The 112,526-nt window shown below is 68.8% G+C and carries 108 protein-coding genes, 4 tRNA genes and 1 pseudogene (2 of these 113 running past the window's edge); 54 read left to right on the plus strand and 59 right to left on the minus strand.

Annotated elements, in window-relative coordinates; genetic code table 11:
- Window positions 1-189: the beginning of a chemotaxis protein gene (locus ABMY26_RS25170; protein WP_372397322.1), read on the minus strand. The gene continues 450 nt to the left of window position 1, outside the view; 189 of the gene's 639 nt are visible here — the first part of the coding sequence; the start codon lies at window positions 187-189; the stop codon falls past the left edge of the window.
- A 5-nt stretch (window positions 190-194) separates the two neighbouring features.
- A complete protein-coding gene (locus ABMY26_RS25175) occupies window positions 195-554 on the minus strand; it encodes a response regulator (RefSeq protein ID WP_045580843.1) in 360 nt (119 codons plus the stop codon).
- A 120-nt stretch (window positions 555-674) separates the two neighbouring features.
- Here ABMY26_RS25175 and ABMY26_RS25180 point away from each other — a divergent pair, with 120 nt between their 5' ends.
- From ABMY26_RS25180 to ABMY26_RS25190, 3 genes are all read left to right on the plus strand, one after another.
- The gene (locus ABMY26_RS25180) at window positions 675-1,148 is read left to right on the plus strand and encodes a putative toxin-antitoxin system toxin component, PIN family (RefSeq protein ID WP_372397323.1); all 474 of its coding nucleotides are present in this window, start codon (window positions 675-677) and stop codon (window positions 1,146-1,148) included.
- 177 nt (window positions 1,149-1,325) lie between these two features.
- Window positions 1,326-1,772: a hypothetical protein gene (locus ABMY26_RS25185; RefSeq protein WP_372397324.1), complete on the plus strand. Its 447-nt coding sequence runs from the start codon at window positions 1,326-1,328 to the stop codon at window positions 1,770-1,772.
- Window positions 1,773-1,966: 194 nt separating this feature from the next.
- The gene (locus ABMY26_RS25190) at window positions 1,967-2,536 is read left to right on the plus strand and encodes a DedA family protein (protein ID WP_372399066.1); all 570 of its coding nucleotides are present in this window, start codon (window positions 1,967-1,969) and stop codon (window positions 2,534-2,536) included.
- A 110-nt stretch (window positions 2,537-2,646) separates the two neighbouring features.
- On the opposite strand, the gene purL is transcribed toward ABMY26_RS25190, so the two are convergent.
- From purL to ABMY26_RS25230, 8 genes are all read right to left on the minus strand, one after another.
- On the minus strand, window positions 2,647-4,872 hold the full coding sequence (gene purL, locus ABMY26_RS25195; protein ID WP_372397325.1) for a phosphoribosylformylglycinamidine synthase subunit PurL: 2,226 nt from the start codon (window positions 4,870-4,872) through the stop codon (window positions 2,647-2,649).
- Entirely contained in the window at window positions 4,869-5,558 is a 690-nt protein-coding gene (gene purQ / locus ABMY26_RS25200; RefSeq protein WP_045580848.1) for a phosphoribosylformylglycinamidine synthase subunit PurQ, read from the minus strand. Before purQ ends, purL begins: the two co-directional genes overlap by 4 nt.
- Window positions 5,559-5,683: 125 nt before the next feature.
- On the minus strand, window positions 5,684-6,910 hold the full coding sequence (locus tag ABMY26_RS25205; RefSeq protein ID WP_372397326.1) for an ammonium transporter: 1,227 nt from the start codon (window positions 6,908-6,910) through the stop codon (window positions 5,684-5,686).
- A gap of 189 nt (window positions 6,911-7,099) precedes the next feature.
- A complete protein-coding gene (locus ABMY26_RS25210; protein ID WP_372397327.1) occupies window positions 7,100-8,470 on the minus strand; it encodes a TldD/PmbA family protein in 1,371 nt (456 codons plus the stop codon).
- A gap of 121 nt (window positions 8,471-8,591) precedes the next feature.
- Window positions 8,592-9,023, minus strand: a complete 432-nt coding sequence (locus tag ABMY26_RS25215) for a DoxX family protein (RefSeq protein ID WP_372397328.1) — start codon at window positions 9,021-9,023, stop codon at window positions 8,592-8,594.
- 188 nt (window positions 9,024-9,211) lie between these two features.
- The gene (cysS, locus tag ABMY26_RS25220; RefSeq protein ID WP_372397329.1) at window positions 9,212-10,588 is read right to left on the minus strand and encodes a cysteine--tRNA ligase; all 1,377 of its coding nucleotides are present in this window, start codon (window positions 10,586-10,588) and stop codon (window positions 9,212-9,214) included.
- Between the two features lie 24 nt (window positions 10,589-10,612).
- Window positions 10,613-11,956: a glutamate--tRNA ligase gene (gltX, locus tag ABMY26_RS25225; RefSeq protein ID WP_372399067.1), complete on the minus strand. Its 1,344-nt coding sequence runs from the start codon at window positions 11,954-11,956 to the stop codon at window positions 10,613-10,615.
- 118 nt (window positions 11,957-12,074) lie between these two features.
- On the minus strand, window positions 12,075-12,524 hold the full coding sequence (locus ABMY26_RS25230) for a MarR family winged helix-turn-helix transcriptional regulator (protein ID WP_372397330.1): 450 nt from the start codon (window positions 12,522-12,524) through the stop codon (window positions 12,075-12,077).
- Window positions 12,525-12,718: 194 nt separating this feature from the next.
- Between ABMY26_RS25230 and ABMY26_RS25235 the strand changes: the two genes are divergently transcribed.
- From ABMY26_RS25235 to ABMY26_RS25250, 4 genes are all read left to right on the plus strand, one after another.
- The gene (locus ABMY26_RS25235; RefSeq protein ID WP_372397331.1) at window positions 12,719-13,714 is read left to right on the plus strand and encodes an alpha/beta fold hydrolase; all 996 of its coding nucleotides are present in this window, start codon (window positions 12,719-12,721) and stop codon (window positions 13,712-13,714) included.
- A gap of 149 nt (window positions 13,715-13,863) precedes the next feature.
- A complete protein-coding gene (elbB, locus tag ABMY26_RS25240; RefSeq protein ID WP_372397332.1) occupies window positions 13,864-14,532 on the plus strand; it encodes an isoprenoid biosynthesis glyoxalase ElbB in 669 nt (222 codons plus the stop codon).
- Between the two features lie 149 nt (window positions 14,533-14,681).
- The gene (locus tag ABMY26_RS25245) at window positions 14,682-15,251 is read left to right on the plus strand and encodes a hypothetical protein (protein ID WP_372397333.1); all 570 of its coding nucleotides are present in this window, start codon (window positions 14,682-14,684) and stop codon (window positions 15,249-15,251) included.
- Window positions 15,252-15,382: 131 nt separating this feature from the next.
- Window positions 15,383-15,607: a hypothetical protein gene (locus ABMY26_RS25250; RefSeq protein ID WP_372397334.1), complete on the plus strand. Its 225-nt coding sequence runs from the start codon at window positions 15,383-15,385 to the stop codon at window positions 15,605-15,607.
- Between the two features lie 88 nt (window positions 15,608-15,695).
- Here the strand turns inward: ABMY26_RS25250 and nadE are convergent, their stop codons facing one another.
- A complete protein-coding gene (gene nadE / locus ABMY26_RS25255; protein WP_372397335.1) occupies window positions 15,696-17,363 on the minus strand; it encodes an NAD(+) synthase in 1,668 nt (555 codons plus the stop codon).
- A 260-nt stretch (window positions 17,364-17,623) separates the two neighbouring features.
- Between nadE and ABMY26_RS25260 the strand changes: the two genes are divergently transcribed.
- Window positions 17,624-18,619, plus strand: a complete 996-nt coding sequence (locus tag ABMY26_RS25260) for a hypothetical protein (RefSeq protein ID WP_372397336.1) — start codon at window positions 17,624-17,626, stop codon at window positions 18,617-18,619.
- Between the two features lie 155 nt (window positions 18,620-18,774).
- Window positions 18,775-19,185, plus strand: coding sequence for a nuclear transport factor 2 family protein (locus tag ABMY26_RS25265; RefSeq protein ID WP_372397337.1), 411 nt, complete (start codon window positions 18,775-18,777; stop codon window positions 19,183-19,185).
- 37 nt (window positions 19,186-19,222) lie between these two features.
- Here the strand turns inward: ABMY26_RS25265 and ABMY26_RS25270 are convergent, their stop codons facing one another.
- From ABMY26_RS25270 to ABMY26_RS25280, 3 genes are all read right to left on the minus strand, one after another.
- Window positions 19,223-20,467, minus strand: a complete 1,245-nt coding sequence (locus ABMY26_RS25270) for a serine hydrolase domain-containing protein (RefSeq protein WP_372397338.1) — start codon at window positions 20,465-20,467, stop codon at window positions 19,223-19,225.
- A 178-nt stretch (window positions 20,468-20,645) separates the two neighbouring features.
- Window positions 20,646-22,391 (minus strand): ArnT family glycosyltransferase, encoded by a 1,746-nt coding sequence (locus ABMY26_RS25275; protein ID WP_372397339.1) that lies wholly within the window; start codon window positions 22,389-22,391, stop codon window positions 20,646-20,648.
- The gene (locus tag ABMY26_RS25280) at window positions 22,388-23,404 is read right to left on the minus strand and encodes a glycosyltransferase family 2 protein (RefSeq protein WP_372397340.1); all 1,017 of its coding nucleotides are present in this window, start codon (window positions 23,402-23,404) and stop codon (window positions 22,388-22,390) included. Before ABMY26_RS25280 ends, ABMY26_RS25275 begins: the two co-directional genes overlap by 4 nt.
- Window positions 23,405-23,963: 559 nt before the next feature.
- Between ABMY26_RS25280 and ABMY26_RS25285 the strand changes: the two genes are divergently transcribed.
- Entirely contained in the window at window positions 23,964-25,973 is a 2,010-nt protein-coding gene (locus tag ABMY26_RS25285) for a methyl-accepting chemotaxis protein (protein ID WP_372397341.1), read from the plus strand.
- A 159-nt stretch (window positions 25,974-26,132) separates the two neighbouring features.
- On the plus strand, window positions 26,133-26,795 hold the full coding sequence (locus ABMY26_RS25290; RefSeq protein WP_372397342.1) for a hypothetical protein: 663 nt from the start codon (window positions 26,133-26,135) through the stop codon (window positions 26,793-26,795).
- A gap of 102 nt (window positions 26,796-26,897) precedes the next feature.
- On the opposite strand, the gene ABMY26_RS25295 is transcribed toward ABMY26_RS25290, so the two are convergent.
- The 5 genes from ABMY26_RS25295 to ABMY26_RS25315 form a co-directional block, all read right to left on the minus strand.
- Window positions 26,898-28,595: a methyl-accepting chemotaxis protein gene (locus tag ABMY26_RS25295; protein ID WP_372397343.1), complete on the minus strand. Its 1,698-nt coding sequence runs from the start codon at window positions 28,593-28,595 to the stop codon at window positions 26,898-26,900.
- Window positions 28,592-28,909 carry a hypothetical protein gene (locus tag ABMY26_RS25300; protein WP_372397344.1) on the minus strand — a complete coding sequence of 106 codons (318 nt, stop codon included), beginning with the start codon at window positions 28,907-28,909 and terminating at the stop codon, window positions 28,592-28,594. The genes ABMY26_RS25295 and ABMY26_RS25300 overlap by 4 nt, the downstream gene beginning before the upstream one ends.
- A 334-nt stretch (window positions 28,910-29,243) precedes the next feature.
- Window positions 29,244-30,188 carry an AEC family transporter gene (locus ABMY26_RS25305; RefSeq protein WP_372397345.1) on the minus strand — a complete coding sequence of 315 codons (945 nt, stop codon included), beginning with the start codon at window positions 30,186-30,188 and terminating at the stop codon, window positions 29,244-29,246.
- Window positions 30,189-30,256: 68 nt separating this feature from the next.
- The gene (locus ABMY26_RS25310) at window positions 30,257-30,925 is read right to left on the minus strand and encodes an RraA family protein (protein WP_045580867.1); all 669 of its coding nucleotides are present in this window, start codon (window positions 30,923-30,925) and stop codon (window positions 30,257-30,259) included.
- A gap of 781 nt (window positions 30,926-31,706) precedes the next feature.
- Window positions 31,707-31,781: transfer RNA gene (locus ABMY26_RS25315), tRNA-Gly, on the minus strand.
- Window positions 31,782-31,927: 146 nt separating this feature from the next.
- Here ABMY26_RS25315 and ABMY26_RS25320 point away from each other — a divergent pair.
- From ABMY26_RS25320 to ABMY26_RS25340, 5 genes are all read left to right on the plus strand, one after another.
- Entirely contained in the window at window positions 31,928-32,497 is a 570-nt protein-coding gene (locus tag ABMY26_RS25320; protein ID WP_372397346.1) for a prolyl-tRNA synthetase associated domain-containing protein, read from the plus strand.
- Window positions 32,498-32,693: 196 nt separating this feature from the next.
- Window positions 32,694-33,644, plus strand: a complete 951-nt coding sequence (locus tag ABMY26_RS25325; RefSeq protein ID WP_372397347.1) for a tetratricopeptide repeat protein — start codon at window positions 32,694-32,696, stop codon at window positions 33,642-33,644.
- A gap of 73 nt (window positions 33,645-33,717) precedes the next feature.
- A complete protein-coding gene (locus ABMY26_RS25330; protein ID WP_372397348.1) occupies window positions 33,718-34,386 on the plus strand; it encodes an LON peptidase substrate-binding domain-containing protein in 669 nt (222 codons plus the stop codon).
- 43 nt (window positions 34,387-34,429) lie between these two features.
- Window positions 34,430-34,660: a Trm112 family protein gene (locus tag ABMY26_RS25335; RefSeq protein ID WP_372397349.1), complete on the plus strand. Its 231-nt coding sequence runs from the start codon at window positions 34,430-34,432 to the stop codon at window positions 34,658-34,660.
- Window positions 34,657-35,058 (plus strand): gamma-butyrobetaine hydroxylase-like domain-containing protein, encoded by a 402-nt coding sequence (locus tag ABMY26_RS25340; RefSeq protein WP_372397350.1) that lies wholly within the window; start codon window positions 34,657-34,659, stop codon window positions 35,056-35,058. Before ABMY26_RS25335 ends, ABMY26_RS25340 begins: the two co-directional genes overlap by 4 nt.
- A gap of 48 nt (window positions 35,059-35,106) precedes the next feature.
- On the opposite strand, the gene ABMY26_RS25345 is transcribed toward ABMY26_RS25340, so the two are convergent.
- The 4 genes from ABMY26_RS25345 to ABMY26_RS25360 all read right to left on the minus strand — a co-directional run bounded on the left by ABMY26_RS25345 (window position 35,107) and on the right by ABMY26_RS25360 (window position 40,233).
- The gene (locus ABMY26_RS25345; protein ID WP_372397351.1) at window positions 35,107-36,618 is read right to left on the minus strand and encodes a UbiD family decarboxylase; all 1,512 of its coding nucleotides are present in this window, start codon (window positions 36,616-36,618) and stop codon (window positions 35,107-35,109) included.
- A gap of 197 nt (window positions 36,619-36,815) precedes the next feature.
- Window positions 36,816-37,538 (minus strand): acetoacetyl-CoA reductase, encoded by a 723-nt coding sequence (gene phbB / locus ABMY26_RS25350; protein ID WP_372397352.1) that lies wholly within the window; start codon window positions 37,536-37,538, stop codon window positions 36,816-36,818.
- Window positions 37,539-37,684: 146 nt separating this feature from the next.
- Window positions 37,685-38,860, minus strand: coding sequence for an acetyl-CoA C-acetyltransferase (locus ABMY26_RS25355; protein WP_372397353.1), 1,176 nt, complete (start codon window positions 38,858-38,860; stop codon window positions 37,685-37,687).
- Between the two features lie 113 nt (window positions 38,861-38,973).
- A complete protein-coding gene (locus ABMY26_RS25360) occupies window positions 38,974-40,233 on the minus strand; it encodes an alpha/beta fold hydrolase (protein WP_372397354.1) in 1,260 nt (419 codons plus the stop codon).
- Window positions 40,234-40,839: 606 nt separating this feature from the next.
- On the opposite strand from ABMY26_RS25360, the gene phaR reads away from it, so the two are divergent.
- A complete protein-coding gene (gene phaR, locus ABMY26_RS25365) occupies window positions 40,840-41,475 on the plus strand; it encodes a polyhydroxyalkanoate synthesis repressor PhaR (protein ID WP_372397355.1) in 636 nt (211 codons plus the stop codon).
- Between the two features lie 203 nt (window positions 41,476-41,678).
- Window positions 41,679-41,897 carry a hypothetical protein gene (locus tag ABMY26_RS25370; RefSeq protein ID WP_372397356.1) on the plus strand — a complete coding sequence of 73 codons (219 nt, stop codon included), beginning with the start codon at window positions 41,679-41,681 and terminating at the stop codon, window positions 41,895-41,897.
- Window positions 41,898-42,027: 130 nt separating this feature from the next.
- Here the strand turns inward: ABMY26_RS25370 and ABMY26_RS25375 are convergent, their stop codons facing one another.
- From ABMY26_RS25375 to ABMY26_RS25410, 8 genes are all read right to left on the minus strand, one after another.
- Window positions 42,028-43,218 carry a glutathionylspermidine synthase family protein gene (locus ABMY26_RS25375; protein ID WP_372397357.1) on the minus strand — a complete coding sequence of 397 codons (1,191 nt, stop codon included), beginning with the start codon at window positions 43,216-43,218 and terminating at the stop codon, window positions 42,028-42,030.
- A 399-nt stretch (window positions 43,219-43,617) separates the two neighbouring features.
- The gene (locus tag ABMY26_RS25380) at window positions 43,618-43,983 is read right to left on the minus strand and encodes a hypothetical protein (protein WP_372397358.1); all 366 of its coding nucleotides are present in this window, start codon (window positions 43,981-43,983) and stop codon (window positions 43,618-43,620) included.
- A 221-nt stretch (window positions 43,984-44,204) separates the two neighbouring features.
- Window positions 44,205-44,280, minus strand: a tRNA-Ala gene (locus ABMY26_RS25385).
- A 4-nt stretch (window positions 44,281-44,284) separates the two neighbouring features.
- Window positions 44,285-44,371, minus strand: a tRNA-Leu gene (locus ABMY26_RS25390).
- A 124-nt stretch (window positions 44,372-44,495) separates the two neighbouring features.
- A complete protein-coding gene (locus ABMY26_RS25395) occupies window positions 44,496-45,443 on the minus strand; it encodes a phosphoethanolamine methyltransferase (protein ID WP_372397359.1) in 948 nt (315 codons plus the stop codon).
- Window positions 45,444-45,661: 218 nt separating this feature from the next.
- Window positions 45,662-46,642: a penicillin-insensitive murein endopeptidase gene (mepA, locus tag ABMY26_RS25400; RefSeq protein ID WP_372397360.1), complete on the minus strand. Its 981-nt coding sequence runs from the start codon at window positions 46,640-46,642 to the stop codon at window positions 45,662-45,664.
- 170 nt (window positions 46,643-46,812) lie between these two features.
- Entirely contained in the window at window positions 46,813-47,946 is a 1,134-nt protein-coding gene (locus tag ABMY26_RS25405) for an ABC transporter permease (protein WP_372397361.1), read from the minus strand.
- A gap of 116 nt (window positions 47,947-48,062) precedes the next feature.
- Window positions 48,063-49,880 (minus strand): ABC transporter transmembrane domain-containing protein, encoded by a 1,818-nt coding sequence (locus ABMY26_RS25410; RefSeq protein ID WP_372397362.1) that lies wholly within the window; start codon window positions 49,878-49,880, stop codon window positions 48,063-48,065.
- A 189-nt stretch (window positions 49,881-50,069) separates the two neighbouring features.
- Between ABMY26_RS25410 and rpmE the strand changes: the two genes are divergently transcribed.
- On the plus strand, window positions 50,070-50,294 hold the full coding sequence (rpmE, locus tag ABMY26_RS25415) for a 50S ribosomal protein L31 (RefSeq protein ID WP_045580883.1): 225 nt from the start codon (window positions 50,070-50,072) through the stop codon (window positions 50,292-50,294).
- A 108-nt stretch (window positions 50,295-50,402) separates the two neighbouring features.
- Here the strand turns inward: rpmE and ABMY26_RS25420 are convergent, their stop codons facing one another.
- Window positions 50,403-50,822 carry a DUF1465 family protein gene (locus tag ABMY26_RS25420; protein WP_045580884.1) on the minus strand — a complete coding sequence of 140 codons (420 nt, stop codon included), beginning with the start codon at window positions 50,820-50,822 and terminating at the stop codon, window positions 50,403-50,405.
- 262 nt (window positions 50,823-51,084) lie between these two features.
- Here ABMY26_RS25420 and ABMY26_RS25425 point away from each other — a divergent pair, with 262 nt between their 5' ends.
- Window positions 51,085-51,567 (plus strand): Hsp20 family protein, encoded by a 483-nt coding sequence (locus ABMY26_RS25425; RefSeq protein WP_372397363.1) that lies wholly within the window; start codon window positions 51,085-51,087, stop codon window positions 51,565-51,567.
- A 132-nt stretch (window positions 51,568-51,699) separates the two neighbouring features.
- Here the strand turns inward: ABMY26_RS25425 and ABMY26_RS25430 are convergent, their stop codons facing one another.
- On the minus strand, window positions 51,700-52,365 hold the full coding sequence (locus tag ABMY26_RS25430) for a hypothetical protein (RefSeq protein ID WP_372397364.1): 666 nt from the start codon (window positions 52,363-52,365) through the stop codon (window positions 51,700-51,702).
- 239 nt (window positions 52,366-52,604) lie between these two features.
- Window positions 52,605-52,694 (minus strand) — tRNA-Ser (locus ABMY26_RS25435).
- A gap of 208 nt (window positions 52,695-52,902) precedes the next feature.
- Here ABMY26_RS25435 and rplU point away from each other — a divergent pair.
- The 5 genes from rplU (at window position 52,903) to ABMY26_RS25460 (ending at window position 56,779) form a co-directional block, all read left to right on the plus strand.
- Window positions 52,903-53,220, plus strand: a complete 318-nt coding sequence (gene rplU / locus ABMY26_RS25440) for a 50S ribosomal protein L21 (protein ID WP_045580887.1) — start codon at window positions 52,903-52,905, stop codon at window positions 53,218-53,220.
- A 54-nt stretch (window positions 53,221-53,274) separates the two neighbouring features.
- Entirely contained in the window at window positions 53,275-53,559 is a 285-nt protein-coding gene (gene rpmA, locus ABMY26_RS25445) for a 50S ribosomal protein L27 (protein ID WP_200196089.1), read from the plus strand.
- A 151-nt stretch (window positions 53,560-53,710) separates the two neighbouring features.
- Window positions 53,711-54,988, plus strand: coding sequence for a GTPase ObgE (obgE, locus tag ABMY26_RS25450; RefSeq protein WP_372397365.1), 1,278 nt, complete (start codon window positions 53,711-53,713; stop codon window positions 54,986-54,988).
- On the plus strand, window positions 54,978-56,117 hold the full coding sequence (gene proB, locus ABMY26_RS25455; RefSeq protein WP_372397366.1) for a glutamate 5-kinase: 1,140 nt from the start codon (window positions 54,978-54,980) through the stop codon (window positions 56,115-56,117). Before obgE ends, proB begins: the two co-directional genes overlap by 11 nt.
- Window positions 56,114-56,779 carry an HAD family hydrolase gene (locus ABMY26_RS25460; RefSeq protein WP_372397367.1) on the plus strand — a complete coding sequence of 222 codons (666 nt, stop codon included), beginning with the start codon at window positions 56,114-56,116 and terminating at the stop codon, window positions 56,777-56,779. The genes proB and ABMY26_RS25460 overlap by 4 nt, the downstream gene beginning before the upstream one ends.
- A 99-nt stretch (window positions 56,780-56,878) precedes the next feature.
- Here the strand turns inward: ABMY26_RS25460 and ABMY26_RS25465 are convergent, their stop codons facing one another.
- The 8 genes from ABMY26_RS25465 to ABMY26_RS25500 form a co-directional block, all read right to left on the minus strand.
- Window positions 56,879-58,045 carry a divergent polysaccharide deacetylase family protein gene (locus ABMY26_RS25465; protein ID WP_372397368.1) on the minus strand — a complete coding sequence of 389 codons (1,167 nt, stop codon included), beginning with the start codon at window positions 58,043-58,045 and terminating at the stop codon, window positions 56,879-56,881.
- Window positions 58,046-58,060: 15 nt separating this feature from the next.
- Window positions 58,061-59,512, minus strand: coding sequence for a S41 family peptidase (locus ABMY26_RS25470; protein ID WP_372397369.1), 1,452 nt, complete (start codon window positions 59,510-59,512; stop codon window positions 58,061-58,063).
- Window positions 59,513-61,006: a murein hydrolase activator EnvC gene (locus ABMY26_RS25475; RefSeq protein ID WP_372397370.1), complete on the minus strand. Its 1,494-nt coding sequence runs from the start codon at window positions 61,004-61,006 to the stop codon at window positions 59,513-59,515.
- Between the two features lie 3 nt (window positions 61,007-61,009).
- Complete coding sequence (gpmI, locus tag ABMY26_RS25480) at window positions 61,010-62,572, minus strand: 2,3-bisphosphoglycerate-independent phosphoglycerate mutase (protein ID WP_372397371.1); 1,563 nt, start codon at window positions 62,570-62,572, stop codon at window positions 61,010-61,012.
- A gap of 90 nt (window positions 62,573-62,662) precedes the next feature.
- The gene (gene rlmH / locus ABMY26_RS25485; protein ID WP_372397372.1) at window positions 62,663-63,121 is read right to left on the minus strand and encodes a 23S rRNA (pseudouridine(1915)-N(3))-methyltransferase RlmH; all 459 of its coding nucleotides are present in this window, start codon (window positions 63,119-63,121) and stop codon (window positions 62,663-62,665) included.
- Window positions 63,122-63,146: 25 nt separating this feature from the next.
- Entirely contained in the window at window positions 63,147-63,593 is a 447-nt protein-coding gene (gene rsfS, locus ABMY26_RS25490; protein ID WP_045580897.1) for a ribosome silencing factor, read from the minus strand.
- Entirely contained in the window at window positions 63,590-64,249 is a 660-nt protein-coding gene (locus ABMY26_RS25495; protein ID WP_372397373.1) for a nicotinate-nucleotide adenylyltransferase, read from the minus strand. Before ABMY26_RS25495 ends, rsfS begins: the two co-directional genes overlap by 4 nt.
- Window positions 64,230-65,504 carry a glutamate-5-semialdehyde dehydrogenase gene (locus ABMY26_RS25500; RefSeq protein ID WP_372397374.1) on the minus strand — a complete coding sequence of 425 codons (1,275 nt, stop codon included), beginning with the start codon at window positions 65,502-65,504 and terminating at the stop codon, window positions 64,230-64,232. The genes ABMY26_RS25495 and ABMY26_RS25500 overlap by 20 nt, the downstream gene beginning before the upstream one ends.
- Before the next feature lie 179 nt (window positions 65,505-65,683).
- Here ABMY26_RS25500 and ABMY26_RS25505 point away from each other — a divergent pair, with 179 nt between their 5' ends.
- The 15 genes and pseudogenes from ABMY26_RS25505 to ABMY26_RS25575 all read left to right on the plus strand — a co-directional run bounded on the left by ABMY26_RS25505 (window position 65,684) and on the right by ABMY26_RS25575 (window position 81,011).
- Complete coding sequence (locus ABMY26_RS25505) at window positions 65,684-66,427, plus strand: sulfite exporter TauE/SafE family protein (protein ID WP_372397375.1); 744 nt, start codon at window positions 65,684-65,686, stop codon at window positions 66,425-66,427.
- A 46-nt stretch (window positions 66,428-66,473) separates the two neighbouring features.
- A complete protein-coding gene (locus ABMY26_RS25510; RefSeq protein WP_372397376.1) occupies window positions 66,474-66,968 on the plus strand; it encodes an RNA pyrophosphohydrolase in 495 nt (164 codons plus the stop codon).
- A gap of 209 nt (window positions 66,969-67,177) precedes the next feature.
- On the plus strand, window positions 67,178-67,492 hold the full coding sequence (locus ABMY26_RS25515; protein ID WP_045582416.1) for a lipid asymmetry maintenance protein MlaB: 315 nt from the start codon (window positions 67,178-67,180) through the stop codon (window positions 67,490-67,492).
- Window positions 67,477-67,854, plus strand: coding sequence for a response regulator (locus ABMY26_RS25520; protein WP_082108831.1), 378 nt, complete (start codon window positions 67,477-67,479; stop codon window positions 67,852-67,854). The genes ABMY26_RS25515 and ABMY26_RS25520 overlap by 16 nt, the downstream gene beginning before the upstream one ends.
- A gap of 45 nt (window positions 67,855-67,899) precedes the next feature.
- Entirely contained in the window at window positions 67,900-70,215 is a 2,316-nt protein-coding gene (locus ABMY26_RS25525; RefSeq protein WP_372397377.1) for a chemotaxis protein CheA, read from the plus strand.
- A 9-nt stretch (window positions 70,216-70,224) separates the two neighbouring features.
- Window positions 70,225-70,770, plus strand: coding sequence for a chemotaxis protein CheW (locus tag ABMY26_RS25530; RefSeq protein ID WP_372397378.1), 546 nt, complete (start codon window positions 70,225-70,227; stop codon window positions 70,768-70,770).
- Window positions 70,771-70,984: 214 nt separating this feature from the next.
- A complete protein-coding gene (locus ABMY26_RS25535) occupies window positions 70,985-73,615 on the plus strand; it encodes a methyl-accepting chemotaxis protein (protein WP_372397379.1) in 2,631 nt (876 codons plus the stop codon).
- A 19-nt stretch (window positions 73,616-73,634) separates the two neighbouring features.
- Complete coding sequence (locus ABMY26_RS25540; RefSeq protein WP_372397380.1) at window positions 73,635-74,546, plus strand: protein-glutamate O-methyltransferase CheR; 912 nt, start codon at window positions 73,635-73,637, stop codon at window positions 74,544-74,546.
- 3 nt (window positions 74,547-74,549) lie between these two features.
- The gene (locus ABMY26_RS25545; RefSeq protein ID WP_372397381.1) at window positions 74,550-75,209 is read left to right on the plus strand and encodes a chemotaxis protein; all 660 of its coding nucleotides are present in this window, start codon (window positions 74,550-74,552) and stop codon (window positions 75,207-75,209) included.
- 3 nt (window positions 75,210-75,212) lie between these two features.
- A complete protein-coding gene (locus ABMY26_RS25550; RefSeq protein WP_372397382.1) occupies window positions 75,213-76,274 on the plus strand; it encodes a chemotaxis response regulator protein-glutamate methylesterase in 1,062 nt (353 codons plus the stop codon).
- A gap of 481 nt (window positions 76,275-76,755) precedes the next feature.
- Window positions 76,756-77,436: pseudogene (locus tag ABMY26_RS25555) on the plus strand (methyl-accepting chemotaxis protein); the annotation flags it as partial.
- A 54-nt stretch (window positions 77,437-77,490) separates the two neighbouring features.
- Window positions 77,491-77,796, plus strand: coding sequence for an STAS domain-containing protein (locus ABMY26_RS25560; protein WP_372397383.1), 306 nt, complete (start codon window positions 77,491-77,493; stop codon window positions 77,794-77,796).
- A gap of 5 nt (window positions 77,797-77,801) precedes the next feature.
- The gene (locus ABMY26_RS25565) at window positions 77,802-78,644 is read left to right on the plus strand and encodes an ATP-binding protein (RefSeq protein WP_372397384.1); all 843 of its coding nucleotides are present in this window, start codon (window positions 77,802-77,804) and stop codon (window positions 78,642-78,644) included.
- Window positions 78,641-79,768, plus strand: a complete 1,128-nt coding sequence (locus tag ABMY26_RS25570) for a response regulator (protein ID WP_372397385.1) — start codon at window positions 78,641-78,643, stop codon at window positions 79,766-79,768. Before ABMY26_RS25565 ends, ABMY26_RS25570 begins: the two co-directional genes overlap by 4 nt.
- A 10-nt stretch (window positions 79,769-79,778) precedes the next feature.
- Window positions 79,779-81,011 (plus strand): PP2C family protein-serine/threonine phosphatase, encoded by a 1,233-nt coding sequence (locus ABMY26_RS25575; protein ID WP_372397386.1) that lies wholly within the window; start codon window positions 79,779-79,781, stop codon window positions 81,009-81,011.
- A gap of 73 nt (window positions 81,012-81,084) precedes the next feature.
- Here the strand turns inward: ABMY26_RS25575 and rpsD are convergent, their stop codons facing one another.
- Entirely contained in the window at window positions 81,085-81,699 is a 615-nt protein-coding gene (gene rpsD, locus ABMY26_RS25580) for a 30S ribosomal protein S4 (RefSeq protein ID WP_045580911.1), read from the minus strand.
- A 280-nt stretch (window positions 81,700-81,979) separates the two neighbouring features.
- On the opposite strand from rpsD, the gene ABMY26_RS25585 reads away from it, so the two are divergent.
- The 4 genes from ABMY26_RS25585 to ABMY26_RS25600 all read left to right on the plus strand — a co-directional run bounded on the left by ABMY26_RS25585 (window position 81,980) and on the right by ABMY26_RS25600 (window position 85,369).
- A complete protein-coding gene (locus ABMY26_RS25585; protein WP_372397387.1) occupies window positions 81,980-83,122 on the plus strand; it encodes an NAD(P)/FAD-dependent oxidoreductase in 1,143 nt (380 codons plus the stop codon).
- Window positions 83,123-83,265: 143 nt separating this feature from the next.
- Window positions 83,266-83,739 carry an Hsp20 family protein gene (locus ABMY26_RS25590; RefSeq protein ID WP_045580913.1) on the plus strand — a complete coding sequence of 158 codons (474 nt, stop codon included), beginning with the start codon at window positions 83,266-83,268 and terminating at the stop codon, window positions 83,737-83,739.
- 112 nt (window positions 83,740-83,851) lie between these two features.
- Window positions 83,852-84,079: a DUF1150 family protein gene (locus ABMY26_RS25595; RefSeq protein WP_372397388.1), complete on the plus strand. Its 228-nt coding sequence runs from the start codon at window positions 83,852-83,854 to the stop codon at window positions 84,077-84,079.
- 213 nt (window positions 84,080-84,292) lie between these two features.
- The gene (locus ABMY26_RS25600; protein ID WP_372397389.1) at window positions 84,293-85,369 is read left to right on the plus strand and encodes a hypothetical protein; all 1,077 of its coding nucleotides are present in this window, start codon (window positions 84,293-84,295) and stop codon (window positions 85,367-85,369) included.
- A 48-nt stretch (window positions 85,370-85,417) separates the two neighbouring features.
- Here ABMY26_RS25600 and ABMY26_RS25605 read toward each other — a convergent pair whose 3' ends face one another.
- From ABMY26_RS25605 to ABMY26_RS25620, 4 genes are all read right to left on the minus strand, one after another.
- Window positions 85,418-85,624: a hypothetical protein gene (locus tag ABMY26_RS25605; protein WP_245636617.1), complete on the minus strand. Its 207-nt coding sequence runs from the start codon at window positions 85,622-85,624 to the stop codon at window positions 85,418-85,420.
- 135 nt (window positions 85,625-85,759) lie between these two features.
- A complete protein-coding gene (locus tag ABMY26_RS25610) occupies window positions 85,760-87,808 on the minus strand; it encodes a methyl-accepting chemotaxis protein (protein WP_372397390.1) in 2,049 nt (682 codons plus the stop codon).
- 169 nt (window positions 87,809-87,977) lie between these two features.
- Window positions 87,978-88,151 carry a hypothetical protein gene (locus tag ABMY26_RS25615; RefSeq protein WP_372397391.1) on the minus strand — a complete coding sequence of 58 codons (174 nt, stop codon included), beginning with the start codon at window positions 88,149-88,151 and terminating at the stop codon, window positions 87,978-87,980.
- 69 nt (window positions 88,152-88,220) lie between these two features.
- Complete coding sequence (locus ABMY26_RS25620) at window positions 88,221-89,714, minus strand: DNA recombination protein RmuC (protein WP_372397392.1); 1,494 nt, start codon at window positions 89,712-89,714, stop codon at window positions 88,221-88,223.
- Between the two features lie 170 nt (window positions 89,715-89,884).
- Between ABMY26_RS25620 and ABMY26_RS25625 the strand changes: the two genes are divergently transcribed.
- Window positions 89,885-90,490 (plus strand): NUDIX hydrolase, encoded by a 606-nt coding sequence (locus ABMY26_RS25625; protein ID WP_372397393.1) that lies wholly within the window; start codon window positions 89,885-89,887, stop codon window positions 90,488-90,490.
- A 16-nt stretch (window positions 90,491-90,506) separates the two neighbouring features.
- On the opposite strand, the gene ABMY26_RS25630 is transcribed toward ABMY26_RS25625, so the two are convergent.
- Window positions 90,507-91,691: a ChaN family lipoprotein gene (locus ABMY26_RS25630; protein WP_372397394.1), complete on the minus strand. Its 1,185-nt coding sequence runs from the start codon at window positions 91,689-91,691 to the stop codon at window positions 90,507-90,509.
- Here ABMY26_RS25630 and ABMY26_RS25635 point away from each other — a divergent pair.
- Both ABMY26_RS25635 and ABMY26_RS25640 read left to right on the plus strand, forming a co-directional pair.
- Complete coding sequence (locus ABMY26_RS25635; protein WP_372397395.1) at window positions 91,690-91,908, plus strand: hypothetical protein; 219 nt, start codon at window positions 91,690-91,692, stop codon at window positions 91,906-91,908. The two genes, ABMY26_RS25630 and ABMY26_RS25635, sit on opposite strands and share 2 nt — an antisense overlap.
- Before the next feature lie 129 nt (window positions 91,909-92,037).
- Window positions 92,038-92,775: an SDR family NAD(P)-dependent oxidoreductase gene (locus tag ABMY26_RS25640; RefSeq protein WP_372397396.1), complete on the plus strand. Its 738-nt coding sequence runs from the start codon at window positions 92,038-92,040 to the stop codon at window positions 92,773-92,775.
- A 138-nt stretch (window positions 92,776-92,913) separates the two neighbouring features.
- On the opposite strand, the gene ABMY26_RS25645 is transcribed toward ABMY26_RS25640, so the two are convergent.
- Both ABMY26_RS25645 and ABMY26_RS25650 read right to left on the minus strand, forming a co-directional pair.
- The gene (locus tag ABMY26_RS25645) at window positions 92,914-94,092 is read right to left on the minus strand and encodes a pyridoxal phosphate-dependent aminotransferase (protein WP_372397397.1); all 1,179 of its coding nucleotides are present in this window, start codon (window positions 94,090-94,092) and stop codon (window positions 92,914-92,916) included.
- A gap of 46 nt (window positions 94,093-94,138) precedes the next feature.
- Window positions 94,139-95,440: a gamma-glutamyltransferase gene (locus ABMY26_RS25650; RefSeq protein WP_372397398.1), complete on the minus strand. Its 1,302-nt coding sequence runs from the start codon at window positions 95,438-95,440 to the stop codon at window positions 94,139-94,141.
- Window positions 95,441-95,531: 91 nt separating this feature from the next.
- Here ABMY26_RS25650 and ABMY26_RS25655 point away from each other — a divergent pair, with 91 nt between their 5' ends.
- From ABMY26_RS25655 to ABMY26_RS25670, 4 genes are all read left to right on the plus strand, one after another.
- Window positions 95,532-96,911: a M48 family metalloprotease gene (locus tag ABMY26_RS25655; RefSeq protein ID WP_372397399.1), complete on the plus strand. Its 1,380-nt coding sequence runs from the start codon at window positions 95,532-95,534 to the stop codon at window positions 96,909-96,911.
- Between the two features lie 172 nt (window positions 96,912-97,083).
- Window positions 97,084-98,523: an esterase-like activity of phytase family protein gene (locus ABMY26_RS25660; protein WP_372397400.1), complete on the plus strand. Its 1,440-nt coding sequence runs from the start codon at window positions 97,084-97,086 to the stop codon at window positions 98,521-98,523.
- 140 nt (window positions 98,524-98,663) lie between these two features.
- Window positions 98,664-99,443, plus strand: a complete 780-nt coding sequence (locus tag ABMY26_RS25665) for a DsbA family protein (RefSeq protein ID WP_372397401.1) — start codon at window positions 98,664-98,666, stop codon at window positions 99,441-99,443.
- Window positions 99,444-99,482: 39 nt separating this feature from the next.
- Window positions 99,483-100,103: an HAD family hydrolase gene (locus ABMY26_RS25670; protein WP_372397402.1), complete on the plus strand. Its 621-nt coding sequence runs from the start codon at window positions 99,483-99,485 to the stop codon at window positions 100,101-100,103.
- A 34-nt stretch (window positions 100,104-100,137) separates the two neighbouring features.
- Here the strand turns inward: ABMY26_RS25670 and ABMY26_RS25675 are convergent, their stop codons facing one another.
- The 4 genes from ABMY26_RS25675 to ABMY26_RS25690 all read right to left on the minus strand — a co-directional run bounded on the left by ABMY26_RS25675 (window position 100,138) and on the right by ABMY26_RS25690 (window position 103,998).
- Window positions 100,138-100,806, minus strand: coding sequence for an MT-A70 family methyltransferase (locus ABMY26_RS25675; protein WP_045580924.1), 669 nt, complete (start codon window positions 100,804-100,806; stop codon window positions 100,138-100,140).
- A 128-nt stretch (window positions 100,807-100,934) separates the two neighbouring features.
- Window positions 100,935-101,642 carry a Crp/Fnr family transcriptional regulator gene (locus ABMY26_RS25680; protein WP_372397403.1) on the minus strand — a complete coding sequence of 236 codons (708 nt, stop codon included), beginning with the start codon at window positions 101,640-101,642 and terminating at the stop codon, window positions 100,935-100,937.
- A gap of 443 nt (window positions 101,643-102,085) precedes the next feature.
- Window positions 102,086-102,649: a cold-shock protein gene (locus ABMY26_RS25685; RefSeq protein ID WP_372397404.1), complete on the minus strand. Its 564-nt coding sequence runs from the start codon at window positions 102,647-102,649 to the stop codon at window positions 102,086-102,088.
- A gap of 242 nt (window positions 102,650-102,891) precedes the next feature.
- The gene (locus tag ABMY26_RS25690) at window positions 102,892-103,998 is read right to left on the minus strand and encodes an alkene reductase (RefSeq protein ID WP_372397405.1); all 1,107 of its coding nucleotides are present in this window, start codon (window positions 103,996-103,998) and stop codon (window positions 102,892-102,894) included.
- A 196-nt stretch (window positions 103,999-104,194) separates the two neighbouring features.
- Between ABMY26_RS25690 and ABMY26_RS25695 the strand changes: the two genes are divergently transcribed.
- The gene (locus ABMY26_RS25695; protein WP_372397406.1) at window positions 104,195-104,959 is read left to right on the plus strand and encodes a histidine phosphatase family protein; all 765 of its coding nucleotides are present in this window, start codon (window positions 104,195-104,197) and stop codon (window positions 104,957-104,959) included.
- Between the two features lie 39 nt (window positions 104,960-104,998).
- Window positions 104,999-105,919, plus strand: a complete 921-nt coding sequence (locus ABMY26_RS25700; protein WP_372397407.1) for an NAD(P)H-hydrate dehydratase — start codon at window positions 104,999-105,001, stop codon at window positions 105,917-105,919.
- 6 nt (window positions 105,920-105,925) lie between these two features.
- Here ABMY26_RS25700 and ABMY26_RS25705 read toward each other — a convergent pair whose 3' ends face one another.
- Complete coding sequence (locus ABMY26_RS25705; RefSeq protein WP_372397408.1) at window positions 105,926-106,675, minus strand: ribonuclease T; 750 nt, start codon at window positions 106,673-106,675, stop codon at window positions 105,926-105,928.
- Between the two features lie 161 nt (window positions 106,676-106,836).
- On the opposite strand from ABMY26_RS25705, the gene aat reads away from it, so the two are divergent.
- Window positions 106,837-107,499, plus strand: a complete 663-nt coding sequence (aat, locus tag ABMY26_RS25710) for a leucyl/phenylalanyl-tRNA--protein transferase (RefSeq protein ID WP_372397409.1) — start codon at window positions 106,837-106,839, stop codon at window positions 107,497-107,499.
- Window positions 107,500-107,526: 27 nt separating this feature from the next.
- Here aat and ABMY26_RS25715 read toward each other — a convergent pair whose 3' ends face one another.
- The 4 genes from ABMY26_RS25715 to ABMY26_RS25730 form a co-directional block, all read right to left on the minus strand.
- A complete protein-coding gene (locus tag ABMY26_RS25715; protein WP_372397410.1) occupies window positions 107,527-108,660 on the minus strand; it encodes an anhydro-N-acetylmuramic acid kinase in 1,134 nt (377 codons plus the stop codon).
- Window positions 108,661-108,704: 44 nt separating this feature from the next.
- Window positions 108,705-109,568, minus strand: coding sequence for a hypothetical protein (locus tag ABMY26_RS25720; protein WP_372397411.1), 864 nt, complete (start codon window positions 109,566-109,568; stop codon window positions 108,705-108,707).
- A gap of 212 nt (window positions 109,569-109,780) precedes the next feature.
- Complete coding sequence (gene bcp, locus ABMY26_RS25725; RefSeq protein WP_372397412.1) at window positions 109,781-110,260, minus strand: thioredoxin-dependent thiol peroxidase; 480 nt, start codon at window positions 110,258-110,260, stop codon at window positions 109,781-109,783.
- Window positions 110,257-112,526, minus strand: the 3' portion of a protein-coding gene (locus ABMY26_RS25730; protein WP_372397413.1) for a bifunctional [glutamine synthetase] adenylyltransferase/[glutamine synthetase]-adenylyl-L-tyrosine phosphorylase. The gene runs 775 nt beyond the window's last position; only the last 2,270 of its 3,045 coding nucleotides appear in the window; the start codon falls outside the window, past its right edge; it ends in the stop codon at window positions 110,257-110,259. The genes bcp and ABMY26_RS25730 overlap by 4 nt, the downstream gene beginning before the upstream one ends.

A 112,526-nucleotide genomic window follows, 5' to 3' on the forward strand; every position in this document is an offset into this window, starting at 1 on the left:
GGTGATGCGGGCGCGGGTCGACACGGCGAAGGACGGCACCGACAGATGCACCTCCTCCCCCAGCATGGAGCTGAGGGCGGCCGCCGGCTCGCCCATGCCGATGTTGAACAGCTCGGCGATGGCATCGGCCTCGTCGGCGTCGAAACGCAGCGGATCCCCGGAAGCCGGAACCGATGGCGACTCGTCCATCGCCATCACTGCCCGGCCGCGGCGAGGAAGTCGCGTATCTTGTCCGACGTGATCGGCTTGGCGATGAAGCGGATGCCCAAAGCCTCCGCCTTGCGCCGCAGCGCATCCTGGACATTGGCAGTCAACAGCCCGATGGGCAGGCCGGTGAACCGCTCCTTCAGCCGTTCGGCGAGAACCAGCCCGTCCATGCCCGGCATGTTGTAGTCGACGATGGCGGCGACCGGTGGCGCCTCGCCGACGATTTCCAGAGCCTCCTCGCCGCTCGCCGCGGTGACGATGGTCCAGTCCGGCCGCAGAGAGGCGATGACGCTGGAGACCATGTTGCGCGCCAGTCTGCTGTCGTCCACGACGAGGATGCTGGTCATACGGTTACTTCCGTCTTAAAGATCAGGTTTATACCTGCGGGTTTCTTACCGCAAAGCGCCCCACGTCACAACAGAGGCCCGCAACATGTCCGGCATCTTCGATCGATGCAGCCCTCCGGCATGGTGATGTTCACCCACGACACGTCTCCACCGGTTCCGGTCCGCGCCGTGCTCGATACCAACATCCTGGTCGCCTACGCCCTGCTGGACACCGGCGCGGGACGCAGTCAGGGCGGACGCTACGGCGCGATCCGCCAGTGCGTCGAGCGGGTGCGCGGCGACCGCGGGCTGGTCGGCAGCGCCGAGACGCTGGCCGAGCTGTCCGAAGTGCTGATGCGCCCCACCTTCGACCGCTACGCCGCCACCGCCGACCGCCGCCGCTTCCTGGACACCGTCGCGGCGGAGACGCGTCTGGTCACCCCGGCCACGGTCGGGCGCCTGTGCCGCGATCCAGAGGACGACATGTTCCTGGCTGCCGCCATCGGCGGAGCCGTACCGTGGCTGGTGACGGTCGACCGCCAGCTCCTGTCGGTGCGCAAGGCAGGCGAAACCCGCGTGCTGCGGCCCGAACGCTTTCTGGACGCCGTGGGCTGACCCGACGCCCGCCAGGCCGATACTCTGCAAGGCGATATCAGTCAGAATCCCCTAGACAATCCGGCCGCCGTTCCTAGAATGAAAAGGGAACACATCGCAAACTGCGAGTGAACAGCAACACGCCGCAACGCCGGCTATGGCATTGGCTTTGGTGATGCGCAGGGGGCATCTGCAGCGATGAGCGTCCAACGGCTTCTGTTCGACGACCTGCCGGAAACGGAGCCGACGCGCAAGCCGCGCCGTCCGCGCGCCGCAGGCACTGCGGCCGTCATGGCGGCACAGGTCGCGGTCGACATGGTGCGTGGGGCTGCCCCCTTGCCGAAGCCCCTGGCTTCGGTGGCTGCCGCCACCCTGCCGCTCGCGCCGCCGGCGCCGCCCCCTCCCCCGCCCGCCTTCGATCCGGCGGCATTGTCGAATGCGGAGATGCGGGCGCTGGTGCAGGCCTTGCCGGACCAGCGCCTCGCCCATCTGCTGATCGAGGCCGCGCGGGAACTGAAGCACCGGGCCATGCCCGACCGCAGCGACCCGGATGGTGAATACGACGATATGCCGCAGCAGCCCAGTCCCGCCCTGCTGCGCGCCGCAAGACAGGTGGTCGGCGACCTGTCCGGCGATGAATTCTGACCCCGGTCCCACTGTCGGGGTGACTCCTTAGCCAATAAAGTTTCCGAGACAAAGCGCGCGGCTTTATGTCATGATCCTTCCCAGCCCGTGCTGTACCTGCCGCATCGCACAATAAAGCGGCCGCCAGACGCCACCGGGCCCGCCGAACCCATAAGCGACGTCTCCCGGAGGGGGCTTTGGACTGGATCTCTTGGTTGCAGGAATGGGGGAATGCCTTTTACCCGCTGGCCTTTGTCTGGGCCTTTTTTGAAGGTGAAACATTTGTAATCTTCGGCGGGATGGGCGCGAAGCTCGGGATCGTCAATCTCTATTGGCTGGTCGGTACCGTGTGGATCGGCAGCTTCATGGGCGATCAGCTGTGGTTCTGGCTCGGCCGCCGCTGGGGCTCCAAGGCGCTGGCCCGCTTCCCGTCGGCCGAGATTCATGCCAGCCGGGTGCTGCGCTGGCTTGAGAAATACGGCGTGGCCTTCATCCTGGTCTTCCGCTTCCTCTATGGCGTGCGGAACATCGCATCGGTCGCCATCGGCACCTCGCGCATGCCCTGGTCGCGCTTCCTGTTCTGGAACTTCATCGCCGCCGGCATCTGGGCCTGGAGCTTCGCCGGCGCCGGTTACATGTTCGGCGAAGCCGCGGCGGCCATGGGCGAGAACGGCCCGAAGATCCTGCTGCTGACCGGCCTCGCCATCGGCGGCCTGTGGCTTGCCATCAAGAGCATCCGCTGGGTCCGCCGCCGCGCGCTCGCCGCGACCAACGCCGCGGAATAGCCAGCCCCGCTTCCGGTACGCCGCTTCTTCCGACCGCGTAAACGGCACGGCAAACGAAAAGGCCCTCTCCAACCGGAGAGGGCCTTTTGCGTTCCGGGCTGCGGGGTCGGTTACAGCTCCGCGGCCATGTAGGTGGGCAGCCAGCCTTCGTTGGCGTCGCGCAGGCGCTTCAGCGACACGATGTCGCCGCCACGGCCCGACAGCGCGGTGCCACGGGTCTCGCCCAGCACGGCGACCGGCACGCCGGCCGCCTTGGCCTTCTCCTGCACCGTTGCGGCAACGTCCGGACGGACGGCCAGGACGTAACGGCCCTGGTCCTCGCCGAACAGCACGCGCGGGGATGCGCCGTCGAAGCCGGTCAGATAGGCGCCGACGCCGCCGGCCAGTGCCATTTCGGCGATGGTGACGACCAAGCCGCCGTCGGCCGCGTCATGGCTCGACACCACCAGACCCTCGCGGATCAGGCCGCGGACGAAGTCGCCGTTGCGGCGCTCGACCGCCAGATCGACCGGCGGGGGGGCGCCCTCCTCACGGCCGAGGATCTCGCGCAGGAACAGCGACTGGCCGAGATGGCCTTTCGTGTCGCCCACCGCCAGGATCACGTCGCCCTCGCTCTTGAAGGCGATGCCTACCGCGATCATCGCGTCCGGCATGATGCCGACGCCGCCGATGGCCGGGGTCGGCAGGATCGCCTCGCCGTTCGTCTCGTTGTAGAGCGAGACGTTGCCCGACACGACCGGGAAGTCCAGCGCCTTGCAGGCCTCGCCGATGCCTTGGACGGCGCCGACGAACTGGCCCATGATCCGCGGCTTCTCGGGGTTGCCGAAGTTCATGTTGTCGGTGATGGCGAGCGGCAGCGCGCCCACCGCCGACAGGTTGCGCCACGCCTCGGCCACGGCCTGCTTGCCGCCTTCGACCGGATCGGCCAGGCAGTAGCGCGGGGTGCAGTCGGTGGTGATGGCCACCGCCTTGGTCTGGCCCGGCACGCGGACGACCGCGGCGTCGGCCTGCCCCGACATGAAGCGGGTGTCGCCGCCGACGAGGCTGTCATACTGCTCCCAGATCCAGCGCTTGGAGGCGAGATCGGGGCAACCGAACAGCTTGGTCAGGGTATCGCCCAGCTCTTCGGAATAGCCGTCGAGCAAGCTGTCGGCGACGTCCTCCGCCTTCGGCGTCGGCTCCCACGGGCGATCGTATTCCGGCGCGGCGTTCGACACCGGGGCGATCGGCATGTCGCACCAGGTTTCGCCATACATCTTGATGACGAGGTTGCCGGTGTCGGTCAGGTGGCCGATGACGGCGAAGTCCAGCTCCCACTTGTCGAAGATGGCCTTCGCCACCTCCTCGCGGCCGGGCTTCAGGATGATCAGCATGCGCTCCTGACTTTCGGAGAGCATGATCTCATAAGGCGTCATCGCCTCTTCGCGCATCGGCAGGCTGTCGAGCGTCAGCTCGATGCCCAGCCCGCCCTTGCCGGCCATCTCGACCGACGAGGAGGTCAGGCCGGCGGCGCCCATGTCCTGGATGGCGACGATGGCGTCGGTCTCCATCAGTTCCAGGCAGGCTTCGATCAGCAGCTTCTCGGTGAAGGGGTCGCCGACCTGCACGGTCGGGCGCTTCTCCTCCGAATCCTCGGTGAACTCGGCCGAGGCCATGGTGGCGCCATGGATGCCGTCGCGGCCGGTCTTGGAGCCGACATAGACGACCGGGTTGCCGATGCCGGCGGCGGCCGAATAGAAGATCCGGTCGGTCTTGGCGACGCCCACGGTCATGGCGTTGACCAGGATGTTGCCGTTGTAGGCCGGGTGGAAGTTCGTCTCGCCGCCCACGGTCGGCACGCCGACGCAGTTGCCGTAGCCGCCGATGCCGGCGACCACGCCCGACACCAGATGGCGGGTCTTGGGATGGTCCGGCGAGCCGAAGCGCAGCGCGTTCATGTTGGCGATGGGACGCGCGCCCATGGTGAACACGTCGCGCAGGATGCCGCCGACGCCCGTCGCCGCGCCCTGGTAGGGCTCGATGTAGGACGGGTGGTTGTGGCTCTCCATCTTGAAGATGACGGCGTCGCCGTCTCCGATGTCGACCACGCCGGCATTCTCGCCGGGGCCGCAGATCACCTGCGGGCCGGTGGTCGGCAGCGTCTTCAGCCACAGCTTGGACGATTTGTAGGAGCAATGCTCCGACCACATGACCGAGATGATGCCCATCTCGGTGAAGGTCGGGGTGCGGCCCAGGATGGCGAGCGCGTTCTCGTATTCGGCCTCGGACAGGCCGAACTCGCGGGCCAGTTCCAGGGTGACGGGGCGCTCCTGCGCCCGGGTAGCATCCGCGCTCACGACAGGGCCTCCACCAGACCTTCGAACATCGGCTTGCCGTCGGTGTTGCCGTGCAGGGCCTCCACCGCGTCTTCGGGGTGCGGCATCAGGCCGAGCACGGTGCGCTTGGCGTTGAAGATGCCGGCGATGTCGGACACCGAGCCGTTCGGGTTGCCGCGCGGGTCGGCCCGCGCCTCGTCGCCGACATAGCGGAAGGCCACCTGGCCCTCGCCGTCCAGCCGCTTCACCGTCTCCGCGTCGGTCCAGTAGTTGCCGTCGCCATGGGCGACCGGAAAGCGGACGATCTGGCCCTTCGCGTATTTCTTCGTGAAGGGGCTGTCGGTGTTCTCCACCCGCAGATGCTGGACGCGGCAGACGAACTTCAGGGCGCCGTTGCGCATCAGCGCGCCGGGCAGCAGCCCGGCCTCGGTGATGATCTGGAAGCCGTTGCAGACGCCGAGAACCCGGACGCCCTGGTCGGCCCGCGCCTTCACCTCGCGCATGATCGGCGAATGCGCCGCCATGGCGCCGGAGCGCAGATAGTCGCCATAGGAGAAGCCGCCGGGCACGACGATCAGGTCGACCTTGGGCAGTTCGGTGTCGCGGTGCCAGACCAGATGCGGCTTGGTCCCGCTGACGGCCTCCAGCGCGGCGACGGCGTCGCGTTCGCGGTTGGAGCCGGGGAAAACGACGATGGCGGCCTTCATGGGGCGGTCAAAATCCGGCGTCGTGAGGGGGAGGAGTTCGCGCCGGACACTAAAGCCGCCGCCCCGGCAAAGCAAGAGTCGGCCAGGGGCGGCGGACTTGTCGGCAGCGCATTACAGGGAGCGCGTTACAGGGTGGGCGCGTCCTCTTCCGGGTAGGCGGTGATGTGGTGCAACGACAGGTCGGCGCCCTTGTACTCCTGCTCGGGGTCGAGGCGGATGCCGACGGTGACGCGCAGCAGGCCATACACCGCGAGCCCCGACGCGAGGCCGAAGGCAGCACCGCCCAGCGTGCCGACGGCCTGGCTCAGCAGCGACACGCCGCCCAGCCCGCCCAGCGCCTCCTGCCCGAAGACGCCGGCCAGCAGGCCGCCGGCCAGGCCGCACAGCCCGTGCAGCGGCCAGACGCCCAGCACGTCGTCGATCTTCCAGTCGATCTGGCACTTGTTGAAGGCCCAGACGAACAGCAGCCCGGCGACGCCGCCGGTGACCAGCGCGCCCAGCGGGTGCATGACGTCGGACCCGGCGCAGACCGCCACCAGACCGGCAAGCGCGCCGTTGTGGACGAAGCCGGGATCGGTGCGGCTGATCACCAGCGAGGTGACGATGCCGCCAACCATCGCCATCAGCGAGTTCAGCGCGACCAGACCGGACACGCCGTCCAGCGCCTGCGCGCTCATCACGTTGAAACCGAACCAGCCCACGCACAGGATCCAGGCGCCCAGAGCCAGGAAGGGGATGTTCGACGGCGGGATGGCGATCAGCGAGCCGTTGGCACGGTAGCGGCCGCGGCGGTTGCCGAGGTTCAGCACAGCACCCAGCGCCACCCAGCCACCGAAGGCATGGACCACGACCGATCCGGCGAAATCGTGGAAGGGCTGGCCGAAGCTCGCCGCCATCCAGCCCTGCAGGCCGAAGCGGGTGCCCCACACCGTGCCCTCCAGCAGCGGATAAAACAGCGCGATCAGCGCCAGCGTCGCCCCGGCCTGCGGCCAGAAGCGGGCGCGTTCGGCGATGCCGCCCGAGACGATGGCCGGCACCGCGGCGGCGAAGGTGGCCAGGAAGAAGAACTTCACCAGATCGTAGCCATAGGCGGCGAAACCGCCGCTTCCCTTGCCGACCAGCGTGTGGGCGTCGGCGAAGAAATCGACTCCGTAGGCGACGGCATAGCCGACGAGGAAATAGGCGATGGTCGACATGGCGAAGTCGGACAGGATCTTCACCAATGCGTTGACTTGGTTCTTCCGTCGGACCGTCCCGACCTCCAGCAGGGCGAAGCCGCAATGCATCGCCAGCACCATCACCGCGCCCATCAGCACGAACAGGACGTCGCCACCCGTCTTTGCCGCATCCATTTGCTCAAACCTTCAGCATTTCGCCTAAAAAAACGGCGAACTGCTATCAGATAAGGCAGATATGCGCAAGGGCGTAGCTGACGTTCGGTTAGGCAGCGTGGCGGAAATACAGCACAAAAAGCGGGCGAACCCGCTTTGGGTTGCCCGCTGTCTGCGCAAGAACGATGCCAGATGATGAAGAGGGAGGCGTTACAGCCCGGCGATGGTCATGCCGTCGATGCGCACGGTCGGCGCATCCATCCCGAAGCGCAGCTCCAGGTCGTCGGCGGCCTCCATGTTCAGGAACATGTCCTTGAGGTTGCCGGCGATGGTGATCTCGTTGACCGGATAGGAGATCTGCCCGTTTTCGATCCAGAAACCGCCGGCGCCGCGGCTGTAATCGCCGGTGACGCCGTTGACGCCCATGCCCATCAGATCGGTGACATAGAAGCCGTCCTTGATCTCCGCCAGCATGTCGGCGCGGCTGCGCTTGCCGGCAGCCATGTAGACGTTGGCCGGGGCCGGGCCGGGCGGGCCGGAGGTGCCGCGGGCGGCATGGCCGGTGGTCTGCAGGCCGAGCTGCCGGGCGGAGCGCAGGTCGAGCAGCCAGGTGGTCAGCACGCCGTCCTCGATCAGGGTGCGGCGCGACACTTCGACGCCCTCGGCATCGAAGGGGCGGGAGCGCAGGCCGCGCTTCACATGCGGATCGTCGACGATGGTGATGGAGGAGGCGAAGATCTGCTGCCCCATCCGGTCCTTGAGGAAGCTGGTGCCGCGGGCGATGCTGGGACCGCTGATGGCGCCGGTCAGGTGGCCGAGCAGGCCGCGCGACACCCGCGGGTCGAACAGCACCGGAACCTTGCAGCTCTTGACCCGGCGCGGGTTCAGGCGGCGCACCGCGCGCTCGCCGGCCTCGCGGCCGATCTCGGCGGGCGCGCGCAGGTCGGCACCATAGACCTTGCTGTCATAATCATAGTCGCGCTCCATCCCGGTGCCGGTCCCGACGATGACGGAGGCGGACAGCGACTGGCGCGAGACGCCATAGCTGCCGGCAAAGCCGTTGGATGCGGCGATGGCGATGGTCGAGCGGCTCCAGCTCGCGTCTGCCCCTTCGGAGTTGGTGACGCCCTCGACGGCCAGCGCGGCCTCCTCGGCGATGCGGGCGCGCTCGATCAGCGTTTCCGACGACGGCTCCTCAGCATCGCAGATGTCGAGGTCGGGCCAGCTGCGGGCCAGCTGCTCCGGGTCGGCGATGCCGGCGAAGCCGTCCTCCGGCACCACGCGGGCCATGGCAATGGCGCGCTCCACCAGTTCGCCCAGCGCCTTGGCGCTGCGGTCGGTGGAGGAGACGATGGCCTGCCGCTTGCCGATGAACACCCGAAGGCCGAGATCGCCCGACTCCGAGCGCTCCAGCTTCTCGGTCTTGCCCAGCCGCTGGGCGAGGGAGACGGACGCGCTGTCGAACAGCACGGCGTCGGCGGCATCCGCCCCGGCGGCGCGCGCCTTGGCGATCAGGTCGTCCAGCAGGTTCAGGACCCCGGACGAATCCGTCTTGTGCTGGTCGTTCGGCGAAACGGTCATCAGGCTCTCCGGTTGGTCTCCGTCCTTGTCTACCAAATGGGACGGCGACGCGGAACGGGGAAGAGGCGAAATGCCCCCTCCCCGCTCCGCGTCGCCGTCGATACCGTCCCCGGTTGCAGGGTCAGGCCAGTTCGCGCCGGCCGGCCGGGGCGTTCAGCGCCGGAACCTTGAGGGCGAAGGCACCGTCACCCAGCAGCGACTGCACGACCAGCAGCAGGGTCCAGAAGGCCGGGAACTCCCAACCGCCGCCCGGAGCGTTGAAGACCCAGCCGTTGCCGGCATGCTGGAGGGTCGCGCCGATCAGGATGGGCAGCAGGGCAAGCGCGATCCAGCGGGTGTAGACACCGGCGATCAGCAGAAGCCCGCCGCCGATCTCGCCCAGGATCACGAGATAGGCGAAGGCGCCGGGATACCCGATGCTCTCGAAATAGCCGACGGTGCCGGGAATGGTGAAGGTCAGCACCTTCAGGACCAGCCCGTGGGCCAGGAACAGCATGCCGAGCGCGACACGCAGAAGGAAGGCGGCATACAGGGCGGTGCGGATGTCGATCATGGCCAGGGTCTCCTCAAATTCATGTCGGCCGGTCCAAGCTGGGTGGGGGCCGCGTTTCGTCTGAAGAGGAGATTAGCCGGTTCCGCGGGCGGGATAATCCGCGGAGTTCGCGATGATTTGTTGTTGCCAGAAGGACAATTCAGCGGAGCGGTGCCCTCCCCCGACCCGGGAGAGGGCGATTCGGTCCCTCACCCCCGCTTCCAGGTGGTGCCCTGCGGCCCGTCCTCCAGCACGATGCCCTTGTCGGCCAGCTCCTTGCGGATGCGGTCGGCCTCGGCGAAGTTCTTCGCTGCGCGGGCGGCCTTGCGACCGGCGATCAGCTGCTCGACGTCCGCGTCGCTCAACCCCTCGGCACCGCCGCTCGGCGCCCAGCGGAACCATGCCTCGGGATCCTGCTGCAACAGGCCGAGCTGCCCGCCGGCCGCCAGCAGGGCCCCCTTGGCGGCGGCCTTCTCGGCGTCGCTCTTCGCCTTGTTCACCGCGGTCGCCAACTCGTGCAGGTGGGCGATGGCGAGCGGGCTGTTCAGATCGTCCTCCAGCGCGGCCAGCACGTCGAACGGCACCTCGGCGGCGGCCGGAGCCGGATCGCCACGCAGCGCCTGGTACCAGCGGTCGAGCGCGCCCTTGGCCTGGCGGATGCCCTCGCGGGTGAAGTCCAGCGGCTGGCGGTAATGCGCGCCCAGCAGGGTCAGGCGGATCGCCTCGCCGGGGAACTCGTCGAGCAGGTCGTGCACGGTGAAGAAGTTGCCGAGCGACTTCGACATCTTCTCGCCTTCGACCGTCACGAAGCCGTTGTGGACCCAATAACGGGCCAGCCGGTCGGTGCCGTTGGCGCAGCAGCTCTGCGCGATCTCGTTCTCATGGTGCGGGAAGATCAGGTCCAGCCCGCCGCCATGGATGTCGAAGGTGGCGCCGAGATGCTCCTTCGCCATGGCCGAGCATTCGATGTGCCAGCCCGGGCGGCCGCGGCCCCACGGGCTGTCCCAGCCGGGCTGGTCGGGGCTGCTCGGCTTCCACAGCACGAAGTCGGAGGCGTCGCGCTTGTAGGGTGCCACCTCCACCCGCGCGCCGGCAATCATGTCGTCCAGCGAGCGGCGGGACAGCTGGCCGTAGCTCGGCATCGACGGCACCGAGAACAGCGCATGCCCTTCGGCGGCATAGGCGTTGCCACGCTCGATCAGCGTCGCGATCAGCGCGATCATCTGGCCGATATGCTGGGTCGCCCGCGGCTCGATGGTCGGGCGCCGGGCGTTCAGCGCGTCCATGTCGGCATGGAACAGGTCGGTGGTGCGGGCGGTCAGCGCGTCGATCGGCTCGCCGCTGTCGCGCGCGCGGTCGATGATCTTGTCGTCCACATCCGTGATGTTGCGGACATAGGTCACCGCCGGATAGAGCCGCGACAGCAGCCGGAACAGCAGGTCGAACACCACCACCGGCCGGGCATTGCCGATATGGGCGGTGTCGTAGACCGTCGGACCGCAGACATACATGCCGACATGGTCCGGGCGAAGCGGCTCGAAGCGCTCCTTGCGGCGGGTCAGCGTGTTGTAGAGGTCCAACGGCACGATCCGAACTCCTGAAAAAATAGGTTACGCCGTCTCTCCGCCGAGCCGGCGAAGCGCCCGCGCGCGCCCGATCAGGGGTAGCAGGTTCTTCAACTCCGGTCCATGGTCGCGCCCGGTCAGCGCCCGGCGCAGAGGGAGGAACAGGTCCTTGCCCTTGCGGCCGGTCGCCGCCTTCACCGCATTGGTCCAGGCACCCCAAGTGGCGGTATCCCACGGCTCGGCCGGCAGGAGATCCGCCGCCTGCGCCAGGAACGCGGGATCCTCGGCCAACGGCGCCACCGGCGCATGGGTCACCGCCCACCAGTCGCCGGCGTCGGCCAGCCGCGACAGGTTCGGCCGCACCGCCTCCCAGAAGACGGGGTCGACCCCGGCCAGCCCCAGCGCCTCCAGCCGACCGGCAACCGCGTCGAACGGGGTCAGGTGCAGGATGCGGGCGTTCAGCCGGCCCAGTTCCTCCGGATCGAATTTCGGCGTGCCGCGGGCGATCTTGGACAGGTCGAACTCGGCCACCAGCTCGTCCAGGGTCAGCCGCGCCTCGATCGGGTCGGAGGTGCCGAGCTTGGCCAGCAGGCTGTTGACCGCCATCCGCTCGATGCCGTCCTCGTCGCGCAGGCTGGCGACCGACAGGCTGCCCAGCCGCTTCGACAGCCCCTGCCCGCCGGCATCGGTCAGCAGCGGCAGATGGGCGAAGGACGGCACCGCGGCGCCGATTGCCTGGAAAATCTGGATCTGCACCGCGGTGTTGGCGACATGGTCCTCGCCGCGGATGATGTGGGTGATGGCGAAGTCGGCGTCGTCGACCACACTGGTCAGGGTGTAGAGCGGCCGGCCATCCTCGCGGATCAGCACCGGGTCGCTCAGCGCCGTGCCCTCGAAATGCACCGGTCCGCGGACGAGGTCGGTCCACTCCACCGGAGTCGGAGTCAGCATGAAGCGCCAATGGGGCTTGCGTCCCTCGGCTTCCAGCCGGGCACGGTCGGCATCGGTCAGGCGCAGCGCCGCACGGTCGTAGAGCGGCGGGCGGCCCTGCGACACAAGGCTGGCGCGCTTGAGGTTCAGTTCCTCCGGCGTCTCGTAGCAGGGATAGAGCCGGCCTGCGGCCTTCAGCGCGGCGGCGGCCTCGTCATAGCGCGGATAGCGGTCGCTTTCGCGGGCAAAACGATCCCAGCTCAGGCCGAGCCAGGTCAGGTCCGCCGCGATGGCGTCGGCGAATTCCTGGGTCGAACGCTCCTCGTCGGTGTCGTCCAGCCGGAACATGAAGCTACCGCCCGTCTTGCGCGCGAACAGCCAGTTGACCAGGGCCAGTCGCACATTGCCGACATGGATGCGGCCGGTCGGGCTGGGGGCGAAACGGACGGCTGTGGGCATGGCGGTGCTGGTCATGGCGGGACTCGCTTGAAACGGACTGGCCCGGACGGAAGGGCGCGCAGTCCTAGCATGCCGGACCGCCGGCCGGAAGTGTCGCAGCCTGCCGTCAGGCCGGCGTTCAGGCCGGTCCGGGCCGGTCGCCGAGGGCCTTGCCCAGGGCACGCACCTGCCGGTTCAGCGTATCGATCTGCTCGCAGTCCATGCCGGACCGTTCGACCAGCGTTTCCCCCAAACAGCGGCTCTCGCCGAGCAGGCTGCGCCCGGCATCGGTCAGCCAGACCTGGACCTGCCGCTCGTCGAGCCGGCTGCGCCGCCTTTCCACCAGTCCGGCCTGCTCCAACCGCTTCACCGGCGGGGTCACCGTGCTCGATTCCAACGCCAGACGGTCGGCGATCGCGCCGACCGTCGCCCCATCCGCCTCTCCCAATACGTTGAGGATCAGATACTGCGGATAGGTGATGCCCATCGCATCCAGCATCGGCTTGTAGGTGCGGGTTATCGCCATGCTGGTCATATAGAGGGCGAAACAGAGCTGGTCATCCAGCGGGATGGGTGTCGGGCGGGACATGATGCCTCTTTTCGGGGGCTGCCCGATCTTCATACCACGCGAAACGATATCGCGATAAAAAATTGTGTGGACAAGCGGGGCTGGACAGCGTAACCATTTCCTTATCGCGATATTGAATATCGCAAAATCATTCTCCGGCGCATCACCGATGCCCGGCCCACCCGCGACAGACACCAAAAGCAAGGAAGATCGACATGACGAACCGGACCGACGACACCGTTGCTGCCACCGGCACCTCCCGGCGGGGCCTGCTCGCCGCAGGGCTTGGCCTGACCGCGGCCGCCGCCGTGGCACAAACCGCCCAGGCCGCGCAAGGCGAGCCGGCGGCGGCCGGCAAGGGCCGCAAGAGCGGCGGCAATGGCAGCGGCACCGTCACCACCAAGGACGGCACGCAGATCTTCTACAAGGACTGGGGCACCGGCCAGCCCATCGTCTTCCATCACGGCTGGCCGCTGTCGTCCGACGACTGGGATGCCCAGATGCTGTATTTCCTGGGCAAGGGGTTCCGGGTCATCGCCCATGACCGGCGTGGCCATGGCCGCTCGACCCAGACCGATACCGGGAACGAGATGGACACCTATGCCGCCGACGTCGCCGCTCTGGCAGCCCATCTGGACCTGAGGAACGCCATCCATATCGGCCATTCGACCGGCGGCGGCGAGGTCGCGCGCTATGTCGCCCGGCATGGCGGCAACGGCCGCGTCGCCAAGGCGGTGCTGATCGGCGCGGTGCCGCCGATCATGCTGAAGACGCCGGCCAATCCCGGCGGCCTGCCGCTGGAGGTGTTCGACGGCTTCCGCGCCGCGCTCGTCGCCAACCGCGCCCAGTTCTTCCGGGACATCCCCGCCGGCCCCTTCTATGGCTTCAACCGCGACGGCGCCAAGGTCTCGCAGGGGGTGATCGACAATTGGTGGCGCCAGGGCATGATGGGCGGCGCCAAGGCCCATTACGACTGCATCAAGGCCTTCTCGGAAACCGACTTCACCGAGGATCTGAAGAAGATCGACGTTCCGGTGCTGGTGATGCATGGCGATGACGATCAGATCGTTCCCATCGCCGATTCCGCCCTGCTGGCCGTGAAGCTGCTGAAGCACGGCACGCTGAAGGTGTACAAGGGGCTGCCGCACGGCATGGCGACCACCCATGCCGAAACCATCAACGCCGACCTGCTGACCTTCATCAAGGGCTGATGCGGCCGCAAGGATGGGATCGCCCGCGCGGCGGGAGAGGCGCAAACCTCCCCCGTCGCGCGGGCGGTTTTGCCGCAGCCGCAAGCATGGTAGGCGGGAACGGCCGCCTGCGTTAGCTTGGCGGCAAATCCATCCTTCGGAGACATCCCATGGCGGAAAAGAGCTTGCGGATCGGTGTCGTGCTGTCGGGCTGCGGCGTGTATGACGGCACGGAAATCCATGAGGCGGTCTGCACCCTGCTGGCCATCGCCAGGGCGGGCGCGGAGGCAGTGTGCTACGCTCCTGACATCCCGCAGGCCCATGTCGTCGACCACCTGACCGGCCAGGAGACCGGTGAGAACCGCAACGTGCTGGTCGAATCGGCCCGTATTGCCCGCGGCAGGATCACCGCGCTCAGCGAATTCTCGGCCGGCGACGTCGATGCGCTGATCTTCCCCGGCGGCTTCGGTGCGGCGAAAAATCTCAGCGATTTCGCCTTCAAGGGGGCCGATTGCTCGGTCAACCCGCAGGTGGTCGCCGCGGTCGCGGCCATGCGTGCCGCCGGCAAGCCGATCGGCGCGCTGTGCATCGCCCCCGCGATCCTCGCCAAGATCCTGGGTCAACAGGGGGTGGAACTGACGGTCGGCAACGATCCCGGCACCATCGCCGCGCTGGAGACGATGGGCGCGGTCCACCGCGCGACCACCCATGGCGAGATCGTGGTGGATCCGGAGCTGAAGATCGTCACCTCGCCCTGCTACATGCTGGACGCCGACCTGGCCCAGATCGCCGAGGGCGCCGAGAATACGGTCAAGGCTCTGGTCGAACTGACGCGCTGAACGCGTCGCACGGCTCAAGACGAGCGGATGACGAAGGGGGTGGCGATGCCTCCTTCGTCACAACCAATGTCACATCGCTGCGAAACAATTCATTAACCGACGTCCCCACACCCTTGCCATCAGTTTCATTTCCAAGGCGAGGGCTGGCGATGACCTGCATAGTGGGGTTGGTGGATGGCGATCGGGTGTGGATGGGCGGCGACAGCGCCGGGGTGAACGGGCTGGACATCACCGTCCGCGCCGACACCAAGGTGTTCCGCAATGGCGATTGCCTGATCGGCTTCACCAGTTCCTTCCGCATGGGCCAGCTGCTGCATTACCGGCTGGAGGTTCCGTCGCGCGACGGCGGCACCGACCTGTTCCGCTACATGGTGGTCGATTTCGTCGACGCCGTGCGCAACTGCCTGAAGGACGGCGGTTACGCCCACCGCTCCAACGATGTCGAGACCGGCGGCACCTTCATGGTCGGGCTGGAGGGGCGCCTGTTTACCGTACAGTCCGACTATCAGGTCGGCGAGGCGGTACGCGGCTTCCATGCCATCGGCTGCGGGTCGGACTATGCGCTGGGTTCGCTCGCCTCCACCGCCGGCCAGCCGCCGGAAGAGCGGGTGTTGAAGGCCTTGGAATGCGCCGAGCTGTTCAATGGCGGCGTCCGGGCTCCCTTCACCATCCAGTCGAGCCTGCGCCGGCCTCAACTCGCACTGACCGAAGCGGCGTAAGTCCTCCCGACCAAAGTAGAACGCAAAGGCCAAGGCTCCGCTCTGGTCATCCAAAGCATCGTGGCGTATGAACCGATGTCCTGCTGCAATGCGGGACAAGAGAATAACCACGAATAAATTGGGTGTTAGAGATGACGGACCAAGCGGTCACCGCCGATGCTTATTTCGGTGAAGACGAGAACCCGGCCGGGTTGTTGAGAAACTGGGGAAATTCCCCCTGGCTCGTCTTCCCTGCCCTGCTGCTGATTCTGATCATGCCGTTGGCGATCATCTTCCATCCGACCTGGGTGGTGCTGCCGGCGGTGCTGTGGAGCTTCGGGATGATTGCCACCATCATCAAGCTGACGCGCGGCTGAAGCCCGGCATATCCGCCGTCCGGTCCGGTCGGTCAGCGGGGAGGAGGGGGCGCTCCCTCCTCCCCGCACGTCCCGATCAGGCCCCCGATCACGCGAGGTCGACGGGGCCGCAGGCAACCGGGAAGCGCCGCTCACGCACGCCCGGCCGGTGGGAAAAGAGCGGCCCCGGCGGCGCCCGCCGGCGTGCCGGTTCCGCGTCCAGCACCATCCGCCAGACGAGGCCGATCGTTTCCGCCGAATGTCCGCGGGCGGCGAGATCGGCAGGCGACAAAGCCCCGTCGAACAGCCCGGCCAGCAGGTCGTCCAGTGCATCCGCCGGCGGCAATCCGGCAGGCGTGGCGGCTTTCAGCCGACGGTCCAGCACCCGTTCCGGCACCACCCGCCCGGCCGGCCCACGCGATCCCGCCGGCTGGTGGGCGTTGCGCCAGCGCGCCAAGTCCAACACCATGCTCTTCGGCACATCGGCCAATACCGCATAGCCACAGCCCGACTCGTCGCCGGCGAGGCCGAGTACGCGGTCGGTGCGGTCGGCGGTCGCCAGCAACAGGGCACCCATCCGCTCGGCGAGCGCAGCCAGGGTCGCGGCGCGCAGACGGGTATGCAGCCGGTCCGCGGCATCGGCGGTGTCCCGGCCGGCGAAGGCGGGGGCGAGCAGCGAGTCGGCAGCCTTCAGCACCGGTCCCAACGCGACATTGTCCAGGCGGCAGCCCAGCAGTTCGACGATCTCCGCCGCATCGCCCAGCGCGTCGGCCAGCGCCGCGGTCCCGCCGCCCGGCAGGGGAGCGCGGACCGCCAGCACCCGGTCAGCCCCCAGCGCATCGACCGCAAGGGCCGCGACCAGCGCCGAGTCCAGCCCGCCGGTCAGCCCGACCACCACCCCCGGTGCATGGCCCTTGGACACCGCATCGTGCAGGCCAAGCATCAGGGCGCCGTAGAGCGCTTCCGCCCCTTCGACCGGAGCAATCATTTCGGCTTCGGAACTATCCCAGGACTCATTGCCGGATTCGTCCGTGTCGCGGGTCCACCGGGTCAGCAGCAGATGTTCCGCGAACAACGGAGCCTGGGCCACGAGCCGGCCGCCGGCCGCCAGCGCGAAACTGCCGCCGTCGAACACCTGCTCATCCTGTCCGCCCACTGAATTCACCGCGACAAGCGGCAGCCCGACCTCAACCACCCGCGCCACCGCGGCCTGCACCCGCTCGTCCATCCGGCCGGGGGCGAAGGGGCTGGCGAGCATGGCGACCAGAAGTTCCGCACCGCTCTCGGCCAACGTCTCCGCCACGTCGGCGATTGCAAGGTCACTGCCGATCAGCAGGCCGACACGCACACCCCGAACATTGATCGGCCCTGGCATCGGACCGGGATCGAAACGATCCTGGCCGGTGCTGCCGACCGTGTCGAAGGTCATTTCGGATTGGAAACGAATGGCGACGATCCTGCCATCATCCAGCAGCAATGCCGCATTGTGGTGTTTGGCGCCATCGCGCCAGGGCGCGCCGATCAGCAGGGCCGGACCACCGTCCGCCGTTTCCGCAGCCAGCGCGCCCACCGTCGCCTCCACAGCGTCGAGAAAAGCGGGGACATGCAGCAAATCGAGCAGCGGCGCGCCGGACAGGGCGCCGGCGGGACAGACGACGACATCGGCACCGCGGGCCGCGGCCTCATCCCGGGCGGCACGGATACGGACGGCATTCGCAGCGAGGCTCCCGACGCTGGGGTTGGCCTGGGCCAGCGCGATGGAAAGGCTGTCGGTCATGGTGGCGGGTTCCCTCTTCCGGGCCGTTTCCAGGCAGGGTAGCAGGGGCTCCGGTCCGGTGAAAGCCGCCGGTCGTCGCAGATCATCACGAGAACGGAACAAGTGCCTGCCGACCGGAACGGAAAGTGATGGAGCCGCAGATACTTAGTAAGGTAAGGAAGTTATATCGAAAAGCGAAAGAATATCCGAAATTAACAAATGGTAAAGGTTGCGAGGACCATGCTTCCCTTGTGCAAGAACAACGCGATGCGGGGGCATCAATGTACTACGCGGAGCTCAGCGGCCCGAACGGCAAACCGTCGGTGCTGTCCACGGCTGTGCAGAACGGCGCGTCAAAGACGGCCGGCACGGCAAAGGACGGGCTGACCAAATCGGACGCGAAGACGGCGGACGGCGGCAAAACGGACAAAAGCAGCCAGTCGCCGGCCTACACCATCAGCCAATCGATGGAATCGCTGCTGGACAGCCTGACCGGCAAGGGCGGCGGCTCGGACGCTTCCCAGGCGGCCGGCGGCGGCTCGGCGGCCAGTGGCAACAGCGGCGTCGACCGCGCCCGGCAGGCGCAATCGCTGATGCAGTCGGCACTGGACCATGCCAACGACCTCTCGGGCGTGTTCGGCAAGGCCGTCGACACGCTGAAGCAGGGGCTGGGCGACACGCTGAGCGCGCTGGGCGTTCCGCAGAACCGCATCGACGACGCCGTGAAGGGCTTCGGCGACAATGTGAAATCCAAGCTGGGGAACATGAACCTCAGCGACCTGACCGTCGACATGCAGGCCTCGCAGTCGCAATGGTCCATCGAATCCCACGGGATCGAGCTCGAGATCCAGGACGGCGACCGCAGTGTCCGCATCTCCTTCGCCAAGTCGACGCTGGATTTCCGCCGTGACGACCAGCGGCTGCAGGCTTCGCTCGGCAAGGGCGGCAGCGAGATGGCGCTGAGCGCCACGGGCATGACCACCACCGCCACCGGGAAGTCCACCGGCATGATCGTCCGCTCCGATGGGTTCAGCGACGACGAGATCAAGGACATCCTGGGCAAGCTGAACGACATGGCGTCCAAGGGCGGCGGCAGCAGCGGGATGAAGGGCCTGGCCGTGCTGAAGCCGACCACCGGCAAGGACGGCGTGACCCACCTGTCGCTCGACCTGTCCGCCCCGGTGGAAGGGTTGACGTCCGGCAAGTCCGCCGCCACCACGGCCGCGGCTTCGTCCGGTACCGCCGCCAAGTCGCAGAGCGTGGACCTCACCGCCTGAACCGCGGCGCCCGCAGGTCAGTTGTCACAGCACCGGTCGGGCACCATGCCGGACCGGTGCTTGCCCCGGCCGGATGGCTTCTTTACAAGCGGATCGGAGGCGGAGCGGACGGTTTCGCCTCTCCTGCCACCGGAACCATCCCCGGACCGAATGCCATGACCGACCGCGACACGCTGCTGGCCCTGAACCAGGCCTTCTACCGGGCCTTCACCAACCGCGACGTCGCCGCGATGGAAGCCCTGTGGGCGGAAACCCTGCCCATCTCCTGCATCCATCCCGGTTGGACCGCCCTGTTCGGGCGTGAAGCGGTGCTGACGAGTTGGCGCGACGTGCTGGGCTCTCCCAACGGCGTCACCGTCCAGGCCCGCAACGAGCGCGTCACCCTGCACAACGACACCGCCCTTGTGGTGTGCGAGGAGATGCTGGGCAGCGCCGTCCTGGCCGCCACCAACCTCTTCGCCCGCGAGAATGGCGGCTGGCGCCTTGCCCACCATCAGGCCGGCCCCATCGCCCATCAGCGGGCCGACGTCGAAATTCCGGCAAAGCCGCCGCGCCGCCTGCATTGATGCCGCGGCCGGGCGTCCGACTTCCCCCCGCGTCTCCTCACGGCAAGCTCGCCACCTCCGGCCGGACCTCCAGACCGCGGGCCAACCGGCGGGCCAGATCGATCGCCACCCGGTCCGCCGCGACCTGATCGGGATCGCTGTTGGTCAGCGCCACCACGCCCCAGCGATGCGCCCGCGAAAAGGCGATGTAGGCGTTGAAGCCGCCGGTGGAGCCGGAATGCCAGAGGATCGGCGTGCCATCGTCGGCCCAGGCGACGAACCACCCCAGCGCCATGGCTCCCACCCCCAAAGCCCCCGGCTCGGCCAGCGACTGCCCGTCCACCTGCACCGATTGCGCCAGCGCAAGAGTGGCCGCTGTTCCGGGGGAACAGCCGCGGCCGTCCGGCCCCGCGACGCTGCCCGGACAGTCGCCCAGATTGGCCGACAGCCAGCGCAGCAGATCGTCGACCGTCGAATAGAGGCCGAAGGCGGGCAGCATCGCCGGCGCTTCCCAATCCGGCACGCTCCGCCCACGGGCGTGCCCCACCGCCTTGCGTGTCCGCTGCTCCGCAGTCGGATGCAGCGTGGTGTCGCGCAGGCCGAGAGGTTCGGTCACCACCCGTTTCAGCAGCCTCTCGTAAGGTTGGCCGGCCGCCGCCGACAGCGCCTCCCCCAGCACGGCCATGCCGATGTTGGAATAGCTGAAGCGCGTGCCCGGCGGCATCGGCAACCGATAGCGGGACAACCATAGCGCCACGTCGCCGCGCGACAGCGGCTTGTAGGGGTTTTGCGGGTCTTCCAGCCGGCTCCAGGAAAAGCGTGGCGTCTCCGGTACGCTGGGCAGGCCGGCGGTATGGGTGGCAAGGTCACGCAAGCGGATCGGCCTGCCGCCGTACGCCGGCACATGGGCGACTGGAACCGGCCCGATGCGGTGCAGATGACGCTCCAGCGGGTCGGCGGGATCGACCCTGCCCTCCCGCACCAGCTCCGCCATGATGGTGCCGGTGAAGGGCTTGGTCAGCGACGCGATCTGGAACAGGGTGCGCCCATCCGGCAGACCGCCGTCGGGCCGGCCGGCATCGCCGCGCCCGACCACCAGGCTTCGTCCGTCGCGGATCACACCGATCACCAGGCTGCCCGCGCCGGCCGGCGGCTGCCGCGCCTCCACCGCCCGGATCAGCGCATCGCCCAATGGGTCATCCAGTGCGTCGCGCATCGGCCCAACGGCCGCAGCGACGGCCGGGTCGAGTCCGATGGCGCCGATCGCACCGGGCGGCACGCTCCAGGCGAGCAGACTTACCATGACCAAGAGCAGCCTGCGCCGCATTCCCGCCTCCGCCCGGTTCGCCACAGCGAGTAGGGAGAATGGGCGGTGGACCGGCGGGCAAACAGGGCCGCGAAGGGCGATCCAGCTTAAGACGCGGACAGGGGCCGCGGGGGTACTCCCCAACCGCCCCGTCCAGGCTTATCGGGTCAGGCGCCTATTCGGTCGGGACATCCGCCTTGGGCGGGCGGCGGTCCTTGACGATCGACAGCGGCACGTCATCGGCCGCAATCTCCAGGATCGGATGGCCGTCGAGCAGCGACGGGCAACGCTTGGCCTGGGTGAAGGCGAGGAAGAAATCGGCCTTGCGCCAGTCCGGTTCGATCCCGTTGACCAGCCGCAGCCAAGGGGGCAACTCGAACCGCACCGCCAGCGTGTTGCCGCAGACGGTCAGGGTGTACTGCCGCGGCGGGGCGTGCCCGTCATTCTCGCGCTCGACATATTCGATCAACTCCTGCAAAGCCTCGTGCAGGGAGTTGCCCCAGTAATCCAGCTCGAACCTGCCGTCGGCGCCGCGTACGCCCCCGACGAACTGGTTGTAGTACACGTACTGGTTCGGGTGCATGGCGCCGAGCTGCCACGCGTACACCACTGCAACGACCGTCATCGCCGCGGCGAAGCCCTGGCCCAGCGCCCGGCCGCCGCGCTGGCACATGCCCCACAGCCGGTCGGCGGCGATGGCCGCCATCACCACGAAGGGTGGGACCAGGAAGAGGAAATGGCGGATGCCGTTGTAGACCGACGGCCGCATCAGGATGAACAGCAGGATCGGCAGGAACCCCGCCAGCGCCAGCGGGGTGTAGCGCACCAGCTTGAAGGCCCCGGTCCGCCGCCAGCCGCCGCGGGCCAGCCAGGCCGCGGCCAGCACCACCGCGGCCCCGACGCCGATCACCACCGCTTCAGGCAGCTTCACCGCGAGATAGACCGGCAGGTACAGTGCCGGCGGGTCGTTGGAATGGACCAGTTCGCCCATGAACAGCGTCTGGATGTCGATGGGAAAATGCGAGACGACGCGCAGCGCCTCCAGGGGATTGCGCAGCGGCCGCTGCACCACCCAAGGCCAGAACACCGCCATGATGGCGTAGGCGACCGGGATCGCCGGCCACAGCGACAGGAAGGCCCGGCGTGCATCGACCAGTGCCCAGCGGTGCCCCTCCTGCCGGGTCACCAGCGCGAAATGCAGGGCCATGGCGACCGCCAGATAGAAACCGGCCAGCACCCCGCCGACACGGATGGCCAGCGTCATGCCCAGCACCAGCCCGAACTTCAGCACCGCGCTGCGGCTGGGCCGCGGCAGCTGGATCAGGATGCGGGTTGCGAAATAGAGCGTCCACACCATGCCGGCCGCGAAGGGCACGTCCTTGGTGTTGTTGAACATCGCGCCGTAATAGACCCCGCTCAGCGCCAGCAGCGCCGCGGCGATGAAGCCGGCGCGCGGCCCGGCCAGCAGCCGGGTATAGCGCCAGGTTCCGGCGATGCCCAGCACCCCCACCAGCGCGCAGAGCAGATGCCGCGTCTCATACTCCTCGAAGGGCGAGAAGGGGACGATCAGCGCGGTGGTCAGGTCGAACAGGCCGCCGTAATAGGCGAGATCCTTGAAATGGAAGGCCGACCGGTCCTGGAAGCCGCTGGTGTAGTAGGACAGCAGCTTCTTGCCGTAGATGTGCTGGACCTCCTCGTCGGTGCTGATGCCATAGCTGAGGAAGGTCAGCGCCGCCAGGATCAGCAGCCCGAGCAGCAGCGCGCGCGACAGCCCGTCCCACAATGCGGCCTCGCCGCGCGCCGCCATGGCACCGGCCGGAGTACCTGCGACGGATGCCGATTCGCCGGCCGTCCCGGCCGTCGACGGGCGGAGGACGGCAGGCGGATCGTCGCCGGTGCGCCGGCGGGTCTCGATGCTCATCGCCGCGGCTCCTGCCCGGCATCCGTCATGTCCGAAGCCGGTCCGGCCGAGGGCTCGAAGCCATGCGCGTGCGACTCCGGCCCGTCATGCTCCTCCGGCGGGCCGAATCCGTGGGCTGAGCGGACGATGAACAGCGGCCGCCCTTTCACCTCGGCGAAGACCCTGCCCAGATAATCGCCGATGATCCCCAGCGTGATCAGCTGGATGCCACCCAGGAAGAGCACCGCGACCAGCAACGATTCATAGCCCGGCACGTCGATGCCGTGGAAAAGGGTGCGCACCAGCCGGATCAGGATGTAGACGAAGGCCACTCCAGACACCGCCATGCCGACCAGGCTCCACACCTTCAACGGAAAGGTTGAGAAGGCGGTCAGCCCGTCCAGCGACAGGCGCAGCAGTTTGACGAAGCCCCATTTGGTATCGCCGCCGGCGCGTTCGCCCTGTTCATAGGGGATCGCCGCCTGACGAAAACCGACCCAGGCGAAGATGCCCTTCATGAAGCGCGTGCGCTCCGGCATCCGGTTGATGACGTCGACCACGCGGCGGTCCATCAGGCGGAAATCGCCGACCTCGCGCGGCAGCTTGATCTCCGACAGATGGTCGAAGACCCAATAGAACAGCTTGGCGAACAGGCGGTGCTTCAGGCTCTGCCCCACCCGGGCATGGCGCACGGCGACGACCACGTCGAATCCTTCTCGCCATTTGGCGATGAAGGCAGGCAGCAACTCCGGCGGATGCTGCAGATCGGCATCCATCGGCACCACGGCATCGCCAGTGGTGTGGCTGAGCCCGGCCGACAGCGCCAGCTCCTTGCCGAAATTGCGCGACAGGTCGACAACCTTCACCCGCGTGTCGCGGTCATGGACGTCCAGCAGCCGGTCGACGGTATCGTCGCGGCTGCCGTCATTGACGCAGACGACCTCCCAATCCATGCCCACCCCGTCGAGCACCGGGATCAGCCGGTCGAACAGGGCGGAGATGTTGGCTCCCTCGTTGTAGAAGGGGATGACCACCGACAGGCGCCCCCGCCGCGGTCGGCCGGAACGATCCGCTGGGGGGCGGTTCACTGGAGGCCGGCCGGCGTCGGAACTGCGTGCGGGAGCGGTGCGGACATCCGAAGAAGCCGCGGAAATGGGCGCGTCGGGAATGGACATGGCCAGCCGTCGGGTCAAAGCGTCAGAAGCCGGGTGATGGCGGAATCGGCGACGACCCCGGCCGGCCGCTGCGCCCTTTGGCATATATCACGATACGGGGCGATGTTCAAAATGCCTCTCCTGTGACCGCCACGGCACAAAAAATGATCGTTCCGGGCTGGCGGCTGGCCGGATGACCTATGCCTGTGGACTGACGCAACGGGCGAACACGCGAAGCGGCGGTTTATTCCACAGCATTGGAGCCGCTGTTTCCCCGCATTCGGCCCTGAGCCTCCGGCCGCGGCCTCCCATACCGGGGCATGTGGCGTGATACCCGACAGTGGCACGGTTCCTGAAAAGGGTCGTGATGACTGACCTGTTCCAGTGGTTCCTGCCCAACTGCCGGGCAACGACCCCCGAGCCGACGGAGGCCTCGACCATGAGCCTTTTCAATCGCTTTCGTGTGGGCACCAAGATCACGGCCGCAAGTGCCGGCATCCTGCTGTTCCTGGTGCTGATCGGCGGCATCGGGGTGGTGGCGCTGTCCGATGCCGGCGGCGCGGTGGAAACCTACCGGCGGCTGGGCCAGCAGACCAACGAGCTGGGCCGCATCCAGGCCCTGATGCTGGAAATGCGCCAGCAGGCGACCCGTTTCCTGCTGACCGGCGATGCGGAGGTCGGCGCGACCGTCCGCCGCCATGCCGAGGAGGCGGCCCGGACCATCGACACGGCCCGCGGCCTGTTCTCCGACCCGGCGCTGCTGCAGACCGTCGACCGCATGGCGCAGGGGATCGCCCAGTATCGGGAGGCCTTCACCGCCACCATGGATCTCCAGTCGCAGCGCGCCAAGGCCATCGCCGAACTGGACGAGATCGGGCCACGGCTGGAAAGCGCGCTCGACACCATCATGGACAGCGCCAGCGCCGCCGGCGACACCGACGCTGCCTATTTGGCGGGCATGGCGTTGCGCCACATGCTGTCGGCCCGCATTTCGGCCACCCGCTACAACACCGACGGATCGCCGGCACTGGCCAGCCAGGCACGCTCGCAATTCACCGATGCGGCCAGCCGCGGCGGGGCGATGATGGCGAAGCTGACCGACATGGACCGCCGCAAGATGGCGATGTCCTACACGGCGATGCTGCGCGTCTACACCACCGGCTTCAACGCGGTGGTCAAGGCGACGACCGAACGCGACAAGCTGGTGAAGGAGGTGCTGATCCCCGTTGGCGATTCCATCGCCGCAGAGGCGGAGCAACTGACCGTCGCCAGCGTCGGGCATCAGAAGACGCTCGGCATGGAAGCCGGGGCCTTCATCGCCAAGGCACGCAACGTGATGATCGCCGCGTCCCTCGTCGCGGTGGTCCTGGGTCTGGCGACCGCCCTGCTGATCGGCCGCGGGCTGTCGCGGCCGGTGGTGGCGATGACCGACCGCATGACCCGGCTGGCCGGCGGCGATCGCAGCGTCGACATTCCCGGCCTGGAGCGCGCCGACGAGATCGGCGGCATGGCCAGGGCGTTGCGGGTCTTCAAGGACAGCCTGATCGAGAGCGACGGTCTGGCCGAGCGTCAGCAGGCCGAGCACGAGGCGCGGCGCAGCCGCGGCGAGCGCATCGACCGGCTGACCCAGGAATTCGACCGGCTGGTGCTGGAGGCGCTGGGGCGCGTGTCGGCGGCGGCGACGCAGTTGCAGGCGACCGCCCAGACCATGTCGGCGACCGCCGAGCAGACAACGCGCCAGGCCGATGCGGTTGCCAGCGCCTCGCTCGATGCGACCGGCAATGTCGAAACGGTCGCCGCCGCGACCGAGGAACTGACCGCCTCCATCGCCGAGATCGGCAGGCAGGTGGCGGAAAGCACCCGCATCGCCGGTCATGCGGTCGCCACCGCCGAGCGGACCGACAATACCGTCCGCGGGCTGGTCGATGCTGCCCAGCGCATCGGCGAGGTGGTTCAGCTGATCACCGACATCGCCAGCCAGACCAACCTGCTGGCGTTGAACGCCACCATCGAGGCGGCGCGGGCCGGCGAGGCGGGCAAGGGCTTCGCGGTCGTGGCGCAGGAGGTGAAGAGCCTCGCCAACCAGACCGCCAAGGCCACGGAGGAGATCGGCGGCCAGATCGCCGGCATCCAGGAGATCAGCCGTCAGGCCGCGGGCGCAATCGCCGAGATCGGCCGGGTCATCGCGGAGGTCAGCCACATCTCCACCACCATCGCCGCGGCGGTGGAGGAGCAGGGTGCCGCCACCAAGGAGATCAGCCGCAACATCCAGCAGGCGGCACGCGGTACCCAACAGGTGTCCGGCAACATCGCCGGCGTGTCGGAAGCCGCAGCCTCGACCGGTGGCGCCTCGCGCGAGGTGCTGACCGCCGCCGACGGGCTGAACCACGAGGCGACGGACCTGCGCGGCTTCGTGTCGCGCTTCCTGACCGACATGCGCGCCGCGTAAGAAACGGCATCGCTCACCGTCGCGAGCATGACGGTCATGGCGCCGGCAGGGCCGGAATTGACCGGGTCTTGCCGGCGCTCCAGACGCGCCGGACGAACGGCCGCCTTGCCCGTCCACATTCCCCTTGCACGGGCCGGCGCCCTTCGGCACATAGGCGCGATGATCCTGACCCCCATCGCCATCGACGACATGCCGAAGGCCCTCGCGGCCTTCGACGCCCATCTGGACGACCATCCGCAGGCGCAGGCCGCCTTCCGCCGGATCGCCGCGACCTGGCCGGTGCGCCCGGCCGACCAGCCGGGCGGCGGCGTCGACACGCCGGCCCATCGGGCCGAGGCGGTGCGGCTGGCCCACGCCCACGGCATCGGCACGCTGGACGAGCCGCCCAGCCGCTCCTTCATGTGGGATGGCAAGGTGATCCGCACCGACGTCGAGGCGACGGTGATCGTGCACGAGGTGACGCACTGGCTGTGTGCGGCGCCGGAGCGGCGGTCGCTGATCGACTACGGGCTCGGCCCCGGCCCGGAGACCACTGCCCGCCGGGAAGCGCGCGCCGACAAGCGCCTGTGCTTCGAGGACTGCATGCATGAGGAGCAGCAGACCTCGCTGCTCGGCGTGCTGTGGGAAGCCGAACTGGACCAGCCGGCGATCCTGGCCTTCCTGGAACAGAACTGGATGGAGCATTGGGAGCGGTCGAGCACCGCCGCCTTCTTCATCCGCCACGCCGAAGAGCTGTTCACCCGCGGACTGATCGACGCCGAGGGCCGCCCCACCACGGCCCGCGAGTGGGCCGATGCAAGGCGGGCGGTGCCGGTGGAGTGAGGCATCGGCATCTGCCGCTACAGTCGACCTCGCCACCTCCCGCAGAAGAAAAACGCCCTCCCCCGCATCGACGGGAGAGGGCGTCGTCGTTTCAGCCTGCCGTCACGCCGCGGTGATGCGGGTGATGAAGGCTTCGATCTCATGGTCGAGGCGGTTGAAGCTGCGCGACAGTTCCTCGGTGGTGTTCTGGACCGAGCCGGCGGAATGGCCTGTGGTTTCGGCCGCCTGCTGGACCAGCCGCATCTCCTGCATCACCGCCATGGTGTCGACGGCGGCACGCTGCGAGCGGGCGCTGATGTCGCGGGTGGCGGCGTCCTGCTCCTCGACGGCGGCGGCCACGGTGCCGAGCGATTCGTCGACCTGACGGATGGTGCCGACGATGGCGCGGATCGCACCGACCGCTGCATGGGTAGCCCCCTGGACCGCGGCGATTTCCGCCCCGATCTCCTCCGTGGCCTTGGCGGTCTGGTTGGCGAGGCTCTTCACCTCCTGCGCCACGACCGCGAAGCCCTTGCCCGCCTCGCCGGCCCGCGCCGCCTCGATGGTGGCGTTCAGCGCCAGCAGGTTGGTCTGGCCGGCGATCGACTGGATGAGGCCGACCACCTCCTCGATCTTGCGGCTGGCTTCGCTCAGTCCCTGGACGATGCTGTCGGTCCGGCCCGCCTCCTCCACCGCGCCGCGGGCGAGCAGCGCCGACTGGCTGATGGAGCGGGTGATCTCGTCGATCGAGGCGCGGAGCTGTTCGGCGCCGGCCGCCACGCTCTCGACCTCGCTGGTCGCCTCCTGCACCGAATGGGCGACGCTGTCGCTGTGGTGGCTGGTCTGCTTGGCGTTGTCGAGCATCGAGTTCGCTTCGTTGCGCATCGAGGTCGCGGAGCGCACCACCTCGCCCATCATCGCCTTGACCGACGCCTCCAGGTCGTTGGCGAGGGCGGACATGGACTGGCGCCGCTCCTGCTCGTTGCGGACGCGCATCGCCTCCTGCTCGCGCGACAGTTCCTGCACGCGGATGGCATTCTCCTTGAAGACCTGGACCGTCCGGGCCATCTGGCCGATCTCGTCGCCGCGCTCGGCCGCCGGGATGTCGGCCTCCAGGTTGCCGCGGGCCAGCCGCTCCATCACGTCGGTCAGGCGCACGATCGGCCGGGCGATGTTCATGCCGATGAACAGGGCGACGCCGACCGTGACCAGCAGAGCCGCACCGGCCACCGCCATGAAGGCCTGGGTGGTGCGGTCGACCGATGAGTTGACCTCGGCGTAGGCGTCGGTGGAGACCTTGCGCTTGTAGGTCAGGTAGTCGCGGCTGGTCGACTGCAGGCGGGTATAGGCCGACTGCACCTCCTGCAGGAAGTCGAGCGGATCGACGCCCATCTTGAGCAGGTCCAGGAAGCTGGCCACCTTGGCCAGATATGTGGCCGAATCGGTGCCGAACCGCTCGAAATACTTGGCTTCCTCGTCGGTGTCGGCGGTGGCGCCCTTCAGCGTCGCCGCCTGTCCCTTCAGCTTGTCGAGCTGTCCGTTGAGGGCCTTCATCTCCTCTTCCACCGCCTTGGGCGAGGCGTTCGCACTGTTGAGGATCACGGTCCGGTACATGCCGGCATGGGCCACCGTCAGCGTGTCGGTCAGCCCCTGGATCTCAGCCTCCCGCGTGAAGGAACGGTTGAAAAGGGCGTCGAGCAGCGTCGATTGCTGGGTGATCGCCGACCAGCCGAGCAACGCGATCACCAGCATGCCGACAATCGCCGTCGTCGCCGGAATGGCCATCTTGACGGGAATGTGGAAGTTGTTGAGGAGGGTCATGGGGCACCTGCATCGGCCGCCGGTTCAAGACGCGAACCGTCCGGCATGGCATTGGGGCGGAGGAATGGCCGGCTGTCGCGGAACCCCGGCGGCACCATCGGCAACGCCCCCAGTCCCACCTTCACCGCTCCGTTCCACGATACGTCGTTCGGACGAGATCCGTGGCGGTCGGCCCGCCGACGCGGGCACCGCCGGACCATCTCATCCGGGAAATCTTTTTCAATGATTAACGCGCAGACATTTGCCGGTGTATTCGGATGGACATATTCTATGACGGATTTTTCGACAATCTGGCCGCCTTTATAAGAGGACATACTATAATATGTCATCAAGGGAACGGGCCGTTTACTTCCCATCGAAGAATGGGAAGCGGTCCGCGCCGGACGCATCGACCTCACTTTTAGCGTGTTTTTTCCCGTCAAGACACAGCCCAGCCGTCGCCTCGTTCCATCGCATGTCATACAATTAGAGGCTAACAGGATTTAGATATCGCTTCAATGGCGAGAGACTCGACCTCTCCTCCTCCTGAGACTTCATGACCCGTCCATTCTCCCCCGATCTCTCCTGGAGGCTACGGAAGTCGAATGGAGATAATTTCAAAGATATGACAAATGGTCACACTGCCCGATCGGGTCGGCTCCGCCGCCGTCAGCCGGCTGCCGAAACCATAAAGGCGACGGAGATCGACACCGGCGACAGCAGGGTGGAGATCAGCAACGACATCGACACCACCTCACGTCCGGCATTGTAACGCTCGGCGAAGACATAGGCGTTGATGCCGATGGGCAGGGCCGCGGCGGTCACAGCGGGGGCGACCCACATCGGCGGCAGGTCGAAAACATGGGTGGCCAGCAACCAGGTCAGCAGCGGATGCAACCCGGTCTTCAGCAGCGCGACCACCGTGGCCGGCAGCACCGCTCCCGAAGCCGGGCTGAGCGCCAGCGAGGCGCCGAGGGTGAAGCAGGCACAGGGAAGGACTGTCTGCGCCATCAAGGTGAAACTCTTCATCACCATGGGCGGAATCGGCAGATGGATCAGGTTGGCGGCCAGCCCGAGGATGACGGACACCACCAGGGGACTCGCCAGCGTCGCCTTGGCCGCAGCCAGCGTCGCCTGCACGGGGCGCCCCGACCGGCCGCCGCGCGCCGAACGCTGGGTTTCCGCCAGCATGGTCGCCGAGGTGAACAGCAACGGCGACTGGAAGACGATCAGCAGCATCACCGGCACCGCCACGGTCGGGCCATAGGCCTCCATGATGATCGGCGAGCCCAGCAGCGCGATGTTGGAGAAGGAGCTCGCCAAGCCGATGGGAGCGATCTGCTCCCGCCGGCCGGCAAGCTGCATCCACAGCCCGCCGACCAGGAAGACCGCGACCGCCCCGATGTAGAAGGATCCCAGCACCGCCCATTCCAGGGGATCCGGAATGTCCGCCCGCGCCATGTTGGAGAACAGCAGCGCCGGCAGCGCATAGATGCCGAGGAATCGCGAAAGCCCCTGGACCATCGCATTGCTGAACCCGCGGTAGCGCGCCGCCCAGAAGCCGAGCGCGATCAGGCCGAACATCGGCAGGACGATCTGGAATATCAGCGACATGTAGGCGGCACCGTGTGGGCAGGATCGGCAGGTGGGCGATGCAGGGGCTTTCCTTCAGGCCACTCCGTTCAATCGGCGGGGACGATCTCCAGCGGCGGGACGCCGAGCACGTCGACCAGGGTGGCGCCGGCCTCGATCTGCTCGGTCCACCGGCGCTCGCGCTCCAGCAGGGCCAGGCTCTGGCTGAGGGCGGCGTCGGCAAAGGCAAGCGGCACCACCACCACGCCGTCCTCGTCGCCCAGGATCAGGTCACCCGGATTGACCGGCACGCCGCCGATCGCCGCGGTCACGTCCATCTTGCCGCCGAAATTCTTGTGCGGGCCCCGGGCGACGGCTCCCTTGGCAAACACCGGCAGGCCCAGGCCGCGGATCTCGTGCAGATCGCGGACGGAGCCGTCGACCACCAGACCGCCCAGCCCCCGGCGCTTGCAGCAGCGCACCACCCATTCGCCGGCCAGCGCCACGTCGTCAAGGCCGCCGCCGGCCACGACGACGACGTCGCCCGGTTCCGCCAGGCTGACGGCATGGTGAACCATGCTGTTGTCGCCGGGCATGGTGACCACGGTGCGGGCCTGACCGCACAGGCGCATGCCGGGGACCATCGGCTTTATGCGCGAATCCATGCTCTGGCAGCGGTTCAGCGCGTCGGACGCCACGCTGCTGGGCACAGACGACCAAACCGCAAGGGTCTGGGGCGACAAATGACGGTATTCGACGAGATAGCGTTGCATGGCCATGGCGATTTCCTTTCGTTTCTGGAGCGGGTTTGGGCGGGGATCGGCAATCGCCCGGGAGAATTGCAGGCTTCCGGCACAGCCGGGCCATCGCCCCCGATGCTCATGGCCCGCGATCCACATGATCTCCGCGTGGCATGGCCCCCTCGCATGCCCACCTGGCCCGCGTTTCGCGACTGGCAGTCGACGGCGGGTACCGGCTCGGGCGATTGCGGGATGCACCGGAGGATCCCATGGACCGGCCACGCCCAAAGGCAGGTAGCCGGCCGCAAGCCCTGCTGCGGGAACATCTTGGGGTTACAATGCGCGTTTCCGCAGACTGTCAGCGATTGTCACAACCCCCGGAACGTTTGAATCCGATTATTTAGATTTTGAAGTGTATCTACTCCTGCGGTCATACGCAAGGAAGTTGACAATCTGTAAATACGTCATATGAAATTTCATCCCGTTTCCCGCGTCGTCATAAAGAAGAAATGTCGAATGACGGGAAATTATAAGAAAGTTGCGAGTCGCGCGCAGTTTGCGGAAACTGACATGGCGGTGTTGCCGACACTGGCTTGGGCCGCCGGAACGTCACACCGCATCGGTTAGGGAGAGATGTACAATTGTATGACGATCCATCCTCGATTTGCTGCAATCGAAGGGTGGGGCCGCGCAACTTGCAAGCCGAACCGGACGATGGCGAAAGGGAGGGGACGGGAAAGACCGCCAAAATGCGAAAGGCCGGCACCCGAAGGTCCGGCCTTTTGAAATCGCATGCCTTCGGCAACATTCCGAAGGAAACTGGAGCGGGCGAAGGGATTCGAACCCTCGACCCCAACCTTGGCAAGGTTGTGCTCTACCCCTGAGCTACGCCCGCGCTCCACATCCACCGTCCGGCGCCTCGACAGTGCCGTCAGGCGGTGTGCGGCGGACTATACTGATCGGCAGACGCAATGCAAGGGCCTTGTTTCAGTTTTTTTCACCGGCTGGACGATTTTCCTCGACCCCGCTACAAGAGCGAACATGGATACCCCATCGCATCCCGTTCCCGCTCCGGACGCGTCCCCGGACCCGCTCCCGGACCTGTCGTTGCCGACCACGCCGGAGCAGTTGCTGGCGCGGCTCGACGCGCTCGGCATCACGACCGCGACGCACAGCCACCCGCCGTTGCACACGGTGGAGGAAAGCAAGGCCCTGCGCGGCGCCCTGCCCGGCGGCCATTGCAAGAACCTGTTCCTGAAGGACAAGAAGGACCAGCACTGGCTGGTGGTGGCGCTGGAGGATGCCCGCGTCGACCTGAACCGGCTGGACAAGGCCATCGGATCGGCACGGCTGTCCTTCGCCTCGGCCGAGCGGTTGTGGCGTCATCTCGGCATCCGGCCGGGCTCGGTCACCCCCTTCGCCCTGGTGAACGACGGCGACCGCAAGGTGCGCGTCGTCCTGCAGAAGGCGATGATGGAGCATGACCTGCTGAACTACCACCCGCTGCTGAACGACCGCACCACCGCGATCCGGCCCGACGACCTGCTGCGCTTCATCCGCGCCTGCGGACACGAGCCGGCCGTCGTCGAGTTCGGCCGTGGCGGCGCCTGACGACACGGGGAAGCGGCCTTCCCCGGGAGGCCGGAGCGACGCAATGCTTGCTTGAGCCGCCTTGGGCGCTCACATATGTCGGCAACGAACGCGGTCGGGGTCTGCAATGGCCGGACCGGCAAACTCATGGCCCAATGGGATGTCCCGCCAGGATATCCCACCGGGCCGGACATCACGAACGGGACAGAAACACGCCATGTTCTCCATGCCCCCCGCCAATGCGCCGAAGCCCGCCGCCCCCGCTGCCGGTGCCGCCGACATCGTCAAGGACAGCACCGACCGCGCCTTCATGGCCGACGTGATCGAGGCCTCGCGCGACGTTCCGGTCATCGTCGATTTCTGGGCGCCCTGGTGCGGCCCCTGCAAGCAGCTGGGCCCGATCATCGAGAAGGTGGTGCGCGCCGCCAAGGGCGCCGTCCGCCTGGTGAAGATCGACACCGACGCCAACCCGATGATCGCCTCGCAGCTGCGGGTCCAGTCGATCCCGGCCGTCTACGCCTTCTTCCAGGGCCGGCCGGTCGACGGCTTCATGGGCGCGCTGCCCGAATCCCAGGTGAAGGCCTTCGTCGACAAGCTGCTGGCACTCGCCAAGCAGGCCGGCGCCGGCGGCGGGGCCGACGACCTGCTGGAGGAGGCCTTCGCCCAGGCCAAGGAGATGATGGAGGGTGGCGACCTGCAGGGAGCGCTCGACATCTATAGCCAGATCATGCAGGCGGAGCCGGAGAACGTCCAGGCCTATGCCGGTATCCTGCGCTGCCTGATCGCCGCCGGCGACCTGGAGAATGCCAAGCAGATGCTGGCCCAGGCGCCCGAGGCCATTGCCAAGGACAAGGAGCTGGCCAATGTCCGCGCCGCCCTGGACGTGGCCGAGCAGGCGGCCAATGCCGGCCCGATCCCGGAGCTGATGGAGAAGGTCGCCCACGACCCGAACGACCATGCGTCGCGCTTCGACCTCGCCATGGCTCTGTTCGCCGCCGGCAAGCGCGAGGCCGCGGTGGACGAGTTGCTGGAGATCTTCAAGCGCGACAGGACCTGGAACGACGACGGCGCGCGCAAGCAGCTGGTGAAGTTCTTCGAGGCGTTCGGCCAGACCGATCCTCTGACGGTGAAGACCCGCCGCCGGCTGTCGACGATGATGTTCAGCTGAGGCCGTTCCCCCGCAACCGTTTTCCGGTAGGGGGACGGCTGTTCCACCGGCGAAGGGGGCCTATCTGATTGGCATGACCAGAAACCCCTTCGACCCGGATTTCGGGCAATTGCCGACCATGCTGCCGGTGTTTCCGCTGGCCGGCGTCCTGCTGCTGCCGCGCGCGCGGCTGCCGCTGAACATCTTCGAACCACGCTACCTCGCGATGGTCGAGGATGCGCTGGGCAGCGGCCGCATGATCGGCATGATCCAGCCGCTCGACCCGGTCTGCCGGGATCGCGAGCCGGCCGTCTATCCCTGCGGTTGCGCCGGCCGCATCACCAGCTTCGCCGAGGCCGAGGACGGCCGCCTTCTGATCACCCTGACCGGGGTCGCCCGTTTCGAGATCGGACGCGAGGTCGAGGGTGTGCGCGGCTACCGCCGCGTCGTTCCCGACTGGCGTCCCTTCCGGTCGGACCTGGAGCATGAGCCTTGCGGCGCTGTCGACCGCGGCCGCCTGCTCGGCGCATTGAAGAGCTATTTCCGCGTCCAGGGCCTGTCGGTCGACTGGAAATCCATCGAATCGACGCTGGACGAGCGGCTGGTAAACTCGCTGGCGATGATCTGCCCCTTCTCACCCAGCGAGAAACAGGCGCTGCTGGAGGCGCCGACCCTGGCCGAACGCGGGAAGCTCTTGATCGGACTGGTCGAGATGGCCATTCTCGACAGCCATGACGGGGACGGTCCGCCGCCCAGACATTGATGCGGAACAGGCATCCCCTCCCCTTTCACCTGCGAGACACGACATGGCGACGCCCGAGGACAAGAGCAGCGAATCGAAAACCAGCGCCCGCGTCGACCCCAAGCTGCTGGAGATCCTGGTCTGCCCGCTGACCAAGGGGCCGCTGCGCTACGACGCCGAGCGCGGCGAGCTTGTCAGCGAGCGCGCCGGGCTGGCCTATCCGATTCGCGACGGCATCCCGATCATGCTGATCGATGAGGCGCGCAGCCTCGACAAGGCGGGGGCGGCACGATGAGCTCGGGCGACTCCGCCGGCAACGGGTTCGGCACCGTGCAGTGGCCGACGGAAATCCGCCTGAAGAAGGACGACAAGCGGCTGGAGGTCGATTTCGACGACGGCAGCCGCTTCTCCTACCCGGCGGAGTTCCTGCGCGTCGTCAGTCCCTCCGCCGAGGTGCAGGGCCACAACCCCAGCCAGAAGCAGACCGTCGCCGGCCGGCGCCATGTCGGCATCATGCGGGTGGAGGCCGTCGGCAACTACGCCATCCGCATCGTCTTCGACGACCTGCATGACAGCGGCATCTTCAGCTGGAAGTACCTCTACGAGATCGGCCGCGACCAGCAGCAGCTGTGGGCCGACTATCTTGCAGAACTCCAGGCCAAGGGCCTGAGCCGCGATCCCGGCCGGCGGTAAGCCGCCGGCGGCGGATGCCCTCTCCTCCTTCGGGAGAGGGCATTCCTCTCACTTCCAGATCGGCTTCCCGCTGCCGGGCAGGCCATAGAGGTCCCATTTCCGGCTGACCGCCTCCACCACCTCGTCGGCCATGCGGATCTTCTGCCCCCACTCCCGCTTGGTCTCCGGCGGCCATTTGTTGGTGGCGTCGAGCCCGACCTTGCCGCCCAGGCCCGATTCGGGGCTGGCGAAGTCGAGATAGTCGATCGGGGTGCCCTCGATCACGGTGATGTCGCGGGCCGGGTCCATGCGGGTCGACATCGCCCACATCACGTCCTTCCAGTTCCGCGCGTCGATGTCGTCGTCCACGACGATCACCCATTTCGTGTACATGAACTGGCGCAGGAAGGACCAGACCCCCATCATCACCCGCTTGGCATGGCCGGGATAGGCCTTCTTCATGCTGACCACCGCGATGCGGTAGGAACAGCCTTCCGGCGGCAGCCAGAAATCGACGATCTCCGGGAACTGCTGGATCAGCAGCGGGATGAACACCTCGTTCAGCGCCTCTCCCAGCACAGAGGGCTCGTCGGGCGGGCGGCCGGTGAAGGTCGACAGGTAGATCGGCTTGCGCCGCATCGTCATGGCGGTGACGGTGAAGACCGGGAAGGGCTCGACCGAGTTGTAATAGCCGGTGTGGTCGCCGTAGGGGCCCTCGTCGGCATAGTCGTCCAGGCTGACATGGCCCTCCAGCACGATCTCCGCCTGGGCCGGAACCTTAAGCGGGACCGTCTTGCACTCCACCAGCTCGACCTTCTTGCCGCGCAGCAGGCCGGCGAACTGGTATTCCGACAGGGTGTCGGGAACCGGCGTCACCGCCGCCAGGATGGTGCCGGGATCGGCGCCCAGCACGACGGCGCAGGGCAGCGGCTCGCGCTTGCCGCTGGCGGCCCAGCGGTGATGGTGCTGGGCGCCGCCGCGGTGCTTCAGCCAGCGCATGATGGTCTTGTTCCTGCCCAGCACCTGCATGCGGTAGATGCCGAGGTTGAAGTCGTCCTCGCGCTTGCCCGTGGGCCCCTTGGTCACCACCAGCGGCCAGGTGATCAGCGGTGCCGGCTCCCCCGGCCAGCAGCTCTGCACCGGCAGCCGGCCGAGGTCGATGTCGTCGCCGGTCAGCACCACCTCCTGGCAGGGCGCCGAGCCGACGGTCTTCGGCTTCATCGACATCACGGTCTTGGCCAGCGGGATCAGCTCCAGCGCCTCACGGAAGCCGCCCGGCGGTTCCGGCTGCTTCAGGAAGGCCAACGTCTCGCCGACCGCGCGCAGCTGGTGCGGCTCGCGGTCCATGCCCCAGGCGACCCGCTCCACCGTGCCGAACAGATTGACCAGCACCGGCATCTCTGAGCGCGTGCCATCCGCCTTGACAACGTTCTCGAACAGCACCGCCGGGCCGTTCTCGGCCAGCAGGCGGGTCTGGATCTCCGTCATCTCCAGCACGGTCGACACCGGTTCCTTCACCACCACCAGCCGCCCCGCCTTCTCCAGCCGGTCGATGAAGTCGCGCAACGAAGTGTAGGGCATCGCGGGGTGTCCGTGAGTGAGGGTACGTCCGAAACGGACGATAACCTTCAACCAGACGGCCGGCCCGTCAAGTGCGGCCCGTCTGCTTTAAGAAAGAAAAACCCCTCCCCCGCCCTCGGCGGACCGGGGGTCCGTGCCGAACGCGGGAGAGGGGCGATCAAGGTCGAGTGTCGGTCGGCTTATCCCCGTTCCGGGGATCAGTACATGTGCTGGCCGCCGTTGACCGACAGGGTCGAGCCGGTCATGAAGCCATTGTCGTCGTCGACCAGATACAGCACCGCCTTGGCGATTTCCGAAGCGCGGCCGAGACGGCCGACCGGGATGCGGGCGACGATCTTCTCCAGTACGTTGGCCGGCACCGCGCGCACCATGTCGGTGTCGATGTAGCCGGGGGCGATGGCGTTGACGGTGATGCCCTTGGCGGCGCTTTCCTGCGCCAGCGCCTTGGTGAAGCCGTGGATGCCGGACTTCGCCGCGGCGTAGTTGACCTGGCCGTACTGGCCGGCCTGGCCGTTGACCGAGCCGATGTTGACGATGCGGCCGAACCCGCGCTCACGCATGCCGTCGATGACATTGCGGCACATGTTGAAGCATGAGGAGAGGTTGGTGTGGATGACCGCCTCCCACTGTTCGTAGGTCATGCGGTGCATCACGCCGTCGCGGGTGATGCCGGCGTTGTTGATCAGCACCTCGACCGGACCGAGATCCGCCGTGATCTTGGCGATGCCCTCCTTGCAGGCGTCGAAGTTGGAGACGTCGAACTTGTAGGCCGGGATGCCGGTGCGGGCGGTGAACTCCTTGGCCGCCTCGTCGTTGCCGGCATAGTTGGCGGCGACCTTGTAGCCGGCATCCTTCAGGGCGACGGCGACTGCCTCGCCGATGCCGCGGGTGCCACCGGTGACGACTGCAACACGAGCCATTGTTTTTCTCCCCAGATTTAGTGGTGGTTGGTTGGTTTCTTTGGTTTTTTATTTTTGGGTATGACAGACCCTCCGCAGGTCCGGCGGATCCATCATGCCTCGGGCGGAGCGGGCCGCTTCCACCAGGGAAAGCGGCCCGTCCGGTATCAGTCGCGCTGGACGCAGAGGGCGATGCCCATGCCGCCGCCGATGCACAGGGTGGCGAGGCCCTTCTTGGCGTCGCGCTTCTGCATCTCGTACAGCAGGGTGGTCAGCACGCGGGCGCCCGAGGCACCGACCGGATGGCCGAGCGCGATGGCGCCGCCATTGACGTTGACCTTGCCGGTGTCCCAGCCCAGATCCTTGTTGACCGACAGCGCCTGGGCGGCGAATGCCTCGTTCGCCTCGATCAGGTCGAGATCGTCGACGGTCCAGCCGGCCTTTTCCAGCGCCTTGCGCGAGGCCGGGATCGGGCCGGTGCCCATGATCGCCGGATCGACGCCGGCGGTCGCCCAGGAAACGATGCGGGCCAGCGGGGTGACGCCGCGCTTGGCCGCGTTCTCCGCCGTCATCAGGACCAGCGCCGCGGCGCCGTCATTGATGCCCGACGCGTTGCCGGCGGTCACCGTGCCGTCCTTGGAGAAGGCCGGGCGCAGCTTGGCCAGCGATTCCGGCGTGGTGCCATGCTTGGGATACTCGTCGTCCGACACCACCACGTCGCCCTTGCGGCCCTTGATGGTGACCGGGACGATCTCGTCCTTGAAGCGGCCGGACTTCTGGGCGGCTTCCGCCTTCTGCTGGGAGGCGGCGGCGAAGGCGTCTTGCTCCTCGCGGGTCAGCTGCCACTTCTGGGCGACGTTTTCCGCGGTGGTGCCCATGTGATAGCCATGGAAGGCGTCGGTCAGGCCGTCGCGCAGCATGGTGTCGAGCAGTTCCGCCGTGCCCATCTTGGTGCCGTTGCGCAGATGCATGACGTGCGGCGCCATGCTCATGCTTTCCTGTCCACCGACGACCAGGACGTCGGCGTCGCCGTTCTTGATCGCCTGGTAGCCGAGGGCGACGGCGCGCAGGCCCGAGCCGCAGAGCTGGTTGATGCCGATGGCGGTCGCCTCCACCGGGATGCCGGCGTTGACGGCGGCCTGGCGGGCCGGGTTCTGGCCCTGGCCGGCGGTCAGGATCTGGCCAAAGATGACCTCGTTCACTTCCGCCGCGTCGGTCTTGGCGCGCGCCAGCGCTTCGCGGATCGCGACCTCGCCCAGGACATGGGCGGGAACGGCGCTGAGGGCGCCGTTGAAGCTGCCGATGGGCGTACGGGCCGCACTGGCAATGACAACCTCGGTCATGGAACGCTCCTCGAATTAGGACAGTTTTATTATAGCGATGGTAGGACGCTCGGAGTGATTCTTACCTTAAGACGTGCAGACGGCCGGACGCAAGATGGCCGAAGGTCGCTGCACTAACCTGTCGCAGCAAGCCAATCGGCGAGCGGAGTCCACACTCCGGTTTCGGCCCCGGCGCTGACGACCATTCCGATATGGCCGAGCGGCGGCCGGTGCGTGCGGGCGCCGGGAATGGCGGCGGCGAGCGCCATGGCCGAAGCGGGCGGAACGATGCGGTCGCGCTCCGGAACAAGCGCCAGGGTGGGAACGCGGATGGCAGCTGGATCGACCGGCAGCCCGGCGACCATCCAGGCACCGGCCATGGTGTCGTTGCGGCCGTACCAGCCGGCCAGCGCGTCGCGCGCCACGCCGGCCACCAGCGGCACGCCGTCGTTCAGCCAGTCCTCCAAGGCCACGAAGGCACCCGCCGCGCGGGAGCCGGGGGCCATGCGGGCGAACTGGCTGAACTTCTTCAACGCCAGCAGCGGGTCGAGCTGGGCGAACAGGGCCTGGAGCGCGTCGGTCGGCAGCTCGCCCCAGCGCTCCAGCGCCGGTCCCCAGGGTTGGAGGAAGGCCGCCACCCGGCATGCGGTCGCCGCGTCCTCGGCATGGAAATCCCACGGCGTGGCCATCAGCCCCAGCCCCGCCAGCGACCGCGGCCGGCGCTGCGCCAGCGCCGCCGCCAGCAGCCCGCCCATGCAGTAGCCGACCACCGGGACCGGCTGTCCGCAAGCTTCCACCACGCAGTCGAGCGCCCGTTCCAGCCGGCCGGCGATGTAATCGGTCAGGGTGAAGCGGCGCTCCAGCGGCCCCGGCGTTCCCCAGTCCAGCAGCAGCGGCCGGAAGCCGCGCGCCGCCAGCCAGCGCATCAGGCTCCTGTCCCGCGACAGGTCCAGGATATAGGCGCGGTTGACCAGCGACGGCACGAACAGCACCGGCCGGCCCGCTCCCATCCCGTAATCGAGAAGACGCGAGCCGCCTTCCGCCCAGACCGTCGGTGGATCGCGCAGGTCACGGACATAGGGGTGGCGGCGGTACCGCTCGATGCCGGTCAGGACGGTGTCGATGCGACGGCGGATCTCCCGGTCAACTTCCCGGTTCAGGCGGTCGCCGCCGCCGGGCAGCCGGTCGGCCTGCAACAGGTCGTCCCGCAGGGCCGCCGCCCGCCCCCTCAGCGCCGGACTCCAGGGCAGCAAGCCGTTCCTCAAGAGCGGCAATCCTGCCGCGGAGCTGAGCAAGCTGCCCAGCGCCGCCGTCAGGTGCAGGCTCAGCGGCCGCGGCCCGCGGCGCATCGGCGTGCCGTCCGCCCGCCTCTTGTCCGCCAGACGCTCGCTCATCGGAAGGCCGTCCGTGTTGGGGGGAGAGGGTATGGGGGAAAGGGGACGGACGGGGATCCCATCCGGTGCCGGGCGTCCCGCCGAAACCGAAGCCTCCCGAACCGAAACCGGCCGAACCGAAACCGGCCGGCCCGAACGGGAAGGGAGCGGCCGCCATTCCCTGCCCCATCATCTGGAACAGACGGGCCATCATGTCCGCCATCTCCGGATCGGCGGCGCCGGCCGTCCATTGGTCCTGCCACAGGTCCAGATAGCGGCGCGCCAGCGATTCGTAGGAAGGCGGATCGGATGGGGGGTCTGGTTGCGACGGGTCGGCCATGCCCGGATTATAGGCGGGACGGCACCGCATTGACCAGTGCGGCATGGCTCCCCACCTGCCCTTTCGGCTAATGCGGGGAGCTGTCAGGGCCCGTTGCAGCCGTCCGCCCGCCCCGGTTTCCCGCCGCAACCGCGGCGCTATGCCGCGGCGCAACGCTGGACAAATTGCTATCCCTTCGAGTAGTTCTAATGACGGAACAATCTCCGCCGCCAGGCCCCCCCGTGTCCGGAACACCGCGTGTCTGTATCACCGTGCCTGGAACACGTCCCTTCTTGAAAGAGTCCGCGATGGCCGACAAGGAAGACCAGAAGTCCGCTCCGATCACGATCAAGAAGTACGCCAACCGGCGGCTCTACAATACCGCCACCAGCAGCTACGTCACGCTGGACCACCTGTGCCAGATGGTGAAGGACGGCTTCGACTTCGTGGTCTACGACGCCAAGACGGGGGAGGACATCACTCGCTCGGTCCTGACCCAGATCATCGTGGAAGAGGAAAGCAAGGGTCAGAATCTGCTGCCCATCAGCTTCCTGCGCCAGTTGATCGGCTTCTACGGCGACAACATGCAGTCGGTGGTGCCGCGGTACCTGGAATATTCGATGCAGGCCTTCTCCCGCAATCAGGAACAGATGCGCGACTATTTCCAGAACACGCTGGGGGGCATCTTCCCGTTCGGCCGGCTGGACGAGGTCAGCAAGCAGAACATGGCGATGTTCGAGCGGGCGATGCGCATGTTCACGCCGTTCGGTGCGGCCGGCGCTCCGGACGAGACGCCCGGTCAGCGCCCGCCCGGGCAGCCCGGCACCACCCCCCCGGCGGCTGCGGCCGGCGTCACCTTCGACGAACTGCAGAAGCAGATAGACGAACTGCAGAAGCAGATCGCCGGCATCGCGCGGCCTGCAGGCAAGACGGACACGAAATAGCCGGTCGGTTCGGAAAGGTTCCCGGCAGACGGGCGGCACGAAAGGCGGGGTCATACCCCGCCTTTTTCATTGCCCCGGGGAAGCCCTGCGCGCAGGCTTCATCCATACCGAGGGGCGTGGCCGAGGATCATACGCAACAGGGGCATCTTCTCGTCCAGCGTACCGGGCACCGCACCGGGCCAATCGGCAGGAAGGAACCGACGATGACCACCGAACTGACCGTCTCGATCACCCTGGCCAGCGACGACCCGCGGGAAACCGCCCGTTTCGAGGACAGGCTGCGCGACTGGCTCGACCATCAACCGGGCGTGGCCGGCATGGCCATCGCGGACCGCGGCAACGACGCGGCCACCGAAACCATCTGGCGCGCCGCGCGCAAGGCGACCTTCGGACCGGCGCTGAAGAACCCGTTCGCACCATAACAGCCGCCCATATCCACTGTCCGGGCCGGCTGGAGTTTCGTGCGTTTCATATTAAACGCACGAAACTCCAGCCTTATGTTTGGCGATCGGATTCACGCTTCAAATCGATGCCGGTTTTACGCGATCCGATCTATCCCCGGAACAGGTGCGGGACCGTCGCGGAATCCGAGCCGACGCCCAGGCCGACGCGCGGATCGGTCGATTCCCGCACAGCCATGCCCAGGCACTTGTCGCCGACGATCCAGGCGTGTAGGACGGCCCGCGTGTCCTCCTCGCGGAAGCCGGACGGGGTTTCCAGCCACACCGCGCCCTGCGCCGCCACGTCGGCACCGATAGCCGGCCCATCGTCGGCAACCACCGTCCCCTGCTCGACGATGCACGTCGGCGCGCCGTCCAGCCCATGGAGCGCGCGCACCGTCACCATGTCGGCACCCGCCACCCCGCCGGGGTCCAGCGCGGCGCGGCACAGGTTGGGATGGCGCGGGTACAGGTGCGACAGCACCGCCAAAAGCCCATGGTTCGACCACAGCCAGCACCACAGCGGCGACAGCACGCTCATGCCGCTGCTGCGCAGCCGCTGCAGGAAGGCGTCGTCGGCCAGCCCGTCCCACGGATAGAGCTTCGCCAGCCAGGAGATCGGCTGCCCTTCGTCGTCCAGGAAGCGGCGGCCATCCCAGGCGATGGACTGCAAGGGCAGCAGCCGCGTGTCGATGCCGGCCTCCGCCGCGGTGGCGGCCAGATAGACCAGTTCGCCCTCGCGCACCGGGTCGGGGGTGGCGCAGGTCGCGTGCATGCGGCCGCGGCCGGGGAGCCCCGCCGCCAGTTCCTCCCACCGTTCGACCAGCGCCTCGTGCAGGCCGTTGAACTGGTTGGCGTCCGGGGCCATGGCCTCGCGCCAGTTGCGCTGGACGAGCGAGGCGGCGAACAGCCCTTCGCCGGTGTCGTAGTTGCAGCCCAGCAGCTTGACGCTGTCGCGCCCGTCATAGGAGAGCGTCAGCCTCCCGGCAAGACCGCCCGCCCGCTCGTTGTATCGCCCTCCGGCCCAGTAATCGGCCCACGAGGCCTCCAGCAGCCTCCCCATGTCGCCGCGGATGCCGAGCGCGGCGAACAGCTTGTGCTCCACCACATGGCGGACGGCGACGCCGATCATGCTGTGCAGTTCGTCCGCCACGCTTTCGATCAGGTCGATCTGCGAAGCGGTGAATTCATAGACGGTGTCCTCACGCCAACTGGCCCCGGCCGACATGGCACGCACACCGTAGGGATATTTGCGGAGGCCCGGGCGCCAATCCGCCCGCGGCTTCATCGTCGTCCTGCGCATGACGTCCGATCCGCCCCGATCAGGTCCGGCCGGCTGCGCGGGAGGCCGCGCAAGCGGGCGCCGCAGGCAACCCCGCCAAGATACGGGAAAGGATGGGTGGGATGACGGGCGGCAGGCTGGTCAACGGTCCACTCCGGAGGAGGCCAATCCTAGAGACATGCATAGACATGGCGGCCCCCGGCCTGGAGCCGGACTTGCGGAAGAGCGGGGACCGGAGGCGGATGGTTGCGGTGCAAACACGGCCCTGCCTATCTACTAACGCGCCCGGCCACGGTGCGCCAGCGCGCATCCGCGATATCACCCCCGTTCGGAATGCTGCTGCCCGAATTGCTTCCGGACCGTTGCGGGCCCTCCGGCGGGCCGCGGCGGCACACGACCGCGGCGGCCCGCAGCGGGGGATCAGATCAGCGCTGCCGACGGATGGCGGGCGAGGGACCGCAAGGCCCACAGGGCCAGCCGGCCGCGCCGCGGCTTCATCGCGACCGTCACGGATGCCGCCGGCGGGGCGGCGGTCAAGCCAGGCACCAGGGCCGCCACGCCGTCCCGGGCGGAAGCAGGGGCGGGGGCCGCGCCCAGGCGCCGGATCCGGCGCGCGGACAGCACGATGCGCAACACCTCTTCTTCGGACACCGCGCGGCGGGCCGGGCCGGCAGCGAGGCTCGCCGCCTCGCACAAGGCCGCCCGTTCGGCCAGAAGCCCGGTCAGCCCCTTGGCCGCCGCCGTCAATAGAGCTTCATCATAGAGGGAGAGGACAAGCATCCTCATCCCGTGTTCCATCCGTGTGGACATGGCGGGCGCTCCGGAAATAAATCGGAATGGCGTGCGGATCGACAGATGCGATTATCCGTGCGCGGCACCCGTTCGGCCATGCGCCCCAAGGGGGTAACACCCTGGCTGCGCCCTCCTGATACCGGAAAGCCACAGCGTGGGTGTTGTAAAACAACGGGAAGTATCGGGAATGGTCCGCCCCGACCGGCGGGAAGAAATGGTGGAGCCAATCGGGATCGAACCGATGACCTCTACAATGCCATTGTAGCGCTCTCCCAGCTGAGCTATGGCCCCACATTGGTGCGCTTGGAGGGAGTCGAACCCCCACGGCCTTTCAGCCACTAGGACCTGAACCTAGCGCGTCTACCAGTTCCGCCACAAGCGCATCCGCGTGTCTTGGGGTCACGCGGGGCGCTCTATGTACCCAGAGCCGGCGCCGCGCTCAAGAGAAAAAACGCAACTGCGCAAAAGTTTTTCCCCGGCGCCGGCTTGCCGCCCTACTTGCCACCTTACTCCGCCGGCTTGATGGCATAGAAGCGGTAGACCCGCATGCCGGCCTCGATGGCGGCGACGCGGCGGGCCCAGAGTTCGACCTCCTCCATCACCGCCAGCTTGGTGGGGGTGTCGAGCTGGAATTTCTCCAGATGCTCGACCAGCCCCTGAATGGCGGACAGGATCAGGCCGCGATGGGTGTCGGTGATGTCCTCGGCGATGCGGAGGTCGAGGTTGCGCTGGGCGAAGGCGTTGGCCATACGCTCCTTGGGCCACAGGTTGGGCGCCAGCGGTTCCTTGTCGCACCAGGTCTGGACCGCCTTGGCGCCCAGCACGTCGGCCTCGGCGATGTAGTCGGTGATCAGCAGATGGCCGCGCGGCTTCAGCGCCAGTTCCATCCCGTCGAACATCTGCTCCTTGTCGCGGACGGAGAACAGGCCTTCCTTGTAGACGATGGCGTCGACGCGCTTGGGATAGCCGAAATGTTCGGGGTTGAAGGTCTCGACCGGCGCCTTCTTCTCAAGCCCCATCTTGAAGGAACGGACCATGCCCTCCTTCGCCAGCAGGTCCGACGCCTCCAGTCCGGTGACCCAGCAGCCGTATTTGCCGGCCATGGTGCGGCTGGTGCCGCCGAGCCCGGCCGCGAGGTCGAGCACGCTCATCGCCGGGTTCAGCCCCAGCGGCTTGACCAGATAGGGGATATGCTCGGCCCCGCCGGGGGTGTTGAACCCCTCGCCCCACATCTTTTCAGCCACCTCGATGCGGGTCGCGGTCCACAGCGGCTTGCCCCAGCGGTTCATGCCGGGTTCCGGGCCGGCAGGCTGCTGTGCCTCGCCCGTCGAAGACGTCGGCGGCTCCTCGCCCTTCTTCGCCTTCATACCCGACAGGTCATAGCCTTCCCACCACGCGTAGAGCCGCGTCTTCAGGCTCGGCCCATGCCCAGACGATTCGTCCTTGTCCGCCATCGCCGCCGTACCCCACGTCGTACATCATCGGCCAATCGATGCCGCCGCCACCGGCAGCCCTCAGCCGGCGTCGCGCCAAACCTGCGGTTGCCCTGTGCCGTCGCGGCACGCTACCCACAAGATCCGTCGGGCCTCATGGTTAGACGGACGCTAATTGCATGCAAGTGGAAAAATTTCTTCGCGGTAACGCGACCGCCGTCCCGCGAGGATGCGGAAGATCAGCGTGAGGCATTGGACGGCAACGGGCCCGGCTCGGTCAGCGAGGCCGGCAACGAGGCCATGCGCGTGCCGGCAGCGTTCAGCACCGGACGGCAGGCCGCCGGCATCTTGCGGACCACCCGCGGCTCCGGCTTGTATCCCGGCGGACGTTCGATGGCCGGAGACGCGCTGGCCAGCCAGGACATCAGCTCGTCGTCGCAACCGTCGCCCTCCGGCTGGGCCGTCTGCTGCTCGCACAGCGGGCTGCCGGACGGACAGGCCAGGCGGATGTGCATGTGGCCGTCATGGCCGTGCCAGGGCCGCAACTTGTTCAGGAACGCGCGGTCGGCCCAACTGCGCTGGCACATCGCCAGCTTGATCGCCGGACTGACGAAGATGCGGGCGACGCGTGCGTCGGCGGCGGCGATCTGGACCATGCGGGCCTGCCGGTCGGACCAGTCCTCCGTGACGCGCATGCGGTCGTAATCGACATATTTGATCTCGTCCAGCCGCTCGCGGCCCGCACGCCCCATCGGCGGCAGGTCCAGCCGAAGCCAGACGTCGGCATCCAGGCCGATCTGGTGACTGGCATGGCCGGACGGCATCGGCCCGCCGCGCGCCTGCCCCATGTCGCCGATCAGCGCGGTGCCGAGCCCGGCGAGCGCCACGCGGTGGCCGAAATCGCGCAGCATGTCGACCAGCACGGGATGGCCGTAATTGCGCTGGCGCGACAGGCGGATGACCTGATAGCCGACTCCCTCGGGCGGCAGGGCGCGGGCGCCGGCGATGCAGCCGGCGGCATAGCCGCCGATTGCCTGCGGCGCGCCCAGCGACGGGCCGGACACCGCCCCCCAGGCGACGCTGGTGGCATAGGCCGGGATCGGCTCCGGTTTCCTCTTGCGCTGCTTGGCATCGGCGTCGCCGGCCGCCAGCAGGGCGACCGCAACGCCGGCGCATGCGATCAGCCCGAAGACCCGGCCCCCAAATGACAGACGCCCCATATCGTCCCCCACCGTCCCAGCACCGCCATTCAGTCGGCTATAGCGGAGTCGCGGTTAAGGAATGATGGAGGAGGCGTCACCGACGCACAACCGAACCGACAGGCGTCGCCCCTGTCCATCGGGGGAACCCATCCGGGGTGCGACCGATGGCCGGAGGCGGCGGTTGCGGCTCAGTCCAGGGTCTGGCGATAGCGCTTCAGCGCCACCACGGTCACCACCGCCAGGAACAGGGTGAGCGCAAGCACCTCCGCCAGGATCTCGCCCAGGCCGTTTCCCTTCAGCAGGATGCCACGGACGATGCGCAGGAAATGGGTCAGCGGCAGCAATTCGCCCACCGCCTGCGCCCAGCCGGGCATGCCGCGGAAGGGAAACATGAAGCCCGACAGCAGCATCGACGGCAGGAAGAAGAAGAAGGACATCTGCATCGCCTGGAGCTGGTTGGCCGCCAGGGTGGAAAAGGTGAAGCCGACGGCGAGGTTGGCGGCGATGAACAGGATCAGCACCGCCGACAGCAGCCCCAGGCTGCCGACGATGGGCACGTCGAACAGCAGCCGCGCCGCCACCACGATCAGCACGACCTGGACATAGCCGACGACGACGAAGGGCACGATCTTGCCCAGCATCACCTCGAACGGGCGGGCCGGCATGGCCAGCAGGTTCTCCATGGTCCCGCGCTCGCGCTCGCGGGTGACGGCCAACGCGGTCATCATCACCATGGTCATGGTCAGCACCACCCCCATCAGGCCGGGCACGACGTTATATTGGGTTATGCCCTCGGGGTTGTAGCGGCGGTGGACCCGCAGGTCGATGGGATCCGGCCCGGCGCGCAGGGACGCCAGCGGCCCGGTCAGGTCGGGGGCCAGCGCCTGCCGGGCAATGGCGGTCAGCGCCGCCAGCGCATTGCCGGTCGCCGCCGGATCGGTCGCATCGGCCTCCACCAGCAGCACCGGGCGGGTGCCGCGCTGCAGGTCGCGGGCGAAGCCGGCGGGAACCGTCACCGCGAACTGGACCTTCCCTTCCGCCAGCAGCCGGTCGATGTCGGCCTCCGACCCGGCAGCGCGGGTGATGACGAAATAACCGGAATTCTCCATCGCCGCCACCAGGGTCCGGGCAAAGGGACTCGAATCGGCGACCAGCACCGCCGTCGGCAGCCCCTTGGGGTCGGAGTTGATGGCGAAGCCGAACAGGATCAGCTGCAGGATCGGCACCCCCACCATCATGGCGAAGGTCAGCCGGTCGCGCCGCATCTGGATGAATTCCTTGACCATGACCGCCATCAGGCGGCCCGCCGATATCCGCGCCATCGCACCGCTCCGCGCCGATCATCCCGAACCGGGACGCATGGACGCAAGGGTAGCGCGGCCGGGCCTTGCCGGCGATGGGACGTTCGGGCGCGGGACGGCGGCGGGGACTTCCCTCCCTACACCGCCGCATCCGCCCGGTCGAACTGCAATGCGGCAAGCCGGGCATACAGCCCGCCCTGTGCCACCAGTTCGGCATGGGTGCCGGTCTCCACCACCCGGCCCTTGTCCATCACGACGATGCGGTCGGCGTTCAGCACCGTCGCCAGCCGGTGGGCGACGATCAGCGTGGTGCGGCCATGCATCAGCCGGTCGAGCGCGTCCTGCACCATGCGCTCGCTCTCGGCGTCGAGCGCGCTGGTCGCCTCGTCGAGCAGCAGCACCGGCGGGTCGCGCAGGATGGCCCGGGCGATGGCAAGGCGCTGGCGCTGGCCGCCGGACAGCCGCACGCCCTTCTCGCCCAGGAAGGTGCCGAACCCCTCCGGCAGCGCATCGAGGAAGTCGAGGGCGTGGGCGGCCTCGGCCGCTGCGCGCACCTCGGCGTCGGTCGCGTCGGGGCGGCCGTAGCGGATATTCTCCCAGGCATTGGCGGAAAAGACGACCGGGTCCTGCGCGACCAGGCCCAAACGGCGGCGGACGTCCATCGGATCGGCCTCGCGCAGTTCGACGCCGTCGAGCCGGATCGAACCGGCCTGCGGGTCGTAATAGCGCAGCAGCAGTTGGAACACCGTCGACTTGCCCGCCCCCGATGGACCGACCAGCGCCACCCGCTCGCCCGGCTTCACATCCAGCGAGAAGCCCTCCAGCGCCGCCCAGTCGGGGCGCGAGGGATAGTGGAAGCGCACGGCGTCGAAGGCGAGCGCGCCGGCCGCAAGACTGGGCAACGGCTTCGGCAGCGCCGGCGCACGGATTTCCGACTCGATCGACAGCAGGCCGAACAGGCGCTCGGTCGCGCCGGCGGCGCGCTGCAGGTCGCCGATCACCTCGCTGATGGCACCGACCGATCCGGCGACGACGACGGAATAGATGACGAAGGCCGACAGCTCGCCCGGCGTCAGCCGTCCGGCCACCACGTCATGCCCACCGATCCACAGGATGATGCCGACCGCGCCGAACACCAGGACGATGACGATCACCGTCATCAGCGCCCGCACCCGCACGCGGCGGATGGCGACGTCGAACGCCTCCTCCACCCGGCGGCCGAACAGGGCGCGGTCGATGGCCTCGTGGGTGTAGGCCTGGACGGTACGGATGGCGGCAAGCGTCTCCTCGACGAAGGAGCCGACGTCGGCGATGCGGTCCTGGCTGTCGCGCGACAGCTTGCGCACCCGCCGGCCGAAGAAGACGATGGGGGCGACCACCAGCGGCACCACCAGCGCCACCAGCCCGGTCATCTTGGGCGAGGTGACCAGCAGCATGCCGGTGCCGCCGAGGAACAGCAGCGCGTTGCGCAGCGCAATGGAGGCCGACGACCCCACCACCACCTGCAGCAGCGTGGTGTCGGTGGTCAGGCGCGACAGGATCTCGCCGGTCTTGGTCGTCTCGAAGAAGCCCGGCGACAGGGTCAGCACATGGTCGTAGACGGCGCGGCGGATGTCGGCGACCACCCGCTCGCCGATCCAGCTGACCAGGAAGAAGCGGCCGTAGGTGGAGGCCGCCATCAGAGCGATCACCCCCAGCAGCACCAGCAGCGCCCGGTCGAGCAGCGAGGTGTCGCCACCGGCGAAGCCCTGGTCGATCAGCACCCGCATCCCCTGCCCCAGCCCCAGCACGGTGCCGGCCGCCACGGTCAGCGCCAGCATCGCGCCCAGGATGTGCCACCGGTAGGGCAGCAAGAACGGGATCAGCCGGCGCAGCGGACCGAGGTCGCGGCGGCGGACATCGGCCTCGCCACGGGATGAGGCGGCGATGAGGTCGGGGGAGGATTGGCGAGCCACGCTGTTCCCGCTGGTTGGTTGGGGTCATTGCTGCGGACCGCTGCCATATAGCGCGGGGCGGCGACGCCAACAAGGCGAGCCGCCGCCCATCGAGGCCTGGGCTCCCATTGCAGGCGCACTCGTTTCCGGGGTTGCGCGGGGGGACGTGTTTTGGTATAGACGCCGCTCGCTTTGCAGGAACTCCCGGCCATGAAGACTGACATCCATCCCGATTATCACGAGATCACCGTGGTCATGACCGACGGCAGCTCGTTCACGACCCGCTCCACCATGGGCAAGCCGGGCGACACGCTGCGTCTCGACATCGACCCGAAGTCGCACCCGGCCTGGACCGGCGTGCAGAAGCTGCTGGACACCGGCGGGCAGATCGCCAAGTTCAACAAGCGCTTCGCGTCTTTCGGCCTCAAGAAGTAAGCGGTTCTCGCGCTTCCATCCTGCCGACACGAAAAGGGCGCCCGATCCGGTCGGGCGCCCTTTTCGCATGTCCGCACATCCGAAGACCGAAGCCTCAGCCCACCGCCCTCACCCCACGGCGGCGGCACGCTCCACATCGGCACGGACCATGGCGTCCAGCCGGTCGACGCGCATGTAGAGGCTATGGCTGCGCTCCAGCAGGCTGCGCAGTCCGGCCGGCAACTCCTCATTGTCGGGACCGCTGGGATCGGAACAGATCTCGCCGCCGGAGAGCGCGAAATCCTCGCTCGCCGCCTGTTCCTTCGTCATTTCGCCCGCATGGACGGCCTTCTGCGCCAGCAGCCACGCCATCACCTGGGTCAGGCGACTGGTCACCCGCATCGATTCGTAGGAAATCTGCAGACGAACCTGCGGTGGCAATTTCCGATGCTCGGCCGCATCATGATAGGCGATGTAATTCCGCGCCTCGATCAAGAGGGCCATGGTCTCGTCATAGGGACCGTTGAAGAAGAAACTGTGCGAAGTCATGGTCTTCGGCCCCCTCCCGCGGACTTTCGGCCCTAGCGTGAGCCTTGCCGCAACTGATTAACAATTGGTGACCGGGCATTGTCCGACAACCCCAAGCGGGTTCGGCCGGGCATGCGTGCGGGCACCCTCTTGAACAGGAAAAAGCGTCGATTATCTCTCGCTCGTCCGGCGGATGCCCATACGGGGTCCGCCACCACCGCCCCAGAAGACCGACGGATTCCGTGGTCTTCGGCGGCCGTATCGCTCTTTCGGAGGATATGTCATGCGCAGCTACGACCTTTCGCCCCTGTTCCGCTCCACCGTCGGTTTCGACCGCCTGTCGCGCCTGCTGGAGACCGCGACCACCGGTGACGAGGCGGCGTCGTACCCGCCCTACAACATCGAGAAGATGAACGAGGACTCGTACCGGATCACCATGGCCGTCGCCGGTTTCGGTATCGATGACCTCACCATCACCGCCCATCAGAATTCGTTGACCGTCACGGGTAAAGCTAAGAAGGACGAGCCCGGCGGCCAATTCCTCTACCGGGGTATCGCCGGCCGCGCATTCGAGCGCCGCTTTCAGCTTGCGGATTTCATCAAGGTCAATGGCGCATCTCTTCAGAATGGCCTTCTGCACATCGAGTTGGCGCGCGAGGTACCCGAAGCGATGAAGCCGCGGAGCATTCCGATCGCCGGCACCGCCGGCAGCGGCACGGTGGAGGTGGGTGCCCAATCCCCGGCCCTGACCCAGCGGGCGGCTTGACGGCCCGACCGGCCCGTCTGCGATGAGCGGGCGCACAGCCGGCGGACAGGGGAACAGACATGGGAACGGCGCCCCGAAGCTTCCGGGGCGCCGTTTTCCATTGCCTCTTCCGTGGCGGCCTGCGGCTGCGGATCAGCCTGGCGGGAAATTCTCCGGTGGGGCGACGACCCACTCTGCATAGCCGGCGCGCAGCAACTCATAGGCGGCGACCAGCCCGGCGGCGCCGGCATAGGCGGTGAGCAGCACCCGCTCCGGCGGCACCTGCGCCCCGAATCCTGTCATCAGCAGAGCCCCCAGGAACGGACCGCCCAGCAGCAATGCCGCCAACCACAGCGGTTCCGCCGACAGCCAGGCGCTCAGTACCGCGCGGGTCCGCTGCGACAGGCGAAGCAAGGCCCCCGCCTTGGCGTCGAGCGCATCGAGGCTGCCGGCGCGCAATTCCGCCACCCGCCGTCCGTCGGCATCGAGGAACAGCACCTCCACCCTCATGCCGTGCCGCCGCACCGATGCGCGCACCGAGTCGCCGAGCCGAGTTTCCAGCAGGATCGCGTTGCCGCCGAGCGCCGGCAGCGCGTCGCGCACCTCGGCGGGCGGCTCGCCCCACTCACGCAGTGCGGCCAGGATGACGCGCGGATCGTCGCAGGGGAGCGCATCCACATGCAGAACCCGCCCCCGTGGCGCGGTCACCTTCAGAATGAGCACCTGTTCGGCCGGGTCATGCGTGCCTTCGACCCGCAAACCGCCCTCGGCCACATAGGAGAATCGCAGGCATCCATCGTGGCGGCAGAGCGTGTTCATGGCGGCGGCCCCTTCCGGTCGTGTCCCTGGCGGATCGCGCCGAAGGGATCTGGGCGTTGGTGATGGAATGACCAACAAACCAGCAGGGGGAACGGCCACCGGTGCCGCCCGGCGCAAAAGGGGAGGCTCGTTCGAGCCGGATCGCGACGGCCGGATCGCGGTGGCGCCACGCTCCGGACAAGAAAAAAGCGCCGAGCCGTGTGGCTGGCGCTTGAAGCTTATCCTCTCAAGAGAGAGAATGGCGGATGGGGGGAGATTCGAACTCCCGATACCCGTGAGGGTATGCCGCATTTCGAGTGCGGTGCATTCAACCGCTCTGCCACCCATCCGCTGCCCCGTTTGGCGGGGTGCGCGGAACCTATATAAACGCTTTCGGCCGTGCAAGCCTTTTTTGCAGAAAAATGCGCGCCTTTCGGCCCGTATCCCTGTTGACTCCGGGGCCCTCCTGCGTATAGATCGTCGCTCCCATGAACGGGCTTGCGCATCGAACGGTGGGCGAGAAGCCCGCCGTTTGTTTTGACATAGGCAGTGACGACAATGTTTGCAGTGATCCGCACCGGCGGCAAGCAGTACAAGGTCGCCAATGGCGACGTGATCCGTGTTGAGAAGCTCGAGGCCGATGCTGGCGCCTCCATCACGCTCGAAGACGTGCTGATGGTCGGCGACGCCGGCACCACCACCATCGGCACCCCGACCGTGGCGGGCGCCTCGGTCGTCGCCGAGGTCGTCGCCCAGGATCGCGGCCCGAAGATCATCGTCTTCAAGAAGAAGCGCCGCCAGAACTACCGCCGCAAGAACGGCCACCGCCAGGACCTGACCGTCCTGCGCATCACCGGCATCAACGGCGCGGCCTGATCCGGTTCTCCGGTCAAGGCATTCGGCGTCCTTCAGTTTTAGGAGCAACACCCCATGGCACACAAAAAGGCAGGCGGCTCGTCCCGCAACGGCCGTGACTCCGCCGGCCGCCGTCTCGGCGTGAAGCGTTTCGGTGGCGAGAACGTCGTCTCCGGCAACATCATCGTCCGTCAGCGTGGCACGAAGTTCCACCCGGGCGAGAATGTCGGCCTCGGCCGCGACCACACCATCTTCGCGATGGCCGACGGTCAGGTCTACTTCAAGCACAGCTCGAACGGCCGCACTTTCGTGAACGTCGTTCCGGCCAACGACCAGGTTCCGGCCGTCGCTGCCGAGTAACCTCTTCTGGTCGTTGCGCGGCCTGTGTCGCAGGCCTGCACGCTTGTGGGATAGAATCGGGGGACCGGGCGACCGGCTCCCCGATTTTCGTTTTTGAGTCCGGCACTGTCCCGCTGCCGGCTTTCCTTCCGTTTACGGGCAAGGTCCCCCGATGAAGTTTCTCGATCAGGCCAAGGTGTTCTTGAAGAGCGGTGACGGCGGCCCCGGTGCCGTGGCGTTCCGGCGCGAGAAGTACATCGAGTTCGGCGGTCCAGACGGCGGCGACGGCGGCCGGGGCGGCGACGTGGTGATCGAGGCGGCGGACGGCCTGAACACGCTGATCGACTACCGCTACAAGCAGCATTTCAAGGCGCAGCGCGGCCATCACGGCATGGGCAGCAACCGCAACGGCGCGCGCGGCGAGGACGTCGTCCTGCGCGTGCCGGTGGGAACCCAGATCCTCGACGAGGATCAGGAGACCGTGCTGTGCGACCTGACCGAGGCCGGCCAGCGCCGGGTCTTCCTGCGCGGCGGCGACGGCGGGCACGGCAATGCCCATTTCAAGACGCCGACCAACCGCGCACCGCGCAAGTTCCACCCCGGCTGGCCGGGGCAGGAGCAGTGGGTGTGGCTGCGGCTGAAGCTGATCGCCGATGCCGGACTGCTGGGATTGCCCAACGCCGGCAAATCGACCTTCCTGGCCGCGACCACCGCGGCCAAGCCGAAGATCGCCGACTACCCCTTCACCACGCTGGCCCCCAACCTGGGCGTCGTCCGTGCCGGTGACGAGGAGTTCGTCATCGCCGACATCCCCGGCCTGATCGAGGGTGCGCATGAGGGGCATGGGCTGGGCGACCGTTTCCTCGGCCATGTCGAGCGGTCGCGCATCCTGCTGCACCTGATCGACGGCACCGCGGACGACGTGGTCGCGTCCTACCGGACGATCCGCAACGAGCTGGAGGCCTATGGCGGCAACCTCGCCGACAAGCTGGAGGTGATCGGGCTGAACAAGGCCGACGCCCTGCTCGACGAGGAGATCGAGGAGAAGAAGGCGGCACTCGAAGAGGCATCGGGCGCCGAGGTCATGGTGCTGTCCGGCGCCACCGGCCAGGGCGTGAAGCAGGTGCTGTTCCGGCTGCTGACCGTCATCAAGGAATCGAAGGCGGAAGAGCCCGAGGTCATCCACGCCCCCGCGACCCGCTCCATCCCGCGCCCGCCGGTCGGCCAGAAGCTGCCCGACGACGGCGAGATGCAATGGGACGACGAGGCCGGCGAATGGGTCGGCGGCGAGGAGGCCGACTTCGAGGAAGATGATCTCGAAGAGGCCGATCTCGAAGAGGGCGCCGAGCTGGAAGGCGCAGAGGACGAGACCCTTGACGGGGAGGAGCCGGAGGGCGAAGAGGACGGCTCGGAAGACGATACGGACGGAACCTCCCGCCATGGCGCTTGACGCCCCTACCCTTCTCGAGTCCCGCCGGCTGGTCGTGAAGATCGGCTCGGCCCTTCTGGTCGATGGCGAGACCCGGCAAATCCGCCGGGCCTGGCTCGACGCGCTGGCCGACGACGTCGCCGCCTGCCGCAAGCGCGGGCAGGAGGTGGTGATCGTCACCTCCGGCGCCGTCGCCTGCGGGCGCGAGCATCTCGGCCTCGTCGGCCGGGCGCTGAAGCTGGAGGAGAAGCAGGCTGCGGCTGCCACCGGCCAGATCCGTCTCGCCCACGCCTATCAGGAGACGCTGGCCCGCCACGACGTCACCGTCGCCCAGGTGCTGGTGACGCTGGAGGACACCGAGGAACGGCGGCGCCACCTGAATGCCCGCAACACCATCGACACACTGCTGAAGCTGGGCGCAGTCCCGGTCATCAACGAGAACGACACCGTCGCCACCGCCGAGATCCGCTTCGGCGACAACGACCGGCTGGCGGCGCGCGTTGCGCAGATGGTCAGCGCCGACACGCTGGTGCTGCTGTCGGACATCGACGGCCTCTACACCGCCGACCCGCGCAAGGACCCGGACGCCCGCCACATCCCCACCGTGCGCGAACTGACGCCGGAGATCGAGGGCATGGCCGGCGAGCCGCCCCCCGGCTACAGCAGCGGCGGCATGGTGACCAAGATCGCCGCCGCCCGCGTCGCGCTGTCGGCCGGCTGCCGGATGGTCATCGCCAAGGGCAAGCGCATGAACCCGCTGGCGGCGCTGGAAGCGCGGCCGGAGGATGGCGGCGCGCCCTGCACCTGGTTCCTGCCCTCGGCCGAGCCGACCAAGGCGCGCAAGGCCTGGATCGCCGGCCATGTCAACGCATCGGGCGTGCTGGTGGTCGATGGCGGCGCCCAGCGGGCACTCGCCAACGGCGCCAGCCTGCTGCCGGCCGGCGTCGCCGCCGTGTACGGCGAGTTCGACCGCGGCGACGTGGTGATCGTCCGCAGCCAGGACGGGCGCGAACTGGCGCGCGGCCTCGTCGCCTACAGCGCCGACGACGCCCGCAAGATCCTCCGCCACAAGAGCACCGAGATCGAGGAGATCCTGGGCTATCACGGGCGCGACGAGATGATCCACCGCGACGATCTGGTGGTGCGGTGACGGCAGACATCCCCCCCTCTGCCCGCACCCCGATCCGCGCGATCCTGTGGGACATCGACGGCACGCTGATGGACAGCGAGCCCTGGCACCAGCGCATCACCGTCGAGATCTGCCGCGGCTACGGCCATGAGCTGAGCGACGAGGATTGCCGGACGATGCATGGCGTCGCCTTCCGCGAAATCTACGCCGCCCTGCACGCCCGCCGTCCCTTCCCCGTCGACCTGAAGCGCTGGGCCGACGAGATCAACGCGCAGTATGTCGCCAATGTCGACCGGGTGCGGCCACGCGACGGCGCCTTCGCCCTGGTGGAGGCGTTCGCCGCCCGTGGGCTGGCGCAGGCCTGCGTGTCGAACGGCGGCCGCATGATCGTCGACGCCAACATGCGCGCCATGTCGATCCCGCATTTCCGCTTCAGCATCGCCCGCGAGGACGTCGCCAACGGCAAGCCCCATCCGGAGCCCTACCTGCTGGCGGCGACGATGCTGGGCCTGCCCCCGGAAGCCTGCGCCGTGATCGAGGACAGCCCGACCGGCGCCCGCAGCGCCAAGGCCGCCGGCATGCTGACCATCGCCTGGCCGCAGCACCCGGCCGTGATCTTCGACGCCGTCGACCATCTGGTCGAGGATCCGGCCTCGCTCGATTGGGATACCCTCTGCGGCTGAAGGCAGGCGCCGCCCCTCCATCCGCTCGGTCCAGCGTCCGGCCCGCCATCTGCGCGGCCGGCGGGATGCCCAGGGCCGCCCGCGCAGGCCCTCGGTGGGTCACTTCTGGATGTTGACCACCGCCGACGCTGGAGCCAGGGCGATGCCGCGGTCGGCCAGCGCGGTCATCCAAAGATTGATCCGTTCGATCGTGGTCGGATAGGGCGAGGCGAAGCCGACGGCGGCGCCGTTGGTCTTGGCCAGCTCCTCCAACTCGCGCAGCTGGTCGTCGATGGCGCCGCGCGACAGGTCGCGGTCGATGACCCGGTCGCCCAGCGCCCGCGGCACGCCGGCGAGATTGGCGAGCGGTCCGGCCACGCTCTTGGGGGTGAGGCGGGCATCGACGAACAGCAGGCCGCGGGCCTTCAGCGCGTCGATCACCGGCTGCATCGCCGCCGGATTGGCGGTGAATTTGCTGCCGGTGGTGCTGGTGATGCCGACATAGCCCACCGCCTTGCCCAGCGACCATTCCAGCCGCTCGATGTTGCGGTCGGGGCCGAGCATGGTCAGCAGCGCGTTGGGGCCGGGATCGTCGCGCGGGTAGTTCTGCGGCTCCATCGGCACCGAAAGCATCACCTCGTGCCCCTTGGTGCGGGCACGCTCGATCCAGTCGTCCAGCCGCTCGGCATAGGGCAGGAAGGCCAGCGTGATGCCGGGCGGCAGCTTCGCCAGCGCGTTGCCGGTGGTCACCCCGCTGAGCCCGAGGTCGGACATGACGATGGCGACCCGAGGCCGCTTGTCGGTGGCCGGGAACGGGCGGGCATAGACCTGCCAGGGCTTGCGCCCGTCCTGGGCGATGCGCGGCAAAGGCCCGTTGCGGCTGTCCTCCACCAGCCCCGGCACAGGAGCCGGGGTCAGCGTGACCGCCGCTCCCGGCACGCCCGGCAGGGGCAAGGGCGCCGCATCGGTCGGGAGCGGCGCCGTCGCGGGCGCCGCCGCCTTCGGCATGGGAGGCGGCGGCAACGCGGCCACCGCCACCGTCGCCGCCGGAATCTCCGCCTGCCATGCCTCCCTCGTCGAATCGGCATTCAGCGCCAGCCAGCCGGCCACCCCGGCATAGGCCACCGCCGTCAGGGCGGCGGCGCCCAGCAGGGCCTTCGACAGCGGCTTGCGCGGCCCGCGGCCCGCCCCATCGCCGGTGCGGCGCAGGCGACGCAGCCAGCCGAGGCCGGGGCGCAGGCCCCGGACATCGAACCGCAGACGACCGAGCAGGGCTGGAGCCTTCACTGTCCGCCGCTCCGGTCAGCGCGCCGCGGCGCGCTGCTGGAACAGGGCGACGCCCCGCAACAGATCCAGCGCGCGGGCAAGCTGGAAGTCGAAGGGCGGCTCGGCCCCCTCCGCCGCCGCACCATCGGCCGGAGTTGCCCCGGGAGTTGCCCCGGGAGCAGCAGGCGCGGCCGGTGCCGCACCCGGCGCCGGAGCAGCGCCGGCACCCGGACCGGGGGCGGGCGCCGCCGGGTTGGGTGCCGCCGGAGTGCCCGGAGCCGCCGGGTTGGTGGTGGCCGGACGGGGTGCCCGGTTCTGGTTGGCGGCGTCGGGGTTGACCAGCGCGCCCTTCAGGTCGGCCTCGCGGCGGCGGACGATGTTCCTGTCCAGATCCTCCACCTTGGCAACATGCACCTCGATATCCGGGGTGATGCCCAGCTGCTGGATCGAGCGGCCCGACGGCGTGTAGTAGCGCGCCGTGGTCAGACGCATGGCGCCGTGGCCGGGCAGCGGGATGATGGTCTGGACCGATCCCTTGCCGAAGCTCTGGGTGCCCATGACGATCGCGCGCTTGTGGTCCTGCAGGGCGCCGGCGACGATTTCCGACGCCGAGGCCGAGCCGCCGTTGATCAGCACCACCAGCGGCAGCCCCTTGATCAGGTCGCCCGGCTTGGCGTTGAAGCGGGTGCCCTCCTCCGCCCGACGGCCGCGGGTCGACACGATCTCGCCCTTCTCCAGGAAGGTGTCCGACACCGACACCGCCTGGTCGAGCAGGCCGCCCGGGTTGTTGCGCAGGTCCAGCACGAAGCCCTTCAGCTTGTCGCCCAGCTGTTGCTGGATCGAGGCGATCGCCTTCTCCAGCCCGCTCTGGGTCTGCTCGTTGAAGCTGGTGACGCGGACATAGCCGATCTCGCCCTCGGTGCGGAAGCGGACCGACTGCACCTTGATGACGGCGCGGGTCAGCGACACGGTGAAGGGTTCCCCCGCCTCGCCGCGGCGGACGGTGACCTTCAACTCGCTGCCGATGGGGCCGCGCATCTTCTCGACCGCCTCGTTCAGGCTGAGGCCCATCACCGCCTCGCCGTTCAGCTGGACGATCAGGTCGCCCGGTTGCAGGCCGGCGCGGAAGGCCGGGGTGTCATCGATGGGCGATACGACCTTCACCAGGCCGTTCTCCATCGTCACCTCGATGCCCAGCCCGCCGAACTCGCCGCGGGTCTGGACCTGCATGTCCTGGAAGCTCTTCTTGTTCAGATAGCTCGAATGCGGGTCGAGCGAGGTCAGCATCCCGTTGATCGCCGCTTCGATCAGCTGCTCGTCGGTCACCGGCTCGACATATTCGGCGCGGACACGCTCGAAGACGTCGCCGAACAGGTTCAGCTGCCGGTAGGTGTCCGACGAGTTGCTGGACTGTGCGGTGACGGTGGCGACGCCGGCTCCCAGAAACACCAGAGCAGCCGCTGCGGCGGCGCGCTTGATCATCCTCATCTACCCTTGTCCTTTCCCCTCCGGGGCGCCGAACCCGCGTTGCGGGTTGATCGGCTGGCCGTTTCGTCGCAGCTCGAAATAGAGATCCGGATTGCCGTCCGGCGGCATGACCGCCAGCGGTTCCCCGCTGGCCACCTTACGCCCGACGGCCGTGTCGATCCGGCCCAAACCCGCAATCAAACTATGATATCCGTTGCCGTGTTCCACGATCAAGATTAGGCCATAGCCCTTGAAGGGCCCGGCGAACACGATCGTGCCGCTGCGCGGCGCCACCACGGCGGCGGCGGCCCGGGTCTGGACGGTGACGCCGCGGCTGGTGGCGCCGAAGCGGTCGGCCTCGCCGAAGCGGGTCGTCAACCTGCCGGCGGCGGGCAGCACCATGCCGGCGGCCGCCGGCGGGCCATCGGCGGCGCGGTTGGGAGCACGCGCCGCGAGATCTCGCTCGCGCGCTGCCTCGCGGGCAGTCTCCTCCTTGGTGCGCTGTTCCTCGGCGGCCTTCTGTTCCGCCAGCTTCTGCTCGGCGGCGCGCAGGTCGGCCAGCTTGCGTTCGGCATCCTTGCGTTCCGCCTCCTTCCGGGCGGCAAGGCGGCGTTCGGCCTCGCGCTTTTCTGCCTCGCGCCTGGCCGCCTCCCTGCGCTCCGCCTCGATCCGCTCCGCTTCGCGGCGGGCGGCGGCTTCGGCGGCGGCGCGGCGTTCCGCCTCGATCCGTTCCATCAACTGGCGCAGGTCGACGGCCTGCCCGGACAGGTCGGCCATGCGCTGGCCGACCCGGACGCGTTCCTCCTCGGTCTGACGCGACAGCTCCTCGCGCCGGGCGATCAGGCGGTTCATTTCGCTCTGCTTCTCGGCCAGCGCCACCCTAGCGGCCAACGCCTTGGAGCGCCGGTCGACCAGCTTGCCGCGGGTGTCGGCCAGCGCGGTGAGCGCCTGGGCCAGCGCGTCGGCGCGCGCGCGCAACGCCGGCACCGCGTCGCGCAGCAGCAGGGCGGAGCGCAGCGTATCGACCGGGCTTTCCGGCCGGGCCAGCGCCGCTTCCGGCGGGATGCGCGCCAGCCGTTGCAGGGCCCCCAGCAGGGTGGCGATCTGCTGGCGCTCGCCGTCGAGGCTGGCGGAGCGCTCGCGCTCCTCCGCCTCCAGCGCGGTCAGGGAGTCTTCGAGCTGGTCGAGCGCCTGTTCCTGCCCCTGCGCCTGATCGGCCAGCGCGATCAGCCGGCCGCGCAGATCCTCCAGTTCGGTCTGAAGGGCCTGGGACTGGCGTTCCAGCTGCTGCTGGCGCTGCTTGCCGGTCTGGAGCTGCTGCTCGACCCGCTTCAGCGTGTCCTTGGGGCCGTCGGGTTGGGCGCCGCTCTGCGCATTCGCCGGCTGGACGAGGACCAGCCCGGTGATGACGACGAAGCCGGCAAGGATCCCCTCTCCCGCCCCGGATACCCTCTCCCCCCCGCTGACGCGGGGAGGAGAGGGGGCATCAAAGGCGAAGGGACCGCCCGGCGCCATCCGTTACTCCGCCGCCGCGCGGGCGGCGGTGCGGACCAGCAGGTTGCGGCCGGTCATCTCGGCTGGCTGCGGCAGGCCCAGCAGGTCGAGCAGGGTCGGCGCGATGTCGGCCAGACGGCCGCTCGCGATGCGGGCGCCGGCCGGGCCGTTGACCAGGACCAGCGGCACCTTGTCCAGCGTGTGGGCGGTGTGCGGGCCGCCGGTTTCCGGATCCTTCATCAGCTCGCAGTTGCCGTGGTCGGCGGTGACCAGCATGGTGCCGCCGGCACGGCGCACCGCGGCCTCCACCTGCCCCAGGCTGCCGTCGACCGCCTGCACCGCCTTGATCGCGGCGTCGAGCATGCCGCTGTGGCCGACCATGTCCGGATTGGCGAAGTTGACGACGATCAGGTCGTACTTGCCGGAGTCGATGGCACCGACCAGCTTGCCGGTCACCTCGGCCGCCGACATCTCCGGCTGCAGATCGTAGGTCGCGACCTTCGGCGACGGCACCAGGATGCGATCCTCGCCCTCATACACCCGCTCCTCGCCGCCGTTGAAGAAGAAGGTGACGTGCGGGTACTTCTCCGTTTCGGCGATGCGCAGCTGCGTCATTCCGGCCTCGCTGACCACTTCGCCCAACACCTTGGTCAGGGATTTCGGCGGAAAGATGGTGGTCATCAGCTTGGCCAGCGCCGACGAATATTCGACCATGCCGACCGCGGCGGCCAGCTTGGGCGCGCCGTCCACCGGGAAGCCGTCGAACTCCGTGTCGACATAGGCGGCCAGGATCTCGCGGGCGCGGTCGGCGCGATAGTTCGCCATCAGGATGGCGTCGCCGTCCTCGATGCCGGCATAGTCGCCGATCACCGTCGGCAGGATGAACTCGTCATGTTTGCCGGTGGCATAGCTCTGCTCGATCGCCTGCATCGGGTCGGCGGCGCGCTCGCCCTCGCCCTTGGTCATCGCGGCATAGGCCTTGGCGACGCGGTCCCAGCGCTTGTCGCGGTCCATGGCGTAATAGCGGCCGATCACGGTCGCGACCTCGACGCCCGGCATCTCATGGACGTCGGCCATGAACTCGGCGACCTGATCCTTGGCGCTCTGCGGCGGAACGTCGCGGCCGTCGGTGAAGGCGTGGACCGCCACCGGCACGCCCTCGCGCGCCAGCACGCCGGCCAGCGCGGCGATGTGGTCCTGGTGCGAATGGACGCCGCCCGGCGACAGCAGGCCCATCAGGTGGACACGCCCGCCGGTCTTGTGCATCGTCTTGACGAGGTCGTTCAGCGCCGGGTTGCGCTCCAGCCCGCCCTCGACGATCGCGTGGTCGATCATCACCAGATCCTGCATGACCACCCGGCCGGCGCCGAGATTCATGTGCCCGACCTCGGAATTGCCCATCTGCCCCTTGGGCAGCCCGACCTCCTCCTCGCTGGCGTCGAGGAAGGCCGTCGGCTCGGCCGACCACAGACGGTCCCAGTTCGGGGTCTCGCCCAGCGCAATCGCGTTGTCGGACCGCTCCTCGCGATAGCCCCAGCCGTCCAGGATGCAGAGGACGACAGGGCGGGGTCGGGTGGTCTCGGTCATCGCGCTTACCTTTCTCGAAAGGTTGTGGTCTCGGAGTTTCGTATTTTTCGGCTCCGGCGCGTCGATTGGCGCCGGATGCGACGCTCAGGATCAGGATCTGTGATAGGGGTGGCCGGCAAGAATTTGTTGGGCGCGATAGAGTTGCTCCGCAAGCATGCCGCGCACCAGCATGTGGGGCCAGGTCATCGGCCCGAAGGCAAGCAGGAAGTCGGCCCGCGCGCGCACCGCGTCGCCATGGCCATCGGCACCGCCGATCAGGAAGGCGAGATCGCCGGCGCCGCGGTCGCGCCAATCGCCGACCTTGGCGGCGAAGGCCTCGCTGGGCAGCGCCTTGCCGCGTTCGTCCAGCGCCACGACGATGGCGCCGGCCGGCACGGCGGCGAGCAGAAGCTCGGCCTCCTGCCGTTTCAATTCGTCGGAGGAGAGGCGTTTCTTCACCTCGACCTCCTTCAGGGCGAAGGGCCAGACGAGCCGGCCGACATACTCGTCGAACAGGTCGCGGGTCGGTCCACCCCGCGACCGCCCGACGGCGGCGAGCCACAGACGCATGATGCGGCCCTCCGCCCCCGTCCGGTCAGGCGCTCAGCCGCGCCGTATCGGACGGCGTCGGCAGGTCCAGACCCCACATCTTCTCGATGTTGTAGAAGGTCCGGACCTCCGGCTTGAACAGGTGGACGATCACGTCGCCGGCATCGACCAGGACCCAGTCGCTCTGGGTCAGGCCCTCCATCTCGACGCCGCGGACGCCGGCCTGCTTCAGCTTGTCGGCGAGCTTCACGGCCATGGCGGCGATGTGCCGCGTGTTGCGGCCAGAGGCCACGACCATGTAATCGGCGAAGGTGGTTTTCCCGGCGAGATCGATGACGGTCACGTCATCCGCCTGGTCGGCGTCAAGCGACGCCTCGATGAGCGCCTTCAGCTCCTGCGGTTCCAGGATCTGGGGAACGGCGGCTGGCCGCGGAGCGGTCGCGGCCGTTTCGGTGTGCGTGGTGATGGCTCCAACCTCTTGCAACGGTTTCACGATCCGGCGGCCCGTGCCTGCCGGATCGCCGTCGCCGAGGCCGGATGCAGGGGATTGCGTAAGAACGCCCAGGCCGGCCGCCTGCGGCGCGCCAGCCCTTTGACCCCCGACACGGACACCCGCCGACGGGTGTAACGCTGGGCGGCCTTGCCGCTCAGCGCACCAAGAGAATAGGTCGGACGGGCGAAAACCGCAACGGCCACCGACTCGAAGATTCGTGTCCAAAGCTTCCAGCGCGGAATTTGCCGCAGATTGTCCGCCCCCATCAACCAGACGAAGCGGGTTTTCGGGAAGCGGCGCTGCAGCTTGGCCAGCGTGTCGGCGGTGAAGCGGGTGCCGAGCGCCGTCTCGATCGCCGTCACCTCGATGCGCGGATGGGCGGCGACCGCGCGCGCCTCAGCCAGCCGGTCGCCGAGCGCGGCCATGCCGGCGGCCGCCTTCAACGGGTTCTGCGGGCTGACCATCCACCACACCCGGTCGAGGCCGAGCGACTTCAGCGCGAACAGGCTGATGTGCCGGTGCCCGTCATGGGCCGGATTGAACGACCCGCCGAGGATGCCGACGGTGAGGCCGGCATAGAGCGGACCGGAATAGAGATGGGGGGCCTTCTCCGACCTGGAACGGGTTCCCTCGCCCTTACGGCCGCGTCTGGCCATCGCCGCGCACGACATACTTGTAGCTGGTCAGTTGCTCCGCACCCACCGGGCCGCGGGCGTGGAACTTGTCGGTGGAGATGCCGATCTCGGCGCCCATGCCGAACTCGCCGCCGTCGGCGAACTGGGTCGAGGCGTTCCACAGCACGATGCCGCTGTCCACCCGCGCCAGGAACCGTTCCGCCACCGCCGGATCCTCGGTCAGGATCGATTCGGTGTGGTGGGAGCTGTGGGCGTTGATGTGGTCGATTGCCGCATCCACCCCGTCCACCACGCCGCAGGCGATGATGGCGTCGAGATATTCGGTGTCCCAGTCCGCCGCCGCCAGCGGGGTCACCCGCGGATCGGCCGCCTGGGCCGCCGCGTCGCCGCGCACGGCGCAGCCGGCGTCGAGCAGATCCTTGACCAGCAGCGGCAGCGCCGTGCCGGCGATGGCGCGGTCGACCAGCAGCGTCTCGGCCGCGCCGCAGATCGAGGTGCGGCGCATCTTGGCGTTCAGCACCACCTTGCGCGCTTCCTCCAGGTCGGCGGCGGCATCGACATAGACATGGCAGTTGCCGTCCAGATGCTTGATGACCGGCACCCGGCTCTCGTCGGCGATACGCTGGATCAGCGACTTGCCGCCGCGCGGGATGATGACGTCGATATAATCGCGCATCGTCAGCATATGGCCGACGGCGGCACGGTCGGTGGTGGGCACCAGCTGGATCGCCGCTTCCGGCAGCCCTGCCTCGCGCAGGCCCTGGACCAGGCAGTCGGCGATGGCGCGCGACGAGCGGATGCTCTCCGACCCGCCGCGCAGGATGGCGGCGTTGCCCGATTTCAGGCAGATGCCGCCGGCATCGGCGGTCACGTTGGGCCGGCTTTCATAGATGATGCCGACCACGCCCAGCGGCACGCGGACGCGCTGGATGCGCAGGCCGTTGGGCCGGGTCCAGTCGGCCAGCACGCCGCCGATGGGATCGGGGAAGTCGGCGATGTCCTCCAGACCCTTGGCCATCGCCTCGATGCGCGCGTCGTCCAGCATCAGCCGTTCGCGCATGGGGCCGGACAGGTCGCGGGCGTTCGCCATGTCCTCGGCGTTGGCAGCCTTGATCCCGGCCGCCCGGGCGCGGATGGCCGCCGCCGCCGCCCTCAATGCCCGGTCCTTCGACGGTCCTGGCACGGTCGCCAGCGCGGCCGCGGCGGCGCGGGCGGCGCGGCCGAGGGCGATCATCTGGTCGTGCAGGGCGTCGGTGGTGTCGAGCAGGGCGGACATGGAGGTCTCCAGACACTCTATCCGTTGAAGGGACGACGACCTTAACGAATTGTTCGGGGTTGCGAAAGCCGCGCGGTTGTGGGACTTCGGCGTTGCGGGAGGGGCGGGCGTGTGCAAAACGCAACGCACCCCAAGGGCCGGGCCGGCAGGGGCCGAGCCGGGATTTCGGGTAGGGTGACATGCTGACGCTGCTGCTGATCGTCTCCGCCTTCTTCGCCGGGGTGCTGAACGCCGTGGCCGGGGGCGGCAGCTTCCTGACCTTCCCGGCGCTGGTCCTGGCCGGAGTGCCGCCGCTGAACGCCAACGCCACCAGCACCGTCGCGGTGTCGCCGGGCGCGCTGGCCAGCGCCTACGGCTACCGGCGGGAACTGGGGCGCATCCGCGAAATCCACCTGCCCTCCTTCCTCGGCATCAGCCTGGTCGGCGGGCTGCTGGGCGCGCTGCTGCTGCTGTGGACGCCGCAGCGCACCTTCGAGGCGATCGTCCCCTGGCTGCTGATGTTCGCGACGCTGCTGTTCGCCATCGGCCCGACGGCGTCGGCCTGGGTCCGCCGCAATTTCACCATCGGCCACGGCACGGTGCTGGCCGTCCAGTTCCTGATCGCGGTCTATGGCGGCTATTTCGGCGGCGGCATCGGCATCCTGATCCTGGCGACGCTGGGCGTCTTCGGCCTGACCGACCTGCATGCGATGAATGGGCTGAAGTCGCTGGTGTCGGGTTGCCTGAACGCGGTGGCGGTGGCCGCCTTCGTCGCCGGCGGCGCCGTCTACTGGACGGAGGCGCTGATCATGCTGGTCGCCGCCATGGCCGGCGGCTATGCCGGTGCCTCGGTCGCCCGCCGCATCCCCCCGCCCCTGCTGCGCAAGGCCGTCATCCTGGTGGGCGCGGCAATGACCGTCTATTTCTTCGTCACCAAGACCTGAACCGCCGCTGAACCGTGCCCTGACGCCCGACCGGAGCCCTCCTGCCATGTCCAAGAAGACAATCGACCGCGACGCCCTGCCCTACCGCCCCTGCGTCGGCATCATGCTGCTGAACGACCGCGGCGAGGTGTTCGTCGCGAAGCGTTGCGGATCCGAAGCCGACTGGCAGATGCCCCAGGGCGGCGTCGACGAGGGCGAGGACGCCCGCACCGCCGCCTTCCGCGAACTGGAGGAAGAGATCGGCACCGCCAAGGCGGAGTTCGTCGCCATGACCGCCGCCCCCCACCGCTACGACCTGCCCGACGAGCTGCTGGGCCGGGTGTGGAAGGGCCGCTGGCGCGGGCAGGAGCAGATGTGGATGCTGGCCCGCTTCACCGGCACTGCGGCCGACATCCGGCTCGACACCGCGCATCCGGAGTTCGACGCCTGGAAATGGGTCGATGCGGACGAGTTGCCCGGCCTGATCGTCGCCTTCAAGCGCCCGGTCTATGAATCGGTCCTGGCTGAATTCCGCCCGCTGATCGCGGCGCTGCGAGGCTGATCCGCCCATCGCGCCGCCCGGCTGCCCGCCGTTCCGCCTCCTTATCCCAAATTTGCTTGTCCCAATTTTGATTGCGGTTATCCCCAACTTCTTCCCTCATGCCCTTCGGCCCCAGACTCGCGCTTAACGAATCCTTATGGCGGCTCTGGCAACGTCGCTGCTGCAACCGGAATGCGCTGAAGCGGCCCGGCTTTCGACGGAGGGGTGACGTGTCGCTGATCAAGTGGACCGAGGAGGATGACGGACGCATTCGCCTGGGACTGCCCAGCGACCTGGATCTGCCGATGGCACAGCCGCTGCTCGACAGCCTGCGGGCGGCGTTCAAGGCATCCGCCGACGTCACCGCCCAGGCGGATGCGGTGGAGCGGATCAGCGCCGCCTGCATCCAGGCGCTGGTGGTTGCCGCGCGCGACGCGGCGGAGCGGGGAGCCGCCTTCGCCATCCTGCGCCCGTCCGACGTCCTGTCCGAAGCGTGCGAGGATCTGGGTCTCGCCGCCTGGTTGAAGCAATGGAGCCGAGCGTGAAGAAGAAAGTGATGACGGTGGACGACTCGCGCACCATGCGCGACATGGTGTCCTTCACCCTGCGCGGGGCCGGCTACGAGGTGGTCGAGGCCGCCGACGGCCAGCAGGCGATGAACGCCATCGCCACCACCAAGGTCGATCTGGTCATCACCGACCTGAACATGCCCAATATGGATGGGCTGACGCTGATCCGCCGGCTGCGTGCCATCCCGGCCCACCGGACGCTGCCGATCCTGATGCTGACCACCGAAGCCGACGAGAAGAAGAAGGCCGAGGGCCGCACCGCCGGGGCAACCGGCTGGATCGTCAAGCCCTTCAACCCCGACAAGCTGGTGTCGGTGGTGCAGAAGGTCTGCGGCTGACCGCAGGCCGGCAGCCGCGTTCGGCAGCAAGATTAAGGAACCGCCGTGGACGATCTCAGCCGCTTCAAGCAGACCTACTTCGACGAAAGTGCCGAACTGCTGGCCGTCGCCGAGGCCGGGCTGCTGCGCCTCGCCCCCGGCGAGATCGACATGGACGAGGTGAATGCGATCTTCCGCGCCGTCCACTCGATCAAGGGCGGCGGCGGCGCCTTCGGCTTCGCCGATCTCGTCGCCTTCGCGCACGAGTTCGAGACAGTGATGGACGGCGTGCGCAACGCCGAGATTCCCATCACCACCGGGCTGGTCGACACCCTGATCCGCGCCAACGACGTGCTTGCCCGCATGCTGTCGCATGCCGCCGATGGAACCGAGGCGCCGGAAGGGACCACCGACGACACCGTCGCAGCGCTCCGCCGCTTCCTCGACATGGCCGGGGCCGCGCCGGATCAACCGCCACCGCAGCCGGCACCACAGCCGCAACCCGCCGCCACGCTCCACCCCGATGACGAGGACGACGAGGCCGGCATCTTCGGCGACGCGCTGGCCGCCATCGAGGCCGCCCGCGGCGACCAAGGACCGTCCGAGACCCTGGCGGCGGACGCCGTTCCAGACGGGAAGATCCGCTGGACCGTCGTCTTCCGCCCCAAGGCGGAGCTGCTGCTGTCCGGCAACGAGCCGACCTACATGCTGCGCGCCCTGCGCCGGCTGGGCGAGGCGGAGATCGTCTGCCACCTGGACCGGCTGCCGGGCCTGCGCGACCTGGACGCCGAACTGCTGCATCTGTCCTGGACGGTGACCCTGCTGGCCGGCCCGGAGGTGGATCGCGCCCGGATCGACGACGTGTTCGAGTTCGTCGCCGACGACTGCGACATCCGCATCAGCGCCGAGGCGCCGCCTCCCGCCATCATCCCCGCAATCCCCCCCGGGGCCAGCCCCCCGGCGCTTCAGAGCACGGCTCCGGCGCCCGGCGCCGATCTGCAGGACAAGGCCGTTCCGCCGCCGGCGGCGGCCACGCCGGCCGCCACCACGTCCGGCGCCGCCGGCCCTGGGAAGGCCGCCGACGGCGCCAGGCGCGGCAACGGCGGCGACCATGCCGGGCCGACCAGCCACACCATCCGCGTCGACCTCGACAAGATCGACCGGCTGGTCAACATGGTCGGCGAGATGGTCATCACCCAGGCGATGATCGCGGAGCATGTGCGCGACCTGCCGCCCGGCCAGTTCCAGGAGCTGCTGGAAGGGCTGGAAAGCCTCGCCCAGCACACCCGCGAACTGCGCGAAAACGTGATGTCCATCCGCGCCCAGCCGGTGTCCAGCGTCTTCTCGCGCATGCCGCGGCTGGTGCGCGAATGTGCCGCCGCCACCGGCAAGGAGGTGATGCTGGTCACCTCGGGCGAGACGACCGAAGTCGACAAGACGGTGGTGGAAAACCTCGTCGACCCGCTGACCCACATGATCCGCAACTCAATCGACCATGGGCTGGAAGGCCCGGAGGAGCGCGAACGGACCGGCAAGCCGCGCGCCGGCACCGTGCATCTGTCGGCCGCCCACCGGTCGGGCCGCATCGTCATCGAGGTGACCGACGACGGGCGCGGCATCAACCGGGCCAAGGTGCTGTCCAAGGCGATCGAAAAGGGGCTGGTCCAGCCGGGATCCAGCCTGTCGGACGAGGAGATCGACAACCTGATCTTCCTGCCCGGCTTCTCCACCGCCGACCAGGTGTCGAACCTGTCCGGCCGCGGCGTCGGCATGGACGTGGTGCGGCGGAACATCTCCAGCCTGGGCGGGCGCATCGGCGTCTATTCGGCGCCGGGCGAGGGCTCGCGCTTCGTCCTGTCGCTGCCGCTCACGCTGGCGGTGCTGGACGGCATGGTGATCTCGGTCGGCGACGAGCGCTTCGTCCTGCCGCTGACCAACATCGTGGAAAGCCTGCGGCCCAAGCCGTCGGACCTGCACGGGCTGGTCAACAAGTGCGACGTGATGATGGCGCGCGGCGAATATGTGCGGCTCGTCCACCTGCACCGGCTGTTCGGCATCCCCAAGGCCATCGACGACGCCACCCGCGGACTGGTGGTGCTGGTGGAGACGGAGGACGGCTCCCGACTCGGGCTGGTGGTGGACGAGGTGCTGGGCCAGCAGCAGGTCGTGATCAAGAGCCTGGAGGCCAATTTCCGCCGGCTGGACGGGGTCGCCGCCGCGACCATCCTGGGTGACGGCCGGGTCGCCCTGATCCTTGACGTCGCCGGCCTGCGCGAGATGAGCCGCCACGGCGCTGCCCCCGCCTCCGGCATTCCAACCACCGCCATTCCCCTGGCCGCCCCGGCGGACAGGTCCGACCAGCGTCAACGCCAAACGGTTTGAGGTCCAGCGATGAGCAGTTCCACCGCGATCGCCCCTGTCAGCTCCCGCACCGATCTCCAGCCTGCCGGCGGCGCGAACGGGACGGAGGAGCAGTACGTCACCTTCACCGTCGGCAGCGAGGAATACGGCGTCAACATTCTCGCAGTCAGGGAAATCCGCGGCTGGACGCCGGAGAGCCGGTTGCCTAACCTTCCCGACTATGTCCGCGGCGTGATCAACCTGCGCGGCATCATCATCCCGATCTTCGACCTGCGCGCCCGCTTCGGCGGTGGCCCGACCGAAGTGACCAAGCGGCATGTCGTGGTGGTGATGCAGGTGGGGGAACGCACGCGCGGCATCCTGGTCGACGCGATTTCCGACATCCTCGCCATCGGCCACGACGAGATCAAGCCGCCGCCCGACGTCGACAGCGGCCTGATCGACGCCGAGTATCTGAGCGGTCTCTACACCGCGGACAACCGGATGGTGACCCTGCTCAATGTCGGGAAGCTGTTCGTGGGCGAACATGCCGAGCAGGACGCCGCCCCGCTCACTGCGGTGCGGGAGACGGCCTGACCCGAAGCAGGCATCTCCGGACCGGGCCATGCCATGGTCAGGCCCGGAGGAACCTGCCGAACCGATGATTTCACGGGCTCTGCCGATCCGCCCATTCGTGGGCGGAGGCCGGAGACCTGCCTTGAACCGACCCTGCCTCGAACCGGTCCGACGGTTCCGGCCGGGGCCCTGCGCCAGCCAGAACAAGAAACCACTGCAAGGGGAAGCGTCAAAAATGGCCACCGACGGGACGATCGCCAGAACCGGCGCCTTCCTCAGCGACATGCGCATCGCCAAGCGGCTATGGCTGGGCTTCGGCCTGCTGCTGCTGCTGATCGCCGCCCAGTCCGGCATCGGCGTGTTCGGACTGGACGGGCTGAACCGCCGCATCGACGGCGTCATCTCATCCGGCGATCTCGCCGTCTTCGCCAAGGATCTGGAAAACCGGCTCGCCGCCGAACGGCTGCAGACCCGCGAATACATCAACCTCGGCACGCCGGAGGCGCTGGAGCGTCTGCGCGCATTGCGCGGCGGGTTCGATGCGGCGATGGCCGACCGGCAGGCCAGATTGAAGGGCTCGCCCCAGGCCGCGGCCTTCGCCGGGCTGGCCACGCTGCACGGCACCTACCATGAGCGGTTCGATGTGGTGCGCGCGATGCGCGAGCGCGCCGACCGCACGCTGCACGACCGCATGGACCCGCTGGGCGCCGAGCTGACCAAACGGCTGCAGGATGCCGTGGCCGCGGCAACCGCATCGGGCGACTCTTCCGGAAACGTCGCCGGAAACAGGGACATCGCCTTCGGCATACAGGAGATCGAGAACCGCTGGCTGATGACCCGTTTCGCCGCCAACCGGGCCATCGGGCTGCGCGATGCCGCCGCCGCCGCCCAGGTCGACGCAACGGGCAAGGCGATGGCAGACGGCATCGTCCGGCTGCTGGCCAGCCTGCGCGGCGACGGCGGCCAGTCGGCGGAGAAGGCCGCGGAGATCGCGGCGGGGCTGCGCGAGATCGATGCCCGTGCCCGGGACTACCGCACCGCCTTCCGCGAGGTGGTCGCCGCCAATGACGAAGTGGGCCGGCGCACCGAAGACCTCGCCGCAGCCGCCACCGCGATCAACCACGCCATCGACGCCATCGTCGGCTCCATCGCCGAAGGCGCCAGGGCGACCGAGGCCGAGGCCGGACAGGAGGCGGCCTTCGCCATCCGCCTGACCCTGGGGCTTGGCCTGCTGTCGCTGGTGATCGGCGTCGTCGCCGCCAACCGCATCGCCGCCTCGATCATCGGGCCGGTCACCGGCATCCGCCGGGTGATGGCCGATCTGACCGCCGGCAAGCTGTCGGTCGCGGTTCCGCACACCGGGCAGCGGGACGAGCTGGGCGACATGGCCCGCGCCGTCGCCGCCTTCAAGGACGAGGCGGTGGAGGCGGTGCGCTCGCGCATCGCGCTGGAGCGGGTGTCGGCCAACATCATGATGGCCGATACCGACGGCCGCATCCTCTACGCCAACGACTCGATAATGACGATGTTCCGCCATGCCGAGGCCGACCTGCGCACCGCCCTGCCCGACTTCGATTCGCGCACCCTCGTCGGCCGCAACTTCGACGTCTTCCACCGCGACCCCGGCCACCAGCGCCGCCTGCTGTCCGACCTGACCCAGACCCACCGCGGCTGGGCCAGGGCCGGCGGCCGCAGCTTCCAGGTCATCGCCAACCCGGTGGTCAGCCGACAAGGCGAGAAGCTCGGCACCGTCATCGAATGGCGCGACATGACCGAGGAGCTGGCGATCGAGGCCGAGATCGGCGCGATGGTGGAGAACGCTGTGCGCGGCGACTTCAGCCGCCGCATCGCGCTCGATGGCAAGACCGGCTTCTTCCGGCTGGTCAGCGAAGGCATCAACCGGCTGTCCGCGAATATCGCCGGCGTCACCGAGGAACTGGCGACGATGCTGGAGGCGCTGTCGCAGGGCGACCTGACGCGCCGCATCGACAAGGACTACGAAGGGGTGTTCCAACGGTTGAAGGACGATTTCAACCGCACGGTGGAGAGCCTGTCGGAAATCGTCCGGCGCATCGACCACGCCACCGGCTCCATCGCCGTCGCCAGCCGCGAGGTGGCCGCGGGCAGCATGGACCTGTCGGAGCGGACCGAGCAGCAGGCCTCCTCGCTGGAGGAGACCGCGGCCAGCATGGAACAGCTCGCCGCCACCGTGCGCTCCAACGCCGACAATGCCCAGCAGGTCAACGGCTTCGCCACCGAGGCGCGGACCGCCGCCGCCCGCGGCGGCGAGGTGGCGGCCAATGCCGTCGAGGCGATGCGCCGCATCGAACAGTCGTCGCAGAAGATCTCCGACATCATCGGCGTCATCGACGAGATCGCGTTCCAGACCAACCTGCTGGCGCTGAACGCCGCGGTGGAGGCGGCACGCGCCGGCGACGCCGGCCGCGGCTTCGCCGTGGTGGCGCAGGAGGTGCGGCAGCTCGCCCAGCGCTCCGCCCAGGCATCGAAGGAGATCAAGGCGCTGATCCTCGACAGCGGCGGGCAGGTGCGCGAGGGCGTCGGCCTCGTCCGGTCCGCCGGCAGCGCGCTGACGGAGATCGTGTCGGGCATCGGCCGCGTCGCCAACCTGGTGTCGGAGATCGCGCGGGCGACCTCCGAACAGGCCTCCGGGCTGGACGAGGTCAACATTGCCATCGCGCAGATGGACGAGATGACCCAGAAGAACGCGGCGCTGGTGGAGGAAAGCACAGCCGCCGCCCGTTCGCTGGAGGATCAGGCCGACCAGCTGCGCCAGCAGATGACCTTCTTCACCCTGGACCGCGGCGCCCAGGCGCACGCCGCCCGCTGGCAGCGGGAGCCCGCCTGACCATGGCGGCGGCAGCACGATGACCGACCGGTCGACCATCCTCTCCCCCGAAACCGCGACACCCCGGCGCACGCCGGCCGCGGTGTTCGACACTGCGCGCGAGTTCCGCTTCGAACGGCACCATTTCGACCTGATCGCCGGCCTGCTCTATCAGCTGGCCGGCATCGCGCTCGCCCCCCACAAGGTCGAGATGGTCTATGCCCGGCTGGCTCGGCGCCTGCGCGAACTGGAGCTGCCGGATTTCGACGCCTATTGCGCCCTGCTGGAAAGCGACGGGGGGGAATGCGAGATCGGCTTTCTGGTCAACGCGCTGACCACCAACCTGACCAGCTTCTACCGCGAATCGCACCATTTCGATTTCCTGGCCTCAGTCGTCCTGCCGCAGCTGCGGGAACGGAACGCCGGCGCGTCGCGGCCGCGGCTGCGGCTGTGGTCGGCCGGCTGCTCCTCGGGACCGGAGCCCTACACCATGGCGATGGTTCTGGTCTCGGCGATGGGAGCCGACCTGCGCCGCTGGGATGCCCGCATCCTCGCCACCGACATCGACACCCACATGGTCGAAACCGCCCGGCGCGGCATCTATCCGCTGTCCGGCACCACCGGCATCCCGCCAGCCATCCGCCAGCGCTTCACCGTCGACACCCGGCTCGACGGCGAACCGGCGGTGGCGATGGGCGATGAGCTGAAGCGGCTGGTGACCGTCAAGCCGCTCAATCTGCTGGAACACTGGCCGATGTCCGGGCCGTTCGACGCGATCTTCTGCCGCAACGTCCTGATCTATTTCGACCGCCGCGGCCGGACGAAGGTGATCGAGGATTTCGCCCGGATGATCCGCCCTGGAGGCCATCTGTTCCTCGGCCATTCGGAGAGCCTGTATGGCGTGTCGAACCTGTTCCGCCAGGCCGGCCCGACGATCTACCGGAGGGAATGAGCGATGGACGCCATCCCCCTCCACCATGACGGCCCCCCGTCGGTCCCGGCCCGGCCGCTGGGCAGCGGCCGGTACTACAACCCGGAATTCGGTGCCGAGACGGTCAAGATCGGGCTGGGACAGCAGTCGGTCAGCGACATCGCCGGCCTGATGATCGCGACGACGCTCGGCTCCTGCGTGGCGGCCTGCATCCACGATCCCGTGCGGCGCATTGGCGGCATGAACCATTTCATGCTGCCGGATGTGCCGGCCAGCGAACTGGAGGGCGACGGCGCCGCCGCGCGCTACGGCTCGGTTGCCATGGAGCGGCTGATCGACGCGCTGCTGGTCGGGGGAGCGGAGCGCGCCCGGCTGCAGGTGAAGCTGTTCGGCGGCGGCCGGGTCATCGACTCCAGCTACGATATCGGCGGGCTGAACAGCCGTTTCGCGCTGGACTATGTCCGGACGGAGGGGCTGACCCTGGCCGGGCAGGATCTGGGCGGCGGGTCGGCCCGGCGCATCCATTATTTCCCGCAGGACGGACGGGCGTTCCGCCGCCTGCTGCGGCCGGAGGCGGCGGCCGACACCGTCACCATCGAACGGCACTTCATCACCCGCCTGCACCGGGAGCCGGTGGAGGGCGAGGTGGACCTTTTCGTGCCGCCGCATTCGGGAGGGAGCTGACCCATGCCCAGGCCCATCCGCGTCGTCGTGGTCGACGACAGCGCCCTGATGCGCGAGATGCTGAAGGACATCCTGACCCGCGAACCGGGGATGGAGGTCGCGGGCGTCGCCCGCGACGCCTTCGAGGCGCGCGACGTCATCAAGGCCACCAATCCCGACGTCATCACGCTGGACGTCGAGATGCCCAAGATGGACGGCCTGTCCTTCCTGGAGAAGATCATGACCCTGCGGCCGACGCCGGTGATCATGGTCTCGTCGCTGACACGCGGGGGTTCCGACGCCGCCATCCGCGCGCTGGAACTGGGGGCGGTGGATTGCGTCGCCAAGCCCGGCGGCTCCGACGGGCTGGGGTTCGAGGCGACCGCGCTGGAGCTGGTGTCGAAGATCCGCGTCGCCGCCACCGCGAGGTTGACCGTGCGGCGTCCGCCGGTCGCCCAGGGCGTCCTGCCGGCGCCGCGGCGCTCCGGGTCGGGCAAGCGGCTGATCGCCATCGGCGCCTCGACCGGCGGGGTGGAGCGCATCCGCGACGTGCTGGCCGCCATGCCGGCGGACTGCCCGCCCATCGTCATCACCCAGCATATGGGGCCGAGCTATCTGCCGAGCTTCGCCGCCCGGCTCGACCGGCTGTCGGCCCCTGCGGTCCGGGTCGCCGCCCATGGCGACCGGCCGGCCCAGGGGCTGGTCCTCATCGCCCCCGGCGACCGCCATCTCGCCATCGCGCGCGACACCGCCGGCTTCGTCTGCCACATCCAGGACACGCCTGCGGTCAGCGGCCACCGCCCGTCGGTCGACGTGCTGTTCGCGTCGGTCGCCAAGGCCGCGGGGAACAACGCGGTCGGCGTGATCCTGTCCGGCATGGGCCGGGATGGCGCCATCGGCATGAAGGCGATGTCCGACGCCGGCGCATTCACCATCGGCGAGCAGGAATCGAGCTGCGTCGTCTACGGCATGCCACGCGCCGCCAGGGAGAACGGCGCAGTGAGGATAGAGTTGCCGCTTGCCGCCATTCCCGCCGAAATGCTGCGTGCCTTCGACGCCATCGGCGAACACCCCCGCACCGCCTGACATGTCCGGGTATCAGGGCCGGGTTTCAAGGAGTACCAGCATGTATATCCCCGATGCCGCGCTTCCGGCGACCGAACGCCCGAACGGTGACGGTCCCGACGCCAAGGTTTCGGTCACCACCGACCTGCTGTCGACCTGGCTCGGCTTCGCCGATGTGCAGCGCCGCACGCTCGACCTCGTGCAGAGCGAGCTGACGCGGACCTCGGACCATGTGGAAACCTCCACGCTCGACCTGTCGAACCGCTTCCGCGAGCTGGCGGAGAAGGCGCTGGAACAGTCGGAGCGCGTGGCCCAGATCGTCGCCATGGCCGGGACGGTCGACATCGACGGCGAACGGATCCCGCTCGACACTCTGGTCGTCGGCATGCAGGACATGATCACCGACATGGTGACCAACATCGTCAACCTGTCGCGCCACGCCATGAGCATGGTCTATCTGCTGGACGACGTGCAGAAGGACGTGGGCGAGCTGGAGAAGTCGATCGGCGACATCGACGGCATCAACCGCCAGACCAACTTCCTGGCGCTGAACGCCACCATCGAGGCCAGCCGGGCCGGAGAGGCCGGCCGCACCTTCGCGGTGGTGGCGCAGGAGGTGCGGCACCTGTCCCGCTCCACCGGCGAGTTGGCTGAGCGCATGCGCAGCAAGGTCACCGCGGTGGTGAAGGGCGTGCGCAACGGCCACGACATCCTGCGGCAGATCGCCAACACCGACATGTCGCCGCAGATGCTGGCCAAGGAGCGCGTCGACAAGACGATGGACAGCCTGGTGGCGCAGACCACCCATTTCCAGTCGGTGCTGGAAACCGCGGCGAACGTGTCGTCCGACATGTCGTCCACCATCGCCCACGTCATCACCGGCATGCAGTTCCAGGATCTGACGAAGCAGCGGATCGAGGCGATCAACGACAGCCTCGCCATCATGAACGCCGGGTTGGGCGAACTGGAAACCCGCATCCGCGCCCAGGTGCCGGCCGGCGTTGGCGCGCGCGAGCCGCAGGAATGGATGAACCAGCTGCTGGACCGCTTCACGCTGAGCGAAATGCGCGAGCGCTTCGTGCGCAAGCTGCTGTTGGAGGGGACCGCGCTGGACGAGAACGGCGTGCTCGACCTCGACGCCGGCAAGGGGAACAGCTCCAGCGGCGATATCGAGCTTTTCTAGCGTGCCGCAGCCGTCGCTTGTAGGATGAGTCATCTTTCGGGAAAGACGGATGTCATGGATTACGGTATCGAATTGCGCGATCAGGAGGCGGTCGTCCGTCTGCGCGGGCGCCTGACCTTCAACGACCATGCAAAGTTGCGTGTCCTGATCGGCGAAATGACGCAGAATGCGGCGAAGCGCCAGGTACTCGACCTGTCCTCGCTGGAGTTCGTCGATTCGGCCGGCATCGGCATGCTGCTGATCGCGCGCGAGGAGATGGCCAACACCGGTAAGCAGTTCATGCTGCGTGCCGCCACCGGCCAGGTGAAGCGGGTGCTGACCGTGGCGCAGATCGCCAAGATCGTCCAGATCGAGGACTGACCGGCTTGACCGACGGGACGACCATTCCCTCCCGCCTTCCTTCCGGAAGCCGCACCCGCTTCGCCGGCCTGATCGGGCCGGGCCTGTCCTCCGACCGCCTGGACCCGCTGGCCGGGGCACTGGGCTTGCGCCCGGCCACGGTTCCGGCCGGCTCCTGCCCTGCGGACGGTCCGCTGGCCGCCGTGCTGACCGGAGGATGGGGAACCGGCATGCAGGGAACCGGGGCGGAGGACTCCGATCCCGATGCGCCGGCGCTGTGGCTGCCTCCGGTCGCGGCCTGGATCGAGCCGGCCGCCGGCACCGGCGAAGGGACCGCCGCGTTGGCGCCCCAGCTGGCCCCCTTGCTCGCCGAGGCGTCATCCGCCGATCTCTACGTCAACCTGACCACCGCCACCGCACACGGCCTCCAGCTCGGTGCCCGGCTGCTGGCCGCCTTGGCCGCCCGCCATCCGCTCGCCGGGGACCGCCGCAACGACATCGAGCTGGCCCTGCATGAGGCCGTCAGCAACGCGCTGGTGCATGGCAACCTGGGCGTCGCCGGCATGAAGGAGTTGAGCGCGGTCGAGCTCGAACGCTTTTCCCGCGACCTCCGCGACCGGCTGGGCGACCCGGTGCTGGCCGCCCGCCGCGTCGTCATCCTGGTGCGGATCGAACCGGCGGAGAACGGACGGCCGCTCGCCACTGTGGAGATCGCCGACGAGGGCGCCGGCTTCGTCCCCGCCCCGCGCGGCGGCGGCTCCGGCGGCGGCGGTGCCTCCGGCCGTGGCCTGGATTTGATCGGCACCATCGCCGAGAGGCTGGAGATCGTCGACGGCGGCCGCCGCATCCGCCTGAGGTTCGGGCTATGATCGCCGGACATGTCCAGAACAGCGTCGCCAACGGCGGCCGGGAGGACCGGGGTTCCGATTGCCAGATCTTCGACTGCCCGATCCTGGTGGTCGACGACACCGCATCCAACCGCAAGCTGGTCGGCGCCCTGCTGGCCGAAGCCGGGTTCCGCAAGCTGTCCTTCGCCTCCGGCGGACGGGAGGCGCTAGACCTGATCGCCGCGGCCGGCGCTCCCGACCTGCTGATCCTGGACATCATGATGCCGGGGATGGACGGGTTCGAGGTCTGCCGCCGGCTGCGCGCCATGCCTGAGATGGCCGACCTGCCGATCCTGGTGCAGACCGCCCTGTCGTCGGGCGAGGACCGCAACCGCGCCTTCGCCGCCGGCACCACCGACTTGGTGACGAAGCCGCTGGAGCGGACGGAGCTGCTGGCCCGCGTGCGCATCCACCTGGAAAGCCGGCTGCTGATCCGCAGCCTTCTGGCCTACCGCGCGCGGGTGGAGGCGGAACTGGCGGTCGCCCGCTCGATGCAGGAGCATCTGCTGCCGACGGCCGCCCAATGCGCCGCGGTCGGCGAAGCCGCCGGCTGCACGCTGCGCGCCCGCACTGTGATCTCCCCCGATCTCGGCGGCGACCTGTGGGGATTGCTGCCGCTCGGCGGGCGGCGATTCGGCGTCTATCTGCTGACCGTGGCCGGCCAGGGCGTGTCCGCCTCGCTGAACGCTTTCCGGCTGCACACGCTGCTGCAGGAGCTGGGGCCCATCCATGGCGAGGACGCCGCCGCCCTGCTGACCGTACTGAACGATCGCGCCGCCGACATGATGGCCCCGGGCGAAAAGGCGACGATGACCTACGGCGTGGTCGACGGCGAGGCCGGGCGCTTCACCCACGCCTCCGCCGAAGGCACGCCGCCGATGATCCTGCGCAACGGCATCCTGCAAGCCAGCGGCGTGCCGGAATTCGGCACCGCCACCGGCCTGCCGATCGGCGTCGCTCCCGGGACCCGCTACCGTGCCGAGGCGATGGACCTGCCGCCGGGCGCCGTGCTGGCGCTCGGTGCCGTCGCCGCCCCGGAAGCCCCGGAGGCATCAGGCGGCGGCGACCACGCGCTTCTGTGGATCGAGCGGAAGGCCCCGACATGAGAAGAGCGGCATGAGCGACGGCCCGGATCTTCCGCCGACCGGGACGGGCGGCACACCGGACGGGCTGGCCGATGCCCGGGTGCTGATCGTCGACGACAACCGGATGAACCGGCACCTGCTGGTGGCGGTGCTGGAGCGCGGCGGCATCACCCTGATCGAACAGGCGGAGGACGGGCACGACGCCCTGGCCCGCATGGAGCGGTTCAAGCCGGACATCGTGCTGCTCGACCTGATGATGCCGCAGATGGACGGATTCGAGATGTGCCGGCAACTGCGCGCCGATCCGCGCTGGGCATCGCTGCCGGTGCTGGTGCAATCCAGCCTGAGCCGGGCTGAGGACCGCGCCCGCGCCTTCGCCGCCGGGGCGACCGACTATGTCACCAAGCCGATCAATGCCGTCGAACTGATGGCCCGTGTCCGCATCCAGCTCGTCAAGCGCGCCATGCTGCGCGACCTGGAGTGCTATCGCAGCCGGACCGAGGCGGAGCTGGGATTGGCCCGCGCCATGCAGGGGCGCCTGCTGCCCGGCCCCGAGCGGCTGGCCGCGCTGGAGGCGGCGACCGGCATTGCCATCCACGCCCATTTCGAGCCGTCTTCCGAACTGGGCGGCGATTTCTGGGGGATCGACCATCTGCCGGACGGCCGGATCGCCGTCTACTTGGTCGATTTCTCCGGCCATGGCGTCGGCGCCGCGCTGAACACCTTCCGGCTGGATGCCATTTGCCGCCAGATCGGCAGCACCGCCCTCGCCCCTGCGGAGTTCCTGTGCACCGTGAACCGCCGGCTGTGCGGCCTGCTGCCGATCGGGCAGTTCGCCACCATGCTGACCGGCCTGATCGACCCGGTGGCCGGTATCTTCCACTACGCCTCCGCCGGGTCGACGGCGCCGATGCTGTGGCTGCCCGGCGACGAGGCCCCGCGGCTGGGCGACGGCAGCGGCCTGCCGCTGGGCCTGCTGCCGTCGGCCACCTACGACAGCCGTCAATTGCCGATGCCGCCGGGCTCCCGCCTGTTCCTCTATTCCGACGCCGCCATCGAAATCCCGCTGGGCGGGGACACCCACGACGTGCTGGACGAGCACGGCCTCGCCCTGCTGCTCGCCCGCCGCCTGCATGATGGCGACAACGTCGATGACGGCGGCGGCGGCGGCGCCCGCCTGCTGTCCGGCCTGCTCGACGACCTGCATGCCACCGGCCCGATCGACGACGACCTGACCGCGCTGCTGCTGACCCGACGAGGTTGAGAAACCGCCAGCCCCAAAGCAAAAAGGCCGCCCCCGAAGGAGCGGCCTTTCGCGTTCGGCGGAAGCCGACCGATCAGCGCGAGTAGAACTCGATGACCAGGTTCGGTTCCATCTGGACCGGGTACGGCACGTCGGCCAGCAGCGGAGCGCGGACGAAGCGGCCCTTCAGCGCGCCGCCGTCGACTTCCAGATAATCGGGGACGTCACGCTCGCCCGAAGCGGCGGCTTCCAGCACCAGGGCCATCTGCTTGGACTTGGCGCGCACCTCGACGGTGTCGTTGTCCTTGATGCGGGCCGAGGCGACGTTCAGGCGACGGCCGTTGACCAGGATGTGGCCATGGTTGATCAGCTGACGGGCGGCGAACGGGGTCGGCGCGAACTTCATGCGGTAGACCACGGCGTCCAGACGGCGCTCCAGCAGGCCGATCAGGTTCTCGCCGGTGTCGCCCTTGCGGCGGACGGCCTCGGCATAGATGCGGCGGAACTGCTTCTCGCCGATGTTGCCGTAATAGCCCTTCAGCTTCTGCTTGGCCATCAGCTGCAGACCGTAGTCCGACGGCTTCTTGCGGCGCTGGCCGTGCTGGCCCGGGCCGTACTCGCGCTTGTTCAGCGGGCTCTTGGCGCGGCCCCACAGGTTGACGCCGAGGCGGCGGTCGATCTTGTACTTGGACTCTTGACGCTTGCTCATAGCTCTCAGGCCTCGTTGGACACGAGTTGATGTTGTCCCGGTAGGTCCGGCCGCCCTTGCAGGCGACGGACGGGGCGCAAAAGAGTGCGCGCGCCCGCGTTCCCAGGAGGTGAAGGCGCGCACAATACCCATTGGCGCTCCGGAGTCAAGCATTGCAAGGCCGGGCATTGCGAAGCCGGGCAACATGGCGGCGATGCGGCCCGGCGTCCGCTCCCTCTTGCGCGCGCCTGTGCTTTTGCGCTCCCCTTGCCGGCAACGGCATGACGGTGGGACGAAGGCGATGGAACGGGTGGATTGCGTGGTCGTCGGGGCGGGCGTGGTCGGGCTGGCGGTGGCGCGGCGGCTGGCGCGGGCCGGGCGCGAGGTGATCGTGCTGGAGGCGGCGGACGCCATCGGCACCGGCACCAGTTCGCGCAACTCGGAGGTCATCCATGCCGGCATCTACTACCCGACCGGCAGCCTGCGCGCCCGATTGTGCGTTCCCGGCCGCGACGCGCTCTACGACTATTGCGCCGCCCATGGGGTGGAGCACCGCCGCATCGGCAAGCTGATCGTGGCGACGGAAGAGGACCAGCTGCCGAAGCTGGCGGCGATCCGGGCCCAGGCCGCCGCCAACGGCGTCACCGACCTGGAGGAGATCGATGCGGCCACCGCAAGGGCGTGGGAGCCGAACCTGCGCACCGTCGGCGCGCTGCTGTCGCCGTCCACCGGGATCGTCGACAGCCACGGCCTGATGCTGGCCCTGCTGGGCGACGCCGAGGAGGCCGGGGCGATGCTCGCCCTGCTCAGCCCGCTGGAGCGCTCCCACCGCAGCGCGGACGGCTTCGAGCTGGAGGTCGGCGGGGCCGAGCCGATGCGGATCGCCTGCTCCACCCTGGTCAACGCCGCCGGGCTGGGCGCCTGGGCCGTCGCCCGCGGGCTGGAGGGGCTGGATGCCGCCCATGTGCCGCCGCGGGTGCTGGCCAAGGGCAATTACTATGCGCTGGCCGCCGGCCGCTCCCCCTTCTCGCGGCTGGTCTACCCGGTGCCGGTGGAGGGGGGACTGGGCGTCCACCTGACGCTCGACCTCGCCGGACAGGCCCGTTTCGGTCCCGATGTCGAATGGCTGGGCGACAGGACGGAGCCGGTCGACTACGCCGTCGATCCGGTGCGCGCCGACTCCTTCTACGGCGCGGTGCGCGCCTATTGGCCGGACCTGCCCGACGGGGCGCTAGTGCCGGCCTATTCCGGCGTGCGGCCGAAGCTGAGCGGCCCGGGACAGCCGCAGGCCGACTTCCTGATCCAGGAGCCGGATGCCCATGGCATCGAGGGGCTGGTCAACCTGTTCGGCATCGAATCGCCGGGCCTGACCTCCTGCCTCGCCATCGCCGACAGGGTGGCTTCGGATCTGGGCGAGCCCCCTGAAATCCTTAACCGTGGATGAGGCCTGCAAGATGCTTGATCGCGGCATCCCGCCTCCCAATCTATAGGCATGGCGGCGCCGGCATGTGCTGGGCCGCCGATCCGCCGGGCGCCGGAAACGGGCCCATCTCCCGCAACTCGCTCCCGTCGTGAGGAGGATGCGTCGTGACCACTCGCCTTTCGCTCTTCAACAGTCCGCTCCTGCTCGGGTTCGACCAGTTCGAGCGCACGCTCGACCGCATCGCCAAGAATTCGGCCGAAGGCTACCCGCCCTACAACATCGAGCAGATCGGCGACGACGGACTGCGCATCACGCTGGCCGTTGCCGGTTTCACCTCCGAGGACCTGTCGGTCCAGATCGAGGACAACCAGCTGGTCATCCGCGGCCGCCAGACCGATGACAAGTCGCGCATCTACCTGCATCGCGGCATCGCCGCGCGGCAGTTCCAGCGCAGCTTCGTGCTGGCCGAGGGGATCGAGGTGGTGGGCTGTTCGCTCGACAACGGGTTGCTGAACATCGACCTGACCCGCCCGATGCCGGAACCCAAGGTCCGCACCATCAAGATCGAGCAGCCGAAGAAGGCCGCCGGTGCCGCGCCCCGCACCATCGACGTGTCCGCCGACGGCAGGGACGGCTGAAACGACGACCGGATTCCGGCAGCCGGATTTTCATGCGCATTCCGTTCCCTGCACATCCCGTTCCCGATACTCTGCACGCGCGGCCGCCCATAAGGGGAGCCGCCGGGAGACCATGATGATGATCAACGACACCCACAGCCAGCTGCGCCAGCTGTCGCCCCAGGATTTCGCCGGCTTCGGCCTCGGCGACGTCGCCTATGTCCGCAGCGTCGAGGTGGACGGCACCCTCGCCTTCGCGATCCACGCCGCCGACGGCACGCCGCTGAGCGTCGTCGCCGAGCGCGACCTGGCCTTCGCCGCCATCGTGCAGAACGACATGGAACCGGTCAGCGTCCACTGACCGTTGCGGAACGGATGCGCCGGCGGCAGCCGGCGTGTCCGGCAGCAAGGGCAGTGGTTCACAAGCGCGAGTCGCTTGGCTGCCCGCTTCGATTTGTCGCTTTCGCGTCGCAGACAGCAGCATCTCGATCCTTGTCAGCCCTAACTCCTGTTGTAAGGTGCGCTCTGCGATAATCGTTGATGCAGACGTAAAAACGCATCGGGAGACGGCCGGGTGGATGGCGGGGAAAGCGATACCGCGGCAGAGGCAAGAACCGCGGCAGATACCGAAAAGCGTAAATCCTGGGACGACGAGGCCCGCGATTCGCTGCACATCCTGCCATTGTCGGCCATCCCGCTGGAAACTCCCGGTCTTCAGCATTCCCGGCTGATCAAGAACGTCCGGTTGCAGACCGTGGTGGAGATGTTCCGCGACGCCCAGACCGGCAGCGGCCAGGTGACCGCCCGCCACCTCCCCGCCTATTTCGAATCCCACAAGGACGAGATCGAACGCGATCTGGTGAAGCTGGAAAAGATCGGCGCCGCGTCCAGCTTCGACGTCTATTCCTCGCGCATCGAGCTGCGGCGGCTGAACATCGACGTCAACAGCGTCGAGTCGCTGACCCTGTCCGACCGCAAGAAGGCGGAACTGACCAACTACATGCGGGTCTTTACCCGCCCGCTGATGGAATATGTCTATGGCACGGAGGAGGTGCATGTCGCCGACGTCACCGACATCATCCAGCTGTTCGCCAATCCCAACCGGGACGAGGCGCTGCGCAACCTGCGCATGATGGCCGACCGGCTGGACATCGGCCTGAACGAAATCCCGCAGTTCCTGGAGGAGTATGGCGACATCTTCCTGTCGCTGGCCTATTTCCGCAAATGCCTGGACGAGATCGTGCCGGAGGTGCAGCGCTTCGTCACCTGGATGGGCGAGATCCGCAGCTCCGCCGAGGTGAAGCGCGATTCCCGCCAGATGCGCATGCTCGACGACATCGCCCGCGACCTGACCGACATCTCCACCTCCATCACCGGCCGGTTCGAGAGCTTCGACAACCGCTCCAAGGACTTCTGGAGCGACATCAACGCCGACACCTTCCGGACGATCCGCGAGCTGATCTCCTCCCACCACGTCACCATCGGCGGCGTGCTGTGCGGCCTGGCCGTGAAGATGGATTTGTGGAAACACCGCTTCGCCCGCGGCGGCGGCGGACCCAACCGCCGCATGGAATTCGTGAAGTCGGAGATCCTGCCCGGCCTGTCGCACATCAAGGCGCTGGAGCAATCGGCGCGGACGGGTCATCTATAAGGAGGCCGCCGCGGCATCACGGCCGCAGCGCCCGCATTTCCCCTAACCTCACCCCCCAAGCGACAGCAGCGTCTCCCCGACTCCGCCATCCAGCAGAGCCGTGGCGAGCAGCGTCAGGATGGGGATGACGAACATCAGCCCGATGAGCAGGCGGACGACCAGATCCTTGCGCCGGGCCGACCGGCACAACGGGCAATCGTCGGGTCCATGCCCGTAATCGGAGCCGCAGTAGGGGCAGGCTGTGGTGTCGACCATGGCGGGCAGGCTTTCGACGCGGGCCGTAGGCCCCTGGACGCGGTCATTCTGGACCCTCGCACCGCCCGATCGTCATGAAATGCCTGTCATCTCCGAAATTCCCGCCTCCAATGACGCCAATCCGGCGTTTCGCGGTCAGGCTGCCCGTTCCAGCGGCGTCAGGCCGGCGACGGTGCGGCGGAACTGTTCGGCGAAGCGGGCACGGTCGGCAACGGCCAGGGTGAAGGTCACATGCAGGCGGCCGCCGGGCCCCGGTTCTAGTCCACGCACGGCGGCGGGGACCGGCTCCAGCCCCGGCAGGGCGACGCGCAGCACGGTCCCCTCGGCCAGGCCGGCCCACAGCTCCGCCGGCAGGCCGCTGAGCTGCGCCCCGCCTTCGGAGGCATTGTCGACCGTGACCGGCACCTCGCGCCCGCCGCCCCCCAGCCCGCCCTCCGGCCCGATGCCCAGCCGGCCCGGGCGGTTCAGCGGATAGCGCGGCGCCGCCCGGCGGTTGACCTCCGGCGTCGCGGTGCGGATCGCCTCCACCAGGACACGGCGGAGCTGGTCGATGCTGGTCGCCACCCGGCCGGACAGGGCATTGACCTCGATGGCGCGTTCGCCGGTGGTCGTCGCCTCCTGGGAGACGGCGGCGATGCGGGTCGCCACCTCCTGCGCGGCGTTGGAGGTCTGGACGACGTTGCGGGCGATCTCGCCGGTCGCCGCCTCCTGTTCCTCGATGGCGGCAGCGACGTTGGCAGACACGCTTTCCACCCCGCGCACCCGCCCGGCGATGGCACGCACCGCCTCGACCGCCTCGGCGGTGGTGGCCTGGATGGCGGCGATCTGGCTTTCGATCTCCTCCGTCGCCTTGGCCGTCTGGCCGGCAAGCAGCTTCACCTCGCTGGCGACGACGGCGAAGCCCTTGCCGGCCTCCCCCGCCCGCGCCGCCTCGATGGTGGCGTTCAGTGCCAAGAGGTTGGTCTGGCCGGCGACGTCGTTGATCAGGCCGGTCACCTCGCCGATCCGGGTCACGGCATCGGACAGACGCTGGATCGTCTCCTCCGCCCGGGCCGATGCATCCACCGCCTCGCCGGTCATCGCGGTGGCGGTGGCGATCTGGCTGGCAATCTCGCGGATCGAGGCGCTGAGCTGTTCGGATGCGGCGGCCACCGTCTGGGCGTTGGACAGCGCCTGGGTCGCGGCGGCGGCGACGCTCTGGCTGTTGTCGCTGACCGCGCGGGCCGATTCGGCCATGCGGGTGGCGTTGCCGGCCATCTGGCCGGTCTGGCTGGCGACCACATCCACCGCATTGGACGCCTCGGTCTCCACCGTCTCGGCCATATGCTGCAGGGCGGCCTGTTTTTCGCGTTCGGACCGCTCGCGCTCCTCCTCGCGCAGCCGGCGCAGCCGTTCGGCCTCCTCCGCATTCTCCTTGAAGACACGGAGTGCCCGGGCCATCGCCCCGATCTCGTCGTTGCGGTCGGCGCCGGGGATCGCCACGGCGAGGTTGCCCTGGGCCAGGGTGCGCATCGCCACGGTGAGTTCGCCCACCGGCCGCACCACGCGCCGCCTTATGCCCAGCACGCCCAGCACCACCACCGCCAGCACCAGGGCCGAGACACCCCACACCGCGGTCAGGAACAGGCGTTCGCGGTCGGCGGCATAGACCTCGGTCTGGCTGTTGTAGCGGGTGGTGTCCTCGACGATCCGGTCGACGACGGCACGGTGGGCGGCGTAGGCATCGGCGATGATCTTGTAGGAGGCTCTCGCCGCAGCCTCGTCCTTGCGGGCCAGCGCCGGCAGGAAAACCGTCTCGACCTCCGTCCAGAAGCGCATCACCGGCGCGTGCGAGGTCCTGGTCAGCGTTTCCAGGATCGCCGGCTCGAAGCTCTCCTTCAGCCAATACTCATGCCGCTCGTCATAATCCTTGCGCAGTTGCGCCAGGCGCCCGCGCCGCTGGCCGGCCGACGCCGGATCGTTCATCGCCAGCGTCGCCTCCAGATAGGCTTCGATGACATATTCCGGAGGGGGCAGGATGTCGGCGATCACGTCCTTGCCCAGCACGATGCGCTGGTAGATCGGACCGCCCACCTTCAACTCACGGATCGCCAGCGCACCGGTGACGACGACCGCCAGGAAACCGAGCGTGACCACCACGCCGAACAGGTTGGTGAGCGCGGCGATCCTGAGAGTCTTCAGCATGATTGGCCCTTGCGCAGAGACGACGGCGAAGGGTTGCTTCTCAAATTGTCCCATTTGTGACAAGCAAAAAACTTGCTCGATTATCGGGTCGCAACGAAATGATGTTTCGCTAGGCGATTCGCCCCCAAATTGTGCAGTGTCTGCACGAGCCTCACCGGAAGCGGCAGGCTCAGGTCAGGATCTGGATGCCGATCCAGCCGCCCAGGGCGAGGATAACCAGCATCACCAGCAGCACCACGATCACGGCATTGGTGCGTCGGATCGACCGGCAGCGCGGACAGCCCTCCTCGGCGGCGGGGTAGCGGTGGTCGCAGCGGTCGCAGCGGACGGTCTGGTCCGTCATCGGTCGTCTCATGTCGGCAAGGAGAGGAGGCAGGCCGTCGGCCCGGCTGCATCCATAGCACAGCCGCCCTCAATCCGCATCGCCGCCAACTCGCAGATCCACTGCCCGCAAATCCTCTGCCCGCAATTCCGCCGCCTGCAGTCGGCGCGGGCTGTGGTCGAGCGGCTCCACCAGCGGGATTTCCGCCCCCTCGGGCGCGGCATGCAGGTCGCGGAAGCGGCGCGCGCTGACCAGCACCCGCGATTCCAGCGTGCCGACCGCACTGTTGTAGCAGCCGACCGCCTTGTCGAGCTGGCCGCCCAGCCGCTCCATATGGCCGCCCAGGTCGGACAGCCGCTTGTACAGCTCCGCCCCCAGCGCGCTGATCTCGCGGGCGTTGTCGGCCAGCCGCTCCTGCCGCCAGCCATAGGCGACGGCGCGCAGCAGGGCGATCAGCGTGGTCGGGGTGGCCAGGATGACACGGTGGTCGATGCCGGCCTCGATCAGCGCCGGGTCCTGCTCCAGCGCGGCGGAGAAGAAGTTCTCGCCGGGCAGGAACAGCACGACGAATTCCGGGCTGTCGTCGAACTGGTCCCAATAGCCCTTGGCGCCGAGTTGCTTCATGTGCTCGCGCACATGGCGGGCATGGCGGGCCATGCCGTCGCGTCGCGCCGTGTCGTCGGCAGCCTGGACGCCGTCCAGATAGCCTTCCAACGGCGTCTTGGCGTCGACCACGATGGTCTTGCCGCCGGGCAGCGTGACGATCAGGTCGGGGCGCAGCCTGCCGCCGCCCGGCCCGACGGCGCCACCCTCCACCGACGCCTGCTCGACGAAGTCGCAATGGTCGAGCATCCCCGCCATCTCGCAGACCCGGCGCAGCTGGATTTCGCCCCAGCGCCCGCGCGCAGCCGGGGTGCGGAGCGCACGGACGAGGTTGCCGGTTTCCGCCCGCAGCTGGCTCTGGGTCTCGACCAACGACAGCACCTGCTGCTTCAGCCCTTCATAGGCGCCGGCCCGCGTGCTCTCCAGGTCGCGGATCTGGCGGTCCATCGCCTCCAGCGACTGGCGCACCGGATCGACGATGGCGGCGATGGCGGTCTGGCGCTTGTCGAGGTCGCCCTTCGCCTGCTCCTGGAAGCCGGCCAGCGTCTCGCGCGCCAGATCGAGGAAGCTGCGGTTGTTGCGGTGCAGGGCTTCGGCCGACAGCGCCTTGAAGCTGTCGGTCAGCACCGTCTGCGCCCGTTCCAGCAGGGCCAACTTCTCGGCCGCCGCCGCCCGTTCGGCGTCCAGCCGGGTGGACAGCCGGGCATGGGTCTCGCGGGCGTCGGCGATCTCGCCATGCAGGCGGGCGATCTGGTGGTCGCGCGCCTCGATCTCCTCGCGCAGATCGTCCTCGGTCCGTTCGGCGAGATCCAGGCGGGTGGCGAACTCCGCATGCAGGGCGGCGGCAGCGGCTTCCGCACGGCCGGCAGCGGCGCGCAGCACCGCCCAGGCGATGGCACCCCCCAGCAGCAGGCCGGCCAGCAGCCCCACCGCCAGCGACGGCCCGTCCACCGCCATCCCGTTCACCGCGAACTGCGCCAACACCCGTTCCCCCACACCCAAATCGGGCACAGCCTATCGGAACGAAACGCGAATTGGAACAGGCCGCGAACGGACGTTCCCGGAGTGGCCAGGGGACCGCCGCTTGGCGATGGCCACGCCCGCGCTTTCTCCGCTTGCCCAACGGAGGATGCCGCGCCATATCGGAAGCCATGCCCGACGACAAGATCCTCAACGGCGGCACCGCCGACAGTACCCCTCCCTGCGCGCCCGACTGCGGCGGCCCCCGCGTCCGCGCCATTCCGCCCGGCGAGGACCGCGAGCGGCTGATGTGCCCCGACTGCGGCTACATCGCCTACCAGAACCCGCTGATCGTGGTGGGCGCGGTGGCGACCTGGGAGGATGGGCGCATCCTGCTGTGCCGCCGCGCCATCGAGCCGCGCAAGGGCTTCTGGACCCTGCCCGCCGGCTACATGGAGGAGCGCGAGAGCACCCGCGACGGCGCCGCCCGCGAGGCGTGGGAGGAGGCGCGCGCCCGCATCGCCATCGACCATCTGCTGGCGATCTACGACATTCCGCGCATCAGCCAGGTGCAGATGATCTTCCGCGCCCGCCTGCTGTCGCCGGAGGTCGAGCCCGGCCCGGAAAGCCTGGAGGTCGGCCTGTTCGCCTGGGAGGAGATTCCCTGGGCCGAGCTGGCCTTCCCAACCGTCGTCTGGGCCTTGCGGGAACATCGCGAGCGGCTGGGCCGCGACGACTGCGCTCCCGCGGTCAACCCCACCCCCGACGCGCTCGCCCGCTGGGACCGGATGCTTTAGCCGGACGGCGGAGCCCCTACCGCTCCGGCGCTTCCGCCGGAAACTTCGCCACCAGTTCGCGGTCCGCGCCGTCGCGGCGGACGGTCAGCGGCAGCCAGGTGCCGGGGGCCTGACGGCGGATGACGGCGACCAGATCGGCCGGCGCGCGCACCGGGTTCCCGGCGGCGGCCAGGATGCGGTCGCCGCTCCGCAGGCCCGCGGCCGCCGCCACGCTGCCGTCGCTGACCGCGCCCACCGAGATTCCGTCCGGACCGGGGTCGAGTTGCACGCCCAGCCGCGGGCGCGGCACCTCGGGCTCGGCGGTGGACGGCCCCAGGCCGAAGACGGCGTCGGCGATCCGGCCGTCCAGCTCGTCGCAATCGCGGTCGGCATCCCAGGGCAGCAGCACGGCGGTCCCAGCGATGCCGAGGTCGGACAGCTGGTGCGGCACGCCGTCGCCATGGGCGGCATGCCCCTCGCCCAGGATGGCGACCACCCCGCGGCCGGTGACGCGGCGGATCTCGGCGATCTTCTCCGCCATCGCGCGGTCCCAGACGCTCTGGGCCTCGATGAAGCGTGCGGCTGCATCGGTCGGGGTGCCGCCGTTGGCGGAGCCGGCCTGCGATGCCGGGCGATCGTGCGCGGCCAGCGTCTCGGTCAGCCGGCTGCGGTAGGCCTCCGACGGGCCGGCCGGCGTGCCGACGCCCTCGCGCTCCGCCTCGGGGATGGCGGCCCAGCCGTTGCGGGCGGTGCGGCCGATCAGCGACCGCTCGACGTTCAGCGCCACCACCGGCAGCCGGTGCAGCCGGGCGAACTGCAGGATCGGCAGGTAGAAGTTCGGGTCGAAGCCCCAGACCGTGCGCCAGTCGGTCTGTTTCAGGAACTCCGCCTCCGTCAGCTCCCCCGTCCCCCAGCGGTCGAGCACCGGCTGAAGCCGGCGCGGCAGCATCTCCATCCCGACGGCGAGATCGGGATTGAGCGCGTGCAGCCCGGCGAGCGTATGGAGCTGCCATCGGTGATGGTCAGGCCGGTCATGCTGTTCGCCCAGCAGGACCACCGGCGCCTCGGCCAGCCGGCGCAGCAGCGGCACCGGCTCCATCGCCGTCCCGGTGCCGTCGGCCCAGACGCCCGGCGGCACGCAGCCGATGCGCGCGGCGTCCTCCGCACGGGCGGCGGGAGCGCCCAAGGCCAGGGCCGCGAGGACCAGGGATGCGAGACGCATGCGCAAGATGGGAGCGGCGGAACGGACGGGCTGGCGCGGCAAGGCGACCTCCGGCGGTGCGGGGATTGCGCCAAGGTTGGGCCTGCACCGCCCGCCGTCAATGGACGCCACGGCGGATTGCGTCGTTCGGCCGCGTATCGAGGCCGACAGCACCGCATCGGCTTGGGTGCGGGCGGGATGCCGGCTGGCGGATGACAGGACCGGCGGCGACGGGTAGGATCGGCGGCAGGCGGTGGATTTGCGGCGGATGACCGGCCTTCGACGGCCGCATCCGGTTTCCCCGAGGCCGATCCCAGGGCGTCCGCTTCCCCCGCCGACCGCAATCATCCGTGAAGCGCAAGCCCCCATGCCGCACCGCAAGACCGTCATCCTCACCGGCGCCAGCCGGGGTATCGGACACGCCACCGTCAGCCGCTTCAGCAGCGAAGGCTGGCGCGTCATCTCCTGCTCGCGCGAGGATGTGCCGGCCCATTGCCGGCGCGATCCCAACTGGACCCACCATATCCCGACCGACCTGTCGGCCCCCGCCAGCCGCGCCGCCTTCGTGGAGGAGGCGAACAAGGCGCTGGACGGCGCGCCGCTGCATGCGCTGATCAACAATGCCGGCATCTCGCCGAAGACCCCGATCAAGGAGCGGCTGGGCTGCCTGAACGGCTCGATCGAGGGCTGGCACCGGGTGTTCGAGCTGAATTTCTTCGCCGCCCTGGTGCTGGCGCGCGGCTTCGCCGCCCCGCTGTCGCGGGCGAAGGGGGCGATCGTCAACGTGACCTCGATCGCCGGCCATTCGGTCCACCCCTTCGCCGGCTCGGCCTATTCGACCTCCAAGGCGGCATTGTCCGGCCTGACCCGCGAGATGGCGGTTGAGTTCGCCGAGATCGGCGTGCGCGTCAACGCCGTCGCCCCCGGCGAGATCGAGACGGCGATGACCGGCCCGGAATACGACGTGCTGATCCCGCGCATCCCGCTGAAGCGCATGGGCAAGCCGGAGGACGTCGCCGCGGTGATCTTCTACCTCTGCGGCCCGGATTCGTCCTACGTGACCGGGACGGAGACCTTCATCACCGGCGGGCAGCATCTGTTCTGACAAAGCTGCAGCCCCCTCCCCCATCCCTCCCCCGCTCTCGCGGGAGAGGGGGCTATGCGAGGCGGCAGTCCCCTCTCCCTCGAAGAGGGGGAGGGTTAGGGAGGGGGCACCATGGCCGCACCCCTCCCCAAAAGACCCCTACGCCCCGGCCCGCCAGGCGATCAGCCGCCGCGCCGCCTCGGCGATCGTCTCCTCCGCACCGGCGAAGCTGAAGCGGAGGAAGCGGCGGCCACGGGCGGGGTCGAAGTCGATGCCGGGGGTGCAGGCGATGCCCGTCTCCTCCAGGATCCGCTTCGCCAGCGCCTCGCTGTCGTCGGTCATGTCCGACACGTCGGCATAGATGTAGAAGGCGCCGTCGGCCGGGGCCATCCTGGTAAAGCCGGCCTTGGGCAGCTCCTCCAGCAGCAGCGCGCGGTTGCGGGCATAGCGGGCGACATGGCCGTCCAGCTCTTCCGTGCAGTCGAAGGCGGCGACCGCCGAGACCTGGCTCAGGGTGGGAGCGGAGATGAACAAATTCTGCGCCAGGCATTCGACCGAGCGCAGCAGATCGTCCGGCACGATCATCCAGCCGAGCCGCCAGCCGGTCATCGAGAAGTATTTGGAGAAGCTGTTGACGACCAGCGCCTCGTCGTTCACCTCGGCGGCGGTGACCGCGCCGGTGCCATAGGTCAGCCCGTGATAGATCTCGTCCGACACCATCCGCACGCCGTTGGCGCGGCACCAGTCGGATAGCGCGGTCAGCTCCTCCCGGCTCAGCATCGTGCCGGTCGGGTTGGCCGGGCTGGCGACGATCAGCCCCTGCACCGGCTCCTCCAGCGCCTCCAGCAGCTCGACCGTCGGCTGGAAGCGATGTTCCGGCCCGGTCGGCAGCTCCACCGGGACGACGCCGGCCGCGGTCAGGGTGTGGCGGTAGGCCGGATAGCTGGGCGAGGCCATCGCCACCCGGTCGCCGGGATCGAAGGCGGCCAGGAAGCCCAGTTGGAAGGCTCCGGAAGAGCCGGTGGTGACGACCACCCGCCGCTCCGGCACCTCGACGCCGTAGCGGTCCTTGTACCACCGGGCGATGGCCGCGCGCAGCGGCGGGATGCCCAGCGCCCCGGTATAGCCGAGCGGGTCGGTGCCCGCGACAGCGGCGGCGGCCGCTTCCGCCACGCCCTTCGGCGCGCCGGTGGACGGCTGGCCCACCTCCATATGAAGGACCTCGAGCCCGGCGGCCTCCCGCTCGGCGGCGGCGCGCATCACCTCCATCACGAAGAAGGGCGGGATCGCCCCCCGCTTGGAAACCTTGGGCTTCGGCATTGTGGGCTGCTTGCTCATGATCGTCCGTCTCTGAACCCTGTTGGCGCCCTGTCCGGGCGCATTCTCAGTTCCGCTCGCGTTCGCTCTCGACCGTCAGCGCCAGGCTGTTGGCGCGCGGGTCGGCCGCCGTCCGGCAATAGCGGATTCCATCCTCCGGCGACACCCGGCAGCCGACGAAGCTGACCCGCCCCGGAATGGATTGCGGCCGGGCGGCCTGGATCTGCGGGGCGGTCGATGTCTCGTCCAGCCCCGACGGCAGGGCCACCGACAGCAGCGCCGCCGGGCCGGCGGCCGGGCCGTCGTCGCCGTTGGCGGTGCCGACCCCGGCGAACAGGGTGCGGCCGACGATGGAGTTGGCGATCAGGGCGGGCGCGCCGAAGCCGCCGCGGTCGACCCCTTGCGCCACCAGCATGCCGGTGCCGGGAATGCCGCGGCCGGTGCCGAAGGGCGCACCCTGGGTGAAGGCGCAGGCCGCACCGTTCTCATAGGGATCGATCACCACCACCCCGGCGCCGGCCGCGGTGGCACCGGTGCCGACGGCGCCCAGAAGCTGGGCGGCGCGGGTGGCGCGCTCGGCCGGCGGCAGGCCGGCCACGGACTTCCAGGCCTGGATCAGGGCGGCGCCCGACTCCGGCCCGCCCACATCGGCGACATGCAGGTCGGTGATGTCGAAGGGAACCGTCAGCGTTCCGGCAATGCGCGGCTGGTAGGCGCGCAGCTGTGCCGGATCCAGCCCCATGCCCTGGGCGACCGTCGTGGCCAGCGGCCCGCTGTAGAAGGCGCCGACGCCCTGGCGGCGCAGGACCGACAGCGTCGCGGCCAGTTCCGGCTGGGCGGCGACCGTGCCGACCGCGGGGGTTCCGCCGGCCAGCAGGCGGCGCCGCGTGTCCGAATCGGCGGCCAGACGCCCGCCGAAGCTGCCGAGATCCTGCACCAGCGCCCGGCTGAGGCCGGGGGAGAACTGGGCCATCTGTTCCGCCGGGGCGACCACCTGCTCCCAGCGCATCACCCCGGCCGAGGCCTGGACGGCATACAGGCCGCGCAGCATGGACGGCATCGCCGCGCCGCCGGCCCCGGCCGGGCGCGGCAGGAAATCGATGGTGCGGGCCTGCTTCGCCGCGGCGTCGAACAGCACGCAGACGCCCCCGCCGGTCAGCCCGACGCGGGACGGCAGGCTGGCGGTCATCGCCAGCGCCATCGCCGCCACCGCGTCGCCGGCCCGTCCGCCCTGGGTGATGATGTCGCGCCCGATGCCGGCGGCATAGGGTTCGTCGGCGACGACGAAGCTCTGCACCGTCGCATCGGTCTTGAACTTGGTGTTGACGCAACCGGTCAGCAGTGATGCAGCTATGGCAACCGCGCCCAACCGTCGCCAGATTCCCAAGCGACTGTATCGCGGCCCGGAGTTCCGCCGGTCGTGCGCGGGGGTCCGTTGTTCCAAGCCGGAGGTCGTCACGGTGCGCAAGCCCAGCAGGCTGGTTTCGGTCGTCGCCATCTTGTCCGTATGTCTGGTGTCGCTGGTGTGGGGAGCGCCACCGGCGAGCGCGCAGCGCCGCGCGGAGATGCAGATCCTCGGCGACGCCGAGACGGACCATATCATCCGCAAGATGGCCCGGCCAATCTTCCAGGCGGCTGGCATCGATCCCGACTCGGTCCAGATCCTGCTGGTCAACGACTCCTCGGTGAATGCCTTCGTCGCCGGCGGCCAGAACATCTTCCTGCACACTGGCCTGCTGCTGACGGTCGACAACGCCGACCAACTGCTGGGCGTCATCGCCCACGAAACCGGCCACATCGCCGGCGGGCATCTGGTGCGCGGGACGGAGGCGATGGACAACGCTTTCCTGTCCTCGCTGCTCGGCATGGGGCTGGGCATCGTCGGCGGCCTGGCCTCCGGCAATGCCGGAGCGGGGGCGGCCGGCGTCATGCTGGGCCAGCATCTGGCCGAGCGGAACTATCTGTCCTTCTCGCGCACGCAGGAAGCCTCGGCGGATCAGGCCGGGCTGTCCTTCCTGGAGCAATCCGGCATCTCGGCCAAGGGAATGGAGGCCTTCCTGGAGAAGCTGGGCGTCGGCGAGCCGCTGATGAACGACCGCGATGCCGGCTATCGCATGACCCACCCGCTGACACGCGAGCGCATCGAGGCGGTGAAGGCCTTCGTCGCCCGGTCCCGCTATGCCGATGCCCCCCTGCCCGCCGCGACCGAGGCCGACCTGCGGCGCATCCAGGCCAAGCTGTACGGCTATCTCGACCCGCGCGGCGCCCTGCAGCGCTACAAGGCGAACGATCCGTCTCCGGCGGCACGCTACGGCCGCGCCTATGCCTATTTCCGTCAGGGCGACATCAGGCAGGCCTCGCCGCTGATCGACGGCCTGATCGCCCAGGAGCCGAAGAACCCCTACCTGCAGGAGATGAAGGGAGACCTGATGCTGCAGACCGGTCGCGCGCCGGATGCGGTGACCCCGTATCGAAAGGCCATAGAACTGGCTGGTTCTGAAGCCGGAACGATCCGCGTCTCCCTTGCCCATGCTCTGTTGGAGCAGCATGACCCCCGTCTGGCGGACGAGGCCCTGAAGAATTTGCAGATCGCCGCCAAGGGCAAGGCGCAGTCGGCCTTCCTGTGGCGGCTGACCGCCCAGGCCTGGAGCATGAAGAAGAACGACGGCATGGTCGCCTATGCCACGGCGGAGGAGGCGCTGGCCAGAGGCGACATGCCGATGGCCAAGGCGCAAGCGGAGCGGGCGGAGAAGATGCTGCCCGCCGGTTCGCCCGGCTGGCTGCGTGCCCAGGACATCCGCGGCCAGACCGGCGGTGCCGGCGGCGACAAACCACGCTGAGCGGGGCAACCGGAGCTGGGATGGCGGCAGGTCATATGACCAAAGCCTCCTTCCGGTCACGCAACGGTCACCGAACCTTCCCCGGCGCGTCATCGCGGCTTGCTATTCCGCGGACATCGGGCGCGTCCGGCTGCAAGGCAGGGCCGCCGTCTCGTCCACGGAGCAACAGCCCATGCCGTCCGCCCACCCGTCCTCATGGCGCCCGTCCCGCAGGCGCGGCGCCCTGCTCGTCTCCGCCGCGCTGCTGTCCGCCACCCTGGCCACGGCCCTGACCGGCGCCGCCCATGCCCAGGAACAGCAGGCGAAGCGCTATCCCGCCACGCTCGCCGGCCATGCCATGCTGCCGGCCGACACGCTGGTCCAGGCGCCGGCCGATGCCGGCCCGCTGTTCGCCACCGCCGGCAAGTTCACCAATGCCGACCGCAAGCGCGTCGACGCAGTGGGCACCATCCGTGCCACCTCCTTCGCGTCCGACCCCAAGGCCCCGCGCACGACCGAGATCATGCTGCCGGTGGCCGGGCAGGCGGTGCAGGGCTTCTCCGCGGTCGTTCCGCAGGGCAATGGGGAGTTCCTGGCGCTGACCGACAACGGGTTCGGCAGCAAGGTGAATTCGACCGATGCGCTTCTGATGGTCCATCGCGTCAAGCCCGACTGGCAGAGCGGTGCCCTGCAGCGGCTGGAGACGATCTTCCTGCGCGATCCCGACCGCAAGGTACCCTTCGCCATCGTCAACGAGAACAGCGCCGCCCGCTATCTGACCGGCGCCGATTTCGATCCGGAATCGCTGGTGGTCCAGAGCGACCGCCTGTTCATCGGCGACGAGTTCGGCCCCTATATCCTGGAGCTGAGCCGCGACGGCATCGTGCAGGCGGTGCATGAGACGATGGTCGACGGCAAGCCGGCCCGCTCCCCCGACCATTACCGCAACGGCATCCTGCCGCCGGTGCCCGGCGCGGTCGCCTTCGAGGTCCGCCGGTCCCGCGGCTTCGAGCCGATGGGTGCCTCGCCGGACGGCAAGACCCTCTACCCGTCGCTGGAAGGCCCGCTGTGGAACGCCGCTGCCAACGGCTTCGAGGGCAAGGACGGCCGCTATTACACCCGCATCCTGGAATTCGACGTCGCCAGCCGCAGCTATACCGGCCGGTCCTGGAAATACCGGCTGGAGGACAACGCCAACGTGGTGGCCGACATGGCGGCGATCGATGCCGGCAGCGCCCTGGTGATCGAGCGTGACGATGCCAGCGAAGGGGCGAAGACCCAGGCCTGCCAGGGCGAGGCCAAGCCCGATTGCTTCAACGCGCCGGCCGCCTTCAAGCGCATCTACAAGATCGACATCGCCGGGGCGGACGCCGACGGGTTCGTCCGCAAGGTCGGTTACATCGACCTGACCGACATCGCCGATCCCGACCGCAAGGCGCGCGCCGGACAGGCGCCGGAAGGCCGCTTCGTCATGCCCCATCTGGGGCCGGAGGGGGTGAACGTCGTCGATGCCGACCATATCGTCGTCGTCAACGACAACAACCTCCCCTATTCGACCGGCCGGAGCATCGGCAAGGCCGACGGCGACGAGATGGCGCTGCTCGCGGTCGGCGAGCTTCTGCGCGCCCGCTGAGTTCGGACGCGACTATCTGGCGCGGCGATCGGGCGGCAGCGATGCCCGGACATGCGCTTTGCGCTTGTCCGGGCACGATTGCCGGTCCAGTGTGGGCGGCCTTCGGCTCAATTTTCCCTTGCGTTTCGGAGACCGTCCCCATGCGCCCCGTCCTGCCGTTCCTGCGTTCCGCCCTGCGGGCCTCCCTGCTGGCATTGCCCGTCGCGGCATTGGCGCTGTCCGCCGCCGCCCCGGCGCGCGCGCAATCGGCAAGCTTCGACGGCAGCCAGAAGGCGGCCATCGAGAAGATCGTCCGCGATTACCTGATGGAGCATCCGGAGGTGATCCTGCAGGCCGTCGACGCCATGCAGGAACGCCAGAAGACGGCGGAAGCCGAACAGGCCCGCAAGGCGCTGGTCGAGAACCGGGCGGAGCTTACCCGCAGCCCGGCCGACCCGGTGGCCGGCAACCCGCAGGGCGACATCACGGTGGTCGAGTTCTTCGACTATCAGTGCGGCTACTGCAAGGCGGTGCAGGCCGATACCGAGGCGCTGATCAAGAGCGATCCCAAGCTGCGCTTCGTGCTGAAGGAATTCCCGATCCTCGGCCCGGCATCGCTGGTCGCGTCCAAGGCGGCGCTGGCGGCGCGCGCCCAGGGCAAATACATGGAACTCCACAACGCCCTGATGGCCCAGCGCGGCCAGCTGGACGATGCCGTGATCATGCGCCTCGCCAAGTCGGTCGGGCTCGACACCGACCGGCTGAAGAAGGATATGGAGTCGCCGGACGTGCTGAAGGTGATCGCCGCCAACCAGGCGCTGGCCGAGAAGCTCAACATCCGCGGCACCCCGGCCTTCGTCTTCGGCGACGAGCTGGTGCCCGGCGCCATCAAGCTGGACGACATGAAGCGGCTGACCGATGCCGCCCGCGCCAAGGGTTGAGGCGGATCGTTCGATGACCGGAATAAATAGGGGACCGGAATGACTGCGGGAACGGCGCCGTCAATCGTCGTGTTCGACATCGGGCAGGTGCTGATCGAATGGGATCCGCGGCATCTCTACCGCGAGCTGTTCGACGGCTATGAAGACCTGATGGAGGATTTCCTCGAGCGGGTCTGTACCCCCGCCTGGAACCTGGAACAGGATCGCGGCCGCCCCTGGAGCGAGGCGGTCGCACAATTGGCCGCCGAGCATCCGGACTGCGCCGAGTTGATCCGCGCCTATGACGACATGTGGGAACGCATGGTCCCCGGCCCGATCCCCGGCACCCCGGAGATCCTGGCGGAGCTGAAGGCGCGCGGTGTCCCCGTCTATGCCATCACCAACTTTTCCGCCGACAAGTTCGACCTGACCTGCAGGCGCTTCGACTTCCTCAACGGCTTCGACGGCATCATCGTTTCGGGTCGGGAACGGCTGGTGAAGCCCGATCCGGCGATCTTCCACCTGCTGACGGATCGTTACGGACTGGAAGCGAACCGCTGCTTCTTCATCGACGACAATCCCGACAATGTCGAATCGGCCAAGTCGGTCGGCATGTCGGCCCACCTGTTCCTCGGCGCCGAAGCGCTGCGGCGCGACCTGGAGGCGGTGGGGCTGCTGTAGGCTCTCCCCACCGGCCGATCTCACTCCCGCACGATCACTCCGCCGTCGCCTCGCGGTCGGTGGCGGAGTTGAAGGCGTAGGTCTTCCAGGTCGGCTCGTAGCTGTCGTCGGCCTGGTTTCCCCACACCGACCAGTTGGGACGGGCGCCGCGGGCGAACATCTCCAGGAAGGGGCCGGGGCTGCAGGCCTCGATCAGCTCATACTGCTCGTCGGGCTTGCGGCTGTGCTCGCGCTTGCGGCTCTCGATCAGGTTGACCTGGGTGCGTCCGGGGGGAAGCGTACGCGCCTTCTTGCCGCGCACGCCGAACAGGATCAGTTCGGTGACGTTGCGGAAATAGAAGCCGACGCCGCGCCCGTCCGACCCGCCATCCTTGCGCACCTTGTGCCAGATCAGGTTGGTCTTGTACTCGAATCCCCAGCTGCGCATGACCTGCAGCCCTTCCGGCAGCAGGGCGTTGGGAACCCAGAGATAGAGGTGCGCCGTGGGAGCGACGATGTCGGCGACCGGCAGGGCGCAGATGTCCTCCACCGTCATGGTGCCGTAGCGGGAGAGGCGGCGATGCTCCGGCGCCATCTTGCCGGTGCGGTTGACGAAGCGCCAGGGCGGATCCGCCATCACCGTGGCGAAGCGCCGGTCGCCGGCGAAAGCCACCAGATCCCGCACCGGATCCGATGCCGCCGCCACCGTCTTGCTGTCGCCCATCGCTGCCTCGAAATCCTGAACAAACCCGGTACTGGGAGGGGTGCAAACTCGCACGGAGGGACAGCGCCGTCAATCCGGTCTGACTGCCTCGCCGACGCTGTTACAGGCGCCGGCCCGACGGTTGGCGGTCACTCGTCTTCCGCCGCCTCGGCCAGGACACGCAGGGCGGCACGGTCGGCCACGCTCACGCTCAGCCCCTGCGTTTCCACCCCCGACGGACGCAGCTTGGCAAGCGCACGCGACAGGGTTTCCGGCTGCATGCCCAGGCGGCGTGCGATCAGCGCCTTGTCGAAGGGGAGTTGGAACTGCGCCGGCCCGTCGCCCGGCGGGCAGACGCGCAGCAGGAAGGCGGCGACCCGCTGCGGCGCCGGCTGGACCTGGAGCTGTTCGATCTGCGTCACCAGATGGCGCAGGCGGACCGACAGCGATCCCAGCATGCCGAAGGCGATGCGGTCATCCTCGCGCAGGCAGCGGGCGAAGCCGTCGGCGGTCAGGGTCATGATCCGGCCGTCGGTTACCGCTTCCGCGCAGACCGGGAATTTTCCGTCGGCGAACATCGCGGCTTCGGCGAAGCTCTCCGCCGGGCCGATGACATGGACCACCGCCTCCGCCCCGTCGCGGGTCAGGCGGAACAGCTTCACCCAGCCGTCGAGCAGCACGAAGAAGCGGTCGGCCGGCTCGTCCTGGAGGAACAGGGTGGTGCCGCGCGTCACCGGCCGGACGATCGCCACCCCGCCCAACAGGGCGACCGCCCGGTCGGACAGCTTGGCGAACAGCGGGATGGCGCGCAGTGCGGCCGCATCCTCCGCCGACAGGTTGCTGTGGTTGATGGTCATGACGGCTTCGCTTCCCCGACCGTTGAGGCGCCATCGCCAGCAGCGCCATGGCAGACGGTACCACGGCTGACGGCAGCATGGCGGCGGCGCTGCCCTGCCGGTGCCGAGGAAAGGCGGGAGAAACGCCGGCCGCCCCCGAAAGGGGCGGCGCATGGACTTTGGGCGTAAGATAGGAAATTAGGGAGCGGAAGACACACGCAACCTGCAGCCGGGCCGAACCAGGACACGGCCGGATCACTCACGAGCCAGGACCGCAAAAGACAAGAACGCACGGCGCCCCCAGTAAAGGAGGCACCGTGCGATAGAGATCCGGATTTTCACCGGGGAACCCAACACCAAACGGCATCAGGCTCCAGACCATCTGTAAGCCAGCGGAGCCAGCCGGCGGGGCGCAGGTTCAATCGAACATGCGCCAACCGACCGAGGCCCGGGAATCCCGGACCTTAGAGGTACTCGACCTTGCCCGCTTCCGGACCCTTCTGGCCCTGACGAACGGTGACGCGCACCTGATCGCCTTCCTGAAGGGTCTGCATGCCCGAACGGCGCAGCACGTTGACGTGGACGAAAACGTCCTTGCCACCGGTGCTGGGCGTGATGAAGCCAAAGCCCTTGTCGGCATTGAACCACTTCACGGTGCCGTCGACTTCTTCGCCGCCGCTGCTGCCGCCGGCATCGTAGCCGCCGCGGTCGAAACCGCCACGGTCGAAGCCGCCGGCCCGCGGACGGGCCGAACGCTGAGCGGTCGACGCATCGACCGTGTGGATGGAGGCGACCTGCGGACCCTTCGGCCCACGGGCCAGGTCACAGGTGATGGTGGTGCCTTCGTCCAGCGCGTCGTAGCCGGCGGCCTGAACCGCAGAGACGTGCAGGAAGGCATCGGGCGAACCGTCCTCAGGCGACACGAAGCCGAACCCCTTGGTGGGGTTGAACCACTTCACGGTGGCGGTGACATTGGACTTGGTGATCTCGGGAGCGCGGAAGCCCTGGCGGGGCGGGCGGTCGAACATGTGTCTTCAAGCTCATAGAGTGTGCCGAAAGTCTTTTGTCACAGGGTTCCGGTCCCAGGTCAAGCCTTCCAAAGGCAAGATGACCAAATCGCCGCTAATTGCCCCATCCCCGGCTCACGCTTGGTGCCCCGGTGGAAAGGAAACGGCACCGAAGTGCCGCCCACCCGCCACCGCCCGGCACCCGCCTGCCCCTCCGCGATGCGACTCGGGAGAGTTTTGCACGCCTGCCGCGAGACTGCCGGTCAACCGGCCGCCGGGTACAACACCGGATAGTCTGTATAGCCGTGGGAATCGCCGCCATAGAAGGTCGCCTGGTCGGGCTCCGCCAACGGAGCGTCGATGCGCAGCCGCTCCACCAGGTCGGGATTGGCGATGAAGGGGCGGCCGAACGCCACCATGTCGGCATGGCCGCCGGCGATCGCCTCGATCGCCATGGCGCGGGTATAGACGTTGTTGGCCATGTAGCGCCCGGTGTAGAGCCCGCGCAGGTCGGCCAGCAGGCCGCCGAATCCGGGATGCGGGCCGCGGGTCACCCCCTCGATCATGTGCAGGTAGGCGAGGCCGTACCCGTTCAGCCGCCGGATCACCGGGGCGAAGGTGCCGGCCGGGTCGCTCTCCTGCGCGTCGTTGGACGGGCTGAGCGGCGACAGGCGGATGCCGACGCGGTCGGCCCCGGCCTCCGCCACCACGGCGTCCAGCACCTCGAACAGGAAGCGGGCGCGGTTCTCGACCGATCCGCCATAGGCATCGGTGCGCGTGTTGGTGCCGTCACGCAGGAACTGGTCGATCAGGTAGCCGTTGGCGGCATGCACCTCCACCAGGTCGAATCCGGCGGCCAGCGCGTTGCGGGTGGCCTTGCGGTAATCCTCGACGATGCCCGGCAGTTCGGACAGGTCGAGCGCGCGCGGGGCCGGGATGTCCTTGAAGCCGTCCGGCGTGAAGGCCTTGACGTTCGGCTTCACCGCCGACGGAGCCACCGGCAGGGCGCCGCCCGGCTGCAGGTCGGGGTGGGAGATGCGCCCGACATGCCAGAGCTGCAGGCAGATATGCCCGCCCTTGGCATGGACCGCGTCGGTGACCAGCTTCCAGCCCGCCACCTGCTCGTCGCTGTGGATGCCGGGGGTGTAGGCATAGCCCTTGCCCTGCGGCGAGATCTGCGTCGCCTCGGCGATGATCAGGCCGGCGCCGGCGCGCTGGGCGTAATACTCGGCATTCATCGCGGTCGGAACGCCGGTGGCGTTGTCGGTGCGGCTGCGCGTCAGCGGCGCCATGGCGATGCGGTTCGGCAGGCTGTAGCTGCCGATGTCTACCGGCTGGAACAGGGGGGCCGCGTCCTGGCTCTCGGTCATGTCCGATCCATTCTGATGGTTGGAAGCTGGGAGAAGAGTGTGGCGCGGCGCCGGCAACCGGCAAGGCGCCCGCATGCCGCAGCGCCCAAACGGGCAGCATGGCTGCCATACCGCCACTCCCGCCATGCCGGGACCTTTCCGCCCGCCCGACGGTTATTCCCGACAGTTCCGCTCACCCAACCCATGGAAATCGCCGATGCAGCAGCGCTGGCCCGACCGACTGTGGATCGTCCGCCATGGCGAAAGCGCCGGGAACGTCGCCCGCGACGCCGCGCAAACCGCCGGACTGCCCCGGATCGACATCGTCGAACGCGACGTCGACGTGCCGCTCAGCCCGCTCGGCGAGCGGCAGTCCGACGCGCTCGGGCGCTGGTTCGCCGCCATGGCCGAGGAGGAGCGGCCGGACGTGGTCCTCACCTCCCCCTACCGGCGGGCGATGAGCACGGCGGAGCGGCTGCACCGGATGGGAGGCCTGCCGGTCGCCCCGGCCGATTTCGTCATCGACGAGCGGCTGCGCGAGAAGGAGTTCGGCGTGCTCGACCGGCTGACCCGCCATGGCATCGAGGCAGAGTTCCCCGACCAGGCCGAGTTCCGCCGCCTGCTCGGCAAGTTCTACCACCGCCCGCCGGGGGGCGAGAGCTGGTGCGACGTGATCCTGCGGCTGCGCAGCGCGCTCGACACCGTCAGCCTGCACCATGGCGGCCGGCGGGTGCTGATCGTCGGGCATCAGGTCGTGGTGCTGTGCCTGCGCTACCTGCTGGAGAACCTGACGGAGGACGGAATCCTGGCCATCGACGCCGAGGGCGACGTCGCCAACTGCTCGGTCACCGAATACCGGTTCGACCCCGGGGCCGGGGCGCGCGGCGGGCTGCTGCTGCACCGCTACAATGTCGTCGCCCCGCTGGAGGAGGCCGGCGCCGCCGTCACCGCCGAGCCGGACGCCGCCATCGCCGCACGTTGAATACCGCAACGGGAAGGCCGCAAGTCGAGGAGACACCGATTGGACGCACCGGAGGAGACCGCCGTCACGCCCGGCCTGCTGCGCGGGATGCCCCTGCCCCAGCCGGACGGCGACGGCGACAAGGAAAGCCGCGGCCGGGTGCTGGTGGTGGCCGGCAGCGTCGGCGTGCCGGGCGGCGCCCTGCTGGCCGGGCTTGGCGCACTGAGGTCGGGTGCCGGCAAGCTGCAGATCGCCACCGTGGCCGGCATCGCCCCGCATCTGGGGCTCGCCTTGCCGGAGGCGCTGGTCGTCGGGCTGCCGGAAACGCCGGACGGGGGGATCGCCGCCTCGTCGGCGGTGATGCTGGCCGACCGCGCCTCCCGCTGCGAGACCGTGCTGATCGGTCCCGGCATGGTGGAGGAAGCGGCGACGGCGACCCTGGTCGCCGACCTGCTGGCCCGGCTCGGCCCGGCTGCGGAGGGAGGCCCGCGTTTCGTGCTGGATGCCGCCGCGTTGGCCGGGCTGGCGCGGGATCCCGCCCCGCTGCACCGGCACGAGGGCCGGCTGGTCGTCACCCCGCATGCCGGGGAGATGGCCGGCCTGCTCGGCTGCGGGCGGAGCGAGGTCGATGCCGACCCGCTGGACTGCGCAAGGAGGGCGGCGGCGCGGCTGAAGGCGGTGGTGGCGCTCAAGGGAAGCTGCACCCGCATCGTCTCGCCCGACGGCCGGGCCTGGGCCTATCGCGACGGCACGGTCGGGCTCGCCACCTCCGGCTCAGGCGACACGCTGGCCGGGATCGTCGCCGGACTGCTGGCCCGCGGCGCCGGTCCGGAGCAGGCCGCCATCTGGGGCGTCTACCTGCATGGCGAGGCCGGCAACCGCCTCAGCCGCCGGATCGGCCCGCTCGGCTTCCTCGCCCGCGAGCTGCTGGCCGAAATTCCGGCGGCGATGGCCGCCCTGGCGGAGGGCGGAACGGGCTGACCCGCCTCAGCGGACCGGGGCGGCGGCAGGAGCGGGAGCGGACGCGGGAGCCGGCGGGAGCACCGGAGCCGCCGGACCCGGCGCGTCGCGGCGGGCGGGCTGCGACGGTGCAACCTCCGCCGACAGGGCGGCGTCGCGGTCGCGGCAACGGTCGACCACCTTCTGGCCGCAGGCCATGAAGCCCAGATCCTTGGTCAGGCACACCCGCACCTCCGCCAGGTCGCGGCGGGAGCAGACGACCGCCACCCCTTCCGCCGTCATGCCGGGGTTCGATTCCAGGAACAGCCGTTCCACCTGCGTCGCCGGCACGGTCGGACCGGGGGTCTTCAGCGACTCCGGGATCGCGACCTTGGCGGCGGCCGCGCGCAGGGCAGCGAAATAGTCGGTGGCGTTCAGGCCGGAGCAGGTCCCATGCTTGCGCCATTCATGCATCATCAGCCCGACGCTGGGCATCACCGCCATGGTCTGGTCCACCACCGCCTTCGGCACGTTGCGGTCGCGGCTACAGGTGGCCGGATAGCTGCCGTCATTGTATTGCGGCCACAGGCCATGGACGACGAAGCCATGCTTCCTCTCGCCGCACTGGTCGGGATCGGGACCGTTCCGGTCGCGGGCGCAGTAGGTCGGCGACCAGGACAGCGACAGGACGTAATAGTCGAAGACGCCCGGCTCCGCCCGCCTCTGCGCCCAGGAGGGGCTTGCAGCGAACAGTCCGGCAACCAGGACGGATAGGAGGACGGAAACGGCACGGCACATGACGATATCCCCTGACGACTTGCTTCCCAAAGTTGCATACCATGGAAGGTGGTTGCTGTCGCGGGGTCTCGACGCCACTATCATTCGGCTTGGCATTCGGCCCGGCATTCGGCCAAGCCTGCCTGTCGCCGGGCGTTCCATCAGCGGGTATAGCGATCGGCATGTTCACCCTGTCCGCCCCGATGCTGCTGCGCGCCTACGCCGCCGGTATCTTTCCGATGGCCGAGAGCGCCGAGTCGCGGGAACTCCACTGGTTCGACCCGGAGCGCCGCGGCATCCTGCCGCTGGACGACTTCCACGTCCCGCGCAGCCTGCGCAAGACCCTGCGCCGCGGCCCGTTCGAGCTGCGCTTCGACAGCGCCTTCCGTGACGTCATCGAGGGCTGCGCCGAGGCGACTGAAGAGCGGCCGAAGACCTGGATCAACGACGACATCGTCCGCCTCTATGCCGAGCTGTTCGACGCCGGCTTCGCCCACAGCGTGGAATGCTGGCGCGACGGCCGGCTGGTCGGCGGGCTCTATGGCGTGTCGATCGGCGGCGCCTATTTCGGCGAGAGCATGTTCAGCCGCGAGACCGGCGCCAGCAAGGTGGCGCTGGTCCATCTCGTCGCCCGCCTGCGCGCCGCCGGCTTCGCCCTGCTCGACACCCAGTTCGTGACCGAGCATCTCGGCCGCTTCGGCGCCGTCGAGATTCCACGCACCGACTACCGGCGCCGGCTGGCCGCGGCGATGGAGCGCAAGACGGACTTCCGCGGCGTCGACCAGCAGGCGGCGCTGGCGGAACTCCTGGATCAGGCCCCGTCCCTGCCCCCTCCGTCCCGCTGACGGGCACGGTCGGGAGGGGAACCGGGGTCACCCGGCCGGATGGAACCGTCCCCCGCAGGTCGGAACCGGCACCCCGGTGGTGGCCGGCAGGCTCAACGGCAGCCCCAGCCGGCTGCGCACCGCGAGATAGCCGAAGGCCTGCGCCTCCAGCGCGTCGCCGTCCCAGCCGACGAGGTCGGCCGGATCGACCGGCACGCCCAGACGGTCGGCGAGCATCCGCATCAAGGTGGAGTTGCGCCGCCCGCCGCCGCAGACCAGCCAGCGCACCGGCGGGGCCGGCAGATGGGGGACGACTCGGGCGACCGACGAGGCGGTGAATGCGGTCAGGGTCGCGGCGCCGTCGGCGGCGGACAGGCCGGCCACCGGTGCCGGATCGAAGGCGTCGCGGTCGAGCGACTTCGGCGCCGGCCTATCGAAATAGGGATGGGCCATCAGGGCGGCCAGCGCCGGGCCGTCGACCCGCCCGGCCGCCGCCAGCGCCCCGTCGGCGTCGAAGCGGCCAAGCCCGTGGCGCAACACCCAATCGTCGATCGGCGCGTTGCCCGGCCCGGTGTCGCAAGCCACCACCCCGGCCTCCCCTCTTCCCCCCGCCTCTTCCCCCTCCGCCGGATCCGGGCCGATCCAGCTGACATTGGCGACGCCGCCGATGTTGAGCACGGCCAGCGGACGCGGCAGCCCGTGGGCAAGCGCGCGGTGGAACAGCGGGACCAGCGGCGCCCCCTGCCCGCCGGCGGCGACGTCGGCGCTGCGGAAGTCGTCGACCACGGCAATGCCGGTCGCCGCCGCCAGCCGGGCGCCGTCGCCGATCTGCCAGGTGCGGCGCCGGCCGGGGTCCGGGTTGTCGGGATCGTGGAGGATGGTGTGGCCGTGGAAGCCGATCAGGTCGATGTCGCGCGCCACCGCCCCGGCCCGATGCAGCAGGCGCCGCACCGCGTCGGCATGGGCGTCGGTCAGTGCCCGCTCCACCGCGTCGACCGGCCCGGTCCCGCCGAGGCAACCGCGCAAGGCCGCGCGGAAGCCGTCGTCATAGGGGATGGTCAGGAAGGCCAGCGCCTCCACCCGGTCCCGCCCGTCGGTCCGCAGAAGAGCGGCATCGATGCCGTCCATCGAGGTGCCGCTCATCAGGCCGACGACGGTGCGCAGGCCCTCCCTGATATCCATGCTCTCGCTCCGCAACGCGTGGTGGCGCTGCGGCACAGTCTAGCTCAGCTGAGCCAGAGCTGCAGCATCAGCCGGTCGCAGCTGGTCGGCGGCATGGCGCGGTGGTAGCAGGAGGTGTCCTCGATGAAGCCGGTGCCGGCCGGCCCCTCCACCACCAGGATGCGGTCGCGGGCGAAGCGGGAGAACAGCTCCTCGTCGCGCGCATTGGCGGACCCCAGCAGCATGCGCAGCGACTTGCCGTGATGGCTGCCGCGGACCAGCGCATGCTCCCCCGCGCCGGGACCGACGTCGGTCAGGTAGAACTGCGCCGAGCAGAAGTGGAAGTCATGGACGTCGTAATGCCAGTCGATGGTCTGGCCCAGCTGCCGCCGCTCGTCGTCGGTGGCGTCGGTGACGAAGCTCCAGAACAGGCGCGGGATGATCTTGGTCGGGCGGAAGCCGAGGAAGGCTCCGGCGCAGTCCATCAGCAGCGGATCGCGGCAGACCCGGCGCACCGCCGGACAGTCCAGCGGGTCGGGGACGATGCCCATCACCGCGGGCGAGCCGTCCTCCAGCCTGCCGTCGCGGACGTCGTGGCGGTAGAACATCCTCTCGCCGCGCAGGCGCCGCTGCAGGGGGGAATGGGTGGCGAACTCCACCAGTTCCTCCACCATCGCCCGGGGCAGGTCGAAGCCCATGGCGATCGAGTCGCGCCGCAGGTCGGCCAGGGCGCCGTCCACCGTCCGGTCGGGGAACAGGCTGACCGGCAGCGGGGGAAGCGACACCGGCGGCCCGGCCGGTGCCCGCTGACGCGAGCGGGGGGACAGCCGGCGCAAGGCGCTGTAGCCGCGCCGGACCGATTCGAATCGGCCCAGCGCATAGTGAAGCTCTCCGGCGACGAGGCGCCGGGCAATGTTCGCAACGTTCATAGGCGGTGCATCCCTAAGGCGGCCGAAGGACCAGAAACGCGGTGGGTTGCGCGGCCTCTGGTGCGGGAATGCACGAAGTGTAGGCAGGTTTGGGGTGATTCTAAAAATACCCTTCGGGCTTACGACCTCACGCCGGAGGAATAGCCGGGCCGGCAAGGCGTCCTTCCCAACGGGTTCGTGCCGGGAGAAAAAGGACGCCCCGCCTGGGACGGTCAGAGCGCCTGCACCGCCTTCAGCACGGCGGCGACATGGCCGGTGACCTTGACCTTGCGCCAGACCGTGCGGACGACGCCGTCCTTGTCGATCAGGAAGGTGGCGCGGTCGATGCCCATGTACTTGCGTCCGTACATGCTCTTTTCCACCCAGGTGCCGTAGGCCTCGCAGACACTGCCGTCGGTGTCCGAGGCAAGGGTGAAGGTCAGCCCGTGCTTGGCCTTGAACTTGTCGTGGCTGGCGGCGCTGTCCTTGGACACGCCGATCACCACCGCGTCGACGGCGGAGAAGTCGGGCAGCTGGTCGCGGAAGCCGCAGGCCTCCGACGTGCAGCCCGAGGTGTCGTCCTTCGGGTAGAAATACAGCACCACCGGCTTGCCGCGCAGGGCGGACAGGGTGACGCTGCCGCCGCCATCGGTCGGCATGGTGAAATCCGGGGCGGGCGATCCGGCATCGACGGTGGTCGCAACAGCGGTCATGGCAGCTTCGGATCCTCTTTGACGGCGCCGGGGGGCGCCAGATGGCTGGCCGGCTCCTCGACCAGGGCCTGGAAATGACCGTGGGCGCGGGCGGCAATGGCGCGGATTCTGCGGTCAAGCTCGGGGAAGTCAACCGGCTCCGCCGTCTTTTCGTCGGGAAAGGCGGCGCGATGCAGTCCGGCCAGCAGGCTGGGCGACACCTGTGTCGGGTCCAGCACCCCGGCCGTGGTCAGCCGCAGGAAGCCCTGCACCCGCCGCCACAGCCGCAGCGTCGCTTCCAGATCCTCCGCCACCTCCGGCGTCAGCGCCCCCGTCCGGGCGGCGCAGCCGAGCGCCTTGGCGGTGCCGACATGCAGGATGTCCGGCAGGTCGTGGCCGTGGCGCAGCTGCAAGTACTGGGCGATGAACTCGATGTCGATCAGGCCGCCGCGGGCGTATTTGACGTTCCAGGGGTTGGCGGTGCCGAACTCCTTGTCGATCCGCCGGCGCATGTCGGCGACGTCCCACAGCAGCCGGCCGGGATCGCGCGGCGCGGTCAGCACCGACCGGATCGCCTCCGTCACCCTTCCAGCCAGATCCAAAGCGGACCCGCCGGCATCGCCGCCGATCACCCGGGCGCGGGTCAGGGCCATGTGCTCCCAGGTCCAGGCGTCGCTCGCCTGATACTTGACGAAGGCGGCGAGCGAGGTGGCGAGCGGCCCGGCATTGCCCGACGGGCGCAGCCGCATATCCACCTCATAGAGGCGCCCGTCGGCCATCGGCGCGGTGATGGCGTTGGTCAGGCGCTGCGTCAGCTTGATGTAGTACTCGTTGGGCGACAGCGGCCTGGCGCCGTCGGACAGCAGCGGAGCCCCGCTCCCCTGCCCTGCCGAGGCGATGTCGTAGATGACGATCAGGTCGATGTCCGAGGTGATGGTCAGCTGGCGACTGCCCAGCTTGCCCATCGCCACCACGACCCAGGCGCCGCCGGGAATCCGGCCGTGGCGCTGGGCGAACTCCTCCTCCACCCTCCGGGCGAGGTCGGGGACGACGAGGTCGGCGAGGTCGGCCAGGAAGGCGCCGCAGCGGTCGCCGTCGGTGATGCCGCGCAGGATGTGGACCCCGGCGCGGAAGCGCTGGTCGTTGGTCCAGCGCCGCGACAGGGTCAGCGCATCCTCGAAGTCGCGGGCGGCGGCGATGACGCGGGCATGGTCGGCGGCCAGCCCCTCGTCCTTGCCCGGCAGAGGGTCGAAGAAGTCGGGCGACAGCACCGCATCGAGCAGCGACGGGTTGCGCGACAGGGTCGCCGCCATCTGCGGCGCGATGCCCATGATCTCCGCCACCAGTTCCAGCAACCAGGGGTTGGCGACGAACAGCGAGAACAGCCCGACCCCGGCCGGCAGCTTGCCGAGGAAATCGTCGAAGTTCATCAGCGCGCCGTCGGGCGCCGGGGTCTTGGCCAGCGCGCTCAGCAGCGCCGGGGTCAGCTCGGTCAGCAGCTCGCGCGCGCGGCCCGACCGGGTGGCGCGGTAGCGGCCCCGGTGCCAGGCCGACACCACGCTGATGACGCGCGCCGGGTCGGCGAAGCCCATGCCGGCCAGCGTCTCCACCGTGCCCGGATCGGGATCGGTGCCGGTGAAGACGAGGTTGCCGGGACCGGAGAGCGACGGCGCCTCCTCGAACAGCTCGGCATAGCGGTCCTCCACCTGCCCCAGCGTCGCCAGCAGCTCGGCCCGGAAGTCGGCGGGATCGCCATAGCCGAGGAAGGTCGCCAGATGCGCCACCCCGGCATCCTCGGCGGGGATGCGGTGGGTCTGCTGGTCGTCGATCATCTGGATGCGGTGCTCGACCCGGCGCAGGAAATGATAGGCCGCCGCCAGATCCTCGACCGTCTGCGGCGGCACGCGGCCGACGTCGCGCAGCGCCTCGTTCGCCATCAGCGTCGGGGCGATGCGCACGCGAGGGTCGCGCCCGCCGAAGATCAGCTGCTGGGTCTGGGCGAAGAACTCGATCTCGCGGATGCCGCCGCGCCCGACCTTGATGTCATGGCCGTTGACCGTCACCTCGCGGTGGCCCTTGTGGGCGTTGATCTGGCGCTTGATCGAATGGATGTCCTGGATGGCGGCGAAATCCAGGTTGCGGCGCCAGACGAAGGGCTCCAGGAAGCGCAGGAAGGAGGCCCCGGCCACCTCGTCGCCGGCGATCGGGCGGGCCTTGATCATCGCCGCGCGTTCCCAGTTCTGGCCGACGCTGCCGTAATAAATTTCGGCCGCCGACACGGAAACCG

The sequence above is a fragment of the Azospirillum sp. HJ39 genome (assembly GCF_041507355.1).
Classification (GTDB): Bacteria; Pseudomonadota; Alphaproteobacteria; order Azospirillales; family Azospirillaceae; genus Azospirillum; species Azospirillum thiophilum.

Coding starts and splice junctions, on each gene's coding strand:
- ABMY26_RS25175 (WP_045580843.1), bottom strand. CDS start 554: ATGACCAGCATCCTCGTCGTGGACGACAGCAGACTGGCGCGCAACATG.
- ABMY26_RS25180 (WP_372397323.1), top strand. CDS start 675: ATGGTGATGTTCACCCACGACACGTCTCCACCGGTTCCGGTCCGCGCC.
- ABMY26_RS25185 (WP_372397324.1), top strand. CDS start 1,326: ATGAGCGTCCAACGGCTTCTGTTCGACGACCTGCCGGAAACGGAGCCG.
- purQ (WP_045580848.1), bottom strand. CDS start 5,558: ATGAAGGCCGCCATCGTCGTTTTCCCCGGCTCCAACCGCGAACGCGAC.
- ABMY26_RS25205 (WP_372397326.1), bottom strand. CDS start 6,910: ATGGATGCGGCAAAGACGGGTGGCGACGTCCTGTTCGTGCTGATGGGC.
- ABMY26_RS25210 (WP_372397327.1), bottom strand. CDS start 8,470: ATGACCGTTTCGCCGAACGACCAGCACAAGACGGATTCGTCCGGGGTC.
- ABMY26_RS25215 (WP_372397328.1), bottom strand. CDS start 9,023: ATGATCGACATCCGCACCGCCCTGTATGCCGCCTTCCTTCTGCGTGTC.
- gltX (WP_372399067.1), bottom strand. CDS start 11,956: ATGCCCACAGCCGTCCGTTTCGCCCCCAGCCCGACCGGCCGCATCCAT.
- ABMY26_RS25230 (WP_372397330.1), bottom strand. CDS start 12,524: ATGTCCCGCCCGACACCCATCCCGCTGGATGACCAGCTCTGTTTCGCC.
- ABMY26_RS25235 (WP_372397331.1), top strand. CDS start 12,719: ATGACGAACCGGACCGACGACACCGTTGCTGCCACCGGCACCTCCCGG.
- elbB (WP_372397332.1), top strand. CDS start 13,864: ATGGCGGAAAAGAGCTTGCGGATCGGTGTCGTGCTGTCGGGCTGCGGC.
- ABMY26_RS25245 (WP_372397333.1), top strand. CDS start 14,682: ATGACCTGCATAGTGGGGTTGGTGGATGGCGATCGGGTGTGGATGGGC.
- ABMY26_RS25250 (WP_372397334.1), top strand. CDS start 15,383: ATGACGGACCAAGCGGTCACCGCCGATGCTTATTTCGGTGAAGACGAG.
- nadE (WP_372397335.1), bottom strand. CDS start 17,363: ATGACCGACAGCCTTTCCATCGCGCTGGCCCAGGCCAACCCCAGCGTC.
- ABMY26_RS25260 (WP_372397336.1), top strand. CDS start 17,624: ATGTACTACGCGGAGCTCAGCGGCCCGAACGGCAAACCGTCGGTGCTG.
- ABMY26_RS25265 (WP_372397337.1), top strand. CDS start 18,775: ATGACCGACCGCGACACGCTGCTGGCCCTGAACCAGGCCTTCTACCGG.
- ABMY26_RS25270 (WP_372397338.1), bottom strand. CDS start 20,467: ATGGTAAGTCTGCTCGCCTGGAGCGTGCCGCCCGGTGCGATCGGCGCC.
- ABMY26_RS25275 (WP_372397339.1), bottom strand. CDS start 22,391: ATGAGCATCGAGACCCGCCGGCGCACCGGCGACGATCCGCCTGCCGTC.
- ABMY26_RS25285 (WP_372397341.1), top strand. CDS start 23,964: ATGAGCCTTTTCAATCGCTTTCGTGTGGGCACCAAGATCACGGCCGCA.
- ABMY26_RS25290 (WP_372397342.1), top strand. CDS start 26,133: ATGATCCTGACCCCCATCGCCATCGACGACATGCCGAAGGCCCTCGCG.
- ABMY26_RS25295 (WP_372397343.1), bottom strand. CDS start 28,595: ATGACCCTCCTCAACAACTTCCACATTCCCGTCAAGATGGCCATTCCG.
- ABMY26_RS25300 (WP_372397344.1), bottom strand. CDS start 28,909: ATGTCCTCTTATAAAGGCGGCCAGATTGTCGAAAAATCCGTCATAGAA.
- ABMY26_RS25305 (WP_372397345.1), bottom strand. CDS start 30,188: ATGTCGCTGATATTCCAGATCGTCCTGCCGATGTTCGGCCTGATCGCG.
- ABMY26_RS25310 (WP_045580867.1), bottom strand. CDS start 30,925: ATGGCCATGCAACGCTATCTCGTCGAATACCGTCATTTGTCGCCCCAG.
- ABMY26_RS25320 (WP_372397346.1), top strand. CDS start 31,928: ATGGATACCCCATCGCATCCCGTTCCCGCTCCGGACGCGTCCCCGGAC.
- ABMY26_RS25325 (WP_372397347.1), top strand. CDS start 32,694: ATGTTCTCCATGCCCCCCGCCAATGCGCCGAAGCCCGCCGCCCCCGCT.
- ABMY26_RS25330 (WP_372397348.1), top strand. CDS start 33,718: ATGACCAGAAACCCCTTCGACCCGGATTTCGGGCAATTGCCGACCATG.
- ABMY26_RS25335 (WP_372397349.1), top strand. CDS start 34,430: ATGGCGACGCCCGAGGACAAGAGCAGCGAATCGAAAACCAGCGCCCGC.
- ABMY26_RS25340 (WP_372397350.1), top strand. CDS start 34,657: ATGAGCTCGGGCGACTCCGCCGGCAACGGGTTCGGCACCGTGCAGTGG.
- ABMY26_RS25345 (WP_372397351.1), bottom strand. CDS start 36,618: ATGCCCTACACTTCGTTGCGCGACTTCATCGACCGGCTGGAGAAGGCG.
- phbB (WP_372397352.1), bottom strand. CDS start 37,538: ATGGCTCGTGTTGCAGTCGTCACCGGTGGCACCCGCGGCATCGGCGAG.
- ABMY26_RS25355 (WP_372397353.1), bottom strand. CDS start 38,860: ATGACCGAGGTTGTCATTGCCAGTGCGGCCCGTACGCCCATCGGCAGC.
- ABMY26_RS25360 (WP_372397354.1), bottom strand. CDS start 40,233: ATGAGCGAGCGTCTGGCGGACAAGAGGCGGGCGGACGGCACGCCGATG.
- phaR (WP_372397355.1), top strand. CDS start 40,840: ATGGCCGACAAGGAAGACCAGAAGTCCGCTCCGATCACGATCAAGAAG.
- ABMY26_RS25370 (WP_372397356.1), top strand. CDS start 41,679: ATGACCACCGAACTGACCGTCTCGATCACCCTGGCCAGCGACGACCCG.
- ABMY26_RS25375 (WP_372397357.1), bottom strand. CDS start 43,218: ATGCGCAGGACGACGATGAAGCCGCGGGCGGATTGGCGCCCGGGCCTC.
- ABMY26_RS25380 (WP_372397358.1), bottom strand. CDS start 43,983: ATGAGGATGCTTGTCCTCTCCCTCTATGATGAAGCTCTATTGACGGCG.
- ABMY26_RS25395 (WP_372397359.1), bottom strand. CDS start 45,443: ATGGCGGACAAGGACGAATCGTCTGGGCATGGGCCGAGCCTGAAGACG.
- mepA (WP_372397360.1), bottom strand. CDS start 46,642: ATGGGGCGTCTGTCATTTGGGGGCCGGGTCTTCGGGCTGATCGCATGC.
- ABMY26_RS25405 (WP_372397361.1), bottom strand. CDS start 47,946: ATGGCGCGGATATCGGCGGGCCGCCTGATGGCGGTCATGGTCAAGGAA.
- rpmE (WP_045580883.1), top strand. CDS start 50,070: ATGAAGACTGACATCCATCCCGATTATCACGAGATCACCGTGGTCATG.
- ABMY26_RS25420 (WP_045580884.1), bottom strand. CDS start 50,822: ATGACTTCGCACAGTTTCTTCTTCAACGGTCCCTATGACGAGACCATG.
- ABMY26_RS25425 (WP_372397363.1), top strand. CDS start 51,085: ATGCGCAGCTACGACCTTTCGCCCCTGTTCCGCTCCACCGTCGGTTTC.
- ABMY26_RS25430 (WP_372397364.1), bottom strand. CDS start 52,365: ATGAACACGCTCTGCCGCCACGATGGATGCCTGCGATTCTCCTATGTG.
- rplU (WP_045580887.1), top strand. CDS start 52,903: ATGTTTGCAGTGATCCGCACCGGCGGCAAGCAGTACAAGGTCGCCAAT.
- rpmA (WP_200196089.1), top strand. CDS start 53,275: ATGGCACACAAAAAGGCAGGCGGCTCGTCCCGCAACGGCCGTGACTCC.
- obgE (WP_372397365.1), top strand. CDS start 53,711: ATGAAGTTTCTCGATCAGGCCAAGGTGTTCTTGAAGAGCGGTGACGGC.
- proB (WP_372397366.1), top strand. CDS start 54,978: ATGGCGCTTGACGCCCCTACCCTTCTCGAGTCCCGCCGGCTGGTCGTG.
- ABMY26_RS25470 (WP_372397369.1), bottom strand. CDS start 59,512: ATGAGGATGATCAAGCGCGCCGCCGCAGCGGCTGCTCTGGTGTTTCTG.
- ABMY26_RS25475 (WP_372397370.1), bottom strand. CDS start 61,006: ATGGCGCCGGGCGGTCCCTTCGCCTTTGATGCCCCCTCTCCTCCCCGC.
- gpmI (WP_372397371.1), bottom strand. CDS start 62,572: ATGACCGAGACCACCCGACCCCGCCCTGTCGTCCTCTGCATCCTGGAC.
- rlmH (WP_372397372.1), bottom strand. CDS start 63,121: ATGCGTCTGTGGCTCGCCGCCGTCGGGCGGTCGCGGGGTGGACCGACC.
- ABMY26_RS25495 (WP_372397373.1), bottom strand. CDS start 64,249: ATGGCCAGACGCGGCCGTAAGGGCGAGGGAACCCGTTCCAGGTCGGAG.
- ABMY26_RS25500 (WP_372397374.1), bottom strand. CDS start 65,504: ATGTCCGCCCTGCTCGACACCACCGACGCCCTGCACGACCAGATGATC.
- ABMY26_RS25505 (WP_372397375.1), top strand. CDS start 65,684: ATGCTGACGCTGCTGCTGATCGTCTCCGCCTTCTTCGCCGGGGTGCTG.
- ABMY26_RS25510 (WP_372397376.1), top strand. CDS start 66,474: ATGTCCAAGAAGACAATCGACCGCGACGCCCTGCCCTACCGCCCCTGC.
- ABMY26_RS25520 (WP_082108831.1), top strand. CDS start 67,477: ATGGAGCCGAGCGTGAAGAAGAAAGTGATGACGGTGGACGACTCGCGC.
- ABMY26_RS25530 (WP_372397378.1), top strand. CDS start 70,225: ATGAGCAGTTCCACCGCGATCGCCCCTGTCAGCTCCCGCACCGATCTC.
- ABMY26_RS25535 (WP_372397379.1), top strand. CDS start 70,985: ATGGCCACCGACGGGACGATCGCCAGAACCGGCGCCTTCCTCAGCGAC.
- ABMY26_RS25540 (WP_372397380.1), top strand. CDS start 73,635: ATGACCGACCGGTCGACCATCCTCTCCCCCGAAACCGCGACACCCCGG.
- ABMY26_RS25545 (WP_372397381.1), top strand. CDS start 74,550: ATGGACGCCATCCCCCTCCACCATGACGGCCCCCCGTCGGTCCCGGCC.
- ABMY26_RS25550 (WP_372397382.1), top strand. CDS start 75,213: ATGCCCAGGCCCATCCGCGTCGTCGTGGTCGACGACAGCGCCCTGATG.
- ABMY26_RS25560 (WP_372397383.1), top strand. CDS start 77,491: ATGGATTACGGTATCGAATTGCGCGATCAGGAGGCGGTCGTCCGTCTG.
- ABMY26_RS25570 (WP_372397385.1), top strand. CDS start 78,641: ATGATCGCCGGACATGTCCAGAACAGCGTCGCCAACGGCGGCCGGGAG.
- ABMY26_RS25575 (WP_372397386.1), top strand. CDS start 79,779: ATGAGCGACGGCCCGGATCTTCCGCCGACCGGGACGGGCGGCACACCG.
- rpsD (WP_045580911.1), bottom strand. CDS start 81,699: ATGAGCAAGCGTCAAGAGTCCAAGTACAAGATCGACCGCCGCCTCGGC.
- ABMY26_RS25585 (WP_372397387.1), top strand. CDS start 81,980: ATGGAACGGGTGGATTGCGTGGTCGTCGGGGCGGGCGTGGTCGGGCTG.
- ABMY26_RS25595 (WP_372397388.1), top strand. CDS start 83,852: ATGATGATGATCAACGACACCCACAGCCAGCTGCGCCAGCTGTCGCCC.
- ABMY26_RS25605 (WP_245636617.1), bottom strand. CDS start 85,624: ATGGTCGACACCACAGCCTGCCCCTACTGCGGCTCCGATTACGGGCAT.
- ABMY26_RS25610 (WP_372397390.1), bottom strand. CDS start 87,808: ATGCTGAAGACTCTCAGGATCGCCGCGCTCACCAACCTGTTCGGCGTG.
- ABMY26_RS25615 (WP_372397391.1), bottom strand. CDS start 88,151: ATGACGGACCAGACCGTCCGCTGCGACCGCTGCGACCACCGCTACCCC.
- ABMY26_RS25625 (WP_372397393.1), top strand. CDS start 89,885: ATGCCCGACGACAAGATCCTCAACGGCGGCACCGCCGACAGTACCCCT.
- ABMY26_RS25635 (WP_372397395.1), top strand. CDS start 91,690: ATGCGCAAGATGGGAGCGGCGGAACGGACGGGCTGGCGCGGCAAGGCG.
- ABMY26_RS25630 (WP_372397394.1), bottom strand. CDS start 91,691: ATGCGTCTCGCATCCCTGGTCCTCGCGGCCCTGGCCTTGGGCGCTCCC.
- ABMY26_RS25640 (WP_372397396.1), top strand. CDS start 92,038: ATGCCGCACCGCAAGACCGTCATCCTCACCGGCGCCAGCCGGGGTATC.
- ABMY26_RS25645 (WP_372397397.1), bottom strand. CDS start 94,092: ATGAGCAAGCAGCCCACAATGCCGAAGCCCAAGGTTTCCAAGCGGGGG.
- ABMY26_RS25660 (WP_372397400.1), top strand. CDS start 97,084: ATGCCGTCCGCCCACCCGTCCTCATGGCGCCCGTCCCGCAGGCGCGGC.
- ABMY26_RS25665 (WP_372397401.1), top strand. CDS start 98,664: ATGCGCCCCGTCCTGCCGTTCCTGCGTTCCGCCCTGCGGGCCTCCCTG.
- ABMY26_RS25670 (WP_372397402.1), top strand. CDS start 99,483: ATGACTGCGGGAACGGCGCCGTCAATCGTCGTGTTCGACATCGGGCAG.
- ABMY26_RS25675 (WP_045580924.1), bottom strand. CDS start 100,806: ATGGGCGACAGCAAGACGGTGGCGGCGGCATCGGATCCGGTGCGGGAT.
- ABMY26_RS25680 (WP_372397403.1), bottom strand. CDS start 101,642: ATGACCATCAACCACAGCAACCTGTCGGCGGAGGATGCGGCCGCACTG.
- ABMY26_RS25685 (WP_372397404.1), bottom strand. CDS start 102,649: ATGTTCGACCGCCCGCCCCGCCAGGGCTTCCGCGCTCCCGAGATCACC.
- ABMY26_RS25690 (WP_372397405.1), bottom strand. CDS start 103,998: ATGACCGAGAGCCAGGACGCGGCCCCCCTGTTCCAGCCGGTAGACATC.
- ABMY26_RS25695 (WP_372397406.1), top strand. CDS start 104,195: ATGCAGCAGCGCTGGCCCGACCGACTGTGGATCGTCCGCCATGGCGAA.
- ABMY26_RS25705 (WP_372397408.1), bottom strand. CDS start 106,675: ATGTGCCGTGCCGTTTCCGTCCTCCTATCCGTCCTGGTTGCCGGACTG.
- aat (WP_372397409.1), top strand. CDS start 106,837: ATGTTCACCCTGTCCGCCCCGATGCTGCTGCGCGCCTACGCCGCCGGT.
- ABMY26_RS25715 (WP_372397410.1), bottom strand. CDS start 108,660: ATGGATATCAGGGAGGGCCTGCGCACCGTCGTCGGCCTGATGAGCGGC.
- ABMY26_RS25720 (WP_372397411.1), bottom strand. CDS start 109,568: ATGAACGTTGCGAACATTGCCCGGCGCCTCGTCGCCGGAGAGCTTCAC.
- bcp (WP_372397412.1), bottom strand. CDS start 110,260: ATGACCGCTGTTGCGACCACCGTCGATGCCGGATCGCCCGCCCCGGAT.